Source organism: Hymenobacter glacieicola (genome assembly GCF_014640315.1).
In the GTDB taxonomy this organism is placed as follows: Bacteria; Bacteroidota; Bacteroidia; order Cytophagales; family Hymenobacteraceae; genus Hymenobacter; species Hymenobacter glacieicola.
In genome coordinates this window covers 57,672-159,262 of the sequence record NZ_BMGS01000002.1, presented here as the reverse complement: position 1 = coordinate 159,262, position 101,591 = coordinate 57,672, and the positions used below count along the sequence as shown (strand labels likewise).

Annotated in this window: 91 protein-coding genes and 1 riboswitch (1 of these 92 only partly in view); of the genes, 36 read left to right on the top strand and 55 right to left on the bottom strand. The window is 58.6% G+C overall.

Annotation, left to right across the window (positions count from 1 at the left end; genetic code table 11):
- Positions 1–265: 265 nt before the first annotated feature.
- From IEW18_RS03730 to IEW18_RS03615, 24 genes are all read right to left on the bottom strand, one after another.
- On the bottom strand, positions 266–1,144 hold the full coding sequence (locus IEW18_RS03730) for a hypothetical protein (RefSeq protein WP_188556486.1): 879 nt from the start codon (positions 1,142–1,144) through the stop codon (positions 266–268).
- Position 1,145: 1 nt separating this feature from the next.
- On the bottom strand, positions 1,146–1,655 hold the full coding sequence (locus IEW18_RS03725) for a hypothetical protein (RefSeq protein ID WP_188556485.1): 510 nt from the start codon (positions 1,653–1,655) through the stop codon (positions 1,146–1,148).
- A complete protein-coding gene (locus tag IEW18_RS03720) occupies positions 1,645–2,364 on the bottom strand; it encodes a hypothetical protein (RefSeq protein ID WP_188556484.1) in 720 nt (239 codons plus the stop codon). Before IEW18_RS03720 ends, IEW18_RS03725 begins: the two co-directional genes overlap by 11 nt.
- Before the next feature lie 104 nt (positions 2,365–2,468).
- Complete coding sequence (locus IEW18_RS03715; protein ID WP_188556483.1) at positions 2,469–2,885, bottom strand: hypothetical protein; 417 nt, start codon at positions 2,883–2,885, stop codon at positions 2,469–2,471.
- Complete coding sequence (locus tag IEW18_RS03710; protein WP_188556482.1) at positions 2,885–4,291, bottom strand: hypothetical protein; 1,407 nt, start codon at positions 4,289–4,291, stop codon at positions 2,885–2,887. The genes IEW18_RS03715 and IEW18_RS03710 overlap by 1 nt, the downstream gene beginning before the upstream one ends.
- Before the next feature lie 4 nt (positions 4,292–4,295).
- Positions 4,296–5,492 carry a hypothetical protein gene (locus IEW18_RS03705; protein WP_188556481.1) on the bottom strand — a complete coding sequence of 399 codons (1,197 nt, stop codon included), beginning with the start codon at positions 5,490–5,492 and terminating at the stop codon, positions 4,296–4,298.
- An 11-nt stretch (positions 5,493–5,503) separates the two neighbouring features.
- A complete protein-coding gene (locus tag IEW18_RS03700) occupies positions 5,504–6,547 on the bottom strand; it encodes a hypothetical protein (RefSeq protein WP_188556480.1) in 1,044 nt (347 codons plus the stop codon).
- Positions 6,547–7,356, bottom strand: coding sequence for a hypothetical protein (locus tag IEW18_RS03695; protein WP_188556479.1), 810 nt, complete (start codon positions 7,354–7,356; stop codon positions 6,547–6,549). Before IEW18_RS03695 ends, IEW18_RS03700 begins: the two co-directional genes overlap by 1 nt.
- Positions 7,349–7,660, bottom strand: coding sequence for a hypothetical protein (locus IEW18_RS03690; protein ID WP_188556478.1), 312 nt, complete (start codon positions 7,658–7,660; stop codon positions 7,349–7,351). The genes IEW18_RS03695 and IEW18_RS03690 overlap by 8 nt, the downstream gene beginning before the upstream one ends.
- The gene (locus IEW18_RS03685; RefSeq protein ID WP_188556477.1) at positions 7,653–7,961 is read right to left on the bottom strand and encodes an oxidase; all 309 of its coding nucleotides are present in this window, start codon (positions 7,959–7,961) and stop codon (positions 7,653–7,655) included. Before IEW18_RS03685 ends, IEW18_RS03690 begins: the two co-directional genes overlap by 8 nt.
- Positions 7,958–8,125 (bottom strand): hypothetical protein, encoded by a 168-nt coding sequence (locus tag IEW18_RS03680; protein WP_188556476.1) that lies wholly within the window; start codon positions 8,123–8,125, stop codon positions 7,958–7,960. Before IEW18_RS03680 ends, IEW18_RS03685 begins: the two co-directional genes overlap by 4 nt.
- A 53-nt stretch (positions 8,126–8,178) precedes the next feature.
- Entirely contained in the window at positions 8,179–8,622 is a 444-nt protein-coding gene (locus IEW18_RS03675; protein WP_188556475.1) for a hypothetical protein, read from the bottom strand.
- Entirely contained in the window at positions 8,622–9,626 is a 1,005-nt protein-coding gene (locus tag IEW18_RS03670; RefSeq protein WP_188556474.1) for a hypothetical protein, read from the bottom strand. The genes IEW18_RS03675 and IEW18_RS03670 overlap by 1 nt, the downstream gene beginning before the upstream one ends.
- Complete coding sequence (locus tag IEW18_RS03665; protein ID WP_188556473.1) at positions 9,623–10,213, bottom strand: DUF6046 domain-containing protein; 591 nt, start codon at positions 10,211–10,213, stop codon at positions 9,623–9,625. The genes IEW18_RS03670 and IEW18_RS03665 overlap by 4 nt, the downstream gene beginning before the upstream one ends.
- Positions 10,210–12,162 (bottom strand): phage tail tape measure protein, encoded by a 1,953-nt coding sequence (locus IEW18_RS03660; protein ID WP_188556472.1) that lies wholly within the window; start codon positions 12,160–12,162, stop codon positions 10,210–10,212. Before IEW18_RS03660 ends, IEW18_RS03665 begins: the two co-directional genes overlap by 4 nt.
- A gap of 246 nt (positions 12,163–12,408) precedes the next feature.
- A complete protein-coding gene (locus tag IEW18_RS03655; RefSeq protein ID WP_188556471.1) occupies positions 12,409–12,792 on the bottom strand; it encodes a hypothetical protein in 384 nt (127 codons plus the stop codon).
- An 83-nt stretch (positions 12,793–12,875) separates the two neighbouring features.
- Positions 12,876–13,316, bottom strand: coding sequence for a hypothetical protein (locus tag IEW18_RS03650; protein WP_188556470.1), 441 nt, complete (start codon positions 13,314–13,316; stop codon positions 12,876–12,878).
- 2 nt (positions 13,317–13,318) lie between these two features.
- Positions 13,319–14,563 carry a DUF2586 family protein gene (locus tag IEW18_RS03645; RefSeq protein ID WP_262891879.1) on the bottom strand — a complete coding sequence of 415 codons (1,245 nt, stop codon included), beginning with the start codon at positions 14,561–14,563 and terminating at the stop codon, positions 13,319–13,321.
- Complete coding sequence (locus IEW18_RS03640) at positions 14,563–15,222, bottom strand: hypothetical protein (RefSeq protein ID WP_188556468.1); 660 nt, start codon at positions 15,220–15,222, stop codon at positions 14,563–14,565. The genes IEW18_RS03645 and IEW18_RS03640 overlap by 1 nt, the downstream gene beginning before the upstream one ends.
- On the bottom strand, positions 15,219–15,761 hold the full coding sequence (locus IEW18_RS03635; RefSeq protein WP_188556467.1) for a hypothetical protein: 543 nt from the start codon (positions 15,759–15,761) through the stop codon (positions 15,219–15,221). The genes IEW18_RS03640 and IEW18_RS03635 overlap by 4 nt, the downstream gene beginning before the upstream one ends.
- A 2-nt stretch (positions 15,762–15,763) precedes the next feature.
- Positions 15,764–16,345 carry a CHAP domain-containing protein gene (locus IEW18_RS03630; RefSeq protein ID WP_229728578.1) on the bottom strand — a complete coding sequence of 194 codons (582 nt, stop codon included), beginning with the start codon at positions 16,343–16,345 and terminating at the stop codon, positions 15,764–15,766.
- Positions 16,273–16,773: a hypothetical protein gene (locus IEW18_RS03625; RefSeq protein WP_188556466.1), complete on the bottom strand. Its 501-nt coding sequence runs from the start codon at positions 16,771–16,773 to the stop codon at positions 16,273–16,275. Before IEW18_RS03625 ends, IEW18_RS03630 begins: the two co-directional genes overlap by 73 nt.
- A 41-nt stretch (positions 16,774–16,814) precedes the next feature.
- On the bottom strand, positions 16,815–17,906 hold the full coding sequence (locus IEW18_RS03620) for a phage capsid protein (protein ID WP_188556465.1): 1,092 nt from the start codon (positions 17,904–17,906) through the stop codon (positions 16,815–16,817).
- Positions 17,907–17,990: 84 nt separating this feature from the next.
- Positions 17,991–18,998 (bottom strand): hypothetical protein, encoded by a 1,008-nt coding sequence (locus IEW18_RS03615; protein ID WP_188556464.1) that lies wholly within the window; start codon positions 18,996–18,998, stop codon positions 17,991–17,993.
- A 183-nt stretch (positions 18,999–19,181) separates the two neighbouring features.
- Here IEW18_RS03615 and IEW18_RS03610 point away from each other — a divergent pair, with 183 nt between their 5' ends.
- The 6 genes from IEW18_RS03610 to IEW18_RS03585 all read left to right on the top strand — a co-directional run bounded on the left by IEW18_RS03610 (position 19,182) and on the right by IEW18_RS03585 (position 25,303).
- Complete coding sequence (locus tag IEW18_RS03610) at positions 19,182–19,634, top strand: phage terminase small subunit-related protein (RefSeq protein WP_188556463.1); 453 nt, start codon at positions 19,182–19,184, stop codon at positions 19,632–19,634.
- Positions 19,635–19,763: 129 nt separating this feature from the next.
- A complete protein-coding gene (locus IEW18_RS03605) occupies positions 19,764–21,338 on the top strand; it encodes a hypothetical protein (protein ID WP_188556462.1) in 1,575 nt (524 codons plus the stop codon).
- 2 nt (positions 21,339–21,340) lie between these two features.
- Positions 21,341–21,862 (top strand): phage protein Gp36 family protein, encoded by a 522-nt coding sequence (locus IEW18_RS03600; protein WP_188556461.1) that lies wholly within the window; start codon positions 21,341–21,343, stop codon positions 21,860–21,862.
- A 2-nt stretch (positions 21,863–21,864) separates the two neighbouring features.
- Positions 21,865–24,018 carry a phage portal protein family protein gene (locus IEW18_RS03595; RefSeq protein ID WP_188556460.1) on the top strand — a complete coding sequence of 718 codons (2,154 nt, stop codon included), beginning with the start codon at positions 21,865–21,867 and terminating at the stop codon, positions 24,016–24,018.
- Positions 24,011–24,553: a phage virion morphogenesis family protein gene (locus tag IEW18_RS03590; protein WP_188556459.1), complete on the top strand. Its 543-nt coding sequence runs from the start codon at positions 24,011–24,013 to the stop codon at positions 24,551–24,553. The genes IEW18_RS03595 and IEW18_RS03590 overlap by 8 nt, the downstream gene beginning before the upstream one ends.
- Before the next feature lie 276 nt (positions 24,554–24,829).
- A complete protein-coding gene (locus tag IEW18_RS03585) occupies positions 24,830–25,303 on the top strand; it encodes a hypothetical protein (protein WP_188556458.1) in 474 nt (157 codons plus the stop codon).
- A gap of 328 nt (positions 25,304–25,631) precedes the next feature.
- On the opposite strand, the gene IEW18_RS03580 is transcribed toward IEW18_RS03585, so the two are convergent.
- From IEW18_RS03580 to IEW18_RS03520, 13 genes are all read right to left on the bottom strand, one after another.
- Positions 25,632–25,955: a hypothetical protein gene (locus IEW18_RS03580; protein ID WP_188556457.1), complete on the bottom strand. Its 324-nt coding sequence runs from the start codon at positions 25,953–25,955 to the stop codon at positions 25,632–25,634.
- A gap of 94 nt (positions 25,956–26,049) precedes the next feature.
- Positions 26,050–26,502 (bottom strand): FxLYD domain-containing protein, encoded by a 453-nt coding sequence (locus IEW18_RS03575; protein WP_188556456.1) that lies wholly within the window; start codon positions 26,500–26,502, stop codon positions 26,050–26,052.
- Positions 26,503–26,632: 130 nt separating this feature from the next.
- Positions 26,633–27,223 (bottom strand): hypothetical protein, encoded by a 591-nt coding sequence (locus IEW18_RS03570; protein WP_188556455.1) that lies wholly within the window; start codon positions 27,221–27,223, stop codon positions 26,633–26,635.
- Positions 27,204–27,377, bottom strand: a complete 174-nt coding sequence (locus IEW18_RS03565) for a hypothetical protein (protein WP_188556454.1) — start codon at positions 27,375–27,377, stop codon at positions 27,204–27,206. Before IEW18_RS03565 ends, IEW18_RS03570 begins: the two co-directional genes overlap by 20 nt.
- Positions 27,374–27,799 (bottom strand): phage protein GemA/Gp16 family protein, encoded by a 426-nt coding sequence (locus IEW18_RS03560; RefSeq protein ID WP_188556453.1) that lies wholly within the window; start codon positions 27,797–27,799, stop codon positions 27,374–27,376. Before IEW18_RS03560 ends, IEW18_RS03565 begins: the two co-directional genes overlap by 4 nt.
- 268 nt (positions 27,800–28,067) lie before the next feature.
- Positions 28,068–28,385 (bottom strand): hypothetical protein, encoded by a 318-nt coding sequence (locus tag IEW18_RS03555; RefSeq protein WP_188556452.1) that lies wholly within the window; start codon positions 28,383–28,385, stop codon positions 28,068–28,070.
- Positions 28,386–28,606: 221 nt separating this feature from the next.
- Positions 28,607–29,035 (bottom strand): host-nuclease inhibitor Gam family protein, encoded by a 429-nt coding sequence (locus IEW18_RS03550; RefSeq protein ID WP_188556451.1) that lies wholly within the window; start codon positions 29,033–29,035, stop codon positions 28,607–28,609.
- A gap of 144 nt (positions 29,036–29,179) precedes the next feature.
- A complete protein-coding gene (locus IEW18_RS03545) occupies positions 29,180–29,545 on the bottom strand; it encodes a hypothetical protein (RefSeq protein ID WP_188556450.1) in 366 nt (121 codons plus the stop codon).
- A gap of 50 nt (positions 29,546–29,595) precedes the next feature.
- The gene (locus IEW18_RS03540) at positions 29,596–29,985 is read right to left on the bottom strand and encodes a hypothetical protein (RefSeq protein WP_188556449.1); all 390 of its coding nucleotides are present in this window, start codon (positions 29,983–29,985) and stop codon (positions 29,596–29,598) included.
- Complete coding sequence (locus tag IEW18_RS03535) at positions 29,978–30,631, bottom strand: ATP-binding protein (protein ID WP_188556448.1); 654 nt, start codon at positions 30,629–30,631, stop codon at positions 29,978–29,980. The genes IEW18_RS03540 and IEW18_RS03535 overlap by 8 nt, the downstream gene beginning before the upstream one ends.
- A gap of 208 nt (positions 30,632–30,839) precedes the next feature.
- A complete protein-coding gene (locus tag IEW18_RS03530) occupies positions 30,840–31,742 on the bottom strand; it encodes an AAA family ATPase (RefSeq protein ID WP_188556447.1) in 903 nt (300 codons plus the stop codon).
- Positions 31,743–31,814: 72 nt separating this feature from the next.
- Positions 31,815–33,929 (bottom strand): hypothetical protein, encoded by a 2,115-nt coding sequence (locus IEW18_RS03525; protein ID WP_188556446.1) that lies wholly within the window; start codon positions 33,927–33,929, stop codon positions 31,815–31,817.
- Between the two features lie 71 nt (positions 33,930–34,000).
- Positions 34,001–34,210, bottom strand: coding sequence for a hypothetical protein (locus IEW18_RS03520; RefSeq protein ID WP_188556445.1), 210 nt, complete (start codon positions 34,208–34,210; stop codon positions 34,001–34,003).
- Between the two features lie 79 nt (positions 34,211–34,289).
- On the opposite strand from IEW18_RS03520, the gene IEW18_RS03515 reads away from it, so the two are divergent.
- Positions 34,290–35,357, top strand: coding sequence for an XRE family transcriptional regulator (locus IEW18_RS03515; RefSeq protein ID WP_188556444.1), 1,068 nt, complete (start codon positions 34,290–34,292; stop codon positions 35,355–35,357).
- Positions 35,358–35,605: 248 nt separating this feature from the next.
- On the opposite strand, the gene IEW18_RS03510 is transcribed toward IEW18_RS03515, so the two are convergent.
- Both IEW18_RS03510 and IEW18_RS03505 read right to left on the bottom strand, forming a co-directional pair.
- Positions 35,606–36,631: an LLM class flavin-dependent oxidoreductase gene (locus IEW18_RS03510; RefSeq protein WP_188556443.1), complete on the bottom strand. Its 1,026-nt coding sequence runs from the start codon at positions 36,629–36,631 to the stop codon at positions 35,606–35,608.
- Positions 36,632–36,634: 3 nt separating this feature from the next.
- The gene (locus IEW18_RS03505) at positions 36,635–37,669 is read right to left on the bottom strand and encodes an ATP-grasp domain-containing protein (RefSeq protein ID WP_188556442.1); all 1,035 of its coding nucleotides are present in this window, start codon (positions 37,667–37,669) and stop codon (positions 36,635–36,637) included.
- Between the two features lie 396 nt (positions 37,670–38,065).
- Positions 38,066–38,159: riboswitch (SAM riboswitch) on the bottom strand.
- Positions 38,160–38,934: 775 nt separating this feature from the next.
- On the opposite strand from IEW18_RS03505, the gene IEW18_RS03500 reads away from it, so the two are divergent.
- From IEW18_RS03500 to IEW18_RS03440, 13 genes are all read left to right on the top strand, one after another.
- Positions 38,935–40,122 (top strand): sensor histidine kinase, encoded by a 1,188-nt coding sequence (locus IEW18_RS03500; protein ID WP_229728577.1) that lies wholly within the window; start codon positions 38,935–38,937, stop codon positions 40,120–40,122.
- Between the two features lie 83 nt (positions 40,123–40,205).
- A complete protein-coding gene (locus IEW18_RS03495) occupies positions 40,206–40,967 on the top strand; it encodes a LytR/AlgR family response regulator transcription factor (RefSeq protein WP_188556441.1) in 762 nt (253 codons plus the stop codon).
- Between the two features lie 463 nt (positions 40,968–41,430).
- Positions 41,431–41,592, top strand: coding sequence for a hypothetical protein (locus tag IEW18_RS03490; RefSeq protein WP_188556440.1), 162 nt, complete (start codon positions 41,431–41,433; stop codon positions 41,590–41,592).
- A 75-nt stretch (positions 41,593–41,667) separates the two neighbouring features.
- Entirely contained in the window at positions 41,668–43,578 is a 1,911-nt protein-coding gene (locus IEW18_RS03485; protein WP_188556439.1) for a T9SS type B sorting domain-containing protein, read from the top strand.
- Between the two features lie 266 nt (positions 43,579–43,844).
- Positions 43,845–45,248: an undecaprenyl-phosphate glucose phosphotransferase gene (locus IEW18_RS03480; RefSeq protein ID WP_188556438.1), complete on the top strand. Its 1,404-nt coding sequence runs from the start codon at positions 43,845–43,847 to the stop codon at positions 45,246–45,248.
- A 120-nt stretch (positions 45,249–45,368) separates the two neighbouring features.
- Positions 45,369–46,151 (top strand): WecB/TagA/CpsF family glycosyltransferase, encoded by a 783-nt coding sequence (locus IEW18_RS03475; RefSeq protein ID WP_188556437.1) that lies wholly within the window; start codon positions 45,369–45,371, stop codon positions 46,149–46,151.
- Between the two features lie 251 nt (positions 46,152–46,402).
- Entirely contained in the window at positions 46,403–47,293 is an 891-nt protein-coding gene (rfbF, locus tag IEW18_RS03470; RefSeq protein ID WP_188556436.1) for a glucose-1-phosphate cytidylyltransferase, read from the top strand.
- A gap of 123 nt (positions 47,294–47,416) precedes the next feature.
- Positions 47,417–48,511, top strand: coding sequence for an NAD-dependent epimerase/dehydratase family protein (locus tag IEW18_RS03465; protein WP_188556435.1), 1,095 nt, complete (start codon positions 47,417–47,419; stop codon positions 48,509–48,511).
- A gap of 90 nt (positions 48,512–48,601) precedes the next feature.
- Positions 48,602–49,156: a dTDP-4-dehydrorhamnose 3,5-epimerase gene (gene rfbC, locus IEW18_RS03460; protein WP_188556434.1), complete on the top strand. Its 555-nt coding sequence runs from the start codon at positions 48,602–48,604 to the stop codon at positions 49,154–49,156.
- A 107-nt stretch (positions 49,157–49,263) separates the two neighbouring features.
- Entirely contained in the window at positions 49,264–50,619 is a 1,356-nt protein-coding gene (locus IEW18_RS03455) for an NAD(P)H-dependent oxidoreductase (protein WP_188556433.1), read from the top strand.
- Positions 50,620–50,666: 47 nt separating this feature from the next.
- On the top strand, positions 50,667–51,980 hold the full coding sequence (locus IEW18_RS03450) for a class I SAM-dependent methyltransferase (RefSeq protein WP_188556432.1): 1,314 nt from the start codon (positions 50,667–50,669) through the stop codon (positions 51,978–51,980).
- 8 nt (positions 51,981–51,988) lie between these two features.
- On the top strand, positions 51,989–53,311 hold the full coding sequence (locus IEW18_RS03445; protein WP_188556431.1) for a DUF4910 domain-containing protein: 1,323 nt from the start codon (positions 51,989–51,991) through the stop codon (positions 53,309–53,311).
- A gap of 171 nt (positions 53,312–53,482) precedes the next feature.
- The gene (locus IEW18_RS03440) at positions 53,483–54,844 is read left to right on the top strand and encodes a glutamate-1-semialdehyde 2,1-aminomutase (RefSeq protein WP_188556430.1); all 1,362 of its coding nucleotides are present in this window, start codon (positions 53,483–53,485) and stop codon (positions 54,842–54,844) included.
- 90 nt (positions 54,845–54,934) lie between these two features.
- On the opposite strand, the gene IEW18_RS03435 is transcribed toward IEW18_RS03440, so the two are convergent.
- The 14 genes from IEW18_RS03435 to IEW18_RS03370 form a co-directional block, all read right to left on the bottom strand.
- Complete coding sequence (locus IEW18_RS03435) at positions 54,935–56,896, bottom strand: glycosyltransferase family 2 protein (RefSeq protein WP_188556429.1); 1,962 nt, start codon at positions 56,894–56,896, stop codon at positions 54,935–54,937.
- A 32-nt stretch (positions 56,897–56,928) separates the two neighbouring features.
- Entirely contained in the window at positions 56,929–58,173 is a 1,245-nt protein-coding gene (locus IEW18_RS03430) for a glycosyltransferase family 61 protein (RefSeq protein ID WP_188556428.1), read from the bottom strand.
- A gap of 34 nt (positions 58,174–58,207) precedes the next feature.
- Complete coding sequence (locus IEW18_RS03425) at positions 58,208–59,158, bottom strand: GDP-L-fucose synthase family protein (RefSeq protein WP_188556427.1); 951 nt, start codon at positions 59,156–59,158, stop codon at positions 58,208–58,210.
- 132 nt (positions 59,159–59,290) lie between these two features.
- The gene (gene gmd, locus IEW18_RS03420; RefSeq protein ID WP_188556426.1) at positions 59,291–60,403 is read right to left on the bottom strand and encodes a GDP-mannose 4,6-dehydratase; all 1,113 of its coding nucleotides are present in this window, start codon (positions 60,401–60,403) and stop codon (positions 59,291–59,293) included.
- 344 nt (positions 60,404–60,747) lie between these two features.
- Complete coding sequence (locus IEW18_RS03415; RefSeq protein ID WP_188556425.1) at positions 60,748–63,141, bottom strand: hypothetical protein; 2,394 nt, start codon at positions 63,139–63,141, stop codon at positions 60,748–60,750.
- A 637-nt stretch (positions 63,142–63,778) separates the two neighbouring features.
- Positions 63,779–64,951, bottom strand: coding sequence for a right-handed parallel beta-helix repeat-containing protein (locus IEW18_RS03410; RefSeq protein ID WP_188556424.1), 1,173 nt, complete (start codon positions 64,949–64,951; stop codon positions 63,779–63,781).
- Positions 64,952–65,005: 54 nt separating this feature from the next.
- Entirely contained in the window at positions 65,006–65,845 is an 840-nt protein-coding gene (locus IEW18_RS03405; protein ID WP_188556423.1) for a glycosyltransferase family 2 protein, read from the bottom strand.
- A gap of 54 nt (positions 65,846–65,899) precedes the next feature.
- Positions 65,900–67,204 (bottom strand): glycosyltransferase family 4 protein, encoded by a 1,305-nt coding sequence (locus tag IEW18_RS03400; RefSeq protein ID WP_188556422.1) that lies wholly within the window; start codon positions 67,202–67,204, stop codon positions 65,900–65,902.
- On the bottom strand, positions 67,201–68,235 hold the full coding sequence (locus IEW18_RS03395; protein ID WP_188556421.1) for a nucleotide-diphospho-sugar transferase: 1,035 nt from the start codon (positions 68,233–68,235) through the stop codon (positions 67,201–67,203). The genes IEW18_RS03400 and IEW18_RS03395 overlap by 4 nt, the downstream gene beginning before the upstream one ends.
- A complete protein-coding gene (locus tag IEW18_RS03390) occupies positions 68,219–69,559 on the bottom strand; it encodes an O-antigen ligase family protein (protein WP_188556420.1) in 1,341 nt (446 codons plus the stop codon). The genes IEW18_RS03395 and IEW18_RS03390 overlap by 17 nt, the downstream gene beginning before the upstream one ends.
- Positions 69,556–70,710, bottom strand: a complete 1,155-nt coding sequence (locus IEW18_RS03385; RefSeq protein ID WP_188556419.1) for a glycosyltransferase family 4 protein — start codon at positions 70,708–70,710, stop codon at positions 69,556–69,558. Before IEW18_RS03385 ends, IEW18_RS03390 begins: the two co-directional genes overlap by 4 nt.
- A 2-nt stretch (positions 70,711–70,712) precedes the next feature.
- The gene (locus IEW18_RS03380; RefSeq protein WP_188556418.1) at positions 70,713–72,347 is read right to left on the bottom strand and encodes a lipopolysaccharide biosynthesis protein; all 1,635 of its coding nucleotides are present in this window, start codon (positions 72,345–72,347) and stop codon (positions 70,713–70,715) included.
- A 131-nt stretch (positions 72,348–72,478) separates the two neighbouring features.
- Positions 72,479–74,872 (bottom strand): polysaccharide biosynthesis tyrosine autokinase, encoded by a 2,394-nt coding sequence (locus IEW18_RS03375; RefSeq protein WP_188556417.1) that lies wholly within the window; start codon positions 74,870–74,872, stop codon positions 72,479–72,481.
- A gap of 53 nt (positions 74,873–74,925) precedes the next feature.
- Positions 74,926–75,720, bottom strand: coding sequence for a polysaccharide biosynthesis/export family protein (locus tag IEW18_RS03370; RefSeq protein WP_188556416.1), 795 nt, complete (start codon positions 75,718–75,720; stop codon positions 74,926–74,928).
- A gap of 281 nt (positions 75,721–76,001) precedes the next feature.
- Here IEW18_RS03370 and IEW18_RS03365 point away from each other — a divergent pair, with 281 nt between their 5' ends.
- The 4 genes from IEW18_RS03365 to IEW18_RS03350 all read left to right on the top strand — a co-directional run bounded on the left by IEW18_RS03365 (position 76,002) and on the right by IEW18_RS03350 (position 80,757).
- Positions 76,002–76,679 (top strand): response regulator transcription factor, encoded by a 678-nt coding sequence (locus IEW18_RS03365; RefSeq protein ID WP_188556415.1) that lies wholly within the window; start codon positions 76,002–76,004, stop codon positions 76,677–76,679.
- Positions 76,680–76,833: 154 nt separating this feature from the next.
- Positions 76,834–78,240 carry a sensor histidine kinase gene (locus IEW18_RS03360; RefSeq protein WP_188556414.1) on the top strand — a complete coding sequence of 469 codons (1,407 nt, stop codon included), beginning with the start codon at positions 76,834–76,836 and terminating at the stop codon, positions 78,238–78,240.
- Positions 78,241–78,424: 184 nt separating this feature from the next.
- Positions 78,425–80,035, top strand: a complete 1,611-nt coding sequence (locus IEW18_RS03355; protein ID WP_188556413.1) for a SulP family inorganic anion transporter — start codon at positions 78,425–78,427, stop codon at positions 80,033–80,035.
- Positions 80,036–80,115: 80 nt separating this feature from the next.
- Complete coding sequence (locus tag IEW18_RS03350; RefSeq protein ID WP_188556412.1) at positions 80,116–80,757, top strand: carbonic anhydrase; 642 nt, start codon at positions 80,116–80,118, stop codon at positions 80,755–80,757.
- A gap of 288 nt (positions 80,758–81,045) precedes the next feature.
- Here the strand turns inward: IEW18_RS03350 and IEW18_RS03345 are convergent, their stop codons facing one another.
- A complete protein-coding gene (locus IEW18_RS03345; RefSeq protein WP_188556411.1) occupies positions 81,046–81,474 on the bottom strand; it encodes an EamA family transporter in 429 nt (142 codons plus the stop codon).
- 164 nt (positions 81,475–81,638) lie between these two features.
- Between IEW18_RS03345 and IEW18_RS03340 the strand changes: the two genes are divergently transcribed.
- From IEW18_RS03340 to IEW18_RS03300, 9 genes are all read left to right on the top strand, one after another.
- Positions 81,639–82,616 carry a formylglycine-generating enzyme family protein gene (locus IEW18_RS03340; protein ID WP_188556410.1) on the top strand — a complete coding sequence of 326 codons (978 nt, stop codon included), beginning with the start codon at positions 81,639–81,641 and terminating at the stop codon, positions 82,614–82,616.
- 416 nt (positions 82,617–83,032) lie between these two features.
- The gene (locus IEW18_RS03335) at positions 83,033–84,028 is read left to right on the top strand and encodes a hypothetical protein (RefSeq protein ID WP_188556409.1); all 996 of its coding nucleotides are present in this window, start codon (positions 83,033–83,035) and stop codon (positions 84,026–84,028) included.
- Between the two features lie 124 nt (positions 84,029–84,152).
- Positions 84,153–86,696, top strand: coding sequence for a type IA DNA topoisomerase (locus IEW18_RS03330; protein ID WP_188556408.1), 2,544 nt, complete (start codon positions 84,153–84,155; stop codon positions 86,694–86,696).
- A 670-nt stretch (positions 86,697–87,366) separates the two neighbouring features.
- Entirely contained in the window at positions 87,367–87,684 is a 318-nt protein-coding gene (locus IEW18_RS03325; RefSeq protein ID WP_188556407.1) for a DUF6438 domain-containing protein, read from the top strand.
- 89 nt (positions 87,685–87,773) lie between these two features.
- Positions 87,774–88,001 (top strand): DUF2905 domain-containing protein, encoded by a 228-nt coding sequence (locus tag IEW18_RS03320; RefSeq protein WP_188556406.1) that lies wholly within the window; start codon positions 87,774–87,776, stop codon positions 87,999–88,001.
- Between the two features lie 388 nt (positions 88,002–88,389).
- The gene (locus IEW18_RS03315; protein ID WP_188556405.1) at positions 88,390–89,754 is read left to right on the top strand and encodes a di-heme oxidoreductase family protein; all 1,365 of its coding nucleotides are present in this window, start codon (positions 88,390–88,392) and stop codon (positions 89,752–89,754) included.
- Positions 89,755–90,171: 417 nt separating this feature from the next.
- Positions 90,172–92,511 (top strand): glycosyl hydrolase family 28 protein, encoded by a 2,340-nt coding sequence (locus tag IEW18_RS03310; RefSeq protein WP_188556404.1) that lies wholly within the window; start codon positions 90,172–90,174, stop codon positions 92,509–92,511.
- A gap of 233 nt (positions 92,512–92,744) precedes the next feature.
- A complete protein-coding gene (locus IEW18_RS03305) occupies positions 92,745–94,685 on the top strand; it encodes a glycoside hydrolase family 88/105 protein (RefSeq protein WP_229728576.1) in 1,941 nt (646 codons plus the stop codon).
- 171 nt (positions 94,686–94,856) lie between these two features.
- On the top strand, positions 94,857–96,476 hold the full coding sequence (locus IEW18_RS03300) for a glycoside hydrolase family 43 protein (RefSeq protein ID WP_188556403.1): 1,620 nt from the start codon (positions 94,857–94,859) through the stop codon (positions 96,474–96,476).
- Between the two features lie 214 nt (positions 96,477–96,690).
- On the opposite strand, the gene IEW18_RS03295 is transcribed toward IEW18_RS03300, so the two are convergent.
- On the bottom strand, positions 96,691–97,725 hold the full coding sequence (locus IEW18_RS03295; protein WP_188556402.1) for a LacI family DNA-binding transcriptional regulator: 1,035 nt from the start codon (positions 97,723–97,725) through the stop codon (positions 96,691–96,693).
- Positions 97,726–98,034: 309 nt separating this feature from the next.
- Here IEW18_RS03295 and IEW18_RS03290 point away from each other — a divergent pair, with 309 nt between their 5' ends.
- The 3 genes from IEW18_RS03290 to IEW18_RS03280 form a co-directional block, all read left to right on the top strand.
- Positions 98,035–98,805 carry an SDR family oxidoreductase gene (locus IEW18_RS03290; protein WP_188556401.1) on the top strand — a complete coding sequence of 257 codons (771 nt, stop codon included), beginning with the start codon at positions 98,035–98,037 and terminating at the stop codon, positions 98,803–98,805.
- Positions 98,806–98,946: 141 nt separating this feature from the next.
- Positions 98,947–99,777, top strand: coding sequence for a 5-dehydro-4-deoxy-D-glucuronate isomerase (kduI, locus tag IEW18_RS03285; RefSeq protein WP_188556400.1), 831 nt, complete (start codon positions 98,947–98,949; stop codon positions 99,775–99,777).
- A gap of 42 nt (positions 99,778–99,819) precedes the next feature.
- A protein-coding gene (locus IEW18_RS03280; protein ID WP_188556399.1) for a SusC/RagA family TonB-linked outer membrane protein crosses the window boundary here: on the top strand, positions 99,820–101,591 show its 5' portion. The gene runs 1,483 nt beyond the window's last position; only the first 1,772 of its 3,255 coding nucleotides appear in the window; the start codon lies at positions 99,820–99,822; the stop codon falls past the right edge of the window.

Here is a 101,591-nt window from a genome sequence, read left to right as displayed (position 1 = left end):
AGCATGCTTAGGGCCGGAATGACGTTTTGGATAGGTGTATTCAACCAAAAAGGCCCCGCTAGTAGCTAGCGGGGCCTTTTCCATACGTACTGGCTTCTGGAATCGGCAAATCAACCGGGACAAAAAAAACTAATCAACCGGGACAAATTTTGAGGCTTTCAAAGACTGTTTGAATACCCTTTAAACCTGCTCTTGCACTGCTAAAAATAGAAAAAGCTCTAGCCAATAGCTAGAGCTTTTTTGTACATTTTCAATTACACTTGAATTATAACCCAATCCACTGCCGTACTGCCAAAACGTAAAAAGGCGGGCGGTTTTCGTGGGGCTGGTCGCCACCAATCGGGCTTATAGGCATTGAGGTGGTAATGTCGGGTTCCTGCCCCCCGTTGCCAGTGCCATCCGTACTAGCAGCCGTAGTTTTGCTGCCGTAGGGTGCTTTGCGCAGCAGTTGGTTATACTCAAACTGCCCATCCTTTGCGTGATTGTGGCTAGGCATCTCGGCTGTCGTAAGCCGGTGCATCTCTTCCCCGCCTGTATCACCAATTACATCATAATCAGCCCGCGCTGGGTCTTGACCCACTACGAACATACCACGCAGGTCAGCGGTGCCTACGTTGCCGTTGCATAGTGCCCAGCCGTGGGCTTCGGTGCCTGGTATCCCTTTCCCATCAACATCATAGGTACCTGTGTTGATGTTGGCTAGCCACTGCACTTCCCCGAGGACGCGGAAACGGCTTTCCATCACTTTGCTGTAGCGCAGGGCACCGTCTGCTGTGATGCTGATTTTGGGAATGTTATCAGTGGTTTTGGCCTGCACCTTCGTGCGCTGCTCAATAATGCAATCTTTCGTGCCACCTGTCTGGTAAGCCCGCTGGTCATAGACCCCGATGTTATCCAGTACTATTTCACAAGGCAAGCTGACACCACTGGCACCATCAAACTTCAGCAGTTCACCACCAAGCCAGACAATCCCATATCCTACATCCACTAGGCCACCACGGGGATAGATATTTACGTTGGCCACGATATGCGGGGGAAGGTTCTGGAATGCTGCTTCAGCTGCATAGTACATATCATCTTGCAACGCCTTAAAGTCATCATTGGTCAAGGGGCGGCCACCTTCTTCTAGTTTGAGCTTGCGCATCTTAATTGGGAGCTGTGGTGTACAAAATTTGATAGTTGGTCATGGCCCGCTTCAGGCGGCGGACCATCGCGTGAAGCCCGAGGGCTTGTGCTGCTAGACCAGGAGCGTAGACTGTGAAATCTACCTGGCTGTTGAATTCTACCTGGTGGCGGAGGTACAGGGGCTGATGCCCTGCTTCCTGCACAAAAGTGGTCGTAGGGTTGGGCTGCTGCTCCCGCACGAAGTTGACGTACACTGGGGCTAGCTCACCCACTGCATTTCGTACCCGGATGCGTCTGAATCCAGGGTCAAATGTGTCATTAAGGGCTTTTTCCATCATGATGGTTTGCCCATTGTAGGAAAGTTGCCTGAGCACATCAGCCTGGTAGTTCAGGAAGTCCTGATAGATAGTTTCTATAGGGCTGGTCAGCACTTCCAGCCACGCCAGCGTTCTAGGCTTGCGTAGCAGAGAGGGCACTAGGCCGCGCACCAGCGCCGGAAAGTTGAGGCGGAAGCGGGTGCTAGCTGGCATTGGGCACGAATGTTAAGCTGTCCATAAAGTTTCCACCGGGCAAGTCTTCTTCCACGATGTAACCAGCGGCTGTTTCATACACCCGCCCAAACACCACTGGGGCCGCCTGCCCTACTCGGGCGGCGACTCTACTCAGCAGAACGTCCTTCACACCGGACACGGCCTGGATGGCATCAACTAACCGGCTCACGTACACTTGGCCATCAAATTCCAGTTGGCCTAGGTAACGCTGAAGGGCTGAGCGTACCGCCGCCTTCACGCTGGCCAGGTCCAGCAAGGGGTTGTAGTACACTTCCCCTGTCAGCTGTAAGCGGTCCGCTTCGCGGCTCACCACTTCCAAACGGGTGCCCGCGAAGCGCACCCGGTCAAAGAAGCCGCGCAGCTGGGTTAACTCTGCATCTGAAAGCGGGGCCAACGTACCAGCGGCGGAACCAGCCTTTGCCACCTTGATGAATAAGCGCCCTGTGTTGGGGTTTTCCTTCGCCGTGGCCTGTGTTACCAGCTTCGGACCAGAAGTACCTACTTCATAGCCCACCGTGTTATTGACTACCAGCAGTTCATCCCCGGCCTGCCAGAACTTAGCCATTGCCACATACCAGGCAGGGGTACCAACTGGGGCCAACGCCACAATCCGGTCCACATCCGCGCGAAAACGGTCCCATAGGGTTTCATGCGCCCACAACACCGTAGCGGTGACATAAGACCACATCCCAGGCAGGGAAGTGGCACTTGGGCTGTTCAGGGGGGCTAGCTCAGGCCGGGACTGGCGGGCCAGTTGAATGGCTTGAAAGATTTCTTCTATTGTGCGGGCCATTAGAGATATTTTCTTCTGAAGTGATAGGCGTAGGCGCTACGGAAATACAGCTGTAGCAGAAGCGTCTGCGGCACGGAGGGCTGAAGCGTTGTGGTCCGGCTCAGGGCCAGGTATTGCTGCGACGGGTTCAGCACTTCAATGGTAACCGGGGTGCCGGTGGGCAGCGTCCGTTCGTAGGGGTTAAACTCAGCGCGAAACGGAATTAACTCCTCTACCTGGTTACCGGCTTCCGTGTAGGTGAGGCGCAACGTGATGTCCGCAATGGCCCCACCCCCAGGCGGTGCTAGCACCTGCAAGCGTAGGTTCGTCGCTTTCTTCGGCGCAAAGCCCAACACCCCTTCCGTGCTTGCCAGGAACCGCCGCCGCTGGTTACTCCAGCCCAGTAGCCCGGACTCGTTCTGTTGCGTGTAGGCCATTACTGCGGATTGTAGTTGCTCTGTTTAATGCCAATGCGGTAATAGGTCATCAGCACGGTACTCTGCATGGTCGCCGGATTGAAGTCTGCCCGCCCGTTACCCACCGGGGCGCTGGCATTACCGTTCCACTTGGGCTGGGTGCCCCATTCCATTTCCACGTAGTTGGTGCCCGTGACCCAGTGCGCGGGGTTATTCTTATCTGGGTAGGTGGGCAACGTGCTCCACAGAAGCAGATAGGTCAGTCGACGCGGGTTGCGGCCTGCTGTCCCCGGCCCATAGGCGGGCTCATCGAAGCTGGGCACATTATTGTTGCGAGGGTCCGGCATCTGGTAGCTGGTGCTCTGAAAGTCGTTGTCGAAGTTCAGACCCGATACCAGGTCCATCCCGAATAGAATTTCCGGCCGGTCAGAAAAGGCTATCGGGTCGGTAAAGACCACGCCCTCGATGCTGCTGGCTCCTGGCTGCACAATGACGCCCCCTTGGGAGTTGACCATCAGATTGCCGGTTACCGAACTCAGGGCAGTGGGCGTATTGTTAGCGGCCGAAACTAGCTTGGTATTGGTCGTCGTAATCGTGCCCAGCGCACCCTGGTACTGGAAGTACTGACTACCCGAATAGCCCAGATGCGTCGGGCCGATGGCACTAGCCAGCAAGGGGCTATCTGCCCGCAAGGTGTAGTCTTCAAACTCGCGACGGTTGAACTTTGGGTCCAGGCGCAAGGTGCCTGAAGGCAGGTTGTCGAACGAAGCGCCCGCCCCGGTCCGAAAACCGTAGCCGCTGCCTACCCCATTGGCAATATCCACCGCGCAGGTGTCTACGGTGGTGGCCGTCAGGCGGGAATTATACCCGTAGCAGCGCGTCATGATTCCGGCTGCGGTAACTGTGCTGTCAAAAAACAGACAATTATCGAACTGCGGCAAGATGTCCCCAGTGGGCGTGTAAAAGAGGTTAAAGAAGATGCAATCCTTAAACACGACTGGATTCTTGCTGCTGCTGTTGGCCTCTGCCCCAAATTCTGGGAGCACCTTGAAAATGCAGCGCCGGTACGTAGCCTGGTTGGAGAACTGGTAGTCGCGGAAGTTGAAGCCCGCAAACTGGTCAAAGTAAATCCCCTCGAATGTGGAGTCGGCCCGGCAGAGTCCGTAAAAGCGCGTAGAAGCATCCCCCAGAAACTTTACCGTGGTGTCAGCCCGCCAGCTGATAACGGAGGAAAGCGCCGTGGCGGAAGGAGCCCAGATGTAAGAGCCGCTGCCCACAATGCAGGTTTCCCGCGCTCCGCTGGCAGCCTCGATAATGCGCCCTGGTGTACGGGCCGGAAACTCGGGATTGGTACCCGTAGAGCTGTCGTTGGCCTGACCGCCTTTTCCTAAGTAGCGCTGGCCGGTAATTCTGAATCCGTGTGGCATGGGGTTAAGCTCCTTCTACTTCGATGGTGGTATCGGTAAAGCCGTTGGCGTAGGTAATGGCCCAGACAATCTTGTCGCCTGCTACCAGCGGAATGTTGATGGTCGCCACGTCGCCGTTGAAGGGCACGGCCACCGCCCCACCGCCATTCTTGGCGTACGAAACGGAGGCAGTCCCGGCATCCTTGTAAACCTTTTTCAGCGTCTGAGTGCGGAAGTAGCTGCGGGTCTGAGCTACCAGGTTGCTGAAGGCAAACACGTCCACGAAGCCGCCGCCCGTGGCATTTTCCAGGGCAGTAATCTTGGTTTCTATCTTGCCCAGCGTGTTGTAGTTGGCCGTAGCCGTGCCCAGCAACAGATTCCGCACGGCAATAACCAAGCTGGTGACACTAGTGGCCGCAGTGCCCAACGTCGTATTAGCATTGTCCAGCCCGCCAATCTTGACATCCGCTGCCAGATGTCGGTTTTCAACCGCCCCATCCGTCAGCGCCGTGCCGGTGGGGCTCGTGCTGCCAGCCGGGCGGGCTTCCAGCGTGCTGACGCGGTTGCCGAGCGAGTTCAGGTCGTTCTGGCTGGCTTTGCCTTGCAGGCCCTGCTCCACGGCCACCAAGCGGGTTTCGTGGTTGCTCAGGCTGGTCTGGTTCTGCTGCACGCTGTTGAGCACGGAACTGAGCTGCTGGCCCAGGTACACCAAGAACTTTTCTACGCTGGTCAGCCCGGCCTGCACCGTGACGGGGTAGGCGTTCTGCGCCGCGTTGATGGAGCCAATCTTTACATCAGACCCTAGCTTGGCATTGGTCACGGCTCCGTCCGCAATGGCATTCACCGCTGCCTGCTGAGCCGCTTTTACCATCACCTCCAATTTTTTCAAGGTGTTGCTGTCGTCGCTGGCACCGCCTAGCAGCATGGCTACGGCTGCATCCACGGCTGTTTTGAGGTCGGCGGGTGTGGCCTTGCCATTCACCACCAGGGTCAGCGCGTTCAGGCCGGTGCGGTCCGTGCTCAGGGCCTCCGCCAGTTCGCGGAACGTGTCGAGGGCGGCGGGTACTTCGCCCCCAAACAACAGCATCTTCAGCTCGTTGAGTTTGGCGTCTACCTGTGCGGCGGTCATACCGCCTGCAATGGCTGCCTGAGCGTCAGGAGCCAGTTTATTCAGGCTGACGGTACCATTGAATATCCGGTCTCCGTGTAATACTTGTGACATGAAGTTGTAGCTTATTCGAGGGTGAGTTGAACGGCGTCGTACACGACCGGCCCCGTGGTGCCGGTTTCCTTGCGTATATAGACCAGCTCGTGTGCGCCCGCTGGTAGAATGGGCGAGGTGAAGCGTAAGGCTGCCTGCTCTAGCGTTTGCGCGTATTGGTCTATCTCATAGGTCACGCCGTTGAGCGTGAACTGCACCACTTTGAGACTATTAGCCCGGAGGTGGATGAGCGATAGGCGGCCGGGACTGGGCAGCCAAAAGCGCAAGCGAACCGGGCTGTTCGACACCGTGCAGTAAAAACCATTGCCGCCAGAGTAAGCCGGATTTTCCTCCGTGTACCACTCGCCTGTGGCAACGACGAAGGGGGAACTCTGCTCAATCAAGGCCGGGGCAACAGCTCCCGTCCAGCCAGCAGGTGGGGGTAGCGTGCCACTGGGCTTCTTGGTGAAGGCCGGGCTGTCGGCCCACGGGGAAACGTTGCGCCCCGTGCTAGCCTTCACCCGCACCTGCGTGTAGCCAGCGGCACGGTCTACGTCTCCTTGCGCCAGACTCATAGCAGGCACGGCCCGGATGGTTTGGTTATCCGTGGTGCGCATTTCCAGTTCAGCCAGGGCATAGGGGCTGCTGATGGTAAGCGTGTCGGCCATGTCGTCGCCACTGAGCACGGGGGCGGGTGGGGTCGTGTTGGCCGGGGGCACGTAGGCAGCCAATGTGGTCAGGTTGCTGCTGCGCCGGGACTCATTGCGCACGCCCTCGATACCTACCACGTAGAGCACCACCGCGCCGGGCAGATACGAAACCGTAGGGCTCAGCTGAATGGTGAAGCTGGATGGCGTGTAGGGTCCGGCCCCGGCTACCTCGTAGCGCACCTGGTCGTAGCTCAGGCCAGCGGCTAGGCTGAAGGTCAGGGTTTGGGCTGCATCATCTTCCACCGTGATGACCGGCGCGTCCGGTGTAGGCAGGACCACCGGGGCCGTGACGGTGCCGCCAAAGCTGAGCACGATACCGGAAGGGGCGGCAAACAAGCGGCCTTTGGTTCCTAGGTGCGTACTCATCAGAAAGCGACACAGCGTAAGACCACATTATCCGCTGCTGTCACGAACAGGGCGGATGGTACGGCGGCAGACTGGCTTTTGAAGGGATAGAACGCCGGATGGCTCAGGCCGGTAAGAGCTGGGCCGGTATAGCCACCTTCTGCATCCCAGTTGGCCGGGTTAGTCACTTTGGTTACCTCCGTAGCAGGCCAGCCAAACAGGTCTTTGGTTTCCGGGGTGGTGTAGAGCACCAGCCAGCTGCCCGCCGTGTTGGCATAGGTGCGGTACCGTTCCGAACCCAGCGTCTGGAAATGCAAGTCGCCATCGGTGCCACCCGTAGGCGCTGCTGCACTGGCAGTAATGCGGCTGCCATCCTGTCCATCCTGTCCATCCTTACCGTGGAAGCTGGTAAAGAAGGCAGCCAGACTTCCCTGGTTGCCGTTGTCTAGCCAGAGCTGGTAAGCGGACTTACCAGCTGGGCCGGGCACCGTAGATGCAGCACCAGCTGGGCCGGGCACCGTAGATGCAGCACCAGGCGTACCTTTCAGATTGCCTTTGCTTACCCATACACCAGCTTCCTTTTTTGCAGTGTCCCCCGTTAGGGTATTCAGCCAGCCATCCCCATCATTCCCATCTACTGCCTGCGGGGCTCGGGGCTCCATATAGAGTTCGGCCCCACCGGTCAGCTGTTGCAGGGCTTGAAGGGCTTCCGTGATAATACTGAATAGCTGAAGCAGCTCAGGGCCATCCAATCGGGCCGCACCTGTGACGGGCACCCGTGGAATGACTTGCTGAGCGCGTTCAGCTAATTGAGCGGCGAAATCAAGCATAGTGGTCTGTAGTGAAATAGTCAGGATTGAAGAAGGATTCAGGTGCCGTGGGCGCAGGCGGCGCTGAGGTGGGCGCAGGCTGGTTGGCCGTGTTGACTCTGTAGCCACGGGCACTGAAGAAGGCCACCACCTCAGGGCGGCCTGATACTGAAGCGGGCACTACCACGGCCTGACCAGGTGTCAAGGGGTCTGTGATGGCCATATCATTGGCATCCGCTAAATCGTAGAGTGCGCCCATATCCCCGAGGGTCTGTAGGCACACATCCAGAAGGCTCTGGCCTTCGCCTGCAACTACCTTATTCATCGGTGTCTTTGTAGTAGCCTTCCAGATGTAGGGCACCCTGCGGGCTCAGTCTGAGGGCCATGATTTGCTGGCCATCCAGTTCCAGCTGCTGCTGGATTTCTGAAGCAATGCCGACCCCTGAAGCATCATCCAGCAGCATTTCTACAATGCCTATCCCGACCTCAGGAGCTTGCCGCCATTCGCCCTTATTGGTGTAGAGCAGCAGGGCTTGATGTTGCTCTGTGCTTTCGCCAATGACGAAATCCCCACCCCGGATTTCCAGGTCATAATCAGCGTTCAAAAGGACATCAAAGACGTTCATTTGAGCTTGCCGTTTTGCAGCAGGCCGGTCTGAGTAGCGGCGCTGCCTGTGGTAGTTACCGTGCCTACTACCTCAGCACCCGTCACGAAGTCATAGAGCATATCCACGAAATCATCAGCGTACTGCTTTCGGGCGGCTTCGGGGTCATCTGTGCGGGCGGCCATGCTATCATGAAGACCCTTCAAACGCTGTTTAAAAAATGCTTTGTCTAGTGGCATCAGTCGAGAAATAAGAGGTCCAAACGTTCTTTGATTGCCGTGAACTCGGGGGCGTTGACCAGCTGAATGGTTGGCCCGTTGTTGGTGGTAAAGACCTGGTTCAACACGGCGTCCAGGAAGTCCGACAGAATAGCCTTCAGGCTCTCTTTCTGGTTGCGGATGCTGTAGGCTTCCACCTCAGAGTATTGCACCACCAGGCCCGTGTGGTCATCAAGCATTAGCACCGTGACCGTGCTGCCTACCGCTGGCCAGATGGTGAAGCCGTTCTGCTCATCATCCACCACAGACCGCAGCCGGACGCTTACCAGGGGTGCCCCTTCATCATCGGGGTCCACGTCGCAGGTGCGTTCTGCTTGGTCTACTTCAGTGACCTTCCCCGTTACCACCATAGCAGCCAGGTCACCTAGGACCAGCTGCTTCAGCATCGAGACTATATTTTCCATCAGTAGGAGCTGCGTTTACCTAGCGTGACCGTCCGGCGAAACCCGGACGGTCCAAAACTTGTCTTCACCAAATCCACCAGGTAGCGGCCATTCCGTTGGGGGTGCTTCTCATCCAGCAGGTCCACTACTCCCGAGTGCAGCACGTAGGGCACCCCGAAGCCGGTAAAGTCGCCCCGGTAGCCATCGTACTTGAACTTGTCCAGCTGCGCCTGAGCAAGCTTCTTCAGTTCGGCCTTATCCTTGGTTTCGGTGCGCAGGGTAATGGTGCGTTCCTCACCATCTACATCCCCGGCGTCCGTGGTAGTCTTTTTGCCGTTGGCGTGCATGGCCACCACCTTCGCTTTGATTCGCACGTCTTCTTTGCGCTGGTAGCTCAGGCTGTCTTCCACGATGTTCTGTTGGAAGCTGTAGAGAGCTTCAGCACCTTCCACGGTGCTAGAGCTGGTGAACTCCGTGTAGGTCAGCCCCACGAAGAGCCGCCCGCCCCGGAAGTAGGCACACAGGCCGGGGTAATCTTCCTTCAGCTTCTTCAGCACCCCGGCCACGGTAGTACGGTCGGCGCGGAAGCTGTCAATACCCATGCTCGGGATGGACGGACTGAGTAGAGCAGCGGGCACCAGGTCAACCAACAGTTTCCGCAGGTTGGTCTTTTTCCAGGTGCGGTTCACGGCGGTGCGCTTCAGGTGGAAGTATTCATCTTCCAGCCGGACTTCAAAGGGGATGGTCAGTTTGATTTCTGCCACATAGCCTTTGAACTCCGTGCGCAGCTGGCCATCGTAGCCCAGCTGTACTTCCACGGGGTCACCTACTTTCACCAGGTCTTCTACCCGCTGCACTTGGGCAGCGCTGTCATCCCCATCGGGGGGCAGCACCTTCACGAAGCCATACAGCTTCAGCGTTGCCGTATCCCCTAGATTCTTCCAGCTGCTTTCTGATTCGTAGCCGGAAATCTTGGTGTACACCAGCTCCCCGATTTTCACCCGACAAGTAAGAAGCAAGCTCATTTTTTGCGGAGTAGTTTGGCCAGGGATGATTCGTCCGAAGACGCCGAGATTTGATAGGCGAAGTGGTCTGAAGCGCCTGCTATAGCCGGGAATTCAATATTCTCAATGACCAGGGACGAAATGTTGAAGTAGGTCAGCAGCTGACATTTCACTTCCAGCTGACGGTTGCGGCGGTAGAGCATGACCAGGCGGCGCAGCCACTCTTCCGGGTAGTCCTGAGGAACCAGGCTACTGGCCACGGCCTGCGCCCGGTTCCCTTCTTTGACTGCGTAGCCCTGAATCTTGATTTGCCAGTCATCAGCACCAATAATTTCCTTCACCGTGAAGTCCCCGCCAGCTACTACCGTTTTCACGATGTTCTTTGAGCTGGTTACAGTAATCAGCGGTTCGTTGGGTAGCATCACTTCGTCCAGCTGCATGGCGAAGAATCGGGGCGTTCCCAGGTCGGACGCGGAAGGTGCTCTGAATTCAGCAGCCTGGTTTACCCGCTCGGGACCAGGCACCGCTGGAAAAGGAAGGTTGGTCACCAGGGAGCCGAGTTGAAAGCGGCTGACCTTGAAATCGGGGGCTTTGGTTACTTCGCTCATACTCCCGTTCCTTGGCTTACTCCGTTGACTACTCGGGTCAGGGCTTCTTCCAACTGCGACACCATATCACTAGCACCTTCCTTCATATTGGTGGTGTAGATGTTGATGCTGTCTTGGAACTTGCCAATGGTGATGTTGATGGTAGTAGGCTTACTGCCCCCACTGGCCACCTTATCCACCGAGGCTTTCACGCCCTTGTTCGCGGCCCCGCCTATGGCCTGGTTGTTACCTGAGCTGAAGGGGTCTTCGGCCTTGCCAGCTACAATCAGCTTGCTGTCAATGGCCACTTCCCCCATCTTCCCCATCCCGAGGTAAGGGGCAATCATGTTCCAGATGGCCTTGAACTTGCCCACCAGCCCCTGAATGAAGCCAGTAATGCGGTCCCACAGACCACGGAACCACTGTTCTACTGCGGGGAAGAGTTTGAAAATCCCTTGCACCATCAGGTAAAAGGGGTTCATCTGAATAAAGAACTTACCCATGTTCAGCAGCCACACCTTCAGCGTGTCCCAATGCCGGATAATGAGGTACACCGCAGCACCCACGGCCAACAGCCCGGCTATGATGAGCCCGATGGGGTTAGCACTCATGGCCACGTTCAGCGCCCACTGTGCCGCCGTGGCTGACACCAGCCCCAGGGCGTAATGAGCTACAGCCAGGATACCACCGCTCACCATCAGCCCCACGTTGCGGGCCATGCTCAGGGCGCTAGCCCCTTGCGCAAACACGAACTTCCAGACCGCGCCACCGGCCACCATGAAGCCGTTTCCTAGCAGGGTCATCAGCGGAATCGTCTGCGACACCATAACCGCTACCTGACCACCCATCTGAAGGTAGGGCAGGTAGGGCTGGGTAGCCTTGAAGAGCGCAATACCCAGGTTTTCCCACATGGCCTTCATGCGCTCCATCCGGCCCGCATGAGTGTTCATGATAATGTTGGCCGAATCCACCGCAGCATTGGTCCCGGTCATCTTCGTCTGGAAGTCAGCCATAGCACCAGTGCCACGCAGCAGGATGTTGGCGGCGTTCTGGTTTTCCATGCCGAAAAGCTTTGACACCAGAGCACTATCCGACTGAATTTTCTTCAGCTCAGTCAGACGCTGCCCAAGGGTCAGGCTTTTATCCGTCAGCACGTTGATGTTGACGCCAGCGGCCTTCAGTTCCGTCTGAACATCTTTTGGCAGGAAGCGACCTTCCCCAAGTTTGGAAATCACGTTCCGCAGGGCCGTACCAGCTTCGGCACCCTTCAGGCCACCCGTAGCCAGCACCTGGATAGCGGCGTTGGCTTCAATGAAACCAACCTTCGCCCCACTGGCTGCTACACCAGCAACCCGCAGGGCGTCCGAAATCTGAGGCACTTCAGCAGCCCCGGCGTTGGCCCCAGCTGCCATCACGTTCATGGCCGTGGTCATGGCCTTGGCGGCGGTCTGCGGGTTCGTCAGGTCAACGTTGAACTGCTGAAGGGAAGTAGTCAATGCCTTGGTAGCACCTATAGCGTCCCCATCCATGCTTTTGGAAAGGATGGCCACGCTGGTGGTCATGCTGTCCATTGCGGCCTGGTCTTTGGCCATCTGCGGGCCTAGTTCGCCCAGGATGCTTTTGGCACTGGTCAGGTAGCCAGTAACCGGCCCGCCGAAGACGCTAGCCATGCGCCGGGCGGATTCGCCCATGCTGTCGAGGCCCGCCCCGGTCACACCAGTCAGGGCCGAAACTTCCGCTAGGGTCTGTTCAAAGCGCACACCTGGCTCAATGGCGCTTTCCAGGGTGTTCACGGCATTCTGAATACCCTGAGCAGCCTGGTTGGCCACGGCCATCCCCACGAACGTGGCTTTGGCGGTGGCCTTCACCTTGTCGAACATACCCGACATCTTTTCCCCCTTTTGCAGAATTCCCTGCATCGGGCCGGAAACCTTATCGACTAGGTTCAATATCCACTGGTAGCTTTTCATCAGTTGGAATGTCGAGGGATGAAAAAGGGGCAGCCGCACGTTGGCTGCTGCCCCTTTTCTATGATGGTTCCTGGTTGCTTTCCGCCTCTTTCTGACGAATCCAGATGAGGTCAGCGTATTGCTCTGCCCATTCTTCGTCCGACAGGGCGTCTACCTCGCTCTGTGGCATTCGGTAGTAGTAGCGGAGCTGAGCGTCAACCAGCCGGAGGAAGCTGGTGCTATCCGTGACCTTGGCTTCCTCCTCAATTAGTTTTTTAGGGTAGCCGACTTGCTAGTGATGATTTCGTCCACCTTGCCAGCCAGGGCGAAATACAGCTCTACATCCTGGTCCGTTTCGTCCACGAAGTTCAGCTGCGTGTTCTTCATGATGGTTTCCTGATAGACCGACACATCACGGGTTTTCGTCAGGGCAGCAGTAGCAGCGGATACCAGTTGGCGGGTGGGCTGTTTGAAGTAGACCAACTTGCCATCTACTTCAAAGCACTTGACCTTCCCGTGCTTCCTGCGCCACTCTTCTATTTGGGCTTCCGTGGGATTGCCGTTTGCATCCACGTTCGCATCCGTGTAGGAAGCGTACTGGCTGCCAGTTGAATCCGTGCCTTGAACCGCGCTATTGTTTAAAGTACCCATGCGTTTGAAGAGGTTTTGAAAGAGAGTTGCCACCGCAGTGGCTTTACCTGGTTATTTTGAAGGATTAGCCGTTCAAAGGGCTTTTAATCAGCCTGAAGCTCAATGTGTGAGCAGGTGAAGGGCACCGTGACCGTCATGTTCAGGTCACCTTGCTTGCTGGCCTTTTCCCACTCCAGCGTCAGCACGGAATGAATGATGTCCTTTACCATCAGGTTGGCATCATCCAGGTACTGCACGATGATGGGGAAAGGCGGTAGGCTGGTGGGTGTTTTACCAGCTGCCTTAGCTGCCCGCACGATAGATTCAAACTCGCTCTGAAGCATCGTGATGGAACCGTTGGATTCTTCCTGGCCATTGGCGTAGGCCACCGGCTTGTCACCTACAGCGTAGATGAATTTTCGGTCCCGCTTGGCCCCGTACTTGATTTCGGTAATGCCCGTAACAGGGCGTCCCAGGAAGGCGAACTGGATGTCTGCCCAGCCGAATTCCTTCCCGTTGATGGTTGGGTACTTAGTCTCTGCCATCGTTATGCTGCGGTGTTAAAAGGGTTGTTGTATTCCACCGTGGCTTCAATCTGCTCAGCGGTACCCCGAGGCACCACGCGCACCAGTGCTTTGATTTTCGAGGCAGACAGCACGTTCTGCTTGGGGTCCACGTACACCGTCACAGCTGAGATATTTTCACCCATCTGCTCTTCAATGGCGGTCTTCAGCGTCTGCTGGAATCGTGATACCTCAATAGCTGGCAGGTAGCCCGTGGCGCGGTCAATCAGCACATCATCCAGCAGTTCTTCCAGATAGATGGTCCGGGCAATGCGGGCGGCTTTCTTGATGGTGCGACTGAGCTTCAGGTAAGCGTAGTCATTAGTTTTGGCTACACAGGTCGCATCGTTGTTGTAGAAGAACCCATCCTTCCCGGCGTGAATCAGGGGAAAGATGTACCCCTTGCCATCCAGGATGGAGAGGTCACCACCCTTCCCGTCACTCAGGGAAGTCACCAGCGTACTACCGCTCAGGCTGGCCTGCGTGATGCCTTCCAGCGCCCCCGACTTCACGCGGCCAATGCTGCGCTGGACGGGCATGGCCGAAAGACGCCCGAGCACCTTACCTACCTGAGCAAACTTGTTGGCCAGCGTCAGGCCAGCGGCAACCAGGTCATTCACCCGCAGCTGGTCCCGGCCAATGGTCACGGCTACGCTCGGGGCGTTCAGGGTCCGCAGGTCGGTGGCGTTGGTGGCAGTGCCCGTAAACAGGCGTCCTTCCAACACGATGTCCAGGGGGCGAAAGGCGTCAAACTCCGCATTTGCAAACGTCTGAGCCAACGGAATAGCGGCCAACAGGTCAGCCGTGATACCTGCGCCCCCGGCCACTTCCGCAGCAGCGGGGTTCAGCGCCACGCCCAACAGGCGCACTACCCCTTTCTCTTCCTTCAGCTTCGTCTGAAGCGAGGTGTAGGCCGCATTGCCAGGGCTGAAGAGCTGAGCCATCGTAGTGGCGTTGGGCACCAGCAGCACCCGCAGGGCAGCACCGTCACCAGCTTCCACGAAGTAGTCTTTGATGTGCTCATACACCAGGGCGTTGGCAGCCAGGTCAGCTTCAGCCGTAGCCCCGGCCAACTCAGCGCCCCGCAGGCTATACAGCAGGGCTTCCGTCAGCTGGTAACCAGCAGGTGCCCCAATGACCAGCAAGGCCAGGCCATCCGGGTTGTCCACTTCACGGGCTAGGTTCCCGTTGCCCAACAGGACATTAACATTTGGTCTTTCCGAAAGCATTATTCAGCGGCTTTGGTGGAAGCTTTGGGTTTCGTGCTTTTAGCAGCCTTGGGGGCTACCGGGGTCTTTTTGGGGGCCGTAGTGCGGGTCTTCTTGGGGGCCGGGGCAGCTTCAGCAGGGGCAGTGGTGGCAGCTGCTACTTCAGCCTGAGCAGGCGCGGCTTCCGTCGAGGCCGGGGCCTCAGCTGGTGTAGCGAAGTAGCCAGGAATCAGCACCGCTTCAGCCACCAGGGCAGCCAGGCCAGGCTGTTCATCCAGCTCAGGCAGGTCCACCGTCAGTTCCAGGGTTTCAGGCACGCCAGCCAGCATTTCCGTCAGCACCGTTTCAACCGTTTCGCCGTTGGCGACTCGGGATAGGTGCTTCACTAGGAAGCCAGACAAGTCATCTACATGACCTAGCGTGTGGACGCTCAGGTTTTTGATGTTGATGTTCATGGCCCGGCTGGTCACGGCCACCGCTACGGCTTCAGCGGCACGGGGCACCTTCACCAGTTCGGCCCCATTGGCGTCAGCACCAGCCTGAGCGTATCCCGCATTTTCGGGGCGGTAGAACACCCCGTCATGGGTGGATGCCAACAGGTAATCCACATCAGGATTACTTGTGAAATAATCCGCAGCCAGTTCCTTCAGCTGGTCATGCGTGTAATGGTTTTTCTTCATTTGAAAAGCCGGAACGGCGTGAAAAATTGGAGGTAAAGCCACAAGGCCAGCAGCGCGAAGGCCAGGATGGTGAAGCCAATACAGAACTTCAGGAAGCCAGTCAGGGGAGCTTTCACCGGCACCACTTCACGCACCTGGCTAGTGTGGCTGCGGGTTAGCTCTGTATCCGTCACGGGCACCTGCGTGAGAAATGGCACCCGTACCGCTGTGGCTGTGACCAGCCCAAAAGCATCCACTGACAGGGCTAGCAGGCCGTGGGCACTGCGGGTATAGATGGTCACTGGCTTGATACCGCCGGTAGTTTCATCGAACACCAGGCGGGTGCTCAGGCTAGAGCTGTCACCAGGAACCGCTACATCCGCCATCCGCTGCACTTGGCGCAGGGTGGTGGAATCGGTTATGATAGATTGGTTGGTTCCTAGTCTGGTGGCGGCGCAGCTGGCCAGCGCCACCACCAGGACCACTACCGAATACACCTTCAGCACCCATATGAAAGGGCTGCGGTTGGCTTCAATGGTGCGGATGATGGTTCGGTACATGGTCAAGACTTAGGAATCCAGGAACTCACTATGGAAATCTGACTGCGGAGGCGGCGCATTCTGTGGACGCCATCACCTTCCCGGTTTACCCCGCTACCCCCGCCTGTATTCCCTTCCACCGTGACCACGAAGTTTTCTCCCCACTGGTCAATGAATCCGATGTGGCCGATGCGGCCTAGGTTGGCGTAGTAGTAGCCTGCGCAGTCACCTTGTTGGGGCTCCCTTACCTGCGGTGCGCCACGGCGGTAAATCACTTTGGAAGCCGGGAACCAGTTGCGGGCGGCACCCGCCCCAGCTGGACCCTTCAACCCGAGCTTTTTGAAGCACCAGTTGACAAAAGCGGCGCACCACGGCTGCCCTTGGCGGTTGCCCGAGCTGGCCAGATACTGCTTTACTTCCGGCCCGCAGTTGTTACAGCCTTTTTCACTCACACCCACCTGGCTGTTGTAGACCTGCGCCAACGCGGCGCGAGTAGTGGTGGGCTGCTTAACTACACTGGTGGTATCTGCGGCTAGTGCGTCAGGTTGACACAGAGATAAACAAAGGCAGATACTAGCCAGAGTGATACGATAACCTTTTGCCATTCCGTAAGTCGATAGAAGGCCCGTACAAAGTGCTTCTTCAGGAAGCGGTCAACCACCGGCCAATATTTCCGCAGAAGCAGGCGGGAGAAACACCAGATGGCCACCGCGCGAATGCCTGCCAGTAGCAGGGTCTGGAACACGCCCACATCCATCAGCGCCGGTTCGGCTCCTGTGATACCATCACCAGGTTCCACTTCCTTGGCGAAGTAGGGGTAGGCAAACCAGAGGGTCAGCCCCACAATGATGATTGCCGACCCACCCCACCGGCACCCTAGATGTTTGAGCAGGCGGCGGACCTTTGTGGTGCTGCCTGTAGTGTGCTTTTCATGGAGGGCCATCCCCCCCAAAATGGCCCCCACCAGGAGCAGGCCAGCAATCAAAATTGCGAGTGTCATTGAATGACTGTCTGAACGTTCAAAACCGTTCAAACGCCCGGCAACTAGGGCAGCCGGGCGTTTGAAACCACTACCTAGGCTACCCGCTTTTCAACCAGGGCAACCACGCCACGCTGGTCAGAGCGAACGATGCGGCCACCGGCCCGCACCAGGGCAGACATAACGTCGCCGTAGTAGGTGGGCGAAGCGTTGTCTTCAAAAATGTCGATGCCGCCGTTCGTGCGGGTGCCTACCGCTTTGCGCACATACATGGGATGCCAGAAGATGATGGACTGGCCATCAGAAGCAGCCGGGGCAGCGGCTAAATCTTTGGGGGCACCAGCTGAGGTATAAAGAACCCCCGTGCTGCGGGTCATAATATCGAAACCGAACACCCGGCCCAACACACCTTCCTTCAGGGCACCCTGACCGAAGATGTTAGCCGACACGAATTCAGGAATCAGCATCAAGTCCATAGCCAGGTCAGCAGGCACCAGCGCCACGCGGCCTTCACGCGGTACATCCTGACGGTCCAGGATGCGGGCGGCGTTAGCGAAGTCTTCTTTCGCCACCTTCAGGCGCTGGCCTACCTGAGTGCCCAGGAAAGGGTCACGGGCAGCCCCCGAGGTGTAGAGAATGTTGGCAGCAGCCGTAGGAGCCCAGTTGAAGAGCATACCACCAGCTACCGAAGTCTTCAGCTGGTTGTAGTGGTTGAACATGATGGACACCCGCTTCTGATAGCTGGCCTCAATCTGTTCAGTAATCGTTACGTGGGAAGGGTCCGTGGTGTACTCGTCAATGGTGTACTGAGTATCCACATCCGTGCGCCGTGTAGCTTGTGCGGGGAACACCGAACGGTTTTTCTGGACACTAGGCGTACCCCCAGCTTCAGCAGCGTGAACGATACGACCAGTCAGACCTTCCGAATCATCAATGGCTTTATTGATGAATGAGCTATCAGGAAATACGTTTTCTGACATATCAGTCAGCCAGATTTCCTTTTGGATAGCCATGAAGGCCAGGCCCGTTTGGGCATTGGCCGGTTGAGCGGGCAACAGGCAGCCCACGGCGAACAAACCCGAGCCTACGGCAATACCAGCATTTACCCCGAAGATTGGAGTGACTACTACAGCCAGCAAAAACGCCATCAGAACGTTGTAAGCGAGGTTTTTAAGATTCAATTTCATGTAAGAAACGTGTCGTTGGAGACAGATTATAGATTGATTTTTGGACACAAATGGCCCGGTTTCGCAGAGTACTGAAGTAGGCGTTTAGCCCTTCAGGTCGTAGTAGTTCTTGTAGATTTGAGCGTGAGCATCGGGCTTTTCGTGCTTCAGCTTCAGCCAGTTGGTTGGGTCTTCACGCTCCCACTTGCGGGCGTCCCAATCAGCCCGAAGGGTCAAGAGCTTGTCCAGCGGGCTTTGGGCCGCATTAGGGTCAACAGGTTTGTTTTGCTCTTCCACCTGCTGCACCACGTCAGTCAGGCGCAGCTGGTCTTTGGGCGGTGTAGCTTGACCATTAGCGGCGCTGGCTACCTTGCTCATGTCGAGCAAATCCAGGGCGGCGGTGGGGTCCAGGGATGCCAGGCGCAGGAAGGAATCTTTTTTGTCCGGCGTTACCAGATTGGCTTTCAAAGCCAGGTCCGTGACGATTTTGGCCGTGTTGGCGTTGGCGTCATTCTGGATTTTGTTGATAGCCGCCACCACGTCCATTTCTGAGGTGCCAGCTGCCAGCTTCAGCGTAGATAAAATCTGCTGCATTTTGGGAGCTTGTTGGGGTTTGAGATTGGTGAATTGAAGTGCGAGCTTTTCAGCTATGGCGGTGGGTTCCTCAGGTAGCCACAGGCCATCAGCCAGTCGTAAGCGCAAAGCGCCATCATTGCCGGGGATGTCGCAGATGCTGATTTCCTTCAGTTTGGTTTTGGTAGCCGTGGGCAGCATTTGGCCTTCCAAAAGCAGGTCGGGAGCATCTGAGCACTCTTTCACTTCCAGGAGCGGAGAGCAGGCCCGCAGGAAGCCACGGTCCACCTTGCCTTTGATGAGCAGGGCGAATTCATCTTCCTCATCGAAGAGCGGTTCCCCGGTCAGGACCGGCCCTTCTTTCCGCAGGTTGATGAAGTTTCCAATGACTGCGCAGACCTGTTTTCCGTCCCGTTCGTGCATGTAGAGCATCACGGGGTTGCGCTCATACTGCGCTATGTCAATGCCTGCGGTCATTACCCGCACCCCGTAGCAGTTGACCACCCGTTCATCGGAGATTACAAAGCGTTTGTTAGCCATTCATAGGGTTGGATTTTTGGGTTGTGTTGGTGAACCAGAGCCCAATACTACCACCACCCTCAGGCCCCTGTAAAGCCCTCATTTTCATGGCGAGGGGTGAATTACCTCGTCATGAAAATGAGGGGTGGACGCCCGCTACCGGCCAAGCTTTCTTTGCTGTGAACCTCACACTACTAGAAGCCTATGGCCATTGATACAAAGGGAAAAAAGGAGTATGCCTTAACCCTGTATTTGTATTCCGGCAAGACACAACAGGAAATAGCCCTGCGTGTCGGGGTAAGCGAAAACACGCTTACCACCTGGAAGAAAGAAGGGGAATGGGACACCATCAAAGGCGCCCTAACTGCCACCAAACCGCAGTTGATAAAGGACTTTTATCAACAGATTACCCTTATCCAGCAGGGCGCGAAGAATACCGATGGAACGCCCCGAGCAATGGACCTGAAGGAGACGCAGGCGGTGCGGCTCATCACGAAGGCCATTGCGGAACTGGATAAGACCCTGAGCCTGGATGTGTATGTCCAAGTCATGGAAGAATTCGTGCGCTGGCTTTATGAAGCCAAGCCTGATGCTGCACAGGAGTTCTTACCCTGGCTGGACCGCTTCATGAAACAGAAGTTCGGAGAGCTAGGCTAACCAATCCACCCCAAACCGTTCAAAAGGCGTTCAAACGGCCCCACAATCAACGCGCACCTGCTAGCAGGTGTCAGCGGAAGCATTGCAGCCCCGTGAAGCGCCTGAGAGCCCTAAAAATGATTCTCAGAAATGGCAAGCGGAAGCAAGCTTTTCAAAAAGACCAAAGACCCCCGGCAACGGTGGGACGCCCTGGTGCTGCGGGTAAGCAGCGCCACGGCTGCTGAGCGGGAACAACTCGGGGAAAAGGAAGCTCGCATCCAGCGGGCGCTGGTGGACTATGATTACTTCGTCACCACCTACTTCCCGCACTACACGAAGGACAAGCTAGGCAAGACCACCAGCTGCGCCCCGTTCCACGTCCAGGCCGCCAACGCGGTGAAGGCTGACCCCGAGTTCACGGGGATGTGGGCCTGGTTCCGGGGTTCGGCCAAATCTACCCACGCAGACATCTTCCTACCCTTGTGGCTGAAGATTCAGCGCCCCATCCGTCAGCTGAACGTGATGCTGCTGATTGGCAAGAATGCCAAAACCGCAACCCGTTTGCTTCAGGATGTCCAGGTAGAGCTACAGCACAACGAACTATACATCCGGGACTTTGGGCCGCAGCTGAAGGAAGGCAGCTGGGAGCAAGGTGAATTCCAGACGCAGGATGGATGCGCGTTCGTAGCCCTAGGCATGGGGCAGCCGCCCCGTGGTACGCGCTTCGGTGCCCAGCGCCCGGATTATATTGTCTGTGATGACCTGGATGATGACAAGCTGAAGAAGAACCAGGGCCGCATCACGGAAATCGTGGAATGGCTACACAGGGCGGTAATTCCCACGATGGACGGGGGAATCATGCGGTTCCTGTTTGTCAACAACCTCATTGCGAAGAAAGGGCTGATGGCCCGCCTGATTGCGGAACATCCTGACTGGTACTTCCTGCGGGTTGATGCCCTGGACAGGAACGGAAACCCGACGTGGGACCGGCACACGAAAGAGCACTTTGAACGGCTCCGAAAGAAGATTAAGCACAAGGCTTTTGAATCGGAGTACATGAATAACCCGCAGGAAGATGGCGGGGTGTTCCTATTGGAGCAAATCAAATGGAAGTCGCTGCTGAGTGATTTGGCCCAATATGATGCGCTGGTCATGTACGGGGATATGTCCTACAGCACCAGCGAAAAGGCGGACTACACCAGTATCCCGATGTGGGCGAAGAAAGGGCACCAGTTCTTCAAAGTGAAGGTGTACCACCGGCAACGGGAAACCCCCTCGAAGGCCGTGAAATGGTGGTTTGACTTCTACCTGAAGCTACCCATGAAGGTGCGGTCAAAGCTGAAATGCTACGTCGAGGCTAACGCTACTCAAAAGGAGTTGCTGCGCCCCATCATCAACCGCGAAGCCAGGAAACGGGGCGTTGCCAACTTCATCAAGTTCGACACCAGCAAGAAGGGGGACAAAGATGACCGCATTGGCAGTATGACTACCCAATACGAAAACGGGGATGTCTTCTACAATGCTGCTGAGCAGAGTGACCCCGATATGCTGGCCAGCATTGAGCAACTGACCGGCTGGACGGAAGGCGGTGGCCAGGGAATGCACGATGACGGGCCGGATGCGGATGAATCAGCCTGGCGCAAGCTGGAAAAAATTGGAAAGCGAAGTGGGCGCGAGGAAGTGCCCACCGGAAGTTTCACTAAAAACACCTCTCGGGGTTTCTAATCATGAGTTTTATTACCCTAGCTGACTACAAAAGCCAAATTAGCTTACGCGACCTGGAAGCCTTAACGGCTCTGGAAGAAGAATTCCCCACTGAGCCTACTACAGTAGAAGTGGTGTTGGTTGATGACGAAGATGACCCTGAGCCAGCTACTGAGCCCGCCCCAGCGCCTGAACTGAGCATCCGGGAAACGGCTGAATCCAACGCTATGGAAGAGGTGGCCAGCTACCTGCGCGGGCGCTTTGATATGGATGCTGCCTATGCCATGATTGGTCAGGCCCGCAATAAGCAGCTGGTGTCGATAGTGGTAGACGTGGCCTTATGGAACCTGTCTCCTAAGGTGGCTTTTGCCAATGTGTCCGAAGTGCGGCAAATCCGCTACGAAGCGGCCATCAAGTGGCTGAAGCTGGCAGAGCAGGGCAAGAGCAACCCCAGCCTTCCCCGCTATGCCCTAGACCCTGAGAGGCCGCAGGCCCACCGCCGTTTCCGCTATGGTTCTGAACCCGTCCGCAGTCAATCCTTCTAATCATGGAGCTTAAACTATTCGGTAAAACCGTCACCATTGGCAAGCCTGCTACAGCACCAGCTGCGCCCGCTACCACACCGCAGAAGCGGAAAGGTGGTGGGCAACAGGGGCGTCTGATTGATGAGCTGGATGAGGTGGTTTCACGGCACAAAGCCAAAGCAGAAATGGACGTGTGGACGCGGGCTGAGGACCGAGCCCTGTCGCCTATCCTGCCCCGTCGTGACCAGTTGGTAGCCATCTATAAGCAGATTGACCGGGATGGCTACCTGACCGGCCAAATCCAGACCCTCAAAAACAAGGTGCTTTCTGAAGGCTTTGCCATTGTCAATAAGAAGTCCGGCAAGGAAATGGATGAGGTGCTGGAAAAGTTTCAGCGGCCTTGGTTCCATGACTTCATGGATAAATACCTGGACACGGACTTCCACGGCCATACTCTGCTGAACTTCGACTACCCCGAAGAGCAGGGGGAACACGCAGGCGAATTCACTAGGCTGGATTTGATACCCCGTGAAAACGTGTGCCCGGAAGCAGGTGAGGTGCTGATACGCCCCACAGATGCTTCCGGTATTCCGTTCCGCAATACGGATGCTCCCTACGCTAAGCTACTGCTGGAAATAGCCCTGAAAGACTCCTTTGGCCGCTACCACTTGGGCATCCTGAATAAAGCGGCCCCGGAAGTTATCTGGAAGCGGTACACCCGTACCGATTGGTCCCGTCGCTCAGAGAAGTTTGGGATGCCTATGGTGGGGCTGAAGACGGACGCTACTGAGCAGTGGGAAATCAACCAGAAAGAAAAAGCACTCGCCAACATGGGTTCCAATGGCTGGATGCTCATGGAAGAGAATGAGGAAATGGTATTTCATGAGGCATCCGCCAACCAGGATGGGCGGATGTACAGCAGCCTAAAGGATGCGTGTAATGATGAAATAGCTTTCCTGATTACCGGCCAAACCATGACCAGCCAGGACGGCGCTAGCAAGTCCCAGGGGGAGGTTCATGAGCGGGTTCAGGAGCACTACGTACAATCCCGCTTGCGGTCCTTGTCGTACTTTATCAACTATGACCTGTTCCCTTTCCTGAAGATGTGGGGCTACCAGCTGGATGGGCTGGAATTCAAGTGGCGGCGGTTACTGGATGAAGAGGCTGCCAAGAAAAAGGCCGCTGAAGCACCGGCTGCGCCTGAGCAGGATGAAGAGGACGGACCTGAGCAGGACACGCCACCTGCCCCGCCCAAAGGCAAGCCTGGACAAAATACCCCTGCCAAGCCTGGCAAACAGCAACTAACAACGCCAAATTTTACTAAGCCCGTGGCGCTGGCCAGCGCCACGGGCGTACTGAAGTTGGCTGACACCGACAAGGACAACCCAAAGCTGCGGAAGCTATTTGATGAGGTAGTCCAGAAGCTACACACCGAACGGCCAAAGCTGCGGAAGATGATGCGTAGCCCTGAATTTCGGGCTATGATGCGCGAAACGGGTAGCCAGCTGACTGAAGCAGTAGAAGAAGGCTATGGTCAGCAGTTGCCTCAGTTGGAGTACGGCTCCCCTGACGCCGTGCTACTCGGGAAGCTGACCACCCACCTGTACATTTTCAGCGCCAACAAGAGCTATAAGCTGCTGACGGAACTGAACGCCCTACTGGTGGATGGTGGCCAGGTCAGTGCTTTCCCCTCGTTCAAGAAAGAGGCTCTGAAGCTGCATGAAGACTATAATATCCAGTGGCTGAAAACGGAGTATGACACCGCCGTGGCTACGGGGCAGATGGCCGCCAAATGGGTGGGATTCCAGGAAAACAAGGACAAATATTTCCTGAAGTACACTACCTCAGGAGATGACCGGGTTAGACCAGCTCATGCTGAGTGGGACGGTATCACGCTACCCGTAGACCATCCGTTCTGGAATAACCACTACCCGCCCTGTGGCTGGAAGTGTCGGTGCAACGTCCATCGGGTGCCCCGCACCGGGCGCACGGCCACCGATGAAGCTACCCTGGCCACTCTCACCACGAAGCCACCGGAGTTCGGCCACAACGCAGGCAAAACAGGGGTGGTGTTTCCCGAAAGCCATCAATACTATGACATCCCCGAGGGCGTGAAGCCGCTGCTGCGGCGCATGGCAGTAGAAGACGCCCCCAAACCAAAGAAGCGCAATGGCTGATTTGATAAAGGATATGCGGATAATGGCCGGTCAGCTGAATGACTTCATGAAGGAGTTGCCCCAGCTGGCCGGCGCGGAAGTGGTGGATTCTATTCAAGACAACTTCCGCACGGAATCTTTCTTTGGCACCCCGTGGGCTCCCCGAGTAGTCCAAAAGGGCAACGATGGCAAAGCTATCCTGGTGCAATCGGGGCGGCTGCGCCGGTCCTTCCAGGTCAAAACGTTGGGCCTGGTCATTACCATCTTCACAGATGTTCCCTACGCTCAGATTCATAACGAGGGGGGCACCATCCAGGGCACAGCAGAGGTGGAAGCTTATACCCGCCACCAGTACGAAATGAATGAGGTTTCCACGCCAGGTGCCAAGAAGGAAAAATGGAAAAAAGAAAAGGTAGGCACCAGCCAGGTCAGAGCACATACCCGCCAAATCAACCTGGAAATCCCACAAAGGCAATTCATGGGGGAACACCCAAAATTAGATTTAAGGATTAAAGCTTTGATTGAAGCTGGCCTAGATAATATATTTGATAGTTAATGCTTTCTCCAAATAATACATGGCCCGCGACTTAACGTTACTCACTGACAGGAATAAAGAAATAATGGCGGCTTTCAATAAACTAAAGTGTGAGGAACAGATAGTCCCCTATCGAGGCAAGCGCATAGCCATCCACCTTTCTTACAATCAGATTATGACCATTCTAAGCAACACGTACTTCCTGAGCCGGAAGCGCCTGGAATTCATTATCACACAGTCTACCCCTAAGATGGCTCCCATCAATGCTTCAGCTTCACCCGTTACCGCAGCCGCAGCATGATAGAAGTATACACCACCATTGAAGCCAAGCTGAAGCAGGTTATTCCAGGTGTCAAGGATGTAGAACGCTTCTTCAACCAGTTGGCTATGGCAGCGCAGGGCACCGGCTACAGCATTAACTTCCCGGCCTGCTACTATGAGCTAGTGGGCGTCCGTACTGCTACCCGTAGCAGAGGCATCCAGGATTGTGAAGGCATCCTGCGTATCCGTCACTGTGACCAGGCGTTGGTGGTGTCGCAGCTCAGGACGCCGAAGATGGAGCAAGCCAGCTACCACGGCCTGTCAGGCTTCAGGGGCGGACCACTGATGACCGGCCTGGAACGGGTAGCGCTCTACCCGGACAGCAACTACAGAGGGGTGGAAGTTATCATCAGTGAGTATCAGATAAAGTGGATGGACAGCACCCTACTGAATAAGACTACGGCGCAGGCCAGCGGCATAGAAGTCAGTTCTGAGGTTAGCGCCAACTAAAAAAGGCCACCCGGTTGGGTGGCCTTTTTTAGTTAGAGAGTTGCTACTTGCCACTTATAGAATTCATCGTACTTACGAGGGAAAAGCTTTGTCACTTCTGCTAGAAATTTGGTGTCTTCTGCTAAAGTGCTGCCATTTCCTACCATCAGCACAATTACTATATCAGGACTGGCTAGCTGAATTTCCCTTCCCAACCTTAGCATTTCTTCGGAAGCAAGGCTATATCCATCACTGTTAAAGCCAACTGACTTAATGTATCGGACGGTTTTTCCTTTGTGGACTACATCCCTGAATTCGTACTGCATGTCTTCTTCTTTTTTATCATCAACTACAATTTAGAATCCTTTCTAAGCTGGCGGGCATCTTTCACAAAATCCTTAGTCCACTCAGAAGCCTTCTGCTGTTCAACAGCAGGGTCATAAATACCTGCATGAGAACACACCCCTATACCTGAATTAGAACCTTCAAACTCAGCCTGAACGGTATAGTCAGGCCAAACACCTGTACCCTTATCAATCAACTCTAGCACCATCTTTTCACCGCTTCCATTGTGGGCAGTTAACAAAATGTAAGTGTCCTGGTGAGTGACTTTGACTTTCCATCCCTCGTCAACTAACGGGGTAAGGCCTGTAATAAACTCTTGAATCAACATGATTTGTGGTTATATAATGGAGTTACAACTTACAACTAAAAAAGGCCACCCAATTGGGTGGCCTTTTTATGGCAAATAAATGTGCAAAAATCCTCTAGTCTAGTACGTTCCCCATTTCGACTTCATAGCTATCGGCGTTTTCGATACCCATGCTCATGATGTCGATAGTCTTTGTGGCACCAGCTGCTATGTTAGCAGCGTTGCCCATACCCGTACCTACGATGTTCTTCCCTTTATCGTAATACACACCCTTCAGGTCAGCATATTGAATTAAGTGGTCTGTGTTGTTGCGCACTTTTACGTGAATAGTGCGAGCAAATTCGTTAGCGGTCTCGCTGGTCTTCAGGATTTCCAAGTCCGGCTTTTCTTCGGCAGCAGGGGCTTCAGTAACAGGCTCACCAGCACCTTCGCCCGCACTCGGGGAAATAGCAGATGCGTTGGCCATACCGGCACCAGCTTTGCCATCTTTCTTTGGGTCGGGTAGCAACAGGCCCAAAACGAATAAGCCTAGGATGATACCACCAACAATTTTGAAGAGCTTCTTCATACGCAAAATGGGTTTAGAGTAAATAAAGCCGTCAATATTACGAAAAAGGCCGACAGCTATGACCTTTAAAAGTGTCATTTCGGAGCCTTTATAGGCTCCGAAATGGACAAAAAATCAACCTATAAAGTGACTATCTGGACAAGTTAGGGGCTTCTTTCCAGGTCTGAAGCTTCCCATCATACACCCATCCATTGTCCCTCAGGTGGCGCTTATACTCCACCAGACGTTCACCAGAAAGGGAGTTGTAGAAGTCCCGGTCATAGCCTGCGGGAAAGCGTTCTTTGATGTTGCGGCCATTCTTCAGGATGTCCCGAGTGGTGTTGATGCGGGCTATGTAGTTGCGGATGCTATAGTCCAGCAAGCCGGTTTCAAAGAAGACCGTCAGTAGCTCCTGGCTGACCGGCACCGTGCGGATGTTGCTGGCTTCCGTCTGCGTTGGCTGGTAGGTCACCTTCCGGTAGTCTTTAAAGGCCGCGCAAAACAGCTTTATCTTATCCTTTACTGTGCGCTCGGGAATGGGCACTACTACCATGCTACCCCAATCCGTTACCTGTAGTGCGTTTTCCACCGGGGGAAGTATCATCAGCAGGTAGGAAACCTGTTCAGGGGTAGGCTGCGCATCTGCCAGGTCTAGGGCTTGCAGCTTGCCCAGGCGGTAGCTCACGTAGATGGCCCCGCCCGCAATCTTCTTTGAGGTCAGTTTATAGATGGCCGTTTTCATTGTCAATGCTGATGTTGCACCGTGCGACTATACCGCGCAGAAAGGCTTCATTCTGCTGATTCAAAAAATCCTTAACCTGAGCTGTGCTATCAAAGTCAGCAAAGAGGTTACCCGAATCAGCTTTAAGGATGGTTTTGATGAGTTGCTTTTTCATTTCTGTAGCTCCTGAAGGTGTTTTTTGTGGACGATTTTGAATTGGGAAACCAGCTTCGTTAGCTGGTCATGGTTGTAGTCATTGAGCACTTTCTTCCCGAAGCCTTTTGATTGACACCAAGCGTTCACACGGGCCATATCCACTTTACCATTATCCAGTTCCCACTGCATTTCGTGGGCCAGGCTCAGGATTTTGCGGCGCATTTTGTCGCTGGCTTCTTCCTCTTCAGGGGTAGGCAGTGCGCCCGAGGATTGCCGTTCCAGGTACTTGATGAGGCTGTCCGCTTCTGTGTAGTGAAGGTCTTTACTGCTCTCCGAACCTTTGCCGCTGAAGCTGGCTACCAGCTCCTTTTTCACGTCCATCAAGTCCAGGTCATTCAGAAGCTTATGCAGATACTTGTTCTGCCAGGGTTTGATAAGCATTATAGAATCTCAGCTAAAGAGTTATTGCGGATGTAGCCCACTTTCCAGCACTCAGCGCCATAGATGGCCTGGCAGTGCTCTACTATGTTGCCCCGAGACAAGCCCGGATTACCCCGAAATTCAAGCCGTATTGGGCCGAACTGGATTAGTGGGCATAGTCCCACTGGATGAATTGTGACGCTGTAGCAGTGCATCAGAGTGGATGTTAAATCGGTTGTTGCCCCTGGCATGGGAGTCGAACCCATGCTGCGACCATCCAGGTGGGGAGTTAGGAATTAGAGCTGCTGGCAGCAGCTGCCCGCTGGTCATAATTCTGTAGTGCTGCCAAAGCCACAGCCGCTACCTCCACCAGTTCTTTGCGGTATTTGTCGCTGAATTCTTCACCTCGGAAGTACACTTCGCATACCTCATGTGAGACTTCGCCCACCTCTTCGTCCAGAATGATTTTCCACTCAAAAGGTGGGCGGTTTTGCGGGCCGAACTTATTATCCTGCCTTACCCGCTCTAGCAACACCTCTTGAATGATTTCCTTATGTGCTTCAGCCTGTTCATATATGGCCTGAGCTTGTGAAAGACTTAATTCCATTGGTCTATTTTTTATCGTTTCTCTATCTGGCCAGCGTTCAGCAGTGCTTCCTGTGGTTCACCAGGTACTAGCACCTTCTTTCCGCGCTTCCACCTTGTTACCATCCGCTCAACCATGCACCAGTAGAAATTGGGGAAGCTGTCGTGGGGCCGGTCTACTACTACATTGCTATCAGCATACAGCCCGCGAATCACACGTACCTTCTGGCCTTTCTCCATCAGTTACTTTTTTGGTGTGATGAAGAAGTTGTCCGGCTGCTTTATCGAAATGCCAAGCTTCAGCAACTGGCTGGCAACGTTTGGGAAGGCAGGCAGGGCACCAATGAGCGTTCTGGCGTCAACGCTTTCCGTGATGGCCTCAGGCAGCCCCTTCTTCACAATGCCTAGGTACTTCTTCTGAATATCAGCTGGTGCATCTAGGGGAAAGCTGATGGCTTTAGCCCCGAGTTTGAAGCCCAGGACGCCACCTTCCATCTTCAGCGTCTTCTGGCCTTTGAATTCCTCAGGGTTGTCTGTAGCCCACTTATTCAGCTTCACCTTCAGGTCAGCCATTTCATCAGTCAGAGGCTTGATGGTGGCTTCGTAGGCGTCCTTTGCTTCCACCAGCTGCGCGGCCAACTCAGCATAGCGGTCCATCTGTTTTTCGGCCACCTTCCTGGAACCGGAAGCTTTGGCCGTGCGGGTGGTCGGGGTTTGGGCAGTAGTTGCCATAGGTTTTGAATGGGGTTTAAATGGTGAAATGCGTACTCTGTAGCGCCTGGCCGGGGAGTCGAACCCCGGCGCTGACCATCCAGGCTATGCAGCTTTGCGGGCTGTCTTGATGATTTCGTTGATGATTTCCCGGTCAGGGTATTTGGTCATCTTCAGCGGGTCGTGGTAGGCCACGTACAGTTCCCTGAATTCCTCCTGCTCATGAATGAAGTGGGTGGTGTCGGGGCTGACGCTGTGGGTCATCACCCCCGTGTTCAGCACCTTTATCCGACTGCTCAGGGCGGCGTCCCTACTTGCCCACTGTGCCAGCCACCACGTCTTGAACTCGGGGGAAGAGGCTATGGCATTGCGGTAGCTACCATCCCCGTATTCCTTGCAGAGCCACGCCACCATGTTTTCCATCCGCAGCCAAGTCAGCCAATCCAGGTCTACCCCGAGTAGTAGCAGCATCCGGCGTTCCGTGCGCTCATTCTTCTGTTTTAGTTCTTGTGCCCAGCTCATTATCCTAGTTTTTGATGCACCTCATTCAGTGCGCGAATCCATTGTATTTGCTCTCCTACTCCCGTGGGGTCCGATGCCGCAAGCCACCACAGGCGCAGGGCTTCTATTCGGGTTACATTCAGCTTCAGCACCTCCGGCAATGCGTCCAGCCGCATCTGCGGAAGTATCTGAAACTCGTACAGGTCCAGGACTAGGGAAGCACTTTCGTACACGCTGGCAGTGTCTGCGGTAATGCCCTTCTTATTGGTGGCCAGAACCGGATTCACCATGTCCAGGTAGCGAATCATGGCATCGTAGGCTTCCTTCGGGCCTGTGCCTTCCAGCCGGATGCGGACCCTGTTTTTCGCCGTGATTGTCACAGCATCTTTGGGCTTTAGCGGCTTACCCATTCTCAATCAGGCTTAGCTGTTGACCGGATTCCTTGACCTTCGCAGGCTTCGTTTGCCGGGGCGGGTAAACTTCGTAGGGCTCAGTAGCTCCGAAGCGGCTTTTGCTGATGGCTACCCCGTCTGCCACGTAGGTTTTGATGTCCACCATGTATTCAATGCCCTTCGCGTGTTCCCCTTTCGGGGTAGCCCCAGCTGACCAGCTGATGATGATGAAGGCTTTGCGCGGGAACCGTTCAATCAGCTCCTGATACTGGCCTTTGGTCAGGTTCATGTACTGAAGCGAATCAATGACCACGAAGGGGGCGCTACGCTTCTTGCTCAGGACTTCCACCATTTCCTGGTAGGTATGCCGGTCCCCGAGCATGAAGCTTCCTTTGGGGCATTCGTGGATGTTACAGCGGTTGAAGCTGTCCTGGATACTCTTGCCTTCCCCCTGTTCTGAGCTGTTGTAGTACACCTTGCCTAGCTCAGTGAGGTCTTTGCAGAGCTTCATCACGAAGGTGGTTTTGCCCGAGCCCGAAGGCCCGTAGACAATCATGCGGAAGTTCTCTTCAGGAATCCCGATGTACTTCGGCCACGGCTCAGGTAGGTCAATGGTCTTGTACTTATTCTTCAGGACCGTGTGAGCTGAAATCAGGTTACCCATTTTGCTGTAGTTGAAGGCGTTTGCGTTGGCAGGCGGCGCAGTTATCAGCGCACTTGTGGTTGTTGTCGTAAGCATCCTGTAGCTGCTCTGGTGTCGCTTCGTATCCACCGCATAGGCTGGTGTTGGAACCTGCGTAGTAGTGGTATTTGCGGGTCATGTCCGGCAGTACCCATCCTTGGATTTCGGTTAGCTCTAGTGTTTGCATGGCTTAGGCGTTGGCGGTGGCCAGGATTTCCTGGTCAGCTTTCAGCTTCTTCAGCTTGCTGAAGAGGGTGCCGTAATTGGGGCTAGCAGCTACTAGCACGGCCACTTCCTTTTTGCTCGTAATGCCATGAGCAGCGCAGATGTCAATGGCATCCTGCATATCCACCCCACCACTGAGCATGACCGGGTTGGCAGCGAAGCGGCGCACCACCTGCGGGAAGCTCTCTACATTGTAATTGGCCTTTTGGCGCAGCTTATCCAGGAAGCCATTGGCCCCGGCTATCACAATGCTGCTGCGACCTTCCACCCGGTCATACAGGTCTTTGATGTAGCCGAAAGCCCGAGATTTCTTCACCATCGTTTCCGATTCATCGAACACCAGCAGCGCCTGTTCACGATTCATCTTGGTGGCGATGGCCTTGATGCGGTCTTCCACAGCACCCGTAGCCCCGAGTTCGCCCACACCTACTTCCCGGCAAATAGCCCGCACCATTTGGGTAGCGGTCATAGCGTTGGAGCACTTCACCACGTAGGTAGTAGCTGAGTGCTTGCGGGCGTAATCGGTAATTGCGAAGGTTTTACCTGCGCCCGTGTCGCCATCAATGATGTAGTACGCCACGGTACGGCGGGCATCATCCAGAGCAATCTGCACATCCATGAAGTTCTTGGTCTGGAACACGTCCAGGCTCAGGCCCATGTAAGCCTGAAGCTTGCGGAAGTGGCTGTCACCTATTGATATGGTTTTACCATCCGCTACAGGCACTTCATTCCACTTGCGCTTCACGATTTGCGACACGTAGCCAGCGGATACACCAGAGCCCTTGCTAACCTTGTTCTGGCTTACATCATGCACCTTCATGTACTCGTCCAGTGCCTGAGCAATTTGTTCTTTCTGTGATTCCAGCATTACTTTTGAGTGTTAAGAGTGAGTATTTGAATTGAGCCCGCCCCCGGTTGCACCCGTGGGGCGGGTTTGTTTTTAGTCTTCGTCTTCAGCCTGTTGCTGCATTCGCGCCCACCGGGCTTGTCGTATGGCATCCGGGGTTTCCGTAGCAGCTGCCATAGCCGGGGAGAGTACTAGGGTATTGCTGCGCTCAGGGCGGCGGTTGATGGTAACCTGCACCTCGTCTTCAGCTTCTAAATCAGCTTGTGCTGCGTTCAGGGCATCTTTCGGCACGAACTCATGACCTAGCTTCACCAGCTCTTCCGCGTCCAGGCGTTCCGTGATGTTGGCCAAGCGTTCCGCAGTCTGCGCCCGCTGTTCTTTCTTAGCTGCCAGGCGGGCATTGATGGCGGCGCGGCTGCCTTCCTGGTAGTCCACCAAGGCACCCGGCATAGCTTCCTTGTTGTCAGCCCACGCCACGAAGCGTTTATCTTCCCCGAGGAAGAGAGCCACGCGGGTAGGTGCTGCCTGCTCAGGGTCATACTTGACCCAAAACCGCTGACCTACATTGCGCATATGGAAGTCCAGGTCCGGCACTTTAGTCATGGTGCCAGGCACCGGGCCGGGTAGCTCTGTTACTACCTCGTAGTGGTTGCTGATGCGGCTTTTCACCATGCGCAACTCGTCACTGCGGTAGGTAATCAGCTGGTCATTCCACTTCCAGAAGGTTTCCATTTCGTCTTCTTCTGTGAAGTAGGACCGGGTTTCCGGGTGCTGGCTAGCCAGGTAGCGTTCCTTCGGAGTTTTCCCGTCTTTCTTGCTGACCATGTTGTTCCAGGCATGGAAGTCCAGCGAGGCTTCCCGCATGGTTTCTTCCAGGCTCATCAGCGCCCCTTCCTTCACCAGTTCGCGCAGCAGTTCCGGGTTGGCCTTACCTGCCAGGCTGGTGGCCGTGATGTTCTGGCCAGTGAAGGACCGATGGCGGCGCATTACATGCTGTTGCAGCGCCCCTAAAGCCCGTTCAATGACCTTTGATTGGCCGTTATTGGGCATTGCGGGGAAGTGTAAGCCCGCCCAATTCGCGAAGAATTTGAGGTTAGAACGGTCATTATCGTACTGAACCTGCCAGGGCTTCACGCCCCCAGCCGTGCGCAGGGCTGCACGAAGCGCCCGGCCTACGGCATCCGAATCTTCCTGCTCACAGAATTCCCAGCCCAACCAGTAGTCAGAGTGGGCATCAATCACAGCAATAACCTGAAGCTTAGCCGCTACCCCCTTAGCCGTGCGGTAGTAGTAGTTCACCTTCGTTCCATCGACTACCCACAGGGCATCCCGGAAGGTCGGACGGTGGCGCAGCATGGTGTATTCATACCGCTCTTTCCAGGCTTTGAAGCCATGCCGTGGCAGATACCAAACCGGCTGCACATCGGGCAGCATCAGGTTGTTTTTCACGGTGCCCACCGTTACTTCCGGCCACAGTTCCAGCCCAAGTTCACGGCGTTTGTCTACCACTTCCGTGTACCACCGATGCACCAGCTCAAAGCTAGGTTTGCGGGCATCGGAGTACAGTTGAATCAGGGTTTCCAACTGCTCTTCTGCAATCTTCCGGCTGTTCACGTTGCCGAATTGGCGCGGCACTACAGCCAGCGCCCCATTCTCTTCATATTCCCGCAGCTTTGCCTGAACCTTGGAATACGACGTAGGCAGGTCAACCCCATCAGCACTATACACAGCCACGCAGGCCATTTGCATATCACTGAGCTTTGCAAAGTCGGGGTTGAGCTTCACCCGAGTAGCCTTGCTCTTCCAGCGGGGCGAACTCATCAGAGCCAACCACCGGCAAGCCAGGACAGCGGCCCGCAGCTTCGTATCAGGCAGGCCAGACAGTTCATTTTTCAGGGCTTCACCCGTGCCTAGGTCTACTGATTCCCGAGTGATGCGGTATTCCCGCAGGGTAGCCAAGTCTTCAGCTGATGCGGGCGGCAGCAGCCCCCGCAGTATTTGTTCCTGAGCTTCGCGCTGTTGCTGCTGGTTGTCATCAGCCAGCTGCTGAAGCAGGACGTTTTTGGCCGGTAGTTTGGCCCGAGTAGAAGCCGGGATGGTGTCGTACTGAATCAGCACTTTCCCTTCCCCTGGCTTACGCTCGGGGTTAGGGATGTTGACCCACGATGACGCGCCATCCTTCCGCGCCACCGAGGTTACTTTCGTCAAGTAGCTTTCTGAAACCCCAACGGCTTTCAGGTCGCTGAACTCAACGTACAATATGGCACCAACTAGCTTCATTATTTGCCTTTAGCTAGTTCGGCAGCCAATTCAGCCTGACGGTTTTGAATCAGTTCAGCAGCTTTCTCATCCAGATGCTTGCTCTTTTCTTGGCCGCTTGACCACAGCTTCACATACCCTACAGTGCGGCTAGCGAAGCGGGCTAGGTATGCCAGCGTGACCCCGTATTCACGGAGTTTTTCGGACTGGCTTTGCTTCTCTTTTGTCATTTTTCCTAACCTTTGGGTTATGTGTCCCAAAGATGTTCAGTAATCTTGAACAAATGCAAGCAATCCTGACAAAAAAGTTATGAAAGACAAGCACGGAATCGGCGGCAGGTTGTATACTTTGCGCGACTGGTGCAGGCTCACACAGACTCAAATGGCTGAGAAACTGGATATTAGCCGGTCTGGTCTTTCGCAAATTGAGAAGGGGATAACTGCACCTTCCTTAGACATCATCATGAAGGTGGTTAGTAAGTTTGACATCAACTATGAATGGTTGATGGATGGCACCGGCATGATTTTCAAGTACACGAACCCCGACGTACTGAATAAACATGGCATTTTAGGTGCAGAAGATGCCAACATGGGTTTAGATAAAGGCACGTCAACCACCTTTTCATTAGATGTAAATGGTGTGCTATCTGCTATTGAGCAATTGCCAGATTCTAAGAAGGATGAACTTAAGGGGAAATTGAATCAACACTTAGCACTAAATGGTAGTGTAGATGGTAGTGTAGATGGTAGTGTTGAGTCCGCAGATAAAACGAAAGGGACAAAAAACACAGATGTCCTAGTCCCTTTCGAGGTTCGTACCCATCCGTTACTGGTTACAGTGGACAATGCAGGAAATGAAAACATCACTATGGTGTCTACAGCTGCCGTAGCAGGCTATCCTAGCCATTATATGGAGCCCGAGTACATCCGTGACTTACCAGCCTTTTCACTCCCTGGTTCTGGCTTCCGTAATGCTACTTTCCGCTGCTTCCAGGTGCGCGGCAACAGCATGGCCCCTACATTTCATCAAGATGATTGGGTTATTGCTTCCTACGTGGATAATTGGCCCCAGAACATCAAGAACGGCTATATATACGTGGTTGTAACGCCTGAAACGGTTTACATCAAACGGTTAATCAACCGCATTCTGGACCGTCAGAGCGTGGTTATACAGTCCGATAATGAAGAGTACGATACACAGGAAATACACGCCCTAGATGTGCTTGAAATATGGTACGTGAAAGCCCGCCTGAGTTTCAAGTTTCCTAACACTCGCTTTGCCGCTCACCGTCGCTTAGGAGAGTTGGAAGCGGACGTGTCTTACCTGATGGAAGAGATGCGGAAACTGCGCAAAGAAGAGCCAAAAAACCCTGTTTAAAGACCGTTTTTTAGGCCGTTTAAACAGGGTTTTCGCAGTTTTTGAGAGTGTTTAGGCTATTTACCGGGCACCAATCCAAGTTCTATCCAAGCCCGGTCAAACCTTTTGTCCCGTCCGATTTTTCGCGAATTTTTGGGAGAAAGGTTGAAAAAAGGCCAATCCAGCCAGATTAGGCCGTTTTCGCAGATTTTTTCGCGAAATTTTTAGAGGCTCTTTTTTGTCCCTTTTGTTCTACCCCCATCACTTCCTTACGCCAGCACCTGGATTACAGCTTCCGAGAACCGCTCCATTTCTTCCAACTGGGGGCTGCACTGGAGCAGGAACAGGTCCACGCCCACGTCCTCGAAGGCGCCGATGCGGTCGGCCACTTGCTGGGGCGTGCCCGTGAGGCCGGAGCGCAGGCCGCGGTTCGACACGGAGTAATCCTGCAAGGAAACCTGGTTTTCGAGCTGGGTGCCGGCCAGCCACTGCTGGTAGTTCTTGTAGCCGGCGGCCGAGCCCTGCACGTTGGTGATGCGCTCCAGCTCTTTTTTTACCTCGGCTTCGGTGTTGCGCACGATGCTGTAGGCGGCCACCCCGAACTTCATGGGGGGTAGGCCCAGCCGGTCGCGGCGCTCCTGCAAATCCTGGATGCGGCGGCCGATGGCGGCGGGCTCGTCGCCGTGCATCACGTAGCCGTCGCACTGGGCGGCAATCAGGTTTTTGGCCGCCTCCGATTCGCCGCCGGCGTAAATGAACGGCCGCGGGCGCGACACGGGCTTGGGCTGCAGAATCGAATCGGTGACCTTGTAGAACTTGCCCTCGAAGGAGAAGTGGTCCTGCTTCCAGAGGTTGTCGACCACGTGCAGCCACTCGGCAGTGCGGGCGTACCGGTCGTCGTGCTGCTCGAAGTGCACGCCGTACTTCTTGGCCTCATCCTGCCACCACGACGACACCACGTTCAAACTCAGGCGCCCGTTGCTGATGTGGTCGATGTTGGCGGCCTGCTTGGCTAGCAGGGCCGGGGAGTGGAAGGTAGGGCGCACGGCCACCATCAGCTCAATTTTCTTGGTGACGGCCGCCAGGGCCGCCGCCGTGCTCCAGGCATCCAAGGAGGGCGCTTCCTCGCCTTTGATGTCGTTGAGGTTCAGCTCGGCAATCAGGGAGAGGTCGTAGCCCAGATCCTCGCTGCGCTGGGCTAGCGTCTTCACGTAGTCCCAGTCGGCGCGCATGTTTTCGTCCTCTACGTTGCGCAACCACCCGCCGAAAACGGGCATCCAATATCCGTACCGCATGGCTTAGTGAATAGAAGCCGCTACCGGCTGTGGGGTGGAGGATACGGCTTCTGCTGACACCGGCTGGCTACCGGGGTTCGGGGCGCCAATCTGGGTTTCGAGGTAGTCCACGAAGCGGGCGTAGGGGTCGAAGCCCACCACGTTCACGGCGTCGGCCACAAAGTTGGACAGGGCGTTGACGTCGTAGAATAGCACGTCGCCGGTGCGGTCGTCAATGAGGTACTCGATGCCACCCACGTCGATTTTAGCGGCGGCCACAATGCGCTCCACGGCTTCTACTACCTCCGCGGGCGGGGTAAAGGCTTCCACCTGAATGCCCTTCTTGGGGGCCTCGGTGAGGCAGAAATCACCGGCGGCGGGCTCCTCCGGAATCTGGCAGATTTCGGCGGGGCACAGGTTAAAGCTCTCCCCGGTGGTGTACACCTTCATGGCGTAGAGGAACTTGCCGTTGAGGGTTTCCACGCGGTGAATGTGGCCGCCCCGGGGCGTTACGTACTCCTGCACCAGAGCCGTCTGGTCGATGCCCAGGTCAATCTGCCCGGCGGCCACGGCGGCTTCTACCCCCTCGATGGTATCGAAGCGGATGATGCCGGCGCCGCTACCCCCGATGTTCACTTTCACCACGATGGGGAACTGCAGCTGGCGGGCCGCGTCGGGCACGCGGGAGGCGTGGTTAATTACGAAGGACTTCGGGAATTTCAGCCCCAGCGAAGCAAACAGGCTGAGCTGCCGGGCCTTGTTGGTTTCGATGGCCGTCGCCGCCGAGCCGTTGATGATGCGGGTGCCGATGCGCTCCAGGTGGGTTGCGTAGCCGGCCGTATGGAAGATGCCCTGGCCGTGGCCGCGCAGGTAGGCCGAAGAACTCATGCGGTTCACGACCAGCGCGTAGCGGCTCGCGGTTTCCGAGGGGTCGAAGAGGTGGTGGGCGGCGTCAATTTTCTCGTAGGGCAGGCCGCGGCGGTCCAGCTCGGCAAACAGGGGCTTAAACCACTCGGGGTGTTCGAAATAAATGCCAATCGGCTTCACGTGCTGTGACATGCGCGGGGGAAGAAGTAGAGAAGTAGAAAATCAGGGAAAGCCGCTCTGGTACGGGCAGCAAAAGCAGGTTAACCCCGGGAAGGGTAGGGGCCGGCGGCAGGACCCGGGCAAACCGAAAAACCAGGGTTTGGAGGCGCGTAACGAGGTAGGAGGCAAAGCGCCGCAGCAAAAGCCCGGTTACTGCCGGGCGAGCCGGGCCCCGAAAGGCGCGGCGGATTGCATCAGCAGAACCTGTCGGGGAAACTCCTGGGCTGGGAGCAGCGCTCAGCCGGTTGTACCCTACCCGGCCAGCGGCGTACAGACCGCCCAACAACACGTGCCACAACAGCCATGCTGTACGGAAGCAAGGGTGGCAGGAGTGGGGGCGAAGTGCGGGAAGCGGTTCACGGTACGTTGTTTTTATATGGTCAGGAGTTGGCACCGTTTCAGTTGATTACTGAAGGTTGCCGGCGTTTCGTCGAGCCTGTCTCTCCACGCCTCTGTATAAAAACAATCCTTTCGGTAAAGAATTGAGTGCGGCAAAGGTAAAGCGCGCTTCACCAGACTACAAAATTTTCTTCTTCGCAACCGCCCTGCTCTGGTGCGGCAGCACTAGCAAGTGCTTCCTGTTCCTGCAAATCACGGTAAGGCAGCTTTCTACAAGAGGCGGTTTTTGGGCGCGCTGCTTGAGCTTACAAGTGCGCCGACGGCAGCGGAGAAAGGCGTGGCTCATGTTGCAAGCCCTACTTCGCGACAAAGCTCAGCTGCTTTTGGTAGTGGCAGGAAGATGCCGCGGGCTGCTCTGCCGCCCGACAATAAAAAGCCCCGGCTCGTCAGCCAGGGCTTGTATTGCAATAGGTGTAGCTCTTGCCGGCAGACACACACCTGTAACGACCGGCAAGGTAACCTTACGCGAAGTAGGTAGCCGGCGTTATGGTCGAGCTAGCGTACAGCGGCTCGTTGGCCCGGCAACGGGTACTGCCCGCGGGGGTAGCAAGGCGTGAAACCTGGTCCTACAGGGTGGTGGTCTGCAACGGGGAAGAATTCCGTGTCGGGGCAGCGCCCGTCTTTACGTGGTGGTCAGTTTAACTGGCAGAGAGTACACTGACGTGCTCCCGCGCGGTCCGGTGCTGCTTGGCAAACAGGTAACTGCTTGATTGTGGTAACCTACGGTCGATAAAAGAGGGCTGCTGGTCGGTGAATACGGGCTGGTGGTGGAACGAGGCGCCAGGACACTAGCAGCGGCCGTACTTTACCAGCGTTTTCCTCGCTTGTTCGCGCCGCTCGTGCCTGCTCGTCTTTCTCGTGTTGCTCCCGTACTGCTGCTCCACACCCTCATCTGGATTGTGGTGGGGCTGATTCTGGCCATTCCGCCGCCCGGCCAGCCCAGCCCTTTGCCCGGCGTTTTCTGGCTGAAGCAGGGGGTAGTGCTGGGACTGCTCATTGGCGTGTTTTACGCCAACGTGCACTGGGCCGTGCCGCGCCTGCTCTACCGCCGTCGGGTGCTGGCGTACCTGGGGGTGGGGGCGGCCGCGGCCGGGGCCGTGCTGTGGGTGCACTGGCGCCTGGATGCCGAGTTGGAAGTGCCCCGCCGCCTTTTCGAAGCCCGGCACGCCATCTTTGCCACCCGCGACGGGCTGGCTCCGGGTGCGCCCGGTCCGCCGCGTCCGCCTGGTTTGCCCGACTCGTTCCGGCCGCCGGGACACCCGGGCCCCGGCGGACCAGGCCGTCCGCCCGGCCCGCACGGTCCGGAGGGCGAAGCCCGGTTTTTCAACCTCTGGATTCTGCTCACGACCCTGTTTGTGCTAGGCGTGAGCACGAGCGTGGCCGCCGTGCAGAAAAGCCAGCGCGACGAGCACACCCGGCAGTTACTGGAGCAGGCGCGTCTGGCCGCCGAACTCTCCTTGCTGAAGGCGCAAATCAACCCCCACTTTTTCTTTAACACGCTCAATAACATCTACTCCCTCACTTTCATCGATGGGGCCCAGGCCCGCACGGCCCTGCACCGCCTGTCCCGGATGATGCGCTACGTGCTCTATGAAACGCCCGCCCAAACGGCCCTGCTCAGCCACGAAGTCACCTTCCTGCGCGACTACATCGACCTGATGCACCTGCGCCTGACCGACGAGGTAAGCGTAGTGCTAGACCTGCCCGAAACCGTGCAGGAGGCGGCCATTGCGCCCATGCTGCTGCTGCCCTTCGTGGAAAATGCCTTCAAGCACGGGGTGCGCGCCGGCTCACCCAGCCGCATCCAGGTAGCGCTCCGCCAGGTCGCCGCCGAGCCGCACCTGGTGGTGTTTGAAGTGTGCAACTCCGTGTTTGCCGAACCCCCCGATTCCCTGGAAGCCGGCGGCATCGGGCTCACGAACACCCGCCGCCGGCTAGAGCTGCTCTACGCCGGCCGCTACCACCTAGCGGTGCAGGAACGCACCCCGGCCAATGAGTACCGCATGCTGCTCACGCTTCAGCTCTAACCGCCGGCCGCCCGCAGTAGCCCCGCCCGATACGCCTGCCGCGGGGTAGGTCTTCTCTGTGTATCTTTCTGTTGCGTTAGCCCATGATCTTGAATTGCATTGCCGTGGATGATGAGCCGCTGGCCCTGAAGCTGGTTTCGGCCTTCATCGAGCAGACTCCCTTCCTGAAGCTGGTGGGGCGCTACAGCAGCGCCGTGGAAGCCCTGCGCGGCCTGCACGAGCCCGGCGCCCACATCGACGTGCTGTTTCTGGACATTCAGATGTCGGACCTGAATGGGCTGGAGCTGGCCCGCACCCTGGACCGAAGCGCCGGGAGCCGCCCGCCGCGCATCATCTTCACCACGGCCTACAACCAGTTTGCCCTCGATGGCTACAAAGTAGATGCCCTGGACTACCTGGTAAAGCCCTTCGAGTACGACGAGTTTCTGCGGGCTGCCCTGAAGGCCAAGGCCTACTACGAGCTGACCCGCCCCGCTACCCCCGCCCCGGCGCCCGTACCAGCACCTGCCCCGGAACCGCCGGCCGAGGACTACCTCTACCTGAAAGTAGAATACCAGCTGGTGCGCGTGCCCTTTCAGGACATTCGCTACATCGAAGGGCTGAAGGACTACGTGAAGGTGTATCGCCGCAGTGAAACCCGCCCTTTGTTGTCTTTATCGAGCCTGAAGCTGCTGGAGGAGCGCCTGCCCGCGCGCCAGTTCATGCGCGTGCACCGGTCCTACATTGTCGGGCTGAACCACATCAGCGCCGTTACGCGCGGCACGGTGCACATCGGCGAGGTCACGATTCCCGTCAGCGACGCATACCGCGACTCCTTCGACCAGTTTTTCAGCCGCTGGAAGTAGCCCGCTTTGTGCTGTACCATATATATATATATATGGTACAGCACAAAGCGGGCTACTTCCAGCCCTGGACGCTACCGCCTGCTATTGCTGTCAGAGGCAGCATGAGGCGGGTAAACAGGAAAGGCAGAAACGCCGTGCAGAGCCGGAGCCGAAGTATGACCGATAGGAGGAAGGCAACTGAAACACATGCTGGTCACACTCCCTATTAGTGTGGTAGGGTAGGAGAGCCCCGCTAGTAGGCAGGGCAAATAGTCGGTACACTCTGGGTTCCGGTCGGTTCTCTGCTGGAGCTGGTCGGGGGAGGTGCAAGAAAGGCGGGGCGAAAATTACTTTTAAAAAGTAACCCTTTACGCAGCCTGTGGCATTTTCTGCCTGAAAGAGCAGGGGTTCTACCTGGCGGGGAGGCAATGAGCAGCCTATGAAGGGGTTACTGTTAGCTTTTGTCATCTTTTCCTCCTTTCTTATGAACAAGAACTTCCTCCTGCGGGCCAGTGCAGCAGTAGTGCTGGGCGCGGGCCTGCTTACGGCCTGCGAAACCCCGAACATCGGCCCCAAAGCCGGCAAAAACTGCCGGCCTTCACGTGCCACTGACAGCACCACAACCACGACCACCGGTGGTTCTTAAGGCAGTTGGCTTCGGGTGGCTTTCTGGCGGGAGGGAGGCAGGTGGTGGATTGGTTTACTGCTTTTCTGATTGGGTATGAGAAGATGTACACGTTTTTCCCGGGTAGTATGGCTGGCCGTGGTAGGGGTATGGTTGCTGGTAGCGCCGGCTGCTCGCGCCACGCATATTGTGGGCGGCGAACTGGATTTGCAGTATCGGTCGGGCAGTACGTATGCCCTCACGCTCAACCTCTATTTCGATGCCATCAATGGGAGCCCCGCCGCCCTGGATAACAACATGCAGGCCAGCATCTTCGAGAAGTCTACCAACCAGCGGATGCAAAACATAACGCTGCCCCTGACCAGCAACACGTTTGTGAGCTACACGAATCCGGCCTGCACTAGCTCCTCCCTTAGTACCCGCAAGCTCATTTATACCGTCAATATCACCCTGCCCGCGGCCACGTACACTAGTCCGGCCGGCTACTACGTGGCCGTGGAACGCTGCTGCCGCAACCAAGGGCTGAGCAATATCGTCAACTCCCTGAGTGCAGCCCAGGCTTTTTACCTGGAGTTTCCGGCCGTCGTGCGCAACGGCCGTCCCTTCCTTGACTCCACCCCGCGCATCTTCCCGCCCCTGGGCGACTACGCCTGCCGGGGCGAGCTGTTCTACTATGATTTCGGCGGCCAAGACCCCGATGGCGACTCCCTGGTGTACGACATGGTGACGCCCCTGAACGGCCACGCCAGCACTGGTAACTCCAGCCCCACCCAGGCCGCGCCCGCGCCGTACGCCCCCATTTCGTGGGTAGCGGGGCTGGGCACCCAAAACCAGATTCCCGGCAACCCTACCCTGGGCATTGACGCCCGTACCGGCCGCCTCATGGTGCGACCTACCCAACTGGGCTTATTTGTGTTTGGGGTGCGCTGCACCGAGTACCGGGGCGGACAGAAAATAGGAGAAACCCGCCGCGACTTCCAGCTCTACGTGCTCAACTGCCCCCGCAACACCGTGCCCAGCCTGCAGCTTAGCTCTTCGGCGGGCGTGCCCTACCGCCCGGGCCGGGATACGCTGCGGCTGGTAGCCGGCGCCGACCACTGCCTGCGGGTGCGCTTTACTGACCCCGATGCTAACTCCCGCCTCACGGTAACCCTGCGCCCCATCAATTTCACCACGCCCGTGCCCACCTTTACTACCGCCACCACCGGCGTGGTGCGGGGCCCCGGCACCCCCGACACCCTCACGGCCCGGTTCTGCTTTTCCGAGTGCCTGGATTCCAAGGGCCAGGTGTATCTGCTGGACGTAATTGTGGCCGACGACGGGTGCAGCCTGCCCAAGCGCGATACGGTGCGGGTGGCCTTTACGGCGGCGCCCCCACCCAATGCCGCGCCCCAGCTTACTACTTCCTTCCCGCCCGGCCTCAACGCCCAAGACGCGCCCCCCATCACCGTGCGGGTACCCGTGGGCACTACCTACTCGGCTACTCTGGCGGGGCTGGACGTAAATGGCGACCCACTGACCCTGACGGCCGCCGGGCAGAATTTCGACTTAGCAGCCGCTGGCATGACGTTTACAGCCCAAAACGGGCGGGGCCAGGCGGCAGGTACGTTTCAGTGGCAGGCTTCCTGTGCCGCCCAGCAGTTTCCGGATATGGTGGTCACGTTCCGGCTGCAGGAGCAGGCGACCTGCACTACCCTCAGCCAAACCCGAACGGTCCGTTTTGAACTGGTTCCAACGCCCGATACGGTTGCCTTCCTGCCACCCAATATCATCACGCCTAACGGCGACGGCAAGAACGACGCGTTTGTGCTGCCGGACTTACCGCCCGATCTGTGCGACGGGCGCTTCGGCGGTATTGCTATTTACAGCCGGTGGGGGAGGGAGGTATACCGATCTGGTAGCCGAAGCTTTGCCTGGAGCGGGGTCGGCGTAGCCAGCACCTACTACTTTTTGATTACCTACACCGACGGCCGTAGGTACAAAGGCTGGCTGCAGGTGAATCCCTGAGTAAGAGCATATTGCGGTAAAATTGCAGCCTGCCCGCCTCTAATGGTTTCTGCCATTACGGGCGGGCAGGCTGGCTTTAGGCAATAAGTTTGGGGCCTGACGTAACTATATGAATCATTTCGAGGTATAGTTTACTGCTTTTAAAAATTAATACTATTTATTATTGTTTAAAGAACAATTATGTGTTTCTTTGTTCGGTAAGTAGGTAGTTGGTCTTTCTGCATTTTTTCACCGTTTAGTTTCCTTAGCACCTTTCTTCTCAGCTTATGGAACGCTACAGACATTACTCTGATACATCGCGCTTTATTCTGCCTCTGGTAGACGTATTGCTGATTTTCGGGGCTTTTCGAGTAGCTGGTTATTTATTTCTAGGCAACTGGTATTTCGGGGGCTATTACCCCTTCTTCTACGCCATCTTTGCTCTGATCTGGTGGATTATATCGGGGCAGTTTGCCAACATATACCGCACTGACCGGCTAATTACCTACCCAGAGAAGCTGCTGCACCTGATGCGCACCTTCCTGCTGCACGCCGGCATTGTGCTACTAGCGGTAGTAGCCATGCGCATGTACTGGCTGCCCGTACGCTACCTGTTTTCGGTGTACAGCTTCTCCGTCACGGCCGTAGTAGCGGGGCGCTTTCTGATAACGTTTCTCTACCGGGCCTATCATACCCACCTGGCGCGGCCCCACAGCCGCTTCGTAATTGTAGGGGCCGGGGCCAGCGGCCAGGAACTCTACCGCTTCCTGGAGTCGCACGACCCGATTGCCAACCAGTTCATGGGCTTTTTCACGGATAGCACCGAGCACGTGCCCGCCGGACTAAAGCACTTGGTGCGTGGCCGCGTTTCAGACCTAAAAAGCTTCTGCGTGCGCGACCAGGTAGACGAAATCTACTTCGCCATGCCCCTGGACCGCCGGCAGCTGATTGAAGACTTGTCGCGCTTCGCCGATGACCATTTCCTGTCGTTCCGTATTGTCCCCGATTTCCGCGGCACCGTCCGTAAAGATGTGAACGTGTACTTCTACGACCACATGCCGATCCTGACGATTCGGCACGCACCCCTGGGCATCCGCACCAACCAGATGCTGAAGCGCCTGTTTGATATTGCCTTTTCGCTGGTCATTATTTTGGGTGTGTTCCCGTTCGTGTTGACGGCCCTGGCCCTGCTGATCAAGCTGGATTCGCGCGGACCGGTGTTCTTTAAACAGATGCGGCCCGGCAAGCGCAACCAGCTTTTTCCGTGTTACAAGCTGCGCACCATGCGCACCGACCACGGCCAGAGCGAGTTGCAGGCCACCAAAAACGACTCCCGCATCACCCGCGTGGGCCAGTACCTGCGTAAGTACAACCTCGACGAGCTGCCTCAGTTTTTCAACGTCCTGCTCGGGCACATGTCGGTGGTAGGCCCCCGGCCCAACATGATTTCGCAGCTGGAAGAGTACAGCAAGCATATCCGCACCTACCAGATGCGCCACGCCGTAACGCCCGGCATTACCGGCTACGCCCAGGTGAACGGCTTCCGGGGCGAAACCCGCGAGGCAGGCACCATGGAAAAACGCGTGGAGTACGACCTGAAATACGTGGAAAACTGGTCGTTCGGCCTCGATATGAAAATTATCGGCCTCACGCTTTGGAATATGGTGAAAGGCGAGAAGAACGCCTATTAGTAGTGTAAAGGCGAGCTGGTGAACAAGTGAGTTTGCTGTTCCTCCAGCTGTAAGAGCAGTACCGCTCCAGGCCATATACACACGCTGAATTCAACTCTCTCTACCTCACAGCTCTACCTTATGCTTCCAAAGGTACCCGTCCTGGATTCCTGGATTTCCACTGGTTCGGTAACCGACTTCGTGGCCACTATCCTGGAGTTGGGGAAGGCCCGCGTGTCGGCGTACGTGTGCTTTGCCAATGTGCACATGGTAGTAGAAGCCCAGCGCGACCCGGAGTTTCGGCAGCTGTTGCGCGAGGCTGCCGTGGTAGCCCCCGACGGTAGCCCCGTGGCCGCGGCCGTGCACTGGCTTAACCCCGACAGCCCTGAGCAGCCCCGCGTGGCTGGCATGGATTTGCTGCCGGCCCTGCTAGAAGCGGCGGCCGAGAGCGGACAGTCCGTGTATTTCTATGGCACTACCAATGAGGTGCTGACGGCCATGGTGGCCCGGGCCCGGCGGGAGCTGCCTACCCTGCGCATTGCTGGGATGCACTCCCCACCATTCCGGGCTCTTACGCCCGAAGAAGACGCGGCAGAAATAGCCGCCATTAACGCCGCCGACCCCGATTTGCTGTTTGTAGCCCTGGGCTGTCCCCGGCAGGAACGCTGGATGGCCGCCCACCAGGGGCGAGTTCGGGCATGTATGTTGGGGGTAGGACAGGCGTTTCCGGTGTACGCCGGCCTGGAGCCGCGCTTGCCGCTGTGGGCCCGCCGCCTGTGGCTGGAGTGGGCTTACCGCCTGTGGCTGGAGCCCCGCCGCTTGTGGCGTCGCTACCTGGTAACCAACACCCGGTTTGTATACCTGCTCACCCGGCGCGCGGCCTCGCATGTAGTAGGCAGGCCCATGCCCCGGCCTACTACTTAATATTCAAGTAATTCTTGCAAATGCCCTATGCTACTAGGTGTGGTATGGGGTGATTTTGCGTGGGTTATAATCTGTACAATGCTGATTTTATTTTTACTTTATTTTAAAAATATTGATAATAATTATTGACAATATTACAATTATCTTTATATTTCAGGAACTTTAGCGCTGTATAAGTAGTGCTCAACATGGTGCTTGCGCTCTTCTCGCTGACTTCTTTATTGACCTTTTAGTTACAATCCCTCACGCGTATGAAAGCAGTAATTCTGGCGGGCGGCTACGGCACCCGTATCAGCGAGGAAAGTGGCGTGCGGCCCAAGCCCATGGTAGAAATTGGGGGCCGTCCTATCCTGTGGCATATCATGAAAATATATGCCCACCACGGCATCCGCGACTTTGTTATCTGCTGCGGCTACAAGGGCCATATGATCAAGCAGTACTTTTCGGACTATTTTCTGCACAACTCCGACGTGACGTTCCGCATGGACCGCAACGAGATGCAGATTCACCGTAACCATGCCGAGCCTTGGACCGTGACCCTGGTAGACACGGGCCAGGAAACCATGACCGGTGGCCGCCTGCGCCGGGTGCGCGACTACGTAGACAACGAAACGTTTTGCCTGACCTACGGCGACGGGGTAGGGGATGTTAACATTCGGGAAGCCGTGCGCTACCACCGCCAGCAGGGTGCCCTGGCTACCCTCACGGCCGTGCGCCAACCCGGCCGCTTTGGCGTATTTAACCTGCAGGAATCCAGTAGCTTGGTTTCCAGCTTCACGGAAAAGCCCGAGGGCGGCGAAACCCCCTGGATTAACGGCGGCTTCTTTGTGCTGGAGCCCTCCGTGTTCGACTACATTGACAGCGACGAGACGGTGTGGGAAAAGGCCCCGCTGGAGCGTCTGGCCTCAGAGGGCCGGCTGGCCGCCTTCCGGCACACGGGCTTCTGGCAGCCCATGGATACGCTGCGCGACAAGAACATGCTGGAGGAAATGTGGCAGCAGGGCCGCGCCCAGTGGAAAGTATGGAGCAACGACCCCGAATCAGCGGAGCCGGACCCCGTGCTAGCCGACATCCTGGCCACGCCCGTGGTAGCTCCCCCGAATCAGCGGGTAGCGGCCCCCACCATTATGCCCGCCGACTAAAGGTGAACTGGTGAGATGGTGGAATGGTGAGTTTGACGTTCTGGCGGCCTGAACCGCCCAACACGCGCCATTAACACTGTTAGCTCACCATTTCACTATCTCACCATCTCACCACTTCACCGTATGCAACGAATCCTTATCACGGGTAATATGGGCTATGTGGGCCCGGGCGTAGTGCGCCATCTGCGTCAGCAATTTCCGCAGGCGGAGCTGATTGGCTACGACATGGGCTACTTTGCCCACTGCCTCACCGGAGCCCGACGCCTGCCCGAGTCGCGCCTGGACCGGCAGATTTTCGGCGACATTCGCCAACTGCCCGCCGGCCTACTGGAGGGCGTGGATGCGGTAGTGAACCTGGCTGCCATCAGCAACGACCCCATGGGCCAGACCTATGAGCAGGTAACGCTGGACGTAAACTACCGGGCCGGCCTTGAGCTGGCCCGCCAGGCCAAGGCCGCCGGCGTCAGTTCCTTCATCTTTGCCTCTTCGTGCAGCATGTACGGGGCCGGTGGCGAGGGGGCCAAGACGGAAACCTCGGAGCTAAACCCCTTGACGGCTTACGCCCGCTCTAAGGTCATGACCGAGCAGGACCTGCGCCCCCTGGCCGACGACAACTTCCTGATTACCTGCCTGCGCTTTGCCACGGCCTGCGGCTGGAGCGACCGGCTGCGCCTGGATCTGGTAGTCAACGACTTTGTGGCCGGAGCCGTAGCCGCCGGCGAAATCAGCATTCTAAGTGATGGTACGCCCTGGCGCCCCCTCATTCACGTGCAGGACATGGCCCGGGCCATTGAATGGGCCATCGGCCGGCCCGCCGAGGTAGGCGGCACGTTCCTGGCCGTAAATACCGGCTCGGAGCAGTGGAACTACCAGGTCCGCGAGCTGGCCTACGCCGTAGCCGACTCCTTGCCCGGTACGCGGGTTAGCCTGAACGCGGCCGCCCCACCCGATAAGCGTTCCTACCGGGTCGACTTTAGTTTGTACCGGGAACTGGCCCCCACCCATCAGCCCCGCCGCACCCTCGCCGATACCATTGACGAGCTGCGCGACGGCCTGCTGGGCATGAACTTCCGCGACGCGGCCTTCCGCTCCTCGGAGCTGATGCGCCTGCGCGTGCTCACCGGCCTGCGCGAAACCCACGAATTAAGTGACGACCTGAGCTGGGCGCGTGCCGTGGCGGCCCGGCCCGTGCTGGCGCCCGCCCCGGTAATTGCCTAAGACCTTATACAGCATATTCCGCGCAGTGGGCGCCGCCGGTTTACGCCCCGCGCGTGTTCCGCCCCTTGTCTCATCTCCAATCACCTACCTATGATTTTCACCGAAACTGAGCTGCCTGGCGCGTTTATTATTGACGTGGACCGCATGGCCGACGACCGAGGGTTTTTTGCCCGCTCCTGGTGCGCCGATGAGTTTGCGGCCCACGGCATCCTGATGCCCCCCGTGCAAGCCAACGTATCGTCTAACCCGCGGCGCGGCACCCTGCGCGGCATGCACCTGCAGCTGGCCCCGCACGAGGAAACCAAGCTGGTGCGCTGCACGCGCGGCGCCATTTACGATGTGATTGTGGACCTGCGCGAAGAGTCGCCTACCTACGGACAGTGGCTGGGCGTGGAGCTAACCGCCGACTCATTCCGCATGCTGTTCGTGCCCGGCCGCTTCGCCCACGGCTTCATCACCCTGCAAGACAATACCGATGTCGGCTACCAGGTGTCGGCCAAGTATGCGCCCGGCTTTGAGCGGGGCCTGCGCTGGAACGACCCGGCCATTGGCATTCAGTGGCCCATTGCCCCCACCATCATTTCCGAGAAGGACCAGCAGCACCCGGATTTCCGGCTGCGCGTGCCTGAAACAATCGGTAGTTAAAACGAAATACGCAAGCCAAGGCGGTGGAGGGAACGGACGGTGAGCGAGGTCTTGGCGGCGTAAGGTTGCCCTGGAACAGTCAGCTGTACTTACTTAATTGAACTCAGATGCTCATCATTGATAACGCGCTGCAGCAGCGCCAGCGCGAGGGCCGGCCCATTCGGGTGGCGATGATAGGGGCCGGCTTCATGGCCCGGGGCGTAGCCCGGCAGATTTGCTGCTACGTGCCCGGTATGGAGCTGGTGGCCATTGCCAACCGCACCCCCGAAAAAGCCCGCGCCATTTACGCCGAAGCCGGGGTAGTGGACGTGGCCGAGGTTAGTACGGTAGCCCAGCTGGAAGCCTGCGTGGCCCAGGGCCGCCCCGCCATTACCGATGATGCCCTGCTGCTGAGCCGGGCCGCCGGCATTGAGGCTATTATTGAGGTAACCGGCGCCGTGGAACACGGGGCGCACGTGGTGCTGGAAGCCATCCGGCACGGCAAGCACATTGTGCTGCTCAATGCGGAGCTCGACGGCACCGTGGGGCCCATTCTGAAAGTATACGCCGACCGCGCCGGGGTAGTGTACACCGTGGCCGATGGCGACCAGCCCGGCGTAACCCTGAACCTGGCCCGCTTCGTGAAAGGCTTGGGCGTTACGCCCGTGCTCTGCGGCAACATCAAAGGCCTCCACGACCCTTACCGCAACCCGACCACTCAGGAAGGCTTTGCGCGGCAGTGGGGCCAGAACCCGAGCATGGTGACCAGCTTCGCCGATGGTAGCAAAATCAGCTTTGAGCAGGCCGTAGTAGCCAATGCCCTGGGTATGCGCGTAGCCCGCCGCGGCATGCTGGGCCCCACCGTGGCTTCCGGCACGCCCGTTACCCAGGCCGCCGACTGGTACCCGCATGAGCTGCTGCTCAACGGTGGTCCGGGCATTGTAGATTATGTGGTGGGAGCGGAGCCCGGGCCCGGCGTGTTCGTGCTGGGCACCATTGATGACCCCGTGCAGCAGCACTACCTCAAGCTCTACAAGCTGGGGCCAGGGCCGCTGTACTGCTTCTACACGCCCTACCACCTGTGCCACTTTGAAACCCCTACCACCGTAGCCCGGGCCGTGCTGTTTCAGGATGCGGCCCTGGCGCCGGCCGGCCCGATGTGCGTGGAGGTAGTCACGGCTGCCAAAATTGACCTGCACGCCGGCCAGGTGCTCGATGGCATCGGGCACTACCACACCTATGGCCTGGCCGAAAACGCCGACGTAACCCAGCGCGAGAACCTGCTACCCATCGGTGTGGCCGAAGGGTGCATTCTGCGCCACGACGTGCCCAAGGACCAGGTGCTGACCTACGATGACGTGATTATACCCGAAGGCCGGCTGATTGACCAGCTGCGTCGGGAGCAGGCGGCTTACTTCCAGCAGCCCGACCTCTCTACTGCCTCGCCTTCCGCTCCGCTAACGGTACCTCAACCCGTGCTCTAAGCCGGGTTGAGTCCGGCGGCTCCGCTCTTATTTTCTTTCCTCTGGTTATGGAACAGCTTTCCCCATTTGTCTCCGCCGCCGCTCCCCTCCTTACCTACCAACCCCAGCCGGAACCCGTTGAGCCGCCGGCTAGTCCGTGCCGCTTTTGCGGGGCGCCCCTGGATTTCACCTTCGTAAACCTGGGCACCTCGCCGCTGTGCCAGAACCACGTCCGACCCCACGAGTATAACCGCGCCGAGGCCTTCTACCCCCTGCATGCCCGGGTGTGCCGTAGCTGCTTTCTGGTGCAACTCGATGAGTTTGTGACCTCAGAGGAAATCTTTCAGAACGATTACGCCTACTTCTCCTCGTATTCCGCTTCCTGGCTGCGCCACGCCCGCCGCTACACCGACATGGCCACCGAGCGGTTCGGGCTGAATAAGAACAGCCTGGTAGTGGAGGTAGCCTCCAACGACGGCTACCTGCTGCAATACTTCGTAGAGAAGGAAGTCCCGGTCCTGGGCATCGAGCCGGCCTCCAACGTAGCCGGCTACGCCCAGGCCAAGGGCATTAACACGCTGGTGCGCTTTTTCGGGTGCGAAACTGCCCGCTACGTGGCCGAGCTATCGGGGCAGGCCGACTTGCTGCTGGGCAACAACGTGCTGGCCCACGTGCCCGACATCAACGACTTCGTGGCCGGTATGGGCCTGCTGCTCAAGCCCGACGGCGTTATTACCATGGAGTTTCCGCACTTGCTGCGCCTGATGGAGGGAAATCAGTTCGATACCATTTATCACGAGCACTTCAGCTACCTGTCGTTCTACACCGTGGAGCGTATTTTCGCCCATCATGGCCTGACCCTCTTTGATGTGGAGGAACTCCCTACTCATGGTGGGTCCCTGCGCATTTTCGCTCGCCACAGCGCCAGCCCAGCCTGGCCCGTTACGGAGCGGGTAGGGGCCCTGCGGGAGCGGGAGCTGGCCGCCGGCATTACGGACCTGGCCTACTACAGCCAATTCGAGGAAAACGCCAAGCAAACCAAGCGCAAGCTGCTCGAGTTCCTGATTGAGGCCCGGCGCGACGGTAAAAGCGTGGTGGGCTACGGGGCCCCGGGTAAGGGCAATACCTTGCTGAACTACTGCGGTATCCGGACTGATTTTCTGGAGTACACCGTGGATGTAAGCCCGCACAAGCAGGGCAATTTCCTGCCCGGCACGCGCATTCCCATCTGCCACCCCGACCGGATCCGCCAAACCCAACCCGACTACGTGCTGATTCTGCCCTGGAACCTGCGCGAGGAGATTATGGAGCAGATGCAGGACATCCGCGACTGGGGCGGGCGCTTTGTGGTGCCCATTCCGGAAGTGCAGGTGTACGAGTAACTCTGCTGATGCCTACCCCTGCGCCTATTCTTGCTACCCTTACCGCGGCTCCTACCCCCGGGGCGGCCATGCACGCCTTGGTGGCCCGCCTGTTTCCGCTGGGGCGCAGCCTGACCGGGCCGGGCGTGCGCGAAACCTTGGCCGTGCTGCGCGAATACCTGCCGGGCTTGCGGGTGCACGAGGTGCCCAGCGGCACGCCCGCCCTCGACTGGACCGTGCCCGCCGAGTGGATCATCCGCGACGCCTGGGTGAAAAACGCCGCCGGGGAGCGGCTAATCGACTTTCGACAGCATAACCTGCACGTGCTGCAGTACAGCACCCCGGTGCACGGCTGGTTTTCGCGGGCCGAGTTGGACGAACACCTGTTTTCCTTGCCTGAGCAGCCCGAGCTAATTCCTTACCGCACCAGCTACTACCAGCCCAACTGGGGGTTCTGCCTCAGCCACCGACAGCGCGAGCAGCTCCAGGACGAGTACTACGAAGTCTGCATCGACAGCACCCTGGACGAGGCTGGCTCCCTGACCTACGGGGAGCTGGTGCTACCGGGCGCCAGCGAGGAGGAAGTGCTGCTCTCCTGCCACTGCTGCCATCCTTCCCTGGCCAATGACAATCTCTCGGGGCTGGCCGTAGCCGTGTTTCTGGCCCAGGAGCTGGCCCGGCAGCCGCGCCGCTACACCTACCGGTTTGTGTTCGGGCCGGGCACCATCGGCGCCATTGTGTGGCTGAGCCGCCACCGCGATACGGTAGGCCACATTCGCCACGGGCTGGTGCTTACGCTGCTGGGCGGCCCCGGCGGCTTTACGTACAAGCAAAGCCGCCGCGCCACCGCCGAGGTAGACCGCACCGCCGCCCTTGTCCTGCGCGACTTCGGCAGCCCCTACGCGGTGCGGCCCTGGCTACCTTATGGGTACGATGAGCGCCAATACTGCTCGCCGGGGTTCAATCTGCCGGTCGGCTGCCTTTCGCGCACGCCGTTCGGGGAGTTTACCGAGTACCACACCTCCGCCGACAACCTGGAGTTTGTGCGGCCTGAGCAACTGGCCGAGAGTCTGCGGTTGGCTGAGGCACTGTGCACGGCGCTGGAACGCAACTACACCTACCGGAACCTAAGCCCCTACGGGGAGCCCCAACTGGGCCGCCGGGGCCTGTACAAGGGCGTAGGGGGTGGGCAGGAGGGTGCCGACTGGCAGATGGCGCTGCTGTGGCTATTGAATCTTTCGGATGGTAGCCGTAGCCTGCTGGACGTGGCCGAGCAGTCGGGGCTGGCGCTACCACTGCTGCACCGGGCGGCCAGCGCCCTCGAAGGCGTCGGCCTCTTGCAGCCTCTTTAACAATAGAATACTTGGCAATATTTTGAAGAAAAGCTCTTGTTAGCCTGCGTATTCCGCGCGTCAAGCGCCGCTGAAAAACCTGTGCTGTTCCGCTGCACTGGTACTTACGCCGAATGCTCAGATTGACAAAAGCTGCCTTTCTCTTCGCCCACGCGCAGCGGCCACTACCCCATGGAACTACCCCTACCCCATCCGGCCCCCGACATTTTAGCGCCTACCGCTACCCCGCACTTTGACCGTTCCGATGCGCTGCGGGAAAGGTTTCACGCGGTTATTCCGGGCGGGGCCCACACCTACGCCAAAGGGGATGACCAGTTTCCCGAGCACATGGCGCCCTACATCGTCCGGGGGGAAGGCTGCCGGGTCTGGGACGTTGATGGTAACAAGTTCGTGGAGTTTGGGGCCGGTTTGCGCGCCGTAACGCTGGGCCACGCCTACGCGCCGGTGGTAGCCGCTGCCGCCCGCCAGCTCAGTTTGGGGTGCAACTTCGGGCGGCCCGCGGTGCTGGAGCTGGAAATGGCCGAGGAATTTCTGGACTTCACCCAGGCCGGCGACATGGTGAAGTTCGCCAAAAACGGCTCCGACGCTACCAGCGCGGCCGTAAAGCTGGCCCGCGCCTATACGGGCCGCCACCTGGTGGCCATCTGCCTCGACCACCCGTTTTTCTCCGTTGATGATTGGTTTATCGGCACTACTGCCGTGGGGGCGGGCATTCCGGCGGCCGTGTCGGAGCTAACGATGGGCTTCCACTACAACGACCTGGCCAGCCTGGAAAACCTGTTTGCCCAACACCCCGGCCAGGTAGCCTGCGTGCTGATGGAAGTGGAAAAAGAGGTGGCCCCGTCCCCGGGCTTCCTGGCGGGCGTACAGGCCCTCTGCCGCCGGGAGGGCGCGGTCCTGATCTTCGACGAAATTATTACGGGCTTCCGCTGGCATAATCAGGGCGCTCAGGGCTTCCACGGCATCCGGCCCGACCTCAGCACTTTTGGCAAGGCCCTGGGTAACGGCTTCAGTGTGGCCGCCCTGGCGGGCCGGCGGGAGCTAATGGAACGGGGTGGCCTGCAGCACCCACACGAGCGGGTATTCCTGCTTTCGACCACCTACGGCGCCGAAACCCACGCCCTGGCCGCCGCCCGGGCCGTGCTACAAGTGTACCGCCAGGAGCCGGTAGTGCAGCACCTGCACCACGTGGGTGGGTTGCTGGCCGCCGGTCTGCGGCAGTCAGCCCAGGAGCACGGCCTGAGCCAGCAAGTGCAGGCCCTGGGGCAGCCGTGCTGCCTGGTGTACACCACCCGCGACGCGCAGGGGCAGCACTCAGCCGCGCTCCGAACCTTATTTCTGCAGGAAACCATGCGGCGGGGCCTGCTGATGCCTTCCCTTATTGTTAACTACTCGCATACCGAAGCCACTATTGCCCGGGTAGTGGAGCAATTGCATGAGGTACTGGGCATGTACCGCCGGGCCCTGAACGAGGGAGTAGAAAAATACCTGCATGGCCGGCCGGTAAAATCAGTTTACCGCCGCTACAACTAGCCGGTTTTCCCTAGCTCAGTAAACCACTACCACTACCCCAGCCCGATCCTGTATGGCCGGGCTGGGGTAGTGGGTGCTGGTCGGGGGGCGTTATACGGAGGGCCGCAGCCAGCCTGTGCGGGCGGGCAGGGGAGGCGTCAGGTTCAGACTGGCCAGGAACGTGAGGCTGAGGCGCACGGGCAGCCAGCGGGCCGGCACCGGCAAGTGGCGCAGGGAAGGCAGTTGCAGCAGCGCCAAAATTTTTCGCGCCCCAGCCGCGTCGCGGCGGCGCAGGGCCCGGTAAGCGCCGGCCAGCACAAATTGGTGGAAGAAAGCGGCCTCAGCACGACGTAAGCGCGGTTCGGAAACTAAGTTCTCCCGGCGAGCCTGATCGAACAGCCGCTGCAGGTAGCCAATGTTTTGCTCGTGAAACATGCCGGTCGTGAGGGCGCCATCATGCACGGTATAGGCCGCCGTGAGTTGGGCTACCTCATAGAAACCGCTACGGGCAAATACACGCAGCCACAGGTCTGTATCGTCGGTGTCGGGCTGGGTTGGGTCGGGGCCTCCGGTCAGCTGGTAGGCTTCCCGGCTTACGGCCAGGGCGGGCATGCGCACCAGGGAGGAGTTGGTCAGCAGGGCCTCTACGGCGGCGGCAGCGGGTACGTGGCGAGTCTGCCGGGGCACTTGGCGCTGAATTTCGCGCCCTCGACTGTCCACTACTTGCACGCCAAACAGCACCGCGTGGTGCCGCCCGCGCGCGTAGCGCAGTACGGTTAGCAGGGCATCCAGGCCGCCGGGCAGCAGGTAGTCATCATCATGCAGCATGAGCAGGTAGTGCCCCCGGGCGTGCTCCACGCAGGCGCGCCAGTTGGTGGCCGCGTTGCCACCGGGCGGGTTGCGGAAGTAGCGCCAGCGGGCCGGCGCTTCGGCGGCGAATATCTGTTCGGTAGCCAGCTGCCCCAAATCATTATCCGTCGAGTTATCCGACACCAGTACCTCTACTCCCGGCCGCAGCGGACCGATGGAGCGCAGGGCCCGGGCCAGCAGCTCGGGGCGGTGGTAGGTAGGCACGCAGATGCTCAGCAGGGGCGAATTCTCGGCAGGGTCAGCGGGGGGAGGCTGCCACGGCTGGCTGGCGCGTTGCTGCACCAGCCGGCGGGTAGCTAACACTTGGCGCCAGTGCTGCCAGAGGTAGCGCACGGCCCGCAACGAGTCGCGCTCCGCCACCAAGGAGTAAGCCAGAATGCCTAGCTGGCGCGGAACGGCCCGGGCCAGCAGGCCTGGGGCTTGTTCCCGCGTAGTGTTCTTGAGCAGTAGCAGCCACTGGTTTTTCACCGCGTCTACCTTAATGGCGCTGTTCAGCCGCCGGCGCAGGCGTAGGTTGGAGGGCAGGAACTGGCGGGGGTGCAGGGCCCGGCAGGCGGGCTCAAACAGGGTATGCCAGCCGAAGAGGCGGCCTCGCCAGGCAATGTCCCAGTCTTCTTTGTGGGCAAAAAAGCGGGAGTCGAAAAACTCGCCCTGCACGCGCAGATCATCAATAAAGCGCCGCCGGAACAGGGGTAGGGCGCCGTCGGCGCCGTCCACGTAGGTAGCTGCCAGGGGGGCTACCTCGCTGAGCCGCTGCCCGTGCAGGCGCAGCCCGTAGCGCCCATCGGGCAGGGCTACCATGCCGGCACTATCAATGCGCGGGTCCTCGTCCTGGTTCTGGAGCAGTAGGCCGCACACCGTGCCAATGCGCGGGTTCCGGGCCATGGCCGCAATGGCCTGCGCCAGGTAGTCGGGCGCCATTTCAATGTCGGGGTTCACCAGCAGTACCAAGTCCGTGTTAGTGCGGTCCAGGGCGTAGTTGTGGCCCCCGCAGAATCCGGTGTTCTGCGGTAGCCGGTGCAGGCGCAGGCGGGGGTCGGTGGTGGCCAGGGCCTCTACCCGGGCGCAGGTGTCATCGTGGGAGTTGTTGTCAACCACCCACAGCTCAAAATCGGACCACGACTGAGCCAAGGCCGAACGCAGGCAGGCCTCAATGGAGTCCGCACTATTCCACGACACGAGAGAAAGTAGGACAGAGGGCATAGGCAGAAAATTTGGAATAGCAGGCCGCCGGGTTATGCGGGCCGACCCGCAACGGGCTGCGCTTGGCTGTGCAGGGCCTTTTCGACGAGGGTCCGCAGGGCGTCCAGGTCCACGGTCAGATGGTCGCGCTGGGCCCCGGCGCGGGTGCGGCTGGGGCTGGGTGTGTCACAGATCAGGTAGTGGTGGTCGATGCCGATGCGGGAGGTAAACTCCAGGTAATCAGCCACCACAAAGCTGCTGGGGAAAAGCTCAATCAGCTGGGCCCCCACCGGACTTACCACAATGTTGGCCAGCCCGGCCCCCACCGCCGAGACAATAACCTGGGCCTGGGCAAACAGGGCCGTTTTCTCGTCCTGAGTGTAGGGAGTGAGCACATGGGTTTCGAAGCCGTACTCGCGCAGCATGGCTTCCAGGGCCTCCTCGTTGAGGATGTGCCGGCCCGGCGCATCACGGCGGCTGATGTAGATGTAGGGACTAAAAGAGCGGCTGACCACCGGGGGCGGCAGCAAAATGCCGCGCAAGAACGCGCAGGCCCAGGCGGGCGTGTGGGTCAGGTTGCCGCGCACGCCGGGGGTAGCCAGCAGGCAGCGGGCCCGCACATGAGGACTGGTGGTAATATCGACCAGCCGCTCCGGCCCAATGCCCAGCGCGCCCAGCGTATCGCGCACGAACCGCTTGGACTTGTCGTACACCAGAAAGTAGTCAACGGCATCGAGCAGGCCCGCCTCGCGCACCAGATGCAGGCGGGGCAGGGAGTCAATCAGCCAGTGGTAGTAGTTGCCGCTGGCCGCGCCCCCACCCGAAAGCAGGCTGCACACGGTGCCCGGCAGCTCTACCGGCGGCAGAAAGTAGCGCTGCCGGAAAATGTTGTTTTCCTCGGGGGGGGTCAGGTCCCAGCGGGACCCGTCGTACTGAAACGATACGTCGCCTACCAAGCGGTTATCGGCCGCAATAATGGCTACGCTGTTGAAGTTGTCGGCGTACACCCGGCCATCGATAAGCTCTACCACGAAGGCGGCCGGCACTTTTTCCTGGCGGTGGGGTTTGTCGTGCAGCCCCCCGTAGGCGGAGGCCCCAATATAGAAATCGTCGGGGATGCTCACGTGCGAGGTATGGGCTGGTACTACCTCGAAGTAGGCTACTCCCCCGGCGGGGCGGGCGGCCAGCTCGCGGCTGCTAGCGTGCACCCCGATGGGGCGGTAGTGCAGGTTCTGGGGTATCCACTCGCGTAGCAAACGGCCCGCTTTGCGCCGGGCCCGGAGTAGTACGTCGTGCATAGAAAGAAAGGATGGGAGGGCGGGGAGGGACAGGTTAAGCTAACAGGGGCTGCGAGGTAGCCCGCTGCCAATCGGCGGACTGCAGCACGGCCGTAATGCCTTCGCGCAGGCCAATGGAATGCCGCCAGCCCAGTGCGTGCAGCTTACTGACATCCAGTAGCTTACGCGGCGTTCCATCGGGCTTGGAGAAATCAAACAGGATTTCGCCCGCGTAGCCCGTCAGCTCGGCCACCAGGTCGGCCAGCTCCTGAATCGTAATGTCGCGCCCGGTCCCGATGTTGACGGGCTCGGCGTCATTGTAGTGCAGCATCAGGTGCAGGCAGGCGTCGGCCAGGTCGTCTACGTGCAGGAACTCGCGGCGGGGCGTGCCCGTGCCCCACACCGGCACCCGCGGCAGGCCCAGCGTTACGGCCTCCGAAAACTTGCGCAGCAACGCCGGCAGCACGTGAGAGTTCCGGATGTCGTAGTTGTCGCCGGGGCCGTAGAGGTTGGTGGGCATTACGGTGATGAAGTTGGCGCCATGCTGGGCCCGGTAGGCCTCGCAGAGCTTCAGGCCCGCAATTTTGGCAATGGCGTAGGGCTCGTTGGTGGGCTCCAGGGGGCCCGTGAGCAGGTATTCTTCCTTGATGGGCTGGGGAGCCAGCCGCGGATAAATGCAGGAGGACCCCAGAAACAGCAGCTTGCGCACTCCGCACCGGTGGCTTTCACGCAGCACGTTATTCTGAATCATCAGGTTGTCGTAGAGGAAATCGGCGCGGTAGGTGTTGTTGGCCTGAATGCCGCCTACTTTGGCCGCGGCCAGCAGCACGTATTCGGGGTTTTCCAGGGAGAAGAAATCCTCCACGGCTGCTTGGTCGCGCAGGTCCAACTCCTGCGACGTACGGGTAATCAGATGCTGGTAGCCCGCGCGCTCGAGGCGGCGCATAAGCGCAGCGCCCACCATACCCCGGTGGCCAGCCACGTATATTTTCGAATTCAGTTCCATGAGGAGAGAGGTAAGGAGGATAGGGGGATGAGAGGGTAGGGGGTTAGAAGGGGTGACGGCAGTGATGGGAAGGCTCAAAAACTCTCACCTCCCTGCCCTATTACCCTCATTTTCTCCTACCCTTAAAAACACCTACTCATCGTGATACATAATCTGGTGGCCGGCTTCCAGCAGCACGGCGTCGCGGCGGAACAGGCGCAGATCGGCCTGCACCATGTCCTGCACCAGCGCCGGCAAATCGTACTGCGGCTCCCAGCCAAGCTCGGTTTTGGCCCGGGTCGGGTCTCCGATGAGTAGCTCCACCTCGGTGGGGCGGAAGTAAGCCGGATCAATAGCTACTACCTCCTGGCCCAGGGGTAGTTGAAAATCAGGATGCTGGCAGGCTACCACGAAGCCGGTTTCCTCCGCCCCGCTGCCGCTGAAGCCTACCTCAATGCCTAGCTCGGCAAAAGCCAGCCGCACAAACTCGCGCACGGTGGTGGTAACGCCGGTAGCCACCACGTAGTCGCGGGGCTGCTCCTGCTGGAGCATGCGCCACATGGCCTCTACGTAGTCTTTGGCGTGGCCCCAGTCGCGCTTGGCGTCCAAGTTGCCCAGGTACAGCTTGTCCTGCAAGCCCAGGGCAATGCGGGCGGCAGCGCGCGTGATTTTGCGCGTTACAAAGGTTTCGCCCCGCTGGGGGCTTTCGTGGTTAAACAGGATGCCGTTGCAGGCGTACATGCCGTAAGCTTCGCGGTAGTTGACCGTAATCCAGAAGCCGTAGAGCTTGGCCACGGCGTAGGGGGAGCGGGGGTAGAAGGGCGTGGTTTCGCGCTGGGGCACTTCCTGCACCAGCCCGTAGAGCTCGGACGTGCTGGCCTGGTAGATGCGCGTTTTGTGCGTCAGGCCCAGAATCCGGATGGCCTCCAGCAGCCGCAGCGTACCAATGCCGTCCACGTCGGCCGTGTACTCGGGTGTGTCGAAGCTCACCTTTACGTGCGACATGGCCCCCAGATTGTATATTTCATCGGGCTGCACTTCCTGCACAATCCGGATCAGATTGGTCGAGTCGGTCAGGTCGCCGTAATGAAGTTTGAAGCGTACGTTCTTCTCGTGGGGGTCTTGGTAGAGGTGGTCTATTCGCTCGGTGTTGAACATGGAGGAGCGGCGCTTGATGCCGTGCACCTCATAGCCTTTGCTTAAGAGTAGTTCTGCCAAGTAAGAGCCGTCCTGGCCCGTGATGCCCGTAATAAGTGCGCGCTTCATATACAGAATGAATGAGAGTGAACAGAACAAAGCGGAGTAACTTTGCTGTATAACTTTAACGACAAATTATTGTATTTTGAATTTGATAAACAACCTATCTTGTCGAAAAATTTATTTTATATATTGAATTAGTTAAAATATAGTAGCCGAATACTGGCTTCTGGCTGCCCTGACCCACATTTGAGCATAAAAAAAGCCTGACTCCCTTTTCGGGAATCAGGCTTTCGTTTACTATAACGCTTCAGCTTGTTTGAAAGCGGCAGCAGTACCTAGCTTCTTCGGTGGCGCAAGATGATGATCCAGGCCGTGGTTAGTTGACGTTGAGCAAACGCCGGAGCGGTAACCTAAGCCACCACCGGATTCAACACCGCAGCCATTGGAGCAAAAGCCGGGGCCGAGCGGGCCGGGGCTACCGGCTGGAACGCCGTAGCACCATCCTGGCGCCACACTTCCACCCCCGAGAGGTTGATGTCGCCCCCACTGCCAAGCAGCTGAATGGTACCGTTGGTTACCGTCACGTTGTAGGGACCAACCTTCTTCCAAGCGCCGGCGGAGCCCGTGTTAAAGTTGCTCAGAGCGGGCTGGCCGTTCACGCTGATGCTTACGGTCTGAGCGTCGTTATCTTCCCAGAGGTAAGCGTACACCTCATACGAGCCGTTGGGCACGTTGCTCATGGTGAAGTTCAGGTTGCGCGAGTACACCGAGGAGCGGATCATCTCGGCTTGGGCCGTAGTAGTAGCCACCGGACTTAGGCTGACGCCCTGGTTGGAGAAAGGCGTGCCGTTGGTCGTGTAGTTCGGGGCAGTGCTGGCTTCCCAGGAGATGTTGTCAATGGTAGCCGCGGCCCCATTGAGGTTAATGGCCCGGAAAAACGTAGTGGCAGCAACGCTGGTAGAAGTGGGCGCGGGAACAGATGTTGGGGCCGTGGTCGTGCTCGTGGCCGTAGTCGTGCTCTGGCGCCAGAGCTCAATACCAGCTAGGTTAGCGTAACCACCCGTGGTCGTGATGTTAAGCGTACCGTCGGTCATGGCTACGGTGAAAGGGCCGAGCTTGCGCCAGGTGCCCACCGAGCCGCTGTTGTAGTTGCTCTGCACAGTTTTGCCTTCCATATGCACGCTATAGGTTTTTGCGTTCATATTCTCCACCACGTACAGGTACACGGAGTAGGTTCCGCTGGTCACGCTGCCAATCTTAATATCGAAGGCGTTGGAATAGCGGAAGGTGCGCAGCATGTCGGCCCGGGCCGCGTCGGTAGTGGGGTTCAGGGCCAAGTTAGGAGCTGTAGCGCCGTGGCCGTTCATGCTGATGCCGCTGGTGCTGCTGGCCTGCCAGGGCTGACCATCAATAGTAGTGGCGCCGCCGTTCACGTTAATTGCCCGCACAAATACGGCGTTGGTCGGCGTAGTAGGAGCCGGGGCCGGAGTAGGAGTAGGAGTAGGAGTAGGAGCCGGAGCTGGGGCCGGTGCCGGAGCTGGTGCCGGGGAGGCAATGGTGCTGTTGGTGCCATCGGCGCCCAGCACAATATTGTTCTGCTGGAGCTTCTGCTGCCAGAAAGTACGCTCAGCCTGCTCCGACTGTAGCGTAATGGGGTTGGGCATGTGCGTGGTACCTGTGCAGTTAGAGCAAGCCCCGTTGCTCAGGTCGTGGCGGTTGGCCATGGGGGAGTTATAGCCCCACTTGATATAGCCAATGGTGTTGTTGCTAACCGAGTTGTTGTAGAACACGCTGCTCGGCTGCTGGTAGGCGTTGAAGATGGACGTACCGCAGTAAGTAGCATTTAGTTTCGAGCCATCGGACAACAAACCGCTGGTTACCATGCGGTTGTTGTAGTACTTGATGTCGTGACCGGCGGCCAGGTTCATCGCCGAGTTACAGGTTGAGACGAACTGGTTTTCGTAGGCGTTCAGGAAGGCCGTGGTGGTAGCGGCCGAAGAGCCGTCGCCGTCCGTGGTCATGCCCGTACCCGTGAACGTGCTGCTGGTGGCCGGGTAGGGGTAGGCGCCCTGCACGTAGTTGTTGTGCACGCGGGCTGGGCTTTGCTGGGTGCCGCCGGAGTTGTAGAAGTTGATGTTGTCCTCCACCAGGCTGTTATTCGGCTCGTTAATAACCTGGTTCCAGCTGATGTCAATGTTGCCAACGTTGCGAACCTGGTTCAGGCCGCAGAACTGTACGTACTGGCCCCCGCCGTTGCGGTAACGGCCATCAATATTTTTGGCGGAGTTGTAGCGTACCGTCAGCGTGCCGTTGGCCGAGCCGTCGCCGCTCCACTGGTATACGGCAATGCCGGTAGTATGCTCAAAGTAGTTGTTCTCGATGCGAACCGAGCGGCCCGTATTCACCTCCACAAAGCGCCCGTGTCGGCGGTTGTCTACGCTCTGCTGAATGCCGTAGCCCTTGTTGTTGGTGATGACGAGCGTAGAGCCGCCATTTTTGGCGTCAATCAGGTCGCCGGCGCCTACCAGCACGCAATTCTTGATGGTTACAGGCTGCGTGGTCTGAATCCGAATACAGGGGACGTTGGAGTCCGTGCTGCGGAAGTTGCCGGTGTAGGTGCCCCCTTGGGTAATGGTTATTGGGGCTGAATAGGTGATGTTGGTCGGGTACTGGCCCTGCGCATGACCAAAAGTTGGGGCTAGAGAAAGCAGGAACAGCACGACTGCCGACAGAGGCAGGAAGCGGGCGCCAGAGCGGTTGCGTTGAGTCATCAGGAAAAATTGTGGTCCGAGGGCTTTTTGCATTCTGTGAGCCTTCAAAGAAAAAAACTGGGTAGGAGTGTGCCTTGACACGGCTCCTTAAGTCAATTCGTTCCAGGTAGCTGGATGGAATTTGTGCTATTTGTGAGTTGGTGGTCGAGCCACTCGAATCAGAGCAGTACTGGCTTGGTTTGAGTGCGGCACCCGGCGCCTGGTGCATGCTTCAACCCTACCTCGAAGCAACCAGTACTAACTTTCAGACTGCTAAGCTAGGCCTGAATCCTCTGTGGCAAACCTGTTTATCTCACTACACGTTCCATTTGCAGCCACCAAGAGCCCATTAAGGCTCCTGAACTTTCGGTTCTCCATTAGGTGCAATTCGAATGTTGAAAACTGAGCCATTCAAGCACTTGAGGGAAAACCTGCTCAATACTAGACTGTGAAAAGTACTATATTGATTCCTTAGGTTCAATGCAAATGTATACAATAGATTGAAAACACAAAGGCCAAGTAAAAGAAATGATATTGTATTATTCTAATTTACAACCTTAGTGTAACAAAAAAATCAGCCTGTCCGTAGCGGACAGGCTGATTGTATAAAATTCGGGCATCAAGAAATTGCCTTCTCTGGCAATCAACGTTTTACCGGATTAGCGAGGCTTTCTAGCAGACGTAGAAGCAGTTAAGGCTTAACCACAGTAGGCCCCACCACTTGGCCCGTTTGGCGCAACCGGGACTGCCAGTTCCTTAACTCCTGTCGCTCCAGATGCAGAGTAATCGGCCCGGGCAGGTGCTTAGTGCCGGTGCATTCGGCGCAGGCGCCGGTGCTCAAATCGTGCCGATCGGGGTAGGGGGAGTTGCGTCCCCAGCTCACGAACCCAATGGTATTATTCTTTATTCGGTTGGCAAAGAAGACGGTAGCGGGCTTGCGGTAAAAGTTAAAAATAGAGGCCCCGGAATAGGTAGACGGCAGACGGGTACTGTCGGGGAGTAGGCCGCTGGTTATCATGCGGTTGTCGTGAAAAACGTTGTGGTGGCCAGCCGCAATGTTCATGGCCGCGTTGCAGGTACTGACGATGTGGTTCTGGTAGACGTCGGCGTAGGCCGTGGTGGTCAGGGCCGAGGAGGCGTCGCCGTCCATGGTAATGCCCGAGCCGGTGAACGTAGGGGCCGTGGCGGGCACCGGGTAAGCGCCCTGAATGTAGTTGTCGTGGATGCGCAGGGGGCTGGCGGCGGTACCAGACGAGTTGTGCAGGTTGATATTATCCTCCACCAGGCTGTTATTGGGCTCGTTGATAACCTGGTTCCAGCTGATGTCGATGTGGCCGACGCCGTGCACCTCATTGAGCTGTAAAAAGCTCACGTGGACCCCGCCACCGTTGCGGTAGCGGCCATCCACGTTTTTGGCCGAGTTGTAGCGCACGGTCAGGGTCTGGGTTGCTGAGCCGTCGCCGCTCCACTGGTAGGCCAACATGCCGGCCGTCTGCTCCAGATAGTTGTGTTCTACCAGCAAGCTCACCCCGCTATTGATTTCCAGGAAGCGGCCCCGGGCCTGGTTGTCGAGGGTGGGCGGCAGGCCATAGCCGCGGCAGTTGCGCACCGTCAGGCGGGCGCCGCCGTTGGTAGCGTCAATCAGCCGGCCAGGGCCCCGCAGTACGCAGTTTTCCAGGATTACCGGCTCGGTGGTAGCAACCCGGATACAGGCCCGCTCGGAGCTGTTGCTCTCGTAGCGGCCGGAGTACGTGCCGCCGCGCGTAATAGTGAGCACGGCATCGTGGCCAGCCAGCGTGCACCGACACCCCACCAACAGCAGGACACAGGCGCCAAGAAGCCGAAACGCAGCGGAGAGTATCACCAAGCAAGTTGAATAGAGAGTAGAGAAGCGTCGGGCACTTACCCCGCGCAGATGCTAGTGCAGAAAATAGCCCACCAGCCGCCGGGCGTAGCCATTGAGCAGAAAGTACGGCAGGTAAGGCCGGGGGCAGTTTTTGAGGCTGAAATACGTGAAGTTGCGCAGGTTGCCGCCGCCCCGAATGCCGAACAAATGCTGGTAGTAACCGCGCAGACTGCGCTGGCGCCGGGTAATTTCCTGGCCGCTTTCTTCGGGGTAGGTGCTGAGCTGGGCGTCGTAATTGCAGTACACCGGGAAGCCGTTTCGGCGGGCCACGCTGGTATAATCAAAATCGGCGAGGTAGTGGGGCAAGCGCTTCTCATCGAATAGCCCGATGGTTTCCAGTACGATACGCGGAATCAGCAGGCCCCGGCCGGGCAAATAAGTGACTGGGTGCAGGCCGCGGCGCTGCTCGGCGGGCAGGGTTGCCAGCAAATCCTGGCGGGTGTTGGTGCGCCAGTCCAGGGTTTCGCCCCCGTACACGGGCTGGCCGGTGGTCACGTCCAACTCCAGGGCGCCCAGCACGGCGGTGGGGTGGCGCTCGGCCCAGCTCAGCATGCGGGCCAGAAAGTCGGGGGCCGTCAGCACATCGTTGTTGAGGGTCATGATGCGGGTAGCGCCCTCTGCCAGCGCCCGCCGGATGCCCAGGTTCACGCCCGCCGTCCAGAACAGGTTGCCGTCGCCTTCCTCAATGAGTACCTCCGGAAACTCCGTGCGCAGCATCTGGCCGGTGCCGTCAGTAGAGCCATCATCGACCACCACCATGCGAAAGTTCTGCTCCGTTTGGCTACGTAGCGACTCCAGGCAGGCCCGGGTGAATTCCTTCCGATTGAAAACCGGGATGACAATGTAAAGCATGATATCCGGGGTAAGCTGAGAGGAAAAGTCTGAAATAAGGAGGAGGTAAGGGGCCTAAGCAGTCCGGACGTGGGCCGAGGTCAGCTGCGAAAGGCGGGCTGCCGCGCCCGGAGCCTGCCAGGCTTGGCGGGGTGGAACCTGGGCCAGGCTTAGCTTCATCAGCCGGTAGGTGCGGGCCGTCCAGGTTTGGGTGCGGGCAAAAGCGTAGCCCGCCTGCCCCATGGCGGGGCGCACCTGCGGGTGGTCGTGGAGGTATTCCACGGCGCGGGCCAACCCTTCGGCCGTCGCTACGGGGGTAGTAACGGGCACCTTTATGCCTGCCGCCGCCGGAATAAAGTCGTGAGCACCCTGGTGGTCGAGGGTAATGATGGGCAGGCCGGTAGCCATGGCCTCCAGAAACTGGGTAGCAAAGGAGTCGCGCAGGCTACCGAACAGGAAGGCGTCGTGGCTGAGAAAGGCACTTTGCACTTCGGCCCACGGCACGGCCCCGCGCCAGGTTACGCGGTCTGTGAGGCCGTACTGGGCAATCCAGCCGGGTACCTGGGGCCCCAGGGGGCCGTCGCCGATGACGGTGAGGTGGAACGCCACGCGCTTATCTACCCGCGACAAAGCGTCCAGCACCAGCAACAGGGCCTTGCGCGGGTACAGCCGGGCCAGCCACAACAGGCGTAGTACGGGCCCAGCTTCCCGCTCCGGACAAGTGGGTAGGAAAAACGATTCCGGCAGGCCGGAATCCAGGAACAGCTCTACGCGGCGGGCCCCCAACCGCCGGGCCAGCGTGGCCGTTTCGGAGTTGGCGGCCAGCACCAGGGAGGCGTGGCGCAGGGTGTGGCGCACGTTCGGGTCGAAGGTCATGAGCAGCCAGCCGATGGCGTTGCGCATGGTTTCGGTTTTAAACCAGCCGGGAATAAGAGCCCTGAAAGCTTTCGGAGCCCGTTGCGCACCACCCACGGGGCCAAATATCAGGGGCTTGCCCAGGCGCCACATCCAGGAGCCCATTTGCAGGCTGCCGTAGGTGGCGTGGTGCACATAGTCAACCTCTACCTCCTGGCAGATGCGGCGGGCCCGGCGCCAAGCCAGAAACTGCCACACCATATAGTGCAGGTAGACGCCAAACTGCCAGCGGTGCAGAAACTGCACCCAGGCCGGCACCGCCACATAAAAGAACTGGAGCTGCTCGGCGGGCAGCTCGTGGCCGTGCTCGGCCATAAATGGCTCCACGCCGGCGCGCCCATCGGGGTTGGTAATGCACCAGACGCGGTGGCCCCGCTGCGCCGTTTGCCAGGCCCAGTTGAAGCCGTTGCTGTCCTCGCCCCCGTGCATGGGGTTGCAGGCGTAAGCTGAAATGAGAACGTTCATATCAGTTGGGTGTGCGGAACGGGAGGAGGCGAGGATGAGACTGGAACAGCCGGGGCGGCGGGCGTTTCCGGTACTACCCGGGCCAGCAGGCGCCGGGCCTTGGCTTCCAGGCGGCCCCACAAAAACTCCCGGAAGCGCTGCTGGTCGCGGCGGCGGTCGGCCAGCACAAAAGCCGGGTGCCGCAGCGGGAAGGTCAGGTCAGTGGTAGGTACGTTGGCAAACTCATCGGTAGCGTCCAGGGTGTGCGTGCCTTGCTCCCCAAAGCCGATGTTGCCCACCAGGTTCACGGCCGGCACAATGCACAAGCCGGCATGGGCCACAATGGTAAAGTGCCACTGGTAGTCCCACACATCGGGCGGCTGAGGCAGGCCCACGAGGCTGCTGATTTTACTGAGGCGGTAGCGGTTTTCCAGCCAGGAGCTGTAGAGGCCCCGCAGCTTGCCCTCGGCGGCCAGCTGGGGGTAGTCGCGCAGGTGAAAGTCGTAGAGCTGCCAAGCGCGCCGCCAAGAAGCCCAGCCCCAGCTGTTTACCTGAGTGGAGAAGTAGTAGGAGTCGGCGCCGGTGGGCCGGGGGCGGCGGGCCTCCCGGCTAAAGTTGTTGCCCCCGATGTGCAAGACGCGGGTATCGTGGCGGTAGCGCAGGAGCAGCTCCTCGCAGAAGCGAAAAAAAGAGGGCGCTGGCACGCAGTCATCTTCCAGAATGATGCCCGCTTCCTCGTGCTGAAAAAACCAGTCGAGGGCGGTGGCCGGGCCTACCCCGCAGTTCAGGTTCGTAGTCCGAAACAGCGTGAACACCTGGCAGGGCCAGTCCACGTCGGCTACCACGGCCCGGGCCGCGGCGCAAGTTGCAGCATCGGTGGGGTGGGTAGCGCGGGGGCCATCGGCGGCCACGTACAGGCGGGGCGGGCGGGCGCGGCGCACGGCTTCAAATACCTGCCGGGTAGTATCGGGGCGGTTGAAGATGAGCAGGAGCACGGCCGTTTGCAGCGGGGCCGGAGCGGCCGGAACGGAAAGGTCAGGAGTGGACAGCATGCGCGGCGGGAGCTTGAAGACCAGGATAAGGAAGCCGGCCGGAGGCCCCACCAGCTGGCGGCATGTTGGCAGGAGTAGCGGCGGGGTAGGCCGGCACTCCGGGCGCGAAGGCCGCTACTGGCACTGGCCCGGCAATAGCCAGCGTCAGCCCAATAACGCCGTAGAGGTAGGGCGGCCAGTCGTAAGAAACCCCGTAGAGCAGGGCGCAACCGGCGTAGCTCACGAAAGCGGCCGTGGTGGGGCCGAACGGCACGCGCTGCCGCACCCGTTTCCAGAGCTGCGCAACGGGAACGGCCAGTACCAGCAGCACCCCCAGGATACCAAAGTAAAACAGCCGGTCGAGGTAGAAGCTGTGGAAGTGGTGGCCGGTGCGGTCGGCCCACACGGGGTGGTCGCCGTCGCCGTAAAACTGCATGGGCAGCTCGAAACCTTCCAGGCGCATGCCGGCAATGGGGTGTTCCTCCACGAAAGACTGGTAGCTTTCAAACTGTTGCAGGCGCCAGCTGCCAGTGCCTTGTTTGTCGACGTTTTCAATGTCCTCGACGCTGCTTTCCAGCTTGCGCAGTACTTTAGGGTTGTCTAGCACAATGGCCGCCCCGCCCAGCAAGCCCATCAGCAGAGGCATGAGCAGCATGGGCATCAGGCGGGGCATGCTTAGGCGGACGCCTTCCACCCGGCCGGTCAGTACCAGCAAGCCGTTGAGCGCCACGGCCAGGGCCGTGGTCAGCCACACGGTGCGGTGCTGCAGAAACACAATCAGGGCCAGGATAAGGAAGAATACGGCCAGCCGCAGCAGCCCGCCCTGGCTCAGGTACTGGTTGAAGTAGTACAAGGCCGGCAGCAGTAGCAGGAAGGCGGAGGTTACATCGAAGCCCCGCTCATTCTCCAAAAACGCCGACAAGCTCAGGGCGTCGGGGTGGTAAAAGGCCAGGTTGATGACCAGGCCCGCCAGCAGCAGCACCATCAGCAGCCCCGCCGGTAAGGGGTTACGCCGGTAGTAGGCATACATGGCGAAAATAGGCAGCAGGGCCAGCAGCTTGGCAAACACGTGGGGGTAGACCATGAGCGTGCCCCAGCCATTGTACGACTCCAGGGCCAGGGCAGCGGTAGCGGCCAGCGTAACCAGCAGCCAGCGCCACATTACGGCGCTTAGGTAGCGGAAACAAGCTGCAATGAGCAGCAAGGAGAGGCCCGTAATGGCGTAGCTGTACAACACCAGGGAGGGGTCCTCCCCGTCGGGCACCACAAATTCATTGAAGGCCCGGTCCGTGGCCATCACCCCCAGAATGGGCAGCACATGACGGAAGCGTAAATTGATTTTCATAGCTCAAGGGCAGGAATAGGCGGCACAACGGGCAAGGACAAACCCGGCCGGTTAATATCCTGGGTGGCTGCTTCGTACACGGCCCTAGTGCGCCGGGCAGTTTGCTGCCAGGTGAAATCGAGCAGGCGCAGCTGCCCCATCCGGATCAGGTCCTGGCGCAGGGGGGCATCCATGAGCAGGCGCTCCAGCTGCTGGGCCAGCTCGGCGGGCTGGTGCGGGTGGTGGTAGAGAGCCGCTTCCTGGGCTATTTCGGGAAAGCAGGAAGCGTGGCTTAGTAGCACGGGGCACTGCTGACCGAAAGCCTCCAGAATGGGCAAGCCGAAACCCTCATACTCAGAAGGAAATACAAAGGCCAGGGCGTTCCGGTAGAGCGTGTTGAGCTGGGCATCGGAAACGGGCCCGAACTGGTGCGCCCGCTTGGCCCAGCCCGTGCGCTGCAGCAGCTCCTGCTCGGCAGTAGTAAAAGCACCACCACCGGCACACACCACGTGCAACCCCGCCGCCACTGCCGGCGGCAGCAGGGCCAGGCCTTCCAGCAGGCAGCTAAAGTTCTTGTATAAGGCCCGGCTACCCGTGTACAGCACGTAGCGTTCCGGGGTGGGTAAGGCGGGCCCACCAGCGCTGTAGTCCCGGTCGGCGTGGCCGTGGTGGACCACGCACACCTGCTCGGGTGCCACGGGTAGCAGCCGCAGCACATCGGCCCGGGTGTGCTCCGAGACGGTGATAATCCGGTTAGCCCGCCGCGCAATGCGCTCCAGCATGGCGCCGTCCCGGTCAGTGTAATACTGCGGGAACAGGGCCGGAATCATGTCGTGCAGGGTAATGACCAGGGGCCGATCCTCCAGCAAATCCAGAAAGTAGTCGTTGTCGGTGAGGGTAGGGTGGAACACGTCGAAGGTGCCGCGCCGCAGGGCCTGCACCGAGGCCCGGTGGTTGAAGTGCTTGATCACCCGCCAGCGGCCCCGCAGCGCCACATCGGGCAGAAACGTGCGGTGGGCCGAGTATTTCCGGTCGCGCAAATACAGGTTATTGCTCAAGGCCACGGCCAGCTCCGACTGCCAGTTGGCGTGGCAGAGCAGCTCATGGTGGTAGCGCGAAACACCGCCAAAGTCCTGCAGCGTAAAGGCCTGATGGTCATACAGTACACGCATGGCTAGACGAGTTCAGTTTCAGGATCGGGCAGCAGGGCAGAGTGCGGCCGCAGTGAAGCGGGCGGAGCCGTAGCAGCGGTAACAGAAACCGGAGCTACCTGCCCATCGAGGCGGGCCAGCCGCCGGGAAAAGGCGTGTAGCAGCCCGGCAAGACGGCCGGTAGGGGCACTGTCCTCGTGCAGCCGGCCCACTAGCCGGCGCAGCACGGTGCGCAGGCGGGCGGGGGGCGCGCCTACGGCCAAGCCTACCAGCAGCAGAGCGCCCGTCAGCATTTCGGCCACGAGCAGCACGGCAGCTGGTACCGTGCCGGCGGGAAGCAAAAAGCGGGTAGCGGCAATGCCGGCCGCTACGGCCGCACCGGCCAGCAAGCCGGGCACGTAGGAGCCGAGCACTTCCCCAACGGTAACGCCCAGCACCCGGCGCATGAGCAGCAGGTACAGCACCGTCCGGATAATTTCCCCGATGACCACGGCACCAGCCACGCCCAGCAGCCCGTAGCGGCTCAGCCCGTAGAACAAGCCCGTCAGGAGCACGGCGTAGCCCAGGTTCAGCCAAAGCTTGGGCGTAAGCGTAGCGGTAGCATCACAAACCACCCCGGCAAACATCGTGACCATGCTCATGCCAAAGGCGGCGCACACCACCCGCAGAATGGGCACGGCTGCGCTCCAGCTGGGGCCTAGCATTACCCGCACAATTTCGGGGGCGGCCACGGCCGCGCCGGCACAAATAGGAATAACCAAAGCCGCAATCAGCGTGATGCTACCCAGGTACACTGTCTTCAGCCGCGGGCGGTCAGCCTGCATTTGGCTGAAGGAAGGAAATACCACCTTCGAAACGCTAGTTGTCAATAGGTACACCGGCAAGCCAATCAGCATCCAGCCCCGGCTGTAAATGCCCAGGGCCGCCGCGCCCAGCAGGCGCCCAATCAGCAGCGTATCTAGGGAGCCGGTCAGGAACTCCAGAAAGCTGATGGCCGACATGCGGCTGCCGTACTGCACCAGGGGGCGGTAGGTTTCCCAGTCGAAGAGCAGGCGCAGATCGTGACGCTCGGCCCCGTAGCTAAGAATGGTCAGCAGCACGCCCTGGCCCAGCATGGCCGCCACCAGGCTCCAGACCCCAAAGCCCTGAAACGCCAGCCCAATGCCCAGCACCGCGTAGCTTACTACGTAGGAGGTGACTTCAATCATGGCCAGGGTCCGGAACTTCATGCGCCGCCGCAGCAGGCTCAGAGCCGTGGCGTTGAAGCCCGTCAGCAGCAGTCCCACGGCCAGCATCCGCACCACGGGCACTACCTCCGGAGCCCGCACAATACCGGCCGCCAGCGGAGCGCCCAGGGCCAGGGCCCCGGCAAACAGAATGCCCAGGCCCAGCGAGGAAGTGAAGGCCGCCCGCACATCGGCGCGGGTAATGTCGGGCTTCTGAATGATGGCCTGCTCCATGCCCATCTGGGCGAAATAGGAGCCAAAACGCAGAATAACTCCAGCCAGTGCTACCAGCCCAAAAGCAGCCGGCGTGAGCAGGCGGGCCATGGTAGCGGTGTAACCAATTTGAAGGACAGAAATGGTAATAGTAGCCGCAGTAGACCACTTGACACCGTTGACGGCGGCAGTAGTCAGGTTGGATGCAGAAGACGCCATGAGGCTATCCGGGTAGAAAGGGTTGAGCGCAGCGCGGGAGAGGTAGCGGGGAATCTTGCCAGCAGGCACGGGCGGCGAAGCCCGCGCCTGCCGACGGGGAGCAGGAGCGGAAAGGAGGGGGGAGCGGCTTCTTAATACCCGTACGCGTACACCTTTTCTTTGTGGCGGTATTCGTAGGTTTTGGTAAAGTACATGTCGTTGATGATCATGTAGATGTGCTTGATTTTCTGCTCGCGGTGCAGCTCGTTAATATGGCTGATCAGGCCCTTATCGGTGTAGTTTTGGCGCACCACGTAAATGTTGGCATCGAGGTGGCGCAGCAGCATAAAGAACTCCGACACGTAGCCGGTGGGAGGCGTATCGACGATGACGTAGTCGTACTGCTCGCGCAGCTGATTCAGCAACTCTTCCATGCGCGCACTCTCCAGCAGTTCGGTGGGGTTGGCCGGAATGGGGCCGCAGCAGATGACGTCGAGGTTGCGCACGCTGGAAGGGTGGCGGCAGTCCTCCAGCGTGCTCAGGCCCATGAGGTAGCTGCTCAGGCCGTGCTCGGTACAGGCCTGCTCCAGCTGGAAGTACCCGGCCACGGTGGGCCGCCGCAGGTCGCACTCCAGCAGCAGCACTTTGCGGCCACTCTGCGCCATTTCCGCGGCCAGGTTTACGGAGCAGAACGTTTTGCCCTCACCCGGCACCGAGGACGTAACCCCAATGAGCTTCTTATCCAGGCCGGCGGCCAGGTACTGCAGGTTCACCCGGATGGAGCGGAAAGACTCGGCAATGGGCCCTTTCGGGTCGCGCAGCATGTTTTCCTTGTCCTGGGCAGTGCCGTGGGCTACCACGCCTAGCATTGGAATGTTGGTAATGCGCGAGAGGTCTTCCTTGCTTTGGATACGGCGGTTGGCTTTGTCCATGAGTAGCGTAATGCCCAGAGGAAGCACTAGGCCGGCTACCAGGGCAATAAGAGCTACCACACCGGGCTTGGGCGCCGTGGGGCCGTCGCCGCTCATGCCGGCTTCGTCCACTATTTTCTTGTCGGTGGCGTTGGTAGCCAGGGCAATGGCGGCCTCGGCGCGCTTCTCAATCAGAAACTGGTAGTTCTTGTCGTTGAAGTCGGTTTTACTTTTCAGGGAGGCTAGCTGCCGCTCGTTTTCCGGCATCCGGTTCATGCTGCCCCGCACCTGGCCCAGCTGCGAGTCCAGGTCGCGGAGGGCAATGTCGGCGGCGCGGGTCATGTTGTTCAGGGTTTGGGCCAGGGTTTCCTTGGCCAGCCGAATGCGCTCATCCAACACGGTAACCATGGGGTTTTCGGCGCTGGCGCTTACGCCCAGGGCCGCACGCTGGCTGTTCAAATCCGTGAGCTGCAGAATCAGGTTGTTGACTACCGGGTCTTCAATGCCAATGCTGCTGGGAGCTACAATCTGGTTGGTCCCCTTGCTGGCCCGCAGGTAGCTGAGCATGTTCTGGTAGTACTTGCGGTTGGTGGCCACCTTGGCCCGGAGCATTTCCAGCTCGCCCTGCTGCTGAATACCGCGCGCCGACTGGGCCTCCACATCCACTACCCCCCGGGCGGCCCGGAACGAGCTGAGTGCGGCCGTGGAGCGGCGGAGCGAGTCGGAGAGGTGGCCAATTTCCTTGTCGAGGAAGGCTACCGTTTTCTGGCCCGTCATATTTTTCGTCTGCAGGTCGTTTTCCACGTAATTCCGCATCAGCGTATCCAGAAACTGCATTTCCTTCTGGGGCACGCTGCCCTTGCTGGTCAGCTCAATCATGCGCGACTCCCGGTCGATGGGCTTGATGCTCAGGTGCTGGGAGTACTCGCCAATCAGGCTCACATGGTCGCGCAGCAGCACGAAGTAGCGCTCCGCCGTTCCGCCGGCCGGGTAGCCGGGCTCGGCCTGTACCACGGCCGTCAGCAGAGGGTGCCGCAGGGTGTCGCCGGCCCGCACCGTTTCGTTCAGGTGCACGTCCAGCACTTCCCGCACCAGCTCGCCAGTGGGCAGGCTGTAGAGGGTGCCTTTGTTGGCGTCGGCCTTCAGGGTAAAGCGCCCGTCGGGGAGTTGCTCCACGTAGATGGGCACGCCCGTGAGCTGGGGCGCGGCGGGGTCGGGCACCAGCCGGAACGGCACGGCTCCCAGGGGCCGCTCCCGCACCTGCACATCTTTCAGCGTGTTCAACCAGGTAGCCGGTGCGGCGAAATACTGCACGTTGAAGGGAAGCCGCTGCAGGGCCTGGCCCACCATGTCGGCCGAAGTCAGTAGCCCAATTTCGTCCTCCATCTTGGTGCCTTTCTCCTTTACTTCCAGGATTTTAAGCAGCTCCTGCGCCTGCTTGGAGCCCGTGCCCTGGTCGCCGAGCAGCATAGTGGCCCGGAAGGCATACACTGGCTCTTTTACCCGTAGGTAGAGGAAGGCCAACAGGCCCGCCAGCAGAAGCGACGCCAGGAACAAAGGCCAGCGCTGACGAAGCCGAAAAAACAGCTCGTGCAAGTCAAGTTCATCGGCGGGAGTGTGTGGACGTGATTCCATTCCGATTGGTAGTTAAAATGAGAGTAGGCGCGGGAAAGGCGCGGGAAGTGGCGTTAGAAAACCTGTAAGTAGTTAAGAATCAGCACAACGGCCGAAATGCCGGAGAAAACGAGGGCTAGGTTGCCGGCATTTCCGCGGTCGGTGCGGGCCTTCAGGGGCTCCACATACAGGGCATCGTTGGGCAGCAGGTAGAAGTAGGGCGAGGTGAGCAGGGCCGGGTCGGTCAAGTTGATCAGCACTACCTCCGAGCCTTTCGTGGTTTGCCGGATCAGCTTCACGTTGTGGCGGTTACCGAACTCGGTCAGGTCGCCGGCCAGGCCCAGGCCTTCCAGCAGGGTGCACTGGGCATTGTACACGAAGTAGCGGCCCGGATTGCGCACCTCGCCCAGCACCGTTACCTTAAAAGAAAGCAGCTTCACCAGCACGTTGGCGTCGCGCACGTAGCGGGTTACCTCCTTTTGGGCGGCGGCCTGAGTTTCCTCTACCGTAAGGCCTACCACTTTCAGGCGGCCTACGGTCGGGAGGTTGATGTTACCGGCGTCATCTACGGAGTAGCCCGTCAGGTAGAGGTTGCCAGGGTCGCCATTGAATACGGCGCGGGTATCCACGGTATTAAAGGCTTCGTTAAGAGTAGACTGGGTGCTCTGGACCCGAATGCTGAGCACGTCGCCGGGCTGAATACGGTAGCGCTGCGGGGCGTTGTCAACGGCCACCGGCGTCCGGGTGTTAAAGTTGTTTCCCTGCAGGTAGGGTAGGTTTTTTTGGGATACGCACCCGCTAAAAATTAGCGGCGTCAGTAAAAACAGGAACAAAAGAGTACGGCCGAAACGGCGGAGCATTGACAGCATAGCAGCGGAGGGAGAGAGGTGAAGCGGGAGGAGCCGACTACTGACCAGAACCGGGCAGAGGAGTCTAAATCTGTTCTTTGGGCATAAGCCTACCATTGAATATTTCCATAAACGTATTGGATTGAATTTGTAAAGTCAAGGAATATTTAAATTATTCTGATAATTTTTTGTATTGATAGAGGCAACGGAAATGGCCTTCTGCTGGTTACAACTGTCCAGTAATTCCCTACTTCTGGGCCCGGGTACTACCTTGCCGGCTTTAAGCTGCGTATAGCCTGCCCATGAAGATTTTGCTGGTTGAAGACGAACCCAAGGTGGCCTCCTTTCTGCACCAGGGCCTGACAGAACAACACCACACCGTGGACCTGGCGGCCGATGGGCTCCTGGGGTTGCGCCTGGCCCAGGCCGGTACCTACGACTTACTGATTCTGGACACTCTACTACCCGGCCTGAGCGGTCTGGAACTGTGCCGCCAAGTGCGGGCCCAGGACACGAGCGTGCCCATTCTTATGCTCACGGCCCTGGGCGAAACCGACGATAAAATTCGGGGCCTTGATGCCGGCGCGGACGATTACCTAGTCAAGCCATTTGCCTTTCAGGAGCTGCTGGCCCGCATCCGGGCCCTTACCCGCCGCCGCCATGAAACGCCCACCGCCGAGGCCGTGCTGCGCCTGGCCGACCTAACCCTGGACCCCGTGCGCAAAGTGGTGCAGCGCGCCGGCCAAACAATTCAGCTCACCGCCCGGGAGTTTGCTTTGCTGGAGTATCTGCTGCGCAACCAAAACCGGGTAGTGTCGCGGGTTGATATTCTGGAGCACGTCTGGGAAACATCCTTCGATACGGGCTCCAATGTCATCGACGTCTACATCAACTTCCTGCGCAAAAAGCTTGATAAGGATTTCACTCCCAAGCTTATCTATACGCTTGTCGGGATGGGCTATGTGATGAAGGAGGAATGAGCATGTGCGGTGCTGATGAGTTGATGATTTGCTGCATAAGTGCAGGTCAGTAAAATTTCATACTCGTCTACCTCAGCCTGTGACGGCACTGCATCAACAGGCCAGCCCGAACCCATCTGCCCAATACCCCATCTGCATAGCAGCACCTTAACACATGACCATCCGCACCCGCCTGACGCTGCAGTTTGCCCTTATTCTGGCCATAACGCTGCTGCTGTTCTCCCTGGTGATTTATTACTTCACCTACCATTCGCGGCGGGAGTTTTTCAGTGAAAGCCTGTTTGCGCGGGCCCGCATTGTGGCCCACGTGTACCTGGATGGGACCAACCGCGCTGGCGAGGAAAGTCGGGCCTCCTACCGCCGCTACCTGCGGCAGTTCTACCGTACCCTACCCGAGGAAGAAGTGCGCGTATTTGATGCCAACGACCGGGTAGTGTTCAAGGAAGGGCGCGACGGGCGTGAGCCGGTACCTCAGGACCTACTGCGCTCTGTACGCGAGGCCGGCCGGGAGGTAGTGCTGGAAAATGATTACCGCCAGACCGTAGGGCTGCTTTACCGCGACGAGGCCCGCGGCGACTTTGTGGTAGTTGCTTCTTCCGTTGATGCCGACAGTCGCCAGAAAATGAACGACCTGTTCACGGTACTGCTCTCAGGGCTGCTCGCCTCCTTTGTAATTGTTGGGATTGGCGGCTTCTTCTTTGCCGGACAGGCGCTTAAGCCCATGCAGCGCATTATTCAGGAGGTCGACAGCATCACGGCTTCCGACTTGCATCGCCGCCTGTCCCAGGCTGAGGGACTGGACGAGGTGTCGTTGCTGGCCCAGCGCTTTAACAGTCTGCTAAACCGGCTGGAAACGGCCTTTGCCGGGCAGCGTACCTTCGTGCGCGACGCCTCCCACGAGCTGCGCACGCCCCTCACGGCCATCATTGGTCAGTTGGAAGTTGCGCTGCTCCAGCAGGAGCGCACGCCCCAGGAGTACCGCCGCGTCCTGCAAAGCACCCTCGATGCCGCCCGGCTGCTGAAGGACCTCACCAATGGCCTGCTCCAGATTGCCCGTGCCTCCGACGACCCCTCCCAGGTACCGCGCACCCTGGTTCGGCTGGATGAACTGCTGCTGCTGGCCCACGAAGAAGTTCACCGCCGGCACCCTACCTGCCGCATCGACCTAGACTTTAGGGAACCCGCCGATAGTCGGCGCCGGGTTCCGTACGGGGTACTCGGCAATGAAGCGCTGCTGCTGGCCGCGTTTCTGAACATTATGGAAAATGCCTGCAAGTTCTCTAGCGGCTGCACCGAGCCTGTTGTGGCCACTCTCAACGCTACCCGTACCCGGATTCAGTTGGTCGTGCGCGACCAGGGCGTGGGCATGAGCGAAGCCGACCGGCAGCAAGTATTTGTTCCTTTCTTCCGGGCCGAGGCAGTTCGCAACGTTCCGGGCCACGGCATAGGCCTACCTCTGACGGCCAAAATCATGGAGCTGCACGGAGGCATCATCGGAATAGAAAGCCACCTGAACCATGGTACTGCCGTTACGCTGGATCTGCCGGCTGCGGTGGTATAGTGCACAGCACGCACTCCGCACGCTATTCACTCAAAATAGGACATTATATAGGAGTTTATATTTTTAATTTGCTTTTAACTTCCTTTTAACAAGGTCTTAACGATGGTGTCATAGACTTGCATACCCCTAGTAAAGTTCTTTTTGAGCAGCTAGGTGTGTCCGACCTATCTATTTCCCCTCGTTCATGTCGAAAACTGCTCCGGCTTCCGAAGCGTCAGTGGCTTTGCCGCAACCCACTGGCATTCCAAATTCTCCTTGGAAAACGCTTGGCAAGGATTTGCCCGCCGGATTAGTTGTATTCTTGGTTGCCCTGCCGCTGTGCCTGGGTATTTCCTTAGCTTCGGGGGCTCCCTTGCTGGCCGGGATTATCTCCGGCATCATTGGTGGGGTTATCGTCTCGTGGGTAAGCGGTTCTCAGCTTAGCGTGAGCGGCCCGGCTGCCGGCTTAACTGCTATTATTCTTTCGGCTATCAGCACGCTGGGCAGCTTTGAAGCCGTATTAGCTGCCACCGTAATTGCCGGTATCCTGCAAATGATACTGGGTGTAGCCAAGGCCGGCATCATTGGCCTTTATTTCCCTACCTCCGTTATTCGTGGAATGCTGGCCGCTATCGGCCTAATTCTGATTCTCAAGCAGATTCCCCATTTCGTGGGAGCTGACGCGGATTACTTCGAGGACATGGACTTTCTGCAGTTCAATGGCCAGAACACCTTTTCGGCTCTCAAAGCAGCTATGGGCGGTATTAGCGCCGGCTCAGCGCTGGTAGGCTTGGTTTCGCTAAGCATTTTGCTGCTCTGGGACAATGTGCTTACCAAACGGGTGGCCTTCCTGCGCCTCGTTCCGGGCGCCCTGATTGTGGTGGTGCTGTCAATTGTGCTCAATAACTTACTGGATGTAGCCGCCCCCGTGCTGCGCATTCGGCCCGAGCACCTCGTAAGCCTGCCTTCTATCACAGCCTGGCAGGATTTTGCCAACGTATTTACGGCCCCCGACTGGGCTGCCTTCCGCCGGCCTGTGACCTATACTGTGGCCTTTACTATTGCCATTGTAGCCTCGCTTGAAACGCTGCTCAGCGTGGAGGCTGTCGATAAACTCGACCCCCACAAGCGCGTGACGCCGCCCAACCGGGAGCTGCTCGCGCAGGGCGTAGGCAACCTGCTGAATGGCTTACTTGGCGGCCTACCCATGACGGCCGTTATCGTGCGTAGCTCCGCCAACATCAATGCCGGCGGCCAAACCCGAATGTCGACCTTCTTCCACGGCTTGCTGCTGCTTACCAGCTTGCTGTTCCTGGAATCAGTGCTAAACCAGATTCCGTTGTCGGCCCTGGCCGCAGTGCTGCTGGTGGTAGGCTACAAGCTAACCAAGCCCGCCCTCTACCGCACTCAGTGGAACTTAGGCTTGCAGCAGTTTCTGCCCTTCATCATCACTATTATTGCCATTCTGTTCACGGATTTGCTTAAAGGCGTATCGATAGGGCTGATTGTGGGTATCTTCTATATTCTGAAGGCAAACTACGAGTCAGCTTACTTCCTGAGCATTCCTCCGGCCCAGCAGGCTGGTCCGCTGCACCTAAAGTTATCAGAGCAGGTGTCGTTTCTCAATAAGGCCAGCATCGTCAAGGTTCTGAACGAGTTACCAAACAACACCCACGTAATTATCGATGGCACCAACTCCTCGCACATTGATTACGACGTATTGGAGGCCATTCAGAACTTTAACGTTTCGGCCCAGGAACGCGGCATCAACGTAGAACTGCGTGGCATTAAGCACGTTCAGGTTCTTGGGCATTAATAGAATGGAGATTCGCGCTACTGCTGTTTCGCCTGCTTAATATCTTTCTCTCTACGACTTACCTCCAAAATTCCCTGCACATGAAAGGACTCGAGCCAATTCTGGCCAACAATCGCAAATGGGTTGAAGAAAAGCGCGCTGCAGATCCTGACTTCTTTAACCGCTTGGCTAACGGTCAGAAACCCCAGTACCTCTTTATTGGCTGCTCTGATTCGCGCGTGCCCGCTTCGGCCATCACCGGTACCGGCCCGGGGCAGATGTTCGTGCACCGCAACATTGCTAACCTAGTAGTTAATACCGACTACAACCTGCTGTCCGTGCTGCAATATGCCGTGGAAGTACTGGGCGTAGAGGACATCATGGTAGTAGGTCACTACGGCTGCGGTGGGGTAGCGGCGGCAGCCGGCAATAAGCAATATGGGCTCATCGATGGGTGGCTTACCAATATCCGGGACGTAATTCGGGTGCACGAGGCCGAAATTTCGGCCATTACCGACGAAGAAACCCGTCTGCGTCGTCTGGTAGAGCTAAACGTCATTGAGCAGGTTCGCAACCTAGCCAAGACCAACATCATCCAGAACGCGCGCCAAGGCTCCAAGCCGCCGCGCTTGCACGGCCTGGTATATGACATTAAAGAAGGTTTGCTCAAAGACCTGAAGGTAGAAGACGACCTGGTGGGCAACCTAAAGGAAATCTACAGAACCAGCACTGCAGGTCACTAACCCCTGAAAACAGCAGGACCACTGCCGCCACAGCCAAGCATACCCTCTGCTGGTGCTGATACTAGAAGTGGCCTTGTCTAGAAATAGGAAACAATATTTTGCCTTGGGTAAACTAGGCGTATGGTCCTACAAGCATCATCGGGCGTAGTCTGAGGGGAGTGCGCTTTCGATGTGTGGAACCGCCGCGGCTTCTGGCTGCGGCGGTTTTTTTATTATATCCGGACACTATCCGGGCTTAACCGGCCCGGAATAAAAACCTTAGAAAAGGCCCTTACCCATGCAGAAAAATTATTCACTGCTTCGGGTAAAGGCAATGAGCACGGCGCCGCCGGCCATCATGGTAGCGCCCAGAATTACTTGCCAGGTGATTTTCTCCTTAAGGAAAAATACGGCCAGCAGAATAGAGAATACCAGCGAAATTTTATCGAAGGAGGAGGTGCGGGAGGCCGGGCCTAGCTTCAGGGCCTGAAAGGATAACAGCGACGAGGCACACGTAATAATGCCGGCAGCAATCAGGAACAGCCAAGTCCGGCGGTCAATTTCGGCTACCTGCCCCAAATGGCCCTGCCAGGCCACCACGCCCCAGGCCACAGCCACTATCAGCACCGACTGCACGGCAAAGGCCACACTCGACTCAATATTTTTGACGCCTACCTTGGAAAGCGTAACCACAACGGCCGCCGACAGCGCGGCCAGCAACGAAAACATCCACCACATATATTCCTGATCAAGAAGACTCTGACCAGATACGGACTTAGCCCTAATTTAGCCGGGAGCGGCGTGTTTTAGCTGCGTAGGTGCGGGCTATGGCTCTGTATTAGGTGCTACGCTCAACTGAAAACCCATGGGTGCCTGCGGGCTAACTACTTCCTCCACTCGGTATGAAAAATAGAACCATCGTAAGCAGCACTGTAAGCCTGATCCTATTTATGCCCTCCTTTGTCTGGGCCCAAAATACCCGCCTGGAAGCTGCCCTGCCAAGCTTGCCTGAGCCGCCTGGCACGACCCGCGTGGCGGAAAACCTATTTATAGATGAAACGGAGGTAGCTAACATTCACTGGCTGGAGTACCTGCACTTCCTGCGTCGCGACTCTACCCTGAGCCTGTACCGTTCCCAATTGCCTGACTCCACTGGCTGGCAGCCCGTCGTTGACCCCGAGCAGGACCAGGCACCGCAGTCCTATTTCCGGGCGCCGGGCTACCGCTACTACCCGGCCACCAACATCAGCTACGAGCAGGCTCAGGCGTACTGCCGCTGGCGGAGCGCCATGGTAAACCAAGGCTATTTCCAGGGCGCGGAATTTCGCAAGCAGTACCCGGAGCTGCGCGACTATATCGTGACGGTAACCTATCGCCTGCCTACGGAGCAGGAATGGCAGGTGGCTGCAGCGGGTGGGGGTGGGGTCGGGCCCCGGCCTTTCGAGCTGATTCAGACCCGTTCGGTCCGCAAGCCTAAAGGCCAAAAGCTGGCTCAGGCCGACGACCTCACTGCTTGCCTGGATGCCCAGCAACTGCCGCATCCGGCGGCGGAGGTGGCCTACGAGTTGCCTTACAACCTACGCGAGAACTACTACCTGGCGGGCAGCAATCAAGTATTCTTCTGCGCCCCGGCCAAGGAGATATTCCCGCTCCAACGCATCACCGATGGACCCGCCAATGGCTTGGGCATGCAGCAGGTGATTGGCAACGTGGCTGAAATGACAGCTACCAAGGGCGTGGCCAAAGGTGGTTCCTTTAAATCATCGGTGGCAGGCCTAACGCTGCAGGCTCGCCAGACGTATCAGGGGCCGCAAAGCTGGCTGGGGTTTCGGTGCGCGGCTACGGTACAAATGCGCAAAAAAACCGAAAAAGCTAAGTAACGGGTAAGGCACTGCAGCTGCTTTCAGGCCTGAAGCGTCCCGTGTTATTTGTACTGTAACACAGAAAACCAGTAGCAGCGTAGGCGTTAGTCGGGCTGATGCCGGATAGCGCGTAGGTGCAAGCTCTTACCCAGGCCCATTGTGTAGTCGCTCACAGGCAGCAAGTGCGCGGATTATGGCCGGGCAGCACCAAGCGGCAACCTGGCTACGGATGCTGTCCGGGAAACAGGGTTCTGAATTTATTCTGGAGGAGCTTTTGCAATAGGGGGAATGGAACCTGTTGGTTGTAAAGTAATTGCAAAAATAGCTTTTCTTTAATTATATAACTTTAGACACTATATATTGTATTCTATATTACAAAAATTCAACCATATCGCAATATATTGCCGTGCGGTACAGAAATTAGTGTTGTTACCATGCATGGGTTAAGAAAAATCGAAGAATTATTTGCCTATGATTCGCTGGTGCAGTTGGCTAGTGAAGTGAAAAAACAGGAGCTGGACTACCGCGGGGCCAGCCTGCCCGGAATTCAGGAAAATATTCCCTTCGGCCTGCATGTACTTCAGCTCGCCGAGCAGGGGCATCCATGCTTTTTTGGCCTCAATGCCGACAACGAGCCACAGGTAATTACCCTGCCGCTCAACCAAGCCAGCCGCTTCACGTCCATTGGTTACTACGTGGGTAGTGAGGGCGGTACGTTTCGGTTGCACCGCACCACGTTTGCCTTGTGGGTGGCCAGCCTCAGCTTTAGCCAGCTCAAGCAGTACTACCCCCGCATCTTCGAGGGCAATAACTCCTCGACCATGGTGCTGACCCCGCCCGACGAGTTTGGGGTGCTGCTACCGCCAGACAACCGTTGGGGCCAGCTCTATGCCAGCCAGCGCCTCTACGACCAGGAGCTGCGCGAAGTAGCGGCCGCCAGCGGGGTGGTAATTACCCACAACGAACAGGAAAACCTGTTCGGGCTCTACCACCGCGGCAGCTTAGTTGAGCAAAGTGCCCAACTGGAGGTGGCCCACTTGGTCAAGCTCATTACCCACCGGCTCAACACGCCTGTTGCCTACCACCAGGTAAAGCAAAAGGTGCTGGATGAGCGCTACGACAGCGCCTTCCCGAAGGAGTTGGATAACTTTGATAACTGGGACGGCGAAATTCAGGAGCACCGGCAGTTTCCGCTGGCTAACCTGTTTTATGTGCGCGTGCAGGCGGCCACCGAAAACGCGGCCCTGCACATTGCCCGCGAGGAAATTGTCTTCCAGCGTAGCCTGAACCCGGTGCGGATTGCGGCCCGGGGCCTACCCTTCGAAATCGAGAGCGTGACGATGCTGGATCGGGTGTCGAACACCGGTTTTTATGAGGTGCGCTACCACTTCGTGACCCAAAATCAGGTGGAGCTGGCCTCGGCCTCCTGAGCCGTGCCGGCCGGCGGAAAACGCCACCATTAAACCGACTTTTTCTCCGCGTATCTTTGTTGATTCCTCACTGGCGCCGGCGCCGGCGAAATCTAGAGTACGAATCAGCGAGAATTAGCCCGTAGTGAAAGTTTGTATTGCTGAAAAGCCCAGCGTGGCCCGCGAAATTGCCCAGGTGCTGGGTGCTACCCGCAAAATGGATGGCTACTTCGAAGGCAACGGCTACCAGGTGACCTGGACCTTCGGGCACTTCTGCCAACTGCGGGAGCCCGAGGACTACCGCCCCGAGTGGAAACGCTGGAGCATCCACGATTTGCCCATGGTGCCCGAGAACTTCGGCATCAAGCTCATGCGCCGCGACGACGGGGTAGTGCGCCAGTTTACCGTCATCAAAAACCTGCTGGCCAGCGCCGAAGAAGTCATTAACTGCGGCGACGCCGGGCAGGAAGGGGAGGTGATTCAACGCTGGGTGCTGCTGGAAGCCAAGTACCGCAAGCCCACCAAGCGCCTCTGGATTTCCTCCCTCACCGAAGAAGCCATCCGCCAGGGCTTCCAGAACCTGCGCGACGGCTCGGAGTTCGACAAGCTCTACCAGGCCGGTAAAAGCCGGGCCGTCGGCGACTGGCTGCTGGGCCTGAATGCTACCCGCCTGTTTACCCTGAAGTATGCGCCGGGCCAGCGTCAGGTGCTCAGCATCGGGCGGGTACAAACGCCGACCCTGGCCCTGCTGGTGGACCGCTACCACGAAATCCAGAACTTCAAGCCCGAGCCCTACTGGGTGCTGCGCACGGAGTACCGCGGCACCATGTTCAGCCACGTAGCGCCGCCCAAAAAAGGCAAGGCCGAAGACGACGAGCCCGACGAAAAGGCCCGCCTGAAAGCCCGGGGCTACTTTGTGACCCAGGAGGAGGCCGACGCCGCCCTGGCCGCCGTGAAGGACGTACCGCTCACGGTCACGAACGTCGAAATCAAGAAGGCTCTGGAAACGCCGCCTTCTCTCTTCGACCTGACCTCGTTGCAGGTGCAGTGCAACAACCAGCTGGGCCTTTCCGCCGAGGATACGCTTAAAACCGTGCAAGCCCTCTACGAGAAGAAGGTGGTCAGCTACCCCCGCGTGGACACCACCTTCCTGCCCGACGACCAGTACCCCAAAATTCCGGGCATTTTGCGCGGGCTAGGCGCTTACCACAGCCTGACGGCTCCGCTGCTGGCCGGCAAAATCAAGAAGTCGGGCAAGGTCTTCAACAACAATAAAGTCACCGACCACCACGCCATTATCCCGACCGGGGCCAGCGCCAGCAGCCTGGGTGGCACCGAGCACAGCGTCTATGACATTATTGTACGCCGTTTCCTGGCCGCTTTCTACCCCGACTGTGAGGTCTCGAACACGACTGTAACGGCCGAAGCGGCCGGGCGCACCTTCCGCGTGCGGGGCCGGCAGATTCTGAACCCCGGCTGGCGTGTGGTGTACGGCGACCCGGAGAAACAGCAGGCGCCCTCGGCCCCGAAAGCGGCCGGCGAGGGCGACGACGATGTGGTAAACACCGTGCTGCCCAGCTTCGAGAAAGGCGAAAACGGCCCCCACAAACCCCGCCTCGACTCCAAGATGACCCAGCCCCCGCGCGAGTATTCGGAGGCCATGCTGCTGCGTGGCATGGAAACCGCCGGCCGCAACGTGGATGACGAGGAACTGCGCCAGGCCATGAAGGAAAACGGCATCGGCCGGCCTTCTACCCGCGCCGCCATCATCGAAACCCTGTTCAAGCGGGGCTACATTCGTCGCGACAAAAAGAAAATCGTGCCCACTGCTACGGGCGTCGAACTCATCGGCCTGATCCGCAACCCTACCCTGAAGTCGGCGGAGCTAACGGGCCAGTGGGAGAAGAAGCTACGCCAGATTGAAGGCGGCCAGCTGGACCAGGAACAGTTTCTGGGCGAGTTGAAGCAGTTGGTGCGCGAAATGGTGCACGAGGTAAAGCAGGACGGCTCCGGCCGCGCCGTGACGGTAGCAAGCCCCGACGCCGCTGGCACTGGAGGCAGAGCCGCTGCTCCACGGCCCGCGGCCCCGGCCGCCGTGGCTACCCCCGCCGTGCCGGGGGCTTTGGGGCCGTGCCCGGCTTGCGGCAGTGGCCACGTACTGCGCGGCAAAACAGCCCTCGGCTGCTCACGCTGGCGCGAAGGCTGCACCTTGCGCCTACCTGCTCAGTACGAGGGCAAGAAGCTCACCGACAAGCAGGTAGGCGACCTGCTGAAGAAAGGTCGGACCCAGGTCATGCAGGGTTTCCTGGACGAGGCTGGCAACAAGTTTGGCGCCGCCATTCGCCTCACGCCCCAGCACACCCTGGAACTGGTGCGCGCCGCCGAAAGCAAGCCCACCACTGCCACCGACCCCGGCCAGATTCCGTGCCCCGTGTGCCGCCTGGGTCAGATACTAAAGGGGAAAAGTGCCTGGGGCTGCTCCCGCTTCCGCGAGGACTGCCAGTTCCGGGTGCCCTTCGAGTGGGGCGGCAAAACCCTCACCGACAGCCAAATGAACCAGCTCCTGCGCAAAGGCAAAACCGGCGTCATCCGTGGGTTCATCTCCTCCAAAACCGGTAACCGCTACGAGGCCGCCTTGCAAGTAGGCGCGGAGGGTAGGATAGAGCCGGTGTTTGATAACAAGGGCTGATGAAAAAAGGACGGCGTATCGGTTGGGTGCTGACATTCGCGGTGGTATGGTTCCTGCTGAGCCACAGCGTTATGGCGCAATCGTTGCGAATAGGCCGTTTAGCTGCCGTTCCCGCCCTAACTCCGCGAGTGGTTGTTGCCCATATTCCGAACAGCATTGATTCTCTCCGCACCAATGCCGATGTGGAACAATGGGTAAGAAAACATGCTTTGCTGCGAAAGCGCAGTTACTTCTATCCGGACTTTCAACTGGACACAGCGCTGGTAACATACTATGCTGACTGCCAGCATTACTGCGCCGAGCTGCGTGTCAAGCCTTGGACAGTAGTCGACTTGGATGGAAATGGCCGAACTGATTTAGTAGCGTTTCGGCTGAGCAAAGCCTCTGGGCGTTTCTCCCATGAGCCATACATCTTCTATGATTACGGGCCGTATGGTGACATTCGGACTGAGTACTTGCAGGGGCGAGGAGGGGGAGGCCCCTGCGAATTAGTAGCAATAAGGCAGGTAGCTGGTCGGCCGGCATTGGTATTTGCGCACCATGTTACGCGGCCACAATCGGATGGCTTTTCAGCCCAGCCGGTTCTGCAGTTAGATACCTTACCTTGGTGCATCGGTTCGGAGACTTAGTAGAGTATAATGCTTCTTCCACTACCCCACGTTTTAACCGCTTGGAAGTAAGTGTTGGCAGTAGCGGTTGCGCCAGCTTTCGTATAACCGTGCATGCCGACCGCAAGCTGGAATATCAGGTAGGATGCACGACTGGTAGCGAGTATTATTTCGTTAATCTGGAGCGGGGTAAATTCCAGAGCGAGTTGGACAGTGTGCAGCTTGAGCAGATACAACAGCTTTTCCAGTGGGTGAAGCCCGAAAAGCTCGCTAGTGCCTATGCAGTGAACTGGACGGATGCTGCTATGGTGTGGCTAGGAGCGGAATATGGCGACAGCAAAGTTTTACGCATTAAGGACTATGGCGGACGGGCAACCTGAGGGCTGCAGCGGCTGTATGAGCTTGTACTCCAGCTACGTACTGCCCAGCGCTGGTATTCCGTTGAACACCCCTATGACGTTCCCGTCCGATGACTCCCCAACTTGGTAAAACCATCGTCCTCCTCGGCCTTATTACCGTAGCCCTGGGCGTGTTTCTGTGGCTGGGTGGGGGTAGTCTGCTGAACTGGTTTGGCCGGCTGCCCGGCGACATTCGCATTGAGCGGCCAGGCTTTCGGTTCTACGCGCCCATCGCCTCGATGTTGCTGTTGAGCGTGTTGCTAAGCGCCGTGCTGTGGCTAGTGCGGCGGTTGCAGTAGACAACACGGGAGCCTTGATACGCCATGGCCGTTTCGTGGCATGTGTGAAAACACAGCTAGACACAACAGGATATAGGACTATAAATTCCAATTCTGAGAACAGGAGCCGAGCTCATAGTACCATCCCATATCCACACGTTTCCAAATACGAGATTGTTTATTAATTAAAATCAATTTTTATCAGGTAAAGTTATAGAAAATAAAAATCGTATTACCTGATATATAATAATATCAAAGTAGAATTATACTGTATATTGCTGCTGTTTTTGTCCCATTTTAGAACAGTTATATGATAAAACCCTTTACCTCTTGGAAGTGGATGAGTTGTGTGGTAGGATTTACAGTGTTAGCCTCTTGCGAAAAACCTGAGCTTGAAGGCCCTGATGCTTTGCAGGTTACAACATCGGCCAATTCAGAGGACGGTGGCGACCAACTTGACGTGGATTGGGCCCGGGTGTTTACCACCTTTACTACGGCCGGAGGCGCCACTACAGTAAACAACTTCAGTAGTTTGAGCATGATTCAGCCCGCCCCCAACTTGGGTGGCGCCGACCTAACAGCTCACCTGAACGGGAAGGTAGTGTTTCAGCGTACGTTTGAGTTAGGCGAGGTAGCCCCCTTGTGGAACAACGTGCGGTGCGAAAGCTGCCACTTGGGCGGGGCCCGTGCCGGCCTGCCCCGGGTGAATGCTACTACCGGCGAACTGGCCCCGCAACTGCTGTTTCGCGTGAGTCTGCCCGGCACCGGCCCTCACGGGGAGCCCAAGCCCGTGCCTGGGTTCGGGGACCAGATTCAACCGCTGATGGTGGTAGAAGGGGTTGACGCTCAAGACGACGTGCGGGGCGCCAGCGCCGAAGGCAATGTACTGGTGCGCTATACTGAGGAGCCCAGCAGAAAGTTTAAGGATGGCACCACCGTCAGCTTGCGCCGGCCCACCTACACGTTCGTGAAAACCACGCAAGACCTGCCCATCGGCACCATGATTTCGCCCCGCACCGGCTCTCAGGTGACGGGTCTGGGTTTGCTGGAAGCAGTACCGGAGGAGACCATTCTTGGGTTTGCCCGTAACAACACAAACAACGGCGTATCGGGACGGCCCAACCGTGTGTGGGACGCCGAGCAGGGCAGAACCCGCCTCGGGCGCTTCGGTTGGAAAGCCAACCAGCCCAGCCTGCGTCAGCAGAATGCTGGGGCTGCCAACGGCGACATGGGCCTGACCTCCCCGGTGTTCCCCATTGAGCCCGGCGAAAACGTTGCCTCTGGGCAACTCAACTTGAGCGAGCAGCAGCTGCAGGACTTGACCGTATTCACCCAGACGCTGGGGGTGCCGGCTATTCGTAACAACACCAACGCCCAGGCGCAGCTTGGGGCCGTTATGTTCGTGAAGGCCGAATGCGGCAGCTGCCACGTGCCCCGCATGAAAACGGGCACGCTGCCCGGTCGTCCGGAGGTATCAAACCAGGTAATTGCACCCTTCACCGACCTGCTGCTGCACGACATGGGCCCCGGCCTGGCTGACAACCGCCCCGACTTCTTGGCTTCGGGCCGTGAGTGGCGCACGGCTCCGCTCTGGGGCCTGGGCCTGCAGCAAACCGTGAACGGCCACACCAACCTGCTGCACGATGGGCGCGCCCGCAACGTAGTGGAAGCCATTATGTGGCACGGCGGGGAAGGCGAAAACTCCCGCAAAATCGTGACGGAAATGAGCAAAGAAGAGCGGGATGCCCTGGTAGCCTTCCTGGGCTCCATCTAAGTAACCCGCAGAACTTCCACGGCAGCGCAAATTGCCTGGCTGCCTAGGAATCTGTAGCGTTAGAATTTCAACTGTAAAGAGTGCGTGCTTCGGCCGCACTCTTTTTTTGTGGGCGGGCGGGAAGTGCAATTTGGCTACCCATTCCAATAAGCCAAACCAGAAGGCACGTAAGGCAAATATGGTAGTAGCAAGGGCCGTTTACCTGTAGCAATTAGTACCACTGCAGGCATTGGGAACGTTCCCGATAACGATTGCGCAAAAATTGCGGGGCCGGGGTGCAGGGTAGGCCAACTATTCCGCTAACCTTAACACGTATTCAGCACTCACTCACCCGCGCCGGGTCACGGAAAACTCCTTTTCCCGGGTGCAGCCTGAGCCAGCGTGTCTGGTTTCTGAATTCCTTCCCACCTGCTCTGTATGAAACAATTTGCCGTTCTGCTCCTGGCCGTTGCGCTGCTGGCTTTCCGCCCGGCCGCCGATGACCGCAAGACCACCATCTTTCTGGTCGGCGACTCCACTATGTCGGACAAGCCCCTGGATAAGGCCGAGCGCGGCTGGGGCATGTATTTCCGGCAGTATTTTGATGCGGGCGTGGCCATTCAGAACCACGCCATGAATGGGCGCAGCACCCGCAACTTCCGCCACGAGGGCCGCTGGGCCAAGGTGCTGGAGCAAGTAAAGCCCGGCGACTGGGTGTTCATTCAGTTCGGCCACAACGACAGTAAGCAGGAAGACACGGCCCGCTACGCCGCCCCCCAAACCGCCTACCGCCAAAACCTGACCCGCTACGTGCAGGAAGCCCGCGCCAAGGGCGCCAACCCCGTGCTGCTCACGCCCGTCGGCCGCCGCTACTTCGATGCGCAAGGCAAGCGCAAGGACGACCACGGCGACTACCCCGGCGTGGTAAAAGAGGTAGCCAAAACCCAAAAAGTACCCCTGATTGACCTGCACGAAACCAGCTGGGCCCTGTACTCCCAGCTTGGCGACGCCGGCAGCAAGCCCCTGTTCTGGAGCTACCAGAACGGGGCCAACAACACCAAGCTTGACAACACCCACTTCTCGGCCTACGGGGCCGAGCGGGTGGCGCAGCTGGTAGCCCAGGATGTGAAAAAGCTGAATCTGGGCTTGGCCTCGCATCTGCAGCCCCTGGCATTTACCGGCAAGTACCAGTTTGACTTGCCCGTGGTGCTCCAGCCTACTTTCAACAAGGATACCTTCAACATCACGAAGTACGGCGCCGTAGCTGATGGCCAAACCCTGAACACCGAAGCTTTCCGCAAAGCCATTGAGGCTTGCAGCCAGCAGGGTGGGATAGTGCTGGTGCCGCGTGGGTTGTGGCTCACGGGCCCCATTCAGCTGAAAAGCAACGTGAACCTGCACGTAGCCAAAGGGGCCCTGGTGCAGTTCAGCAACAAGCTCTCCGACTACCAGCTTATTAAAACGAACTGGGAAGGTGAGGACGCCGTGCGCAACCAGTCGCCCATTTCGGGCTACGACCTGGAAAACATTGCCATTACCGGCGAGGGCACCTTCGATGGGGCCGGCGACGCGTGGCGCATGGTGAAAAAGGAAAAGCTCAACGCTGGTCAGTGGCAGCGCTTGGTGAAGTCGGGTGGGGTAGTGGATGAGAAGGGCACGACCTGGTACCCCTCGGCCAGCTCCCTGAAAGGCTCCACGCTCACCAAGCCCTGGACCATTCCGGCCGGCCAGCAGCCCGACTACAGCAAATACCAGGAGTTCAAGGATTTCCTGCGGCCCAACATGCTCAGCCTGCAGCGCTGCAAGCAGATTCTGCTCGAAGGCTTCACCATTCAGAACTCCCCGGCCTGGACCATTCACCCCTTGCTCTGCGACAACATCACCCTGCGCAACGTGACGGCCCGCAACCCCTGGTACGGCCAGAATACGGATGCCCTGGACCTGGAATCGTGCCGCAATGGGCTGGTGGAAGGCTGCACCTTCGACGTGGGCGACGACGGCATCTGCATTAAGTCGGGCCGCGACGAGGAAGGCCGCCGGCGCGGCGTGCCTACCGAAAACTTTATCATTCGCGACACGAAAGTGTACCACGCCCACGGCGGCTTCGTGATTGGCTCGGAAATGTCGGGTGGGGCGCGCAACATTTACGTGAACAACTGCACCTTCATGGGTACCGACGTGGGCCTGCGTTTCAAAACCGCCCGGGGCCGCGGTGGGGTAGTGGAGAACATCTTCGTGGATGGCGTGGACATGACCGACATTGCCGGCGAGGCCATTCTGTTCGATATGTACTACGCCGCCAAAGACCCCGTGCAGGTAAACGGCGACGCCTACGGTATCCCGGAAATCAAGGCCGAGCCTTTGGGTGAGGGCACCCCGCAGTTCCGCGGCTTTCGCATCAAGAACGTGACTTGCAAGGGCGCTAACACGGGTATTTTGGTGCGCGGTCTGCCGGAAATGTCAATCAAAGACGTGGACATCGAAAATACGGTGCTGGAGTGCACCAAGGGCCTCGTGTGCCAGGAAGCCGACGGCATCCGTCTCAAAAACGTGACCCTGCTTTCCAAGCAAACCAACCCTGTACTGGAGGTGCAGAACAGCCGCAACATCAGCCTCGACAACATCCGCTACACGCCTGGCTCCGATTTGCTGCTGCGCGTGACGGGTGCCCGCAGCAAAGCCGTCGTGTTGCGCAACACCGACACGAAAGCCGCCAAAAAAGGCCTGGAAACGGGGGATAAGGTAGCCAAGAAGGTGGTGACGGTGTCGAAACTGTAGAATGCTTCGTTGGGAAGGGTGCCTCACCCCCCGGCCCCCTCTCCGAAAAAGGAGAGGGGGAGCCTTTACCGAAGCTGTTAGCTAGTAGCTATCAGCTTCTTTTCAGAACCGGAGCTAACAGCTACTAGCCATCAGCTAAATCGTCAGGCTCCCCCTGGAGAGGGGGCCGGGGGGTGAGGCGCCCGCCAGAACGAAGCATTTATTAAAAACTCCCAACGCGCTATTCCTTGCCCATGCTCTCCCGCCGCTTTTTCCTTTCCGGTCTGCTGCTCGCTTCCCTATCAACCCAGGCCCAAACTACGCCCGCCGCGCCGGCAAGGCCGATGTCGCAGCGCATGGCGGACGCCTTTATCAGCTGGCACCCCGATTCCATTGTTATCGGTAACCGCAAAACGGCCCGCTGGGACTACGAGCAGGGGCTGATGCTGAAGGCCCTGGAGCGGGTGTGGCAGCGCACCGGCGACGCCCGCTACTTCACCTACATCCAGAAAGACCTCGACCAGTTTGTGCGCCCCGATGGCAGCATCCGGACCTACAAGCTGGAGGACTATAACCTCGACAACCTGACCACCGGCCACGTTCTGCTCACGCTCAGTCAGCTGTCGGTGCCCCAGGCCGAGAAGTACCAGAAGGCGGCGCAACTGCTTCGGAAACAGCTGGAAGGGCAGCCGCGGACTAAAGCGGGCGGCTTCTGGCACAAGAAAGTCTACCCCAACCAGATGTGGCTGGATGGCCTCTACATGGCCGAGCCCTTCTACGCCGAGTACAGCAAGGCCTTCCACCAGCCGGCGGGTTTCGATGATATAGCCCAGCAGTTTGCCCTCATCGAGAAAAACCTAGTAGACCCCAAAACCGGCTTGCTCTACCACGGCTACGACGAGAGCCGGGAGCAGCAGTGGGCCAACAAGCAAACGGGTCAGTCGCCGAACTTCTGGGACCGGGGCATGGGCTGGTACGCCATGGCCCTGGTGGACGTGCTCGACTACTTCCCCCAGGACCACCCCCAGCGCCCGCAGCTCATCAAAAACGTGCAGCGCCTGGCCCCGGTGCTGGCCAAATATCAGGACCCGAAAACCGGCACCTGGGCCCTGGTAGTAGACCAAGCCGCGCGCAAGGGCAACTACCAAGAGGCCTCAGGAAGCAGCATGTTTGTGTACTTCCTGCAGAAGGGCGTGCGCCTGGGCTACCTCGATAAAAAGTACGCCGACGTGGCCCGCAAAGGCTACGAGGGCCTGCTCAAGCAGTTTGTAGCCACGGAAGCCAATAACGCGCTGGCCTTCACCGGCACCGTAAGCGTAGGCGGCTTGGGCGGCAAGCCCTACCGCGACGGAAGCTACGAGTACTACCTCTCCGAGCCTCTGCGCAAAAACGATTTGAAGGGAGTAGGGCCGTTTATTCTGGCCAGTCTGGAAATGGAAGTTGCCGCCGAAAGCAGCCTGGGCAAGGGCAAAACGGTGGCCGTCGACAACTACTTCAACCATGAGCTGCGCAAGAATGCCCTGAGCGGCCAGCAGGAAACCTGGCACTATACCTGGGACGAGCGCACCCACGGCGGCTTCTACTTCTGGGGCCAGCAATTCCGCGACCTGGGCGCCAAAACCGCTACGGTTACCACCGCGCCTACGGCTACCTCCCTCAAGGGCGTTGCCGTCTACATCATCGTGGACCCCGACACCAAAAAGGAAACGCCCCGGCCCAACTTCGTGCAGCCCGCCGACGTGCAGGCCCTGACCAAGTGGGTGCAGGATGGTGGCACACTGGTGCTCATGGCCAACGACACTAGCAACTGCGAAATTCCGCGCTTCAACACCCTGGCCCAGGCCTTTGGTATTCAGTTTAAAAGCCAGAACCTGAACATGGTGAAGGGCACTCAGTTTGAGCAGGGGAGGGTAGGGCTGCCGGCTGGTACTGCCGTATTCAAGAATGCCCGCGCCGCCTACATCAAGGAGCTGGCCCCGCTGGAAGTAAAAGCCCCGGCTCAGCCCCTCATCAGCCAAGGCGGCAGCGTTATCATGGCCACGGCCAAGGTAGGCAAGGGGACGGTCTTCGCCGTGGGTGACCCGTGGCTGTACAACGAGTACGTGGACGGCCGCAAGATTCCGGCCGAGTACCAGAACTTTCAGGCAGCCAAGGACCTGGCCACCTGGCTGCTGCAACAGGCCGGTCGCAAGTAACGCTGAGCTCCGGCAACCGGCTCTGGTGAGTGGAGCAGTTGGCGGGGCGCGCTGCTTCGTGTCATTCCGACGCAGGAGGAATCTGAGTCAAGATTAGATAACTAACCCAGATTCCTCCTGCGTCGGAATGACAGGTCTGCCTGCTTTTTCGCTACCCCGTCCTTGCTGCCTATGCGCCGACTTCTTTCCCTGCTGCTTGTTCTGTTGCCGCTGGGCTCCTGGGCTCAGTCTTCCCTGTCGGAAGTGTGGGTGCCGGACCTGGGCAACGGTACGTACAAAAACCCGGTCCTTTACGCCGACTACTCTGACCCGGATGTGGTGCGGGTGGGGCCCGATTACTATCTGACTTCCTCCAGTTTTAACGCCGCGCCGGGCCTGCAAATCCTGCATTCCCGCGACCTGGTGAACTGGACCATCATCGGCGCAGCCTTCACCCAGCAGCTCCCCCCAGCCCGCTACGACCTGCCCCAGCACGGCAACGGCGTGTGGGCCCCGGCCATTCGCTACCACCGCCAGGAATTCTACCTCTACTACCCCGACCCCGACCTCGGCCTATTCGTCACGAAGGCCAAGCATCCGGCCGGGCCCTGGAGCACGCCCGTGTGCATCAAAGAAGCCAAGGGCTGGATTGACCCCTGTCCGCTCTGGGACGAGGACGGGCAGGCCTACCTCGTGCACGGTTTTGCGGGCTCCCGGGCGGGCTTTAAAAGCGTGCTGGCCGTGAGTCGTATGAGTTCCGATGGCCTCCGTTTGCTCGGGGATGAGGTCCTGGTGTTCGATGGGCACGACAAGCACCCGACCATCGAAGGCCCGAAGTTCTACAAGCGCCACGGCTATTACTACATCTTCGCGCCCGGCGGTGGGGTAGCTACCGGCTGGCAAGTGGTGTTGCGCGCCAAAACCGTGTTTGGACCTTACGAGGACCGAATTGTGCTAGCCCAAGGCAAAACCAACATCAACGGCCCCCACCAGGGCGCCTGGGTTGATACGCCCGATGGCAAGCAGGACTGGTTTCTGCACTTTCAGGACCAGGGCGCCTACGGCCGGGTGGTACACCTGCAGCCCATGACCTGGCAAAACGACTGGCCCATCATGGGGGAGGACCCCGACGGGGACGGCACCGGCCAGCCCGTGCTTACCTACCGCAAGCCCGCCGTGAAAGGCGGCCCGCAGCCCTTGGCCACGCCCGCTACCTCCGATGAGTTCAGCCGTAATACGTTGGGCTTGCAGTGGCAGTGGCACGCCAACCCCCAGCTGGGCTGGCACCTGCTCAATGGCAGCGCGGGCTTTCTGCGTCTGTATTCGGTGCCGCTGCCGGAAGGCTACCAGAACCTGTGGCAAGTCCCCAACCTGCTGCTGCAAAAGCTGCCCGCCGAGAAATTTACCGTTACCACCAAACTTACCTTTACCCCGCGCTTCGAGGGCGAAAAAGTGGGCCTCGTGATGATGGGGCTCGATTACGCCGCCCTCACGCTCACCAGCAAAGCCGGCCAGGTGCACCTAACCCAAGTAGTCTGCCAAAACGCCGACAAGCTCACCCCCGAAACCACCACGGCCCCCGTTACCGTGCCGGGCAAGCAGCCCCTGTACTTGCGCGTAGCCGTGCAGGAAGGCGCTAAGTGCCAGTTCAGCTACAGCCTTGATGGTCAGCAATTTCAGCCCCTGGGCGCCGAGTTTACTGCTCGGGAAGGCAAGTGGATCGGGGCTAAAGTAGGCCTATTCTGCACCCGCGCCGGCAAAACCAACGACGCCGGCAGCGTCGATGTAGACTGGTTCCGAGTGAGTGAGTGAGTGAGTGAGTGAGGAGTGCGGCGAAGCCATGCTTCCTTCACAAAGTGCTACCCCTCTGAAAAGTGACAAGCCCTTGACGTTCGGGTTGGCGTCAAGGGCTTGTCATTTTAGTAAGCTTTGGGAGAATGAAATGAGAGGAAGGATGACTTCGTCGTGCCTTCTCGCCATGCCAACTTACTCACTCACTCACTCACTCACTCACTCACTCACTCACTCACAATTTCACCATCTCACTATTTGTCATCGTGGAACTGCGTACGATTAGTTCGGTGGGGATTTTGACGGTTTCGATGGGGAGGGCGCGGTGCTTGCGCTCAATCTGGTCGATGAGGCGCTCGGCGGCTAGCTGCCCGATTTCCTGGGCCGGCTGCACTACCGTGCTCAGGGGCGGGGCCAGCAGGTCGGCCACGTTGAGGTTGGTGAAGCCAATCAGGGACACGTCCTCGGGAATGTGCAGGTTACGCTGGCGCAGGGCCTGCAGGCAGCCCACGGCCAGGCGGTCGGAGGCGGTGAAAAACGCGTCGGGTGGGGAAGGTAGGCGCATTAGGTCGTCTACCATGGGGCCTACCTCGTCGGGGCCGAAGCTACCGTAGCGCATCAGACTTTCGTCGAACTCCAAGCCGTACTTTTCCAGCGCGGCGCGGTAGCCGGCCAGGCGCTCCTGGGTGATGCTCAGCCAGGGCTGAATGGTAAGGTGGGCAATCCGCTTGCGGCCACTCTGAATCAGGTGCTCCGTAGCGGCAAAGGCCCCACCGAAGTTGTCGGCTACCACCTTGGTCACGTGCAGCTCGGCCGAAACCCGGTCGAACAACACCAGGGGCACGTTCTTGTCCAGCACTTCCTGCAAGTGCGCTACGTCGGCCGTTTCGCTGGAAAGCGACATCAGCAGTCCGTCTACTTTCCGGGACATGGCCTGCTGCACGTTGGCTAGTTCCCGCTCGTAGGATTCCTGGCTCTGGAAGATAATAACGTGGTAGCCCCGGTTGTAGGCAATGGCCTCGATGCCGTTGATGGCCTGGGAGAAAAAGTAGTTGGCAATCTGGGGCAGAATCACGCCAATGGCCCGGCTGGCGCTACCCTTCAGGCTCAGGGCAATGGGGTTGGGGCGGTAATTGAGGCGCTCGGCGCACTCCATCACCAGCCGCTTGGTTTCGGGGTTGATTTCGTAGCTCCCCCGCAGCGCCCGGGATACCGTGGAAGTGGAGATGCCTAGCTCGCGGGCAATGTCTTTGATGGTAAACGTTTCCACAGGTAGGAGCGGTAGGAAAGTGGGAGTAGGAGAGTGGGTACTTACTTTTATCCTAAAACCGAAGCTGTTACGGAAGGGATGCGCGAAGGCTGGTAAGGAAAACTTCAGGCTCAAAATCGAGGTGGCAGGGCGGCTTCAGCCGCCCCAGACGATGGATGGCAACGTTCCCGACATCGTTTGCGCAAATTATTAAGACGAGATTCTTCCTTTTCGGAAAGGCATCTTCTAATCTTAATCAGGCCGCCGGCCAGCCGGCTGTTCCAAAAGTACACCGGATTTCTTCGAAAAGTTTACAATCATCTCCTCTATATGTCGGCTCCCACTTCGTTCGATTTGTCTGGTAAGGTAGCGCTGGTAACGGGCTGCAACAAAGGCATCGGGCAGGCCATGGCCCTGGGATTAGCCGAGGCTGGCGCCGACATCATTGGGGTATCGGCCTCGCTGGCCCGCAGCGGCAGCCAGACCGAGCAGCAGGTGCGGGCCCTGGGCCGGCAGTTCCACGCTTACCAGGCCGACTTCAGCCAGCGCGAGCAGGTTGACGCCTTCCTGGCCCAGGTGCAGGAGGACTTCCCGCGCATCGACATTCTGATCAACAACGCCGGCACCATTCAGCGCGCCCCCGCCGCCGAGCACGCCGATGCGCTCTGGGACAACGTGCTGGCTATCAACCTCGACGCGCCTTTCCGCCTGGCCCGGGCCCTGGGCGGCCGGATGCTGGCGCAGGGCGGCGGCAAAATCATCTTCACGGCCTCGCTGCTCACCTTTCAGGGCGGCATCAACGTGCCGGGCTACGCGGCCAGCAAGGGCGCCATCGGCTCCTTGGTAAAAGCCCTGGCCAACGAGTGGGCCGGCCGCGGCGTGAACGTGAATGCCATTGCCCCGGGCTACATCGCCACCGACAACACCCAGGCCCTGCGCCAGGACCCCGACCGCTCCCAGAGCATTCTGGGTCGCATTCCGGCCGGGCGCTGGGGCACCCCCGACGACTTCAAAGGCCCCACCGTTTTCTTGGCCTCCCCCGCCGCTGACTACATCCACGGCACCATCCTCACCGTCGATGGCGGCTGGATGGGACGGTAGCGGTGAAATAGTGAACTGGTGAGGTGGTGAGTTTGCCGTTTCAGCCGCGCAATCTGCGCAAACGATGCCGACCAAACGGCAAACTCACCACCTCACCATCTCACAACTTCACTCAATTACTCATTTACTCATTCACTGAAGATGCGCCAGTACTACGCCATCGGGCCCCGCGAAACAGCGGCCATGACCACCGCCGAGCTGCGCGAGAACTTCCTGCTGGAAAGCCTGTTCGTGCCCGGCGAAATACAGCTGGTATATACCCATTATGACCGCATGCTGGTGGGCGGCGCTACGCCTACCACCGAGGCCCTGACGCTACCCTGCCCTGATACGCTAAAGGCCGAATTTTTCTTGCAGCGCCGGGAGCTGGGCGTGCTCAATACCGGCGCCGCCGGCACCGTGACAGTGGACGGCACCACCTACGAGCTGGGCCGCCAGGATTGCCTGTACGTGGGTAAAGACGCCCGCGAGGTATCCTTCATGAGCCAGGATGCTAATCAGCCCGCCAAGTTCTACCTGCTCTCTACCCCGGCTCACGCTACCTACCCCACTACTCGCATGACCCAGGCCGAGGCCACGCCGGTTACCCTGGGCGCCCTGGAAACGGCCAATCAGCGCACGATTTACAAGTACATCTACGCCGAGGGCATCCAAAGCTGTCAGCTGGTAATGGGCCTCACGCAGCTGCACGCCGGCAGCGTCTGGAACACCATGCCCGCCCACACCCACGACCGGCGCATGGAAGCCTACCTCTACTTCGATTTGCCCGAGGGCCAGCGCGTGCTGCACCTCATGGGGCGGCCCCAGGAAACCCGCCACCTGTGGGTGAGCGAGGGGCAGGCCATTCTTTCCCCGCCCTGGTCCATTCACTCGGGCTGCGGCACGGCTGGCTACACCTTCATCTGGGGCATGGGCGGCGAAAACCAGGAATACACCGACATGGACCCCGCGCCTATTGCGGATTTGCGCTGATTGACGCGCTCTACTTCCCACATAATTCCCCCACTCTACGTCATGAAAAGAAATCTACTGTTGCTGACTCCGCTCCTGCTGGCGGTGGCGGCACCGGCCTGGGCGCAGCAGCAGCGCGTACAGGGCGTCGTTAAGTCGGAAAAGGGCGAGGCCCTGCCGGGTGTAACGGTCGTCGTGAAGGGTACCAGTGCCGGGGCCTCTACCGACGGGGAAGGCCGCTTCAGCCTGAACGTGCCGGCTAACGCCACCCTGCGCTTCAGCTACATCGGCTTTCTGCCCTTCGAGGTGGCCGTGGGCAGCCGCACCGAGGTAAGCGTGACCTTGAAAGAGGACAGCCAGACCCTGGATGACGTAGTAGTAATCGGCTACCAGTCGGTGCAGCGCCGCGACGTTACGGGTTCTGTATCATCGGTTAGTGCCCAGCAAATCAAGGATATACCCGTTAACTCCGCCGCCGAGGCTCTCACGGGTCGACTGGCGGGCGTGCAGCTCACTTCCTCGGAAGGTACGCCCGGCAACCTCGATGTGCGGGTACGGGTGCGGGGCGGCGGCTCCATCACCCAGGACAACTCCCCGCTCTACGTGGTGGACGGCATCCAGATTGAAAATGCCCTGGCCGTTATTGCCCCCCAGGACATTGCGTCGGTTGACGTGCTGAAGGACGCTTCCGCTACGGCTATTTACGGGGCCCGCGGCGCCAACGGGGTAGTAATTATCACCACCAAAAAAGGCATCGAAGGCAAAACCGTTATCAGCTACAACGGCTTTGCCGGCTTCCGCCGCATCAGCAAAAAGCTGGACGTGCTGGGCCCGGCCGACTACCTCGATTACCAGTTTGAACGCTCCCAGCAGGTAGGCGCTACCGGCAGCGGCAGCCTGGAAACCTACCGTCGCCTGTTTGGTAGCTCCAACTACCTCAGCGACACCCTGACGCGGGCCCGCAACTCGCCCTTCCTGGACTGGCAGGACGAAGCCTTCGGGCGCGACGCTTTCCAGCAAACCCACAACCTCTCGGTTTCGGGTGGGGTGAAGGGGACTACCTACGCCCTGAGCCTGACTCGCAACGACGAAGACGGGATTCAGCGCGGCTCGGGCTTTGTGCGCAACCTGGTGAACTTTCGCTTTGACACCAAGCCCACCGACAAGCTGCGCATCGGCATGAACATGCGCTTCAACGACCAGGAGGTGAACGGGGCCGGCACTTCTACCACCGGCTCGAACACCACTTCCCGCCTGCGCAACGCCGTTCAGTACCTGCCGCTGTCGGTGCCCCGTAGCACGGGCGTCCTGCTCGACCCCAACGCCTTCGACCCGGACTTCTTCACGACGTCTTCGCTGGTGAACCCCATCGTGGCCATCGACAGCGAGTTCCGCAACGACCAGCGCCGCACCTTCAACGTGGGCGCCAATGCCGACCTGACCCTGGCCAAAGGGCTGGTGTTCCGGACCACGGCGGGTTTTGACATTACCAATGCCGACCTGAGCACGTTCAACGGGCGCAACTCGCCTACCCTGCGCCAGCCGGCCGGGGGCTACAACGAGTTGCCCTTCGCTACCATTACCACCACCAACCAGTCGACGATCAACAACTCGAACGTGCTGGATTACAGCTTCACCAACGGCAAGCACGCGGTGGGCTTACTGGTGGGTGAAGAAGTGTACCAGCAGCGCAACAAGCTGCAGTACATCCAAACCAACTACCTGCCCCTGGACATTACCGCCGAGCGGGCCTGGGCCAACATCAACCAGGGCGTGCTGCCCACCGGCGTCACGGCCCAGCCCGTGCTGCCCCGCACCGATATTCCGCAGAACTT

Excerpts from the sequence above, each read along its gene's own strand:
- IEW18_RS03730 (WP_188556486.1), bottom strand. The coding sequence starts at position 1,144 with ATGCGCAAGCTCAAACTAGAAGAAGGTGGCCGCCCCTTGACCAATGAT.
- IEW18_RS03725 (WP_188556485.1), bottom strand. The coding sequence starts at position 1,655 with ATGCCAGCTAGCACCCGCTTCCGCCTCAACTTTCCGGCGCTGGTGCGC.
- IEW18_RS03720 (WP_188556484.1), bottom strand. The coding sequence starts at position 2,364 with ATGTGGTCTTATGTCACCGCTACGGTGTTGTGGGCGCATGAAACCCTA.
- IEW18_RS03715 (WP_188556483.1), bottom strand. The coding sequence starts at position 2,885 with ATGGCCTACACGCAACAGAACGAGTCCGGGCTACTGGGCTGGAGTAAC.
- IEW18_RS03710 (WP_188556482.1), bottom strand. The coding sequence starts at position 4,291 with ATGCCACACGGATTCAGAATTACCGGCCAGCGCTACTTAGGAAAAGGC.
- IEW18_RS03705 (WP_188556481.1), bottom strand. The coding sequence starts at position 5,492 with ATGTCACAAGTATTACACGGAGACCGGATATTCAATGGTACCGTCAGC.
- IEW18_RS03700 (WP_188556480.1), bottom strand. The coding sequence starts at position 6,547 with ATGAGTACGCACCTAGGAACCAAAGGCCGCTTGTTTGCCGCCCCTTCC.
- IEW18_RS03695 (WP_188556479.1), bottom strand. The coding sequence starts at position 7,356 with ATGCTTGATTTCGCCGCTCAATTAGCTGAACGCGCTCAGCAAGTCATT.
- IEW18_RS03690 (WP_188556478.1), bottom strand. The coding sequence starts at position 7,660 with ATGAATAAGGTAGTTGCAGGCGAAGGCCAGAGCCTTCTGGATGTGTGC.
- IEW18_RS03685 (WP_188556477.1), bottom strand. The coding sequence starts at position 7,961 with ATGAACGTCTTTGATGTCCTTTTGAACGCTGATTATGACCTGGAAATC.
- IEW18_RS03680 (WP_188556476.1), bottom strand. The coding sequence starts at position 8,125 with ATGGCCGCCCGCACAGATGACCCCGAAGCCGCCCGAAAGCAGTACGCT.
- IEW18_RS03675 (WP_188556475.1), bottom strand. The coding sequence starts at position 8,622 with ATGGAAAATATAGTCTCGATGCTGAAGCAGCTGGTCCTAGGTGACCTG.
- IEW18_RS03670 (WP_188556474.1), bottom strand. The coding sequence starts at position 9,626 with ATGAGCTTGCTTCTTACTTGTCGGGTGAAAATCGGGGAGCTGGTGTAC.
- IEW18_RS03665 (WP_188556473.1), bottom strand. The coding sequence starts at position 10,213 with ATGAGCGAAGTAACCAAAGCCCCCGATTTCAAGGTCAGCCGCTTTCAA.
- IEW18_RS03660 (WP_188556472.1), bottom strand. The coding sequence starts at position 12,162 with ATGAAAAGCTACCAGTGGATATTGAACCTAGTCGATAAGGTTTCCGGC.
- IEW18_RS03655 (WP_188556471.1), bottom strand. The coding sequence starts at position 12,792 with ATGGGTACTTTAAACAATAGCGCGGTTCAAGGCACGGATTCAACTGGC.
- IEW18_RS03650 (WP_188556470.1), bottom strand. The coding sequence starts at position 13,316 with ATGGCAGAGACTAAGTACCCAACCATCAACGGGAAGGAATTCGGCTGG.
- IEW18_RS03645 (WP_262891879.1), bottom strand. The coding sequence starts at position 14,563 with ATGCTTTCGGAAAGACCAAATGTTAATGTCCTGTTGGGCAACGGGAAC.
- IEW18_RS03640 (WP_188556468.1), bottom strand. The coding sequence starts at position 15,222 with ATGAAGAAAAACCATTACACGCATGACCAGCTGAAGGAACTGGCTGCG.
- IEW18_RS03635 (WP_188556467.1), bottom strand. The coding sequence starts at position 15,761 with ATGTACCGAACCATCATCCGCACCATTGAAGCCAACCGCAGCCCTTTC.
- IEW18_RS03630 (WP_229728578.1), bottom strand. The coding sequence starts at position 16,345 with ATGGCAAAAGGTTATCGTATCACTCTGGCTAGTATCTGCCTTTGTTTA.
- IEW18_RS03620 (WP_188556465.1), bottom strand. The coding sequence starts at position 17,906 with ATGAAATTGAATCTTAAAAACCTCGCTTACAACGTTCTGATGGCGTTT.
- IEW18_RS03615 (WP_188556464.1), bottom strand. The coding sequence starts at position 18,998 with ATGGCTAACAAACGCTTTGTAATCTCCGATGAACGGGTGGTCAACTGC.
- IEW18_RS03610 (WP_188556463.1), top strand. The coding sequence starts at position 19,182 with ATGGCCATTGATACAAAGGGAAAAAAGGAGTATGCCTTAACCCTGTAT.
- IEW18_RS03605 (WP_188556462.1), top strand. The coding sequence starts at position 19,764 with ATGGCAAGCGGAAGCAAGCTTTTCAAAAAGACCAAAGACCCCCGGCAA.
- IEW18_RS03600 (WP_188556461.1), top strand. The coding sequence starts at position 21,341 with ATGAGTTTTATTACCCTAGCTGACTACAAAAGCCAAATTAGCTTACGC.
- IEW18_RS03595 (WP_188556460.1), top strand. The coding sequence starts at position 21,865 with ATGGAGCTTAAACTATTCGGTAAAACCGTCACCATTGGCAAGCCTGCT.
- IEW18_RS03590 (WP_188556459.1), top strand. The coding sequence starts at position 24,011 with ATGGCTGATTTGATAAAGGATATGCGGATAATGGCCGGTCAGCTGAAT.
- IEW18_RS03585 (WP_188556458.1), top strand. The coding sequence starts at position 24,830 with ATGATAGAAGTATACACCACCATTGAAGCCAAGCTGAAGCAGGTTATT.
- IEW18_RS03580 (WP_188556457.1), bottom strand. The coding sequence starts at position 25,955 with ATGTTGATTCAAGAGTTTATTACAGGCCTTACCCCGTTAGTTGACGAG.
- IEW18_RS03575 (WP_188556456.1), bottom strand. The coding sequence starts at position 26,502 with ATGAAGAAGCTCTTCAAAATTGTTGGTGGTATCATCCTAGGCTTATTC.
- IEW18_RS03570 (WP_188556455.1), bottom strand. The coding sequence starts at position 27,223 with ATGAAAACGGCCATCTATAAACTGACCTCAAAGAAGATTGCGGGCGGG.
- IEW18_RS03565 (WP_188556454.1), bottom strand. The coding sequence starts at position 27,377 with ATGAAAAAGCAACTCATCAAAACCATCCTTAAAGCTGATTCGGGTAAC.
- IEW18_RS03560 (WP_188556453.1), bottom strand. The coding sequence starts at position 27,799 with ATGCTTATCAAACCCTGGCAGAACAAGTATCTGCATAAGCTTCTGAAT.
- IEW18_RS03555 (WP_188556452.1), bottom strand. The coding sequence starts at position 28,385 with ATGGAATTAAGTCTTTCACAAGCTCAGGCCATATATGAACAGGCTGAA.
- IEW18_RS03545 (WP_188556450.1), bottom strand. The coding sequence starts at position 29,545 with ATGCTGCTACTACTCGGGGTAGACCTGGATTGGCTGACTTGGCTGCGG.
- IEW18_RS03540 (WP_188556449.1), bottom strand. The coding sequence starts at position 29,985 with ATGGGTAAGCCGCTAAAGCCCAAAGATGCTGTGACAATCACGGCGAAA.
- IEW18_RS03535 (WP_188556448.1), bottom strand. The coding sequence starts at position 30,631 with ATGGGTAACCTGATTTCAGCTCACACGGTCCTGAAGAATAAGTACAAG.
- IEW18_RS03530 (WP_188556447.1), bottom strand. The coding sequence starts at position 31,742 with ATGCTGGAATCACAGAAAGAACAAATTGCTCAGGCACTGGACGAGTAC.
- IEW18_RS03520 (WP_188556445.1), bottom strand. The coding sequence starts at position 34,210 with ATGACAAAAGAGAAGCAAAGCCAGTCCGAAAAACTCCGTGAATACGGG.
- IEW18_RS03515 (WP_188556444.1), top strand. The coding sequence starts at position 34,290 with ATGAAAGACAAGCACGGAATCGGCGGCAGGTTGTATACTTTGCGCGAC.
- IEW18_RS03510 (WP_188556443.1), bottom strand. The coding sequence starts at position 36,631 with ATGCGGTACGGATATTGGATGCCCGTTTTCGGCGGGTGGTTGCGCAAC.
- IEW18_RS03505 (WP_188556442.1), bottom strand. The coding sequence starts at position 37,669 with ATGTCACAGCACGTGAAGCCGATTGGCATTTATTTCGAACACCCCGAG.
- IEW18_RS03495 (WP_188556441.1), top strand. The coding sequence starts at position 40,206 with ATGATCTTGAATTGCATTGCCGTGGATGATGAGCCGCTGGCCCTGAAG.
- IEW18_RS03490 (WP_188556440.1), top strand. The coding sequence starts at position 41,431 with ATGAACAAGAACTTCCTCCTGCGGGCCAGTGCAGCAGTAGTGCTGGGC.
- IEW18_RS03485 (WP_188556439.1), top strand. The coding sequence starts at position 41,668 with ATGAGAAGATGTACACGTTTTTCCCGGGTAGTATGGCTGGCCGTGGTA.
- IEW18_RS03480 (WP_188556438.1), top strand. The coding sequence starts at position 43,845 with ATGGAACGCTACAGACATTACTCTGATACATCGCGCTTTATTCTGCCT.
- IEW18_RS03475 (WP_188556437.1), top strand. The coding sequence starts at position 45,369 with ATGCTTCCAAAGGTACCCGTCCTGGATTCCTGGATTTCCACTGGTTCG.
- rfbF (WP_188556436.1), top strand. The coding sequence starts at position 46,403 with ATGAAAGCAGTAATTCTGGCGGGCGGCTACGGCACCCGTATCAGCGAG.
- IEW18_RS03465 (WP_188556435.1), top strand. The coding sequence starts at position 47,417 with ATGCAACGAATCCTTATCACGGGTAATATGGGCTATGTGGGCCCGGGC.
- rfbC (WP_188556434.1), top strand. The coding sequence starts at position 48,602 with ATGATTTTCACCGAAACTGAGCTGCCTGGCGCGTTTATTATTGACGTG.
- IEW18_RS03455 (WP_188556433.1), top strand. The coding sequence starts at position 49,264 with ATGCTCATCATTGATAACGCGCTGCAGCAGCGCCAGCGCGAGGGCCGG.
- IEW18_RS03450 (WP_188556432.1), top strand. The coding sequence starts at position 50,667 with ATGGAACAGCTTTCCCCATTTGTCTCCGCCGCCGCTCCCCTCCTTACC.
- IEW18_RS03445 (WP_188556431.1), top strand. The coding sequence starts at position 51,989 with ATGCCTACCCCTGCGCCTATTCTTGCTACCCTTACCGCGGCTCCTACC.
- IEW18_RS03440 (WP_188556430.1), top strand. The coding sequence starts at position 53,483 with ATGGAACTACCCCTACCCCATCCGGCCCCCGACATTTTAGCGCCTACC.
- IEW18_RS03435 (WP_188556429.1), bottom strand. The coding sequence starts at position 56,896 with ATGCCCTCTGTCCTACTTTCTCTCGTGTCGTGGAATAGTGCGGACTCC.
- IEW18_RS03430 (WP_188556428.1), bottom strand. The coding sequence starts at position 58,173 with ATGCACGACGTACTACTCCGGGCCCGGCGCAAAGCGGGCCGTTTGCTA.
- IEW18_RS03425 (WP_188556427.1), bottom strand. The coding sequence starts at position 59,158 with ATGGAACTGAATTCGAAAATATACGTGGCTGGCCACCGGGGTATGGTG.
- gmd (WP_188556426.1), bottom strand. The coding sequence starts at position 60,403 with ATGAAGCGCGCACTTATTACGGGCATCACGGGCCAGGACGGCTCTTAC.
- IEW18_RS03415 (WP_188556425.1), bottom strand. The coding sequence starts at position 63,141 with ATGCAAAAAGCCCTCGGACCACAATTTTTCCTGATGACTCAACGCAAC.
- IEW18_RS03405 (WP_188556423.1), bottom strand. The coding sequence starts at position 65,845 with ATGCTTTACATTGTCATCCCGGTTTTCAATCGGAAGGAATTCACCCGG.
- IEW18_RS03400 (WP_188556422.1), bottom strand. The coding sequence starts at position 67,204 with ATGAACGTTCTCATTTCAGCTTACGCCTGCAACCCCATGCACGGGGGC.
- IEW18_RS03395 (WP_188556421.1), bottom strand. The coding sequence starts at position 68,235 with ATGCTGTCCACTCCTGACCTTTCCGTTCCGGCCGCTCCGGCCCCGCTG.
- IEW18_RS03390 (WP_188556420.1), bottom strand. The coding sequence starts at position 69,559 with ATGAAAATCAATTTACGCTTCCGTCATGTGCTGCCCATTCTGGGGGTG.
- IEW18_RS03385 (WP_188556419.1), bottom strand. The coding sequence starts at position 70,710 with ATGCGTGTACTGTATGACCATCAGGCCTTTACGCTGCAGGACTTTGGC.
- IEW18_RS03380 (WP_188556418.1), bottom strand. The coding sequence starts at position 72,347 with ATGGCGTCTTCTGCATCCAACCTGACTACTGCCGCCGTCAACGGTGTC.
- IEW18_RS03375 (WP_188556417.1), bottom strand. The coding sequence starts at position 74,872 with ATGGAATCACGTCCACACACTCCCGCCGATGAACTTGACTTGCACGAG.
- IEW18_RS03370 (WP_188556416.1), bottom strand. The coding sequence starts at position 75,720 with ATGCTGTCAATGCTCCGCCGTTTCGGCCGTACTCTTTTGTTCCTGTTT.
- IEW18_RS03365 (WP_188556415.1), top strand. The coding sequence starts at position 76,002 with ATGAAGATTTTGCTGGTTGAAGACGAACCCAAGGTGGCCTCCTTTCTG.
- IEW18_RS03360 (WP_188556414.1), top strand. The coding sequence starts at position 76,834 with ATGACCATCCGCACCCGCCTGACGCTGCAGTTTGCCCTTATTCTGGCC.
- IEW18_RS03355 (WP_188556413.1), top strand. The coding sequence starts at position 78,425 with ATGTCGAAAACTGCTCCGGCTTCCGAAGCGTCAGTGGCTTTGCCGCAA.
- IEW18_RS03350 (WP_188556412.1), top strand. The coding sequence starts at position 80,116 with ATGAAAGGACTCGAGCCAATTCTGGCCAACAATCGCAAATGGGTTGAA.
- IEW18_RS03345 (WP_188556411.1), bottom strand. The coding sequence starts at position 81,474 with ATGTGGTGGATGTTTTCGTTGCTGGCCGCGCTGTCGGCGGCCGTTGTG.
- IEW18_RS03340 (WP_188556410.1), top strand. The coding sequence starts at position 81,639 with ATGAAAAATAGAACCATCGTAAGCAGCACTGTAAGCCTGATCCTATTT.
- IEW18_RS03335 (WP_188556409.1), top strand. The coding sequence starts at position 83,033 with ATGCATGGGTTAAGAAAAATCGAAGAATTATTTGCCTATGATTCGCTG.
- IEW18_RS03320 (WP_188556406.1), top strand. The coding sequence starts at position 87,774 with ATGACTCCCCAACTTGGTAAAACCATCGTCCTCCTCGGCCTTATTACC.
- IEW18_RS03310 (WP_188556404.1), top strand. The coding sequence starts at position 90,172 with ATGAAACAATTTGCCGTTCTGCTCCTGGCCGTTGCGCTGCTGGCTTTC.
- IEW18_RS03305 (WP_229728576.1), top strand. The coding sequence starts at position 92,745 with ATGCTCTCCCGCCGCTTTTTCCTTTCCGGTCTGCTGCTCGCTTCCCTA.
- IEW18_RS03300 (WP_188556403.1), top strand. The coding sequence starts at position 94,857 with ATGCGCCGACTTCTTTCCCTGCTGCTTGTTCTGTTGCCGCTGGGCTCC.
- IEW18_RS03290 (WP_188556401.1), top strand. The coding sequence starts at position 98,035 with ATGTCGGCTCCCACTTCGTTCGATTTGTCTGGTAAGGTAGCGCTGGTA.
- kduI (WP_188556400.1), top strand. The coding sequence starts at position 98,947 with ATGCGCCAGTACTACGCCATCGGGCCCCGCGAAACAGCGGCCATGACC.